General features: G+C 72.6%; 83 protein-coding genes and 1 pseudogene (1 of these 84 cut by a window edge). 35 read left to right on the top strand and 49 right to left on the bottom strand.

Going from position 1 to position 115,343, the window contains the following annotated elements:
* Positions 1-685: the 5' portion of a fumarylacetoacetate hydrolase family protein gene (locus M5362_RS01560; protein ID WP_260225389.1), read on the bottom strand. It extends 167 nt beyond the left edge of the window; only the first 685 of its 852 coding nucleotides appear in the window; the start codon lies at positions 683-685; the stop codon falls past the left edge of the window.
* A gap of 304 nt (positions 686-989) precedes the next feature.
* Here M5362_RS01560 and M5362_RS01555 point away from each other — a divergent pair, with 304 nt between their 5' ends.
* Positions 990-1,691 carry a FadR/GntR family transcriptional regulator gene (locus tag M5362_RS01555; protein WP_260225388.1) on the top strand — a complete coding sequence of 234 codons (702 nt, stop codon included), beginning with the start codon at positions 990-992 and terminating at the stop codon, positions 1,689-1,691.
* A gap of 136 nt (positions 1,692-1,827) precedes the next feature.
* Positions 1,828-3,099, top strand: coding sequence for an alpha-L-fucosidase (locus M5362_RS01550; protein WP_260225386.1), 1,272 nt, complete (start codon positions 1,828-1,830; stop codon positions 3,097-3,099).
* A 53-nt stretch (positions 3,100-3,152) separates the two neighbouring features.
* On the opposite strand, the gene M5362_RS01545 is transcribed toward M5362_RS01550, so the two are convergent.
* The 8 genes from M5362_RS01545 to M5362_RS01510 all read right to left on the bottom strand — a co-directional run bounded on the left by M5362_RS01545 (position 3,153) and on the right by M5362_RS01510 (position 10,891).
* The gene (locus tag M5362_RS01545) at positions 3,153-3,926 is read right to left on the bottom strand and encodes an AraC family transcriptional regulator (protein WP_260225385.1); all 774 of its coding nucleotides are present in this window, start codon (positions 3,924-3,926) and stop codon (positions 3,153-3,155) included.
* Positions 3,926-4,489, bottom strand: a complete 564-nt coding sequence (locus tag M5362_RS01540) for an ATP/GTP-binding protein (RefSeq protein WP_260225384.1) — start codon at positions 4,487-4,489, stop codon at positions 3,926-3,928. Before M5362_RS01540 ends, M5362_RS01545 begins: the two co-directional genes overlap by 1 nt.
* The gene (locus tag M5362_RS01535) at positions 4,470-4,847 is read right to left on the bottom strand and encodes a DUF742 domain-containing protein (RefSeq protein WP_260225383.1); all 378 of its coding nucleotides are present in this window, start codon (positions 4,845-4,847) and stop codon (positions 4,470-4,472) included. Before M5362_RS01535 ends, M5362_RS01540 begins: the two co-directional genes overlap by 20 nt.
* Entirely contained in the window at positions 4,840-5,274 is a 435-nt protein-coding gene (locus M5362_RS01530) for a roadblock/LC7 domain-containing protein (RefSeq protein WP_260225382.1), read from the bottom strand. The genes M5362_RS01535 and M5362_RS01530 overlap by 8 nt, the downstream gene beginning before the upstream one ends.
* The gene (locus M5362_RS01525; RefSeq protein ID WP_260225381.1) at positions 5,271-7,694 is read right to left on the bottom strand and encodes a nitrate- and nitrite sensing domain-containing protein; all 2,424 of its coding nucleotides are present in this window, start codon (positions 7,692-7,694) and stop codon (positions 5,271-5,273) included. Before M5362_RS01525 ends, M5362_RS01530 begins: the two co-directional genes overlap by 4 nt.
* Before the next feature lie 55 nt (positions 7,695-7,749).
* Positions 7,750-8,547, bottom strand: a complete 798-nt coding sequence (locus tag M5362_RS01520) for an MHYT domain-containing protein (protein ID WP_374214385.1) — start codon at positions 8,545-8,547, stop codon at positions 7,750-7,752.
* 295 nt (positions 8,548-8,842) lie between these two features.
* Positions 8,843-10,060: an amino acid decarboxylase gene (locus M5362_RS01515; RefSeq protein ID WP_260225380.1), complete on the bottom strand. Its 1,218-nt coding sequence runs from the start codon at positions 10,058-10,060 to the stop codon at positions 8,843-8,845.
* Positions 10,061-10,231: 171 nt separating this feature from the next.
* Positions 10,232-10,891, bottom strand: coding sequence for a response regulator transcription factor (locus M5362_RS01510; RefSeq protein ID WP_260225379.1), 660 nt, complete (start codon positions 10,889-10,891; stop codon positions 10,232-10,234).
* Positions 10,892-11,070: 179 nt separating this feature from the next.
* Here M5362_RS01510 and M5362_RS01505 point away from each other — a divergent pair, with 179 nt between their 5' ends.
* Positions 11,071-12,270, top strand: coding sequence for a sensor histidine kinase (locus tag M5362_RS01505; RefSeq protein ID WP_260225378.1), 1,200 nt, complete (start codon positions 11,071-11,073; stop codon positions 12,268-12,270).
* Positions 12,267-12,923 (top strand): response regulator transcription factor, encoded by a 657-nt coding sequence (locus M5362_RS01500; RefSeq protein WP_260225376.1) that lies wholly within the window; start codon positions 12,267-12,269, stop codon positions 12,921-12,923. Before M5362_RS01505 ends, M5362_RS01500 begins: the two co-directional genes overlap by 4 nt.
* A 27-nt stretch (positions 12,924-12,950) precedes the next feature.
* On the opposite strand, the gene M5362_RS01495 is transcribed toward M5362_RS01500, so the two are convergent.
* The 5 genes from M5362_RS01495 to M5362_RS01475 form a co-directional block, all read right to left on the bottom strand.
* A complete protein-coding gene (locus M5362_RS01495) occupies positions 12,951-15,260 on the bottom strand; it encodes a polysaccharide lyase 8 family protein (protein ID WP_260225375.1) in 2,310 nt (769 codons plus the stop codon).
* A gap of 175 nt (positions 15,261-15,435) precedes the next feature.
* On the bottom strand, positions 15,436-17,097 hold the full coding sequence (locus tag M5362_RS01490; protein ID WP_260225374.1) for an extracellular solute-binding protein: 1,662 nt from the start codon (positions 17,095-17,097) through the stop codon (positions 15,436-15,438).
* Between the two features lie 70 nt (positions 17,098-17,167).
* Complete coding sequence (locus M5362_RS01485) at positions 17,168-18,100, bottom strand: carbohydrate ABC transporter permease (protein ID WP_260225373.1); 933 nt, start codon at positions 18,098-18,100, stop codon at positions 17,168-17,170.
* Positions 18,097-19,083: an ABC transporter permease gene (locus M5362_RS01480; RefSeq protein ID WP_374214384.1), complete on the bottom strand. Its 987-nt coding sequence runs from the start codon at positions 19,081-19,083 to the stop codon at positions 18,097-18,099. The genes M5362_RS01485 and M5362_RS01480 overlap by 4 nt, the downstream gene beginning before the upstream one ends.
* 330 nt (positions 19,084-19,413) lie before the next feature.
* Positions 19,414-20,562: a LacI family DNA-binding transcriptional regulator gene (locus tag M5362_RS01475; protein WP_260225372.1), complete on the bottom strand. Its 1,149-nt coding sequence runs from the start codon at positions 20,560-20,562 to the stop codon at positions 19,414-19,416.
* Between the two features lie 141 nt (positions 20,563-20,703).
* Here M5362_RS01475 and M5362_RS01470 point away from each other — a divergent pair, with 141 nt between their 5' ends.
* Genes M5362_RS01470 through M5362_RS01460 form a run of 3 tightly spaced genes read left to right on the top strand, consistent with a single transcriptional unit; the run spans position 20,704 to position 23,807 of the window.
* Entirely contained in the window at positions 20,704-21,753 is a 1,050-nt protein-coding gene (locus tag M5362_RS01470; protein WP_374214394.1) for a hydroxyacid dehydrogenase, read from the top strand.
* Positions 21,750-23,021: an alpha-L-fucosidase gene (locus M5362_RS01465; protein WP_260225370.1), complete on the top strand. Its 1,272-nt coding sequence runs from the start codon at positions 21,750-21,752 to the stop codon at positions 23,019-23,021. The genes M5362_RS01470 and M5362_RS01465 overlap by 4 nt, the downstream gene beginning before the upstream one ends.
* A 27-nt stretch (positions 23,022-23,048) precedes the next feature.
* Complete coding sequence (locus M5362_RS01460) at positions 23,049-23,807, top strand: GntR family transcriptional regulator (protein WP_260225369.1); 759 nt, start codon at positions 23,049-23,051, stop codon at positions 23,805-23,807.
* A gap of 67 nt (positions 23,808-23,874) precedes the next feature.
* Here the strand turns inward: M5362_RS01460 and M5362_RS01455 are convergent, their stop codons facing one another.
* The 3 genes from M5362_RS01455 to M5362_RS01445 all read right to left on the bottom strand — a co-directional run bounded on the left by M5362_RS01455 (position 23,875) and on the right by M5362_RS01445 (position 29,113).
* The gene (locus tag M5362_RS01455; protein ID WP_260225368.1) at positions 23,875-26,268 is read right to left on the bottom strand and encodes a polysaccharide lyase 8 family protein; all 2,394 of its coding nucleotides are present in this window, start codon (positions 26,266-26,268) and stop codon (positions 23,875-23,877) included.
* Between the two features lie 206 nt (positions 26,269-26,474).
* Positions 26,475-28,118, bottom strand: a complete 1,644-nt coding sequence (locus tag M5362_RS01450; protein WP_260225367.1) for a glycoside hydrolase family 13 protein — start codon at positions 28,116-28,118, stop codon at positions 26,475-26,477.
* A 110-nt stretch (positions 28,119-28,228) separates the two neighbouring features.
* Complete coding sequence (locus M5362_RS01445; protein WP_260225366.1) at positions 28,229-29,113, bottom strand: family 16 glycosylhydrolase; 885 nt, start codon at positions 29,111-29,113, stop codon at positions 28,229-28,231.
* Positions 29,114-29,500: 387 nt separating this feature from the next.
* On the opposite strand from M5362_RS01445, the gene M5362_RS01440 reads away from it, so the two are divergent.
* Positions 29,501-32,311, top strand: a complete 2,811-nt coding sequence (locus M5362_RS01440; RefSeq protein WP_260225365.1) for a hypothetical protein — start codon at positions 29,501-29,503, stop codon at positions 32,309-32,311.
* 102 nt (positions 32,312-32,413) lie between these two features.
* On the opposite strand, the gene M5362_RS01435 is transcribed toward M5362_RS01440, so the two are convergent.
* On the bottom strand, positions 32,414-33,496 hold the full coding sequence (locus tag M5362_RS01435) for a LacI family DNA-binding transcriptional regulator (protein ID WP_260225364.1): 1,083 nt from the start codon (positions 33,494-33,496) through the stop codon (positions 32,414-32,416).
* Positions 33,497-33,845: 349 nt separating this feature from the next.
* Here M5362_RS01435 and M5362_RS01430 point away from each other — a divergent pair, with 349 nt between their 5' ends.
* Positions 33,846-34,253 (top strand): ATP-binding protein, encoded by a 408-nt coding sequence (locus M5362_RS01430; protein ID WP_260225363.1) that lies wholly within the window; start codon positions 33,846-33,848, stop codon positions 34,251-34,253.
* A 149-nt stretch (positions 34,254-34,402) separates the two neighbouring features.
* A complete protein-coding gene (locus tag M5362_RS01425) occupies positions 34,403-34,900 on the top strand; it encodes a cupin domain-containing protein (protein ID WP_260225362.1) in 498 nt (165 codons plus the stop codon).
* Between the two features lie 78 nt (positions 34,901-34,978).
* Here the strand turns inward: M5362_RS01425 and M5362_RS01420 are convergent, their stop codons facing one another.
* Positions 34,979-36,400, bottom strand: a complete 1,422-nt coding sequence (locus M5362_RS01420; RefSeq protein WP_260225361.1) for a PLP-dependent aminotransferase family protein — start codon at positions 36,398-36,400, stop codon at positions 34,979-34,981.
* Positions 36,401-36,484: 84 nt separating this feature from the next.
* Positions 36,485-37,555 (bottom strand): LacI family DNA-binding transcriptional regulator, encoded by a 1,071-nt coding sequence (locus tag M5362_RS01415; protein ID WP_260225360.1) that lies wholly within the window; start codon positions 37,553-37,555, stop codon positions 36,485-36,487.
* 204 nt (positions 37,556-37,759) lie between these two features.
* Here M5362_RS01415 and M5362_RS01410 point away from each other — a divergent pair, with 204 nt between their 5' ends.
* Together M5362_RS01410 and M5362_RS01405 are read left to right on the top strand one after the other, a co-directional pair.
* Positions 37,760-40,201, top strand: a complete 2,442-nt coding sequence (locus M5362_RS01410) for a polysaccharide lyase 8 family protein (protein WP_260225359.1) — start codon at positions 37,760-37,762, stop codon at positions 40,199-40,201.
* A gap of 108 nt (positions 40,202-40,309) precedes the next feature.
* Positions 40,310-41,095 carry a polysaccharide lyase gene (locus M5362_RS01405; protein ID WP_260225358.1) on the top strand — a complete coding sequence of 262 codons (786 nt, stop codon included), beginning with the start codon at positions 40,310-40,312 and terminating at the stop codon, positions 41,093-41,095.
* Positions 41,096-41,272: 177 nt separating this feature from the next.
* Here M5362_RS01405 and M5362_RS01400 read toward each other — a convergent pair whose 3' ends face one another.
* The 10 genes from M5362_RS01400 to M5362_RS01355 all read right to left on the bottom strand — a co-directional run bounded on the left by M5362_RS01400 (position 41,273) and on the right by M5362_RS01355 (position 51,532).
* A complete protein-coding gene (locus M5362_RS01400) occupies positions 41,273-41,638 on the bottom strand; it encodes a PRC-barrel domain-containing protein (RefSeq protein WP_260225357.1) in 366 nt (121 codons plus the stop codon).
* A gap of 175 nt (positions 41,639-41,813) precedes the next feature.
* Positions 41,814-41,975 (bottom strand): DUF5670 family protein, encoded by a 162-nt coding sequence (locus M5362_RS01395; RefSeq protein WP_260225356.1) that lies wholly within the window; start codon positions 41,973-41,975, stop codon positions 41,814-41,816.
* Between the two features lie 142 nt (positions 41,976-42,117).
* On the bottom strand, positions 42,118-43,242 hold the full coding sequence (locus M5362_RS01390; protein ID WP_260225355.1) for a glutamate--cysteine ligase: 1,125 nt from the start codon (positions 43,240-43,242) through the stop codon (positions 42,118-42,120).
* 132 nt (positions 43,243-43,374) lie between these two features.
* The gene (locus M5362_RS01385; protein ID WP_260225354.1) at positions 43,375-44,028 is read right to left on the bottom strand and encodes a hypothetical protein; all 654 of its coding nucleotides are present in this window, start codon (positions 44,026-44,028) and stop codon (positions 43,375-43,377) included.
* Between the two features lie 355 nt (positions 44,029-44,383).
* Positions 44,384-45,436, bottom strand: a complete 1,053-nt coding sequence (locus M5362_RS01380; RefSeq protein ID WP_260225685.1) for a polyprenyl synthetase family protein — start codon at positions 45,434-45,436, stop codon at positions 44,384-44,386.
* A gap of 140 nt (positions 45,437-45,576) precedes the next feature.
* The gene (locus M5362_RS01375) at positions 45,577-46,728 is read right to left on the bottom strand and encodes a tetratricopeptide repeat protein (RefSeq protein WP_260225353.1); all 1,152 of its coding nucleotides are present in this window, start codon (positions 46,726-46,728) and stop codon (positions 45,577-45,579) included.
* 195 nt (positions 46,729-46,923) lie between these two features.
* Positions 46,924-48,114: a hypothetical protein gene (locus M5362_RS01370; protein WP_260225352.1), complete on the bottom strand. Its 1,191-nt coding sequence runs from the start codon at positions 48,112-48,114 to the stop codon at positions 46,924-46,926.
* A gap of 103 nt (positions 48,115-48,217) precedes the next feature.
* Entirely contained in the window at positions 48,218-49,831 is a 1,614-nt protein-coding gene (locus M5362_RS01365; RefSeq protein ID WP_260225351.1) for a cation acetate symporter, read from the bottom strand.
* Positions 49,831-50,109, bottom strand: a complete 279-nt coding sequence (locus tag M5362_RS01360) for a hypothetical protein (RefSeq protein ID WP_260225350.1) — start codon at positions 50,107-50,109, stop codon at positions 49,831-49,833. Before M5362_RS01360 ends, M5362_RS01365 begins: the two co-directional genes overlap by 1 nt.
* Before the next feature lie 169 nt (positions 50,110-50,278).
* Complete coding sequence (locus M5362_RS01355; RefSeq protein WP_260225349.1) at positions 50,279-51,532, bottom strand: CdaR family transcriptional regulator; 1,254 nt, start codon at positions 51,530-51,532, stop codon at positions 50,279-50,281.
* A gap of 505 nt (positions 51,533-52,037) precedes the next feature.
* On the opposite strand from M5362_RS01355, the gene M5362_RS01350 reads away from it, so the two are divergent.
* A complete protein-coding gene (locus M5362_RS01350; protein WP_260225347.1) occupies positions 52,038-52,808 on the top strand; it encodes a restriction endonuclease in 771 nt (256 codons plus the stop codon).
* Positions 52,809-53,220: 412 nt separating this feature from the next.
* Here M5362_RS01350 and M5362_RS01345 read toward each other — a convergent pair.
* Positions 53,221-53,979 (bottom strand): annotated as a pseudogene (locus tag M5362_RS01345) (DUF817 domain-containing protein); the annotation flags it as partial.
* A 139-nt stretch (positions 53,980-54,118) separates the two neighbouring features.
* Here M5362_RS01345 and M5362_RS01340 point away from each other — a divergent pair.
* The 4 genes from M5362_RS01340 (at position 54,119) to M5362_RS01325 (ending at position 60,546) form a co-directional block, all read left to right on the top strand.
* Positions 54,119-55,897, top strand: coding sequence for an RNA ligase family protein (locus M5362_RS01340; RefSeq protein WP_260225345.1), 1,779 nt, complete (start codon positions 54,119-54,121; stop codon positions 55,895-55,897).
* Positions 55,897-58,884, top strand: coding sequence for a poly(A) polymerase (locus tag M5362_RS01335; RefSeq protein WP_260225344.1), 2,988 nt, complete (start codon positions 55,897-55,899; stop codon positions 58,882-58,884). Before M5362_RS01340 ends, M5362_RS01335 begins: the two co-directional genes overlap by 1 nt.
* A 614-nt stretch (positions 58,885-59,498) precedes the next feature.
* Positions 59,499-59,645 carry a hypothetical protein gene (locus tag M5362_RS01330; RefSeq protein WP_260225342.1) on the top strand — a complete coding sequence of 49 codons (147 nt, stop codon included), beginning with the start codon at positions 59,499-59,501 and terminating at the stop codon, positions 59,643-59,645.
* A 139-nt stretch (positions 59,646-59,784) separates the two neighbouring features.
* Entirely contained in the window at positions 59,785-60,546 is a 762-nt protein-coding gene (locus M5362_RS01325; protein WP_260225341.1) for a DUF4239 domain-containing protein, read from the top strand.
* Here M5362_RS01325 and M5362_RS01320 read toward each other — a convergent pair whose 3' ends face one another.
* The gene (locus tag M5362_RS01320; protein WP_260225340.1) at positions 60,547-61,623 is read right to left on the bottom strand and encodes a dipeptidase; all 1,077 of its coding nucleotides are present in this window, start codon (positions 61,621-61,623) and stop codon (positions 60,547-60,549) included.
* Positions 61,620-62,969, bottom strand: a complete 1,350-nt coding sequence (locus M5362_RS01315; protein WP_260225684.1) for an amidohydrolase family protein — start codon at positions 62,967-62,969, stop codon at positions 61,620-61,622. The genes M5362_RS01320 and M5362_RS01315 overlap by 4 nt, the downstream gene beginning before the upstream one ends.
* A 113-nt stretch (positions 62,970-63,082) precedes the next feature.
* Between M5362_RS01315 and M5362_RS01310 the strand changes: the two genes are divergently transcribed.
* Positions 63,083-63,877, top strand: a complete 795-nt coding sequence (locus M5362_RS01310) for an IclR family transcriptional regulator (protein ID WP_260225339.1) — start codon at positions 63,083-63,085, stop codon at positions 63,875-63,877.
* A complete protein-coding gene (locus M5362_RS01305) occupies positions 63,874-64,824 on the top strand; it encodes an ornithine cyclodeaminase family protein (protein WP_260225338.1) in 951 nt (316 codons plus the stop codon). Before M5362_RS01310 ends, M5362_RS01305 begins: the two co-directional genes overlap by 4 nt.
* 98 nt (positions 64,825-64,922) lie before the next feature.
* Here M5362_RS01305 and M5362_RS01300 read toward each other — a convergent pair whose 3' ends face one another.
* The 4 genes from M5362_RS01300 to M5362_RS01285 form a co-directional block, all read right to left on the bottom strand.
* Positions 64,923-65,654: an SOS response-associated peptidase gene (locus M5362_RS01300; protein ID WP_260225337.1), complete on the bottom strand. Its 732-nt coding sequence runs from the start codon at positions 65,652-65,654 to the stop codon at positions 64,923-64,925.
* A gap of 204 nt (positions 65,655-65,858) precedes the next feature.
* Positions 65,859-66,668, bottom strand: a complete 810-nt coding sequence (gene xdhC / locus M5362_RS01295; RefSeq protein WP_260225336.1) for a xanthine dehydrogenase accessory protein XdhC — start codon at positions 66,666-66,668, stop codon at positions 65,859-65,861.
* A 1-nt stretch (position 66,669) separates the two neighbouring features.
* On the bottom strand, positions 66,670-69,108 hold the full coding sequence (gene xdhB, locus M5362_RS01290; protein WP_260225335.1) for a xanthine dehydrogenase molybdopterin binding subunit: 2,439 nt from the start codon (positions 69,106-69,108) through the stop codon (positions 66,670-66,672).
* Positions 69,105-70,565: a xanthine dehydrogenase small subunit gene (locus M5362_RS01285; protein WP_260225334.1), complete on the bottom strand. Its 1,461-nt coding sequence runs from the start codon at positions 70,563-70,565 to the stop codon at positions 69,105-69,107. The genes xdhB and M5362_RS01285 overlap by 4 nt, the downstream gene beginning before the upstream one ends.
* 512 nt (positions 70,566-71,077) lie before the next feature.
* Between M5362_RS01285 and M5362_RS01280 the strand changes: the two genes are divergently transcribed.
* The 5 genes from M5362_RS01280 to M5362_RS01260 all read left to right on the top strand — a co-directional run bounded on the left by M5362_RS01280 (position 71,078) and on the right by M5362_RS01260 (position 90,114).
* Positions 71,078-72,220, top strand: a complete 1,143-nt coding sequence (locus tag M5362_RS01280) for a S1 family peptidase (RefSeq protein WP_260225333.1) — start codon at positions 71,078-71,080, stop codon at positions 72,218-72,220.
* 351 nt (positions 72,221-72,571) lie between these two features.
* A complete protein-coding gene (locus tag M5362_RS01275; RefSeq protein ID WP_260225332.1) occupies positions 72,572-73,795 on the top strand; it encodes a PP2C family protein-serine/threonine phosphatase in 1,224 nt (407 codons plus the stop codon).
* 166 nt (positions 73,796-73,961) lie between these two features.
* The gene (locus tag M5362_RS01270) at positions 73,962-76,718 is read left to right on the top strand and encodes an NACHT domain-containing NTPase (protein WP_260225331.1); all 2,757 of its coding nucleotides are present in this window, start codon (positions 73,962-73,964) and stop codon (positions 76,716-76,718) included.
* Between the two features lie 29 nt (positions 76,719-76,747).
* The gene (locus M5362_RS01265) at positions 76,748-76,990 is read left to right on the top strand and encodes a hypothetical protein (protein ID WP_260225330.1); all 243 of its coding nucleotides are present in this window, start codon (positions 76,748-76,750) and stop codon (positions 76,988-76,990) included.
* Positions 76,991-77,088: 98 nt separating this feature from the next.
* Positions 77,089-90,114 carry a non-ribosomal peptide synthetase/type I polyketide synthase gene (locus M5362_RS01260; protein WP_260225329.1) on the top strand — a complete coding sequence of 4,342 codons (13,026 nt, stop codon included), beginning with the start codon at positions 77,089-77,091 and terminating at the stop codon, positions 90,112-90,114.
* 206 nt (positions 90,115-90,320) lie between these two features.
* On the opposite strand, the gene M5362_RS01255 is transcribed toward M5362_RS01260, so the two are convergent.
* Positions 90,321-90,788: a lamin tail domain-containing protein gene (locus M5362_RS01255; RefSeq protein ID WP_260225328.1), complete on the bottom strand. Its 468-nt coding sequence runs from the start codon at positions 90,786-90,788 to the stop codon at positions 90,321-90,323.
* 449 nt (positions 90,789-91,237) lie between these two features.
* Between M5362_RS01255 and M5362_RS01250 the strand changes: the two genes are divergently transcribed.
* On the top strand, positions 91,238-91,489 hold the full coding sequence (locus M5362_RS01250) for a hypothetical protein (RefSeq protein WP_260225327.1): 252 nt from the start codon (positions 91,238-91,240) through the stop codon (positions 91,487-91,489).
* 66 nt (positions 91,490-91,555) lie between these two features.
* Here M5362_RS01250 and M5362_RS01245 read toward each other — a convergent pair whose 3' ends face one another.
* The 3 genes from M5362_RS01245 to M5362_RS01235 form a co-directional block, all read right to left on the bottom strand.
* Positions 91,556-91,987, bottom strand: a complete 432-nt coding sequence (locus M5362_RS01245; RefSeq protein WP_260225326.1) for a hypothetical protein — start codon at positions 91,985-91,987, stop codon at positions 91,556-91,558.
* A gap of 141 nt (positions 91,988-92,128) precedes the next feature.
* A complete protein-coding gene (locus M5362_RS01240) occupies positions 92,129-92,578 on the bottom strand; it encodes a hypothetical protein (RefSeq protein WP_260225325.1) in 450 nt (149 codons plus the stop codon).
* A gap of 103 nt (positions 92,579-92,681) precedes the next feature.
* Entirely contained in the window at positions 92,682-93,041 is a 360-nt protein-coding gene (locus M5362_RS01235; protein ID WP_260225324.1) for a hypothetical protein, read from the bottom strand.
* Positions 93,042-93,518: 477 nt separating this feature from the next.
* Between M5362_RS01235 and M5362_RS01230 the strand changes: the two genes are divergently transcribed.
* The 9 genes from M5362_RS01230 to M5362_RS01190 all read left to right on the top strand — a co-directional run bounded on the left by M5362_RS01230 (position 93,519) and on the right by M5362_RS01190 (position 105,740).
* On the top strand, positions 93,519-94,775 hold the full coding sequence (locus M5362_RS01230; protein ID WP_260225323.1) for an ROK family transcriptional regulator: 1,257 nt from the start codon (positions 93,519-93,521) through the stop codon (positions 94,773-94,775).
* Positions 94,776-95,178: 403 nt separating this feature from the next.
* On the top strand, positions 95,179-95,682 hold the full coding sequence (locus tag M5362_RS01225; protein ID WP_260225322.1) for a flavin reductase family protein: 504 nt from the start codon (positions 95,179-95,181) through the stop codon (positions 95,680-95,682).
* A gap of 61 nt (positions 95,683-95,743) precedes the next feature.
* Positions 95,744-96,808: an ABC transporter substrate-binding protein gene (locus M5362_RS01220; protein ID WP_260225321.1), complete on the top strand. Its 1,065-nt coding sequence runs from the start codon at positions 95,744-95,746 to the stop codon at positions 96,806-96,808.
* Positions 96,805-97,770 carry an ABC transporter permease gene (locus M5362_RS01215; RefSeq protein WP_260225319.1) on the top strand — a complete coding sequence of 322 codons (966 nt, stop codon included), beginning with the start codon at positions 96,805-96,807 and terminating at the stop codon, positions 97,768-97,770. Before M5362_RS01220 ends, M5362_RS01215 begins: the two co-directional genes overlap by 4 nt.
* A gap of 26 nt (positions 97,771-97,796) precedes the next feature.
* A complete protein-coding gene (locus M5362_RS01210) occupies positions 97,797-98,591 on the top strand; it encodes an ABC transporter ATP-binding protein (protein ID WP_374214393.1) in 795 nt (264 codons plus the stop codon).
* 94 nt (positions 98,592-98,685) lie between these two features.
* Positions 98,686-100,065, top strand: a complete 1,380-nt coding sequence (locus tag M5362_RS01205; RefSeq protein WP_260225682.1) for an LLM class flavin-dependent oxidoreductase — start codon at positions 98,686-98,688, stop codon at positions 100,063-100,065.
* Between the two features lie 119 nt (positions 100,066-100,184).
* Positions 100,185-103,979 (top strand): ABC transporter ATP-binding protein, encoded by a 3,795-nt coding sequence (locus M5362_RS01200; protein WP_260225681.1) that lies wholly within the window; start codon positions 100,185-100,187, stop codon positions 103,977-103,979.
* Positions 103,976-105,010 carry an aldo/keto reductase gene (locus M5362_RS01195; protein ID WP_260225318.1) on the top strand — a complete coding sequence of 345 codons (1,035 nt, stop codon included), beginning with the start codon at positions 103,976-103,978 and terminating at the stop codon, positions 105,008-105,010. Before M5362_RS01200 ends, M5362_RS01195 begins: the two co-directional genes overlap by 4 nt.
* 211 nt (positions 105,011-105,221) lie before the next feature.
* Positions 105,222-105,740, top strand: coding sequence for a hypothetical protein (locus tag M5362_RS01190; RefSeq protein WP_260225317.1), 519 nt, complete (start codon positions 105,222-105,224; stop codon positions 105,738-105,740).
* Between the two features lie 63 nt (positions 105,741-105,803).
* Here M5362_RS01190 and M5362_RS01185 read toward each other — a convergent pair whose 3' ends face one another.
* The 4 genes from M5362_RS01185 to M5362_RS01170 form a co-directional block, all read right to left on the bottom strand.
* On the bottom strand, positions 105,804-106,481 hold the full coding sequence (locus M5362_RS01185) for an FkbM family methyltransferase (RefSeq protein WP_260225316.1): 678 nt from the start codon (positions 106,479-106,481) through the stop codon (positions 105,804-105,806).
* Positions 106,478-107,743 (bottom strand): hypothetical protein, encoded by a 1,266-nt coding sequence (locus M5362_RS01180; protein ID WP_260225315.1) that lies wholly within the window; start codon positions 107,741-107,743, stop codon positions 106,478-106,480. Before M5362_RS01180 ends, M5362_RS01185 begins: the two co-directional genes overlap by 4 nt.
* On the bottom strand, positions 107,737-108,549 hold the full coding sequence (locus tag M5362_RS01175; protein ID WP_260225314.1) for a hypothetical protein: 813 nt from the start codon (positions 108,547-108,549) through the stop codon (positions 107,737-107,739). The genes M5362_RS01180 and M5362_RS01175 overlap by 7 nt, the downstream gene beginning before the upstream one ends.
* 245 nt (positions 108,550-108,794) lie before the next feature.
* A complete protein-coding gene (locus tag M5362_RS01170) occupies positions 108,795-109,217 on the bottom strand; it encodes a DUF1707 domain-containing protein (RefSeq protein WP_260225313.1) in 423 nt (140 codons plus the stop codon).
* Between the two features lie 49 nt (positions 109,218-109,266).
* On the opposite strand from M5362_RS01170, the gene M5362_RS01165 reads away from it, so the two are divergent.
* Positions 109,267-109,872, top strand: a complete 606-nt coding sequence (locus M5362_RS01165; protein ID WP_260225312.1) for a TetR/AcrR family transcriptional regulator — start codon at positions 109,267-109,269, stop codon at positions 109,870-109,872.
* 28 nt (positions 109,873-109,900) lie between these two features.
* Here the strand turns inward: M5362_RS01165 and M5362_RS01160 are convergent, their stop codons facing one another.
* The 4 genes from M5362_RS01160 to M5362_RS01145 form a co-directional block, all read right to left on the bottom strand.
* Positions 109,901-110,317: a universal stress protein gene (locus M5362_RS01160; protein WP_260225311.1), complete on the bottom strand. Its 417-nt coding sequence runs from the start codon at positions 110,315-110,317 to the stop codon at positions 109,901-109,903.
* A 1-nt stretch (position 110,318) separates the two neighbouring features.
* On the bottom strand, positions 110,319-111,827 hold the full coding sequence (locus tag M5362_RS01155; RefSeq protein ID WP_260225310.1) for an APC family permease: 1,509 nt from the start codon (positions 111,825-111,827) through the stop codon (positions 110,319-110,321).
* Positions 111,828-111,973: 146 nt separating this feature from the next.
* A complete protein-coding gene (locus tag M5362_RS01150) occupies positions 111,974-113,194 on the bottom strand; it encodes a saccharopine dehydrogenase family protein (protein ID WP_260225309.1) in 1,221 nt (406 codons plus the stop codon).
* Positions 113,195-113,424: 230 nt separating this feature from the next.
* Entirely contained in the window at positions 113,425-115,143 is a 1,719-nt protein-coding gene (locus M5362_RS01145) for a PP2C family protein-serine/threonine phosphatase (protein WP_260225308.1), read from the bottom strand.
* Positions 115,144-115,343: the final 200 nt, after the last annotated feature.

The following is a 115,343-nucleotide window of genomic DNA, read 5'->3' as shown; positions in this document are numbered from 1 at the left end:
ACGCGACCAGGTGTCCGACGTCGAAGATCATGTCGCGCGTGGTGCCGCGCTGGCGCTGGACGCCGTTGACGGCCAGGCGCAGGGCGAGCCCCTGCGGGTCGTCGACCTCGTCGGGGGTCACGAGCCAGGGGCCGAGCGGGTTGAAGGTCTCGCAGGACTTGCCGAGGTCCCACTGCGGCGAGTAGTCGAGCTGGAACTCCCGCTCGGAGACGTCGTTGCTGACGGCGTATCCGGCGACGTGACGCAGCCCCTCCTCGGGGTTCTCCAGGTAGCGGGCCCGGCTGCCGATGACGACCGCGAGTTCCACCTCCCAGTCCGTCCTGGCCGAGCCGCGCGGGATGAGCACGTCGTCGTACGGTCCGACGACGGTGCCGGGGTCCTTCATGAAGACGACCGGACGGGGCGGGACGGGCGCTCCCGTCTCCTCGGCGTGGTCGCGGTAGTTGAGGCCGATGCAGACGACCTTCCCCGGCCGGGCGACGGGAGCGCCGACGCGCAGGCCCAGCGGGTCCAGCTCGGCGAGCCCGCCCTCCCGGACGGCCGCCCGGGCGCGGTCGGGTCCGCCCGAGGCGAGGAAGGCTCCGTCGATCTCGTCGGTGACGGCGGTGAGGTCCCACACCCGTCCGTCGTCGGTCCGAACGGCCGGCCGTGCGGCGCCGGGGGCGCCGAGGCGCATCAGCTTCACTGGTCGGTCTCCTTGCAGGACGAGGGGGAAGGGGTGGGGCCGCTCCCACCCCTGGGACGGGGCGGTGCAGGACGGGAGGGCCCCACCCGCACGGGATGCGTGGTCGCGGCCGCAGCGGACACGACGACAGCCGGACGGGTCGGATCCCGGGCCGGGGCTCAAGCGGTACGCCCTCGGCCGACCAAGATTTATCAGACCACTTGGCGTCAGCGACACCCCGTGACCGCGAAAATCGTCAATCGAAACCAAAGTGGTCCGACCACTTCGCTGACTAGACTGCCCGAATCGGACAAGGGAGAAATCGGTGGAGGAGCGCACCCCGGCCAGGGGGACCGTGACCCAGCGCGCGATCGAACAGATCAAGGCGATGATCGGTGAGGGCGAGCTGCAACCCGGGGACCGGCTGCCCACGGAGCGGGACCTCGCCGCCCAGTTGGGCCTCTCCCGGAGCTCGATGCGGGAGGCGGTCCGCGCGCTCACGGTCATGGGCGTCCTGGAGGCCCGGCACGGCTCCGGGATCTATGTGACCCGGCTGGGGGCCGACGATCTGCTGGAGACCTTCGGCGTCGTCGCCGACCTCTCGCGCGGGGAGCAGCTCGTCGAACTCCTGGAGGTCCGCCGCGTCCTGGAGTCCACGGCCACCGCCCTGGCCGCCGCCCGGATGGACAAGGATCAGCTGGCGGTCGTGACCGGCCATCTGCGGGCGATGGACGAGACCGAGAACCCGGAGGAGATCCTCGCCCACGACCTGGAGTTCCACCGCGCGATCAACGCGGCCTCCGGCAACGAGACCATGGCGGCCATCCTCGAGGGGCTCTCGTCCCGGACCTTCCGCGCGCGCGTCTGGCGCGGCTACGCCGAGGAGGGCGCGTTCGAACGCACCCGCCGCGAGCACGCCGCGATCCATCGCGCCCTGGTCGCGCGCGACCCGGAGGCGGCACGGGCCGCCGCCGCGGCGCACGTGGGCGAGGTCGAGGAGTGGATGCGGTCCCGTCCGGACGCCTGAGCGCCCCGACGGCTGGTGAAAACAGACCAGTGAGGGTGAGTGGAGCCCACGCGCGGGACCGTCGGCCCGGCCTAGCGTGAACGGTGCGGGGAAAGCCCGCACCCCTCCGCTGCCACCTTCACCGAGGACTGATCCCATGCCCATGCAACCCTGGTTCCCCGATGCCAAGTTGGGCATCTTTCTCCACTACGGCATCTACGCGGTCGACGGCGTCCCCGAGTCCTGGTCGTTCTACAGCGGGCGGGTGCCGCACGAGCAGTACATGCGGCAGCTGGACGGCTTCACGGCCTCCGCGTACGAGCCGAAGGCCTGGGCGGAGCTCTTCGCCCGCGCGGGCGCCCGGTACGCCGTGCTGACCGCGCGCCACCACGACGGCGTGGCCCTGTGGGACACCGAACACGGCGATCTGAACGTCGTACGGCACTCGCCCGCCGGGCGCGACCTCGTGGCCGGGTACGCCGAGGCGCTGCGCGAGAAGGGCCTCAAGGTCGGCCTGTACTACTCGCATTCGGACTGGAACCACCCGGACTACGCGAGCGTGGTGCACCCCGAGCCGCCGAACGAGGACGTGACCACCCATCCTCTCGTCGCCCCGAAGCACGGGGTCGAGGACCCGGAGGCATGGGCGCGCTTCGTCGCCTACCGGGACGCCCAGGTCGGTGAGCTGGTCTCCCGTTTCCGCCCCGATCTGCTGTGGTTCGACGGCGAGTGGGAACGCAGCGAGGAGCAGTGGGGCATGGCGGCGCTCGCCGAGCGGATCCTCGCCGGAAATCCCGAGACGGTCCTCAACGCGCGCATGCTCAGCCACGGCGACTACGCCACGCCGGAGCAGGGCGTGCCGCTCCTGCCGCCGGACGGGCCGTGGGAGCTCTGCCTGACCATGAACGACTCCTGGGGCTACCAGCACCAGGACCACAACCAGAAGTCGGTTCGCCAGCTGGTGCGCTACTTCACGGAGACCATCGGCATGGGGGGCAATCTGCTGCTGGCCGTCGGCCCCAAGGAGGACGGCACGATCCCGGCGGAGCAGGCCGAGCGGCTGGAGGGACTCGGGGCCTGGATCGGGCTCCACGAGCGGGCGGTGTACGGGACGGTGGCCGGGCTGCCGGCCGGTCACCACTACGGCCCCAGCACGCTCTCCGCCGACCGGCGCACCCTCTATCTGGTCTGCTTCGACGCCCCGCGCGAAGCGGTCTCCCTGCGCGGTCTGCGCAACAAGGTGGAGCGGGTGACCGTGCTCGGCACCGGCGCCGAGCTGGCCCACCGGGTGACCGGCGGACTCCACGACGTTCCGGGAGTGCTGTGGATCGACGCTCCGGAAGGGGCGGACGTCGACGAGTCCGCGACCGTGCTGGCCGTCGAACTCGACGGTGAGCTCGACCTCTACCGGGGCACGGGCCGGAGCTGAGCCCGCCGCGGGCCCCGGAGGGAACCGGCCCCGCCGGGGCCCGCCCGGTTCGCTCACCCACCGGCGCGCACCGCGCGTGGAGACACGCCCAGTTCGCGCCGGCACGCCTTGTTGAACGCCTGCAGATCGTCGATCCCGACCGCCGCCGCCACCGCGGGAATCGACAGGGTCGACGCGCGGAGCAGGTGCCGTGCCCGCTCCATACGCCGCTGACGGATGTACGCCACGACGGTGGTGCCGGTCTCGGCGCGGAAGAGCCGCAGCAGATGGTTGTGCGACACACCCGCGGCCTGCGCCACCTCGGGGACGAGGAGCCGCTCCGCGAGATGCGACTCGATGTACGCGACGGCGGCGGCGAGCGAGGCGTGCGGACCGCTCTCGCGCCCCACCGGCTCGGCCAGTTCGGCCACCTCCCACAACGCTGTCCAGACCTCCGCGTCCGCCCTGCGCGGAGCACGCGGAGCCACCGCGATCGCCCGCAGCAGCAGCTCCGAGAGGACCGGGGTCCGCGCACCCGCGTCCTGGACGACGGGCACGGTGACCGCCTCCCCCGTACCGGAGAGGCTCAGGTGCGCGTACAGATGCTCGGACCGCCCGCGGTAGCGGTAACGCACCTCCGCCCCCGGCGGCACCAGACTCACGTACCCCGGCCGGATGACGTGGAGCACGCCGTCGACGACGAGTTCGGCGGTGTACCGGTAGAGGTGCAGCTGCCACAGGTCCGGAAGCCGGAACACGTCGACCGGACTCGTCGTGCCGTGGACCCCGACCCCGAGACTGAGCACCCGCGGCGGCTCGTCGAGCCGTAGCCCACAGGACCGTCCCATCAGCCCTGCCCGCCGGCCAGCTGGACCAGGGAGATGAGGACTTCCTTGCCCGACTCCCGTTCCCGCGCGTCGCACAGGACCACCGGTGTTCCCGGGTCCAGGTCGAGCGCGTCCGCGACCTCCCGCGCGCTGTAGTCCCGGGCTCCGTCGAAGCAGTTGACCGCGACGACGAAGGGCAGGCGACGGCGCTCGAAGTAGTCGATCGCGGGGAAGGAGTCCACCAGTCGGCGCGTGTCCGCGAGGACCACCGCGCCCAGGGCGCCCCGGGCGAGTTCGTCCCACAGGAACCAGAAGCGGTTCTGCCCCGGCGTGCCGAAGAGGTAGAGGGCCAGGTCGTCGGAGAGCGTGATGCGTCCGAAGTCCAGGGCCACGGTCGTCGTGCGCTTCTCCGCGACGCCGTCCAGGCTGTCCGTCGGACGGCCGGCCTCGGTCAGGATCTCCTCGGTGTTCAGTGGCCGTATCTCGCTGACCGATCCGATCAGGGTGGTCTTGCCGACCCCGAATCCGCCGGCGACGAGGATCTTCAGGGCGACGAAGGGGACGTCAGAGGGCTCGGAGTCCATCGATCACTCTCTTGAGGATGCGCGGGTCGGGGAGTTGGGCGGGAGGGACGGGCGGGGTGACGCGGATGAGACCGGCCTGCAGCAGGTTCCCGAGCAGCACCCGTGCGACGGCGAGCGGCAGCCCCGCGTCGGAGGCCATGTCGGCCACGGGGTGCGGTCGCGCCGTGCACAGCCGGTGGAGCAGCGCCTCCTCCGGCGAGAGCAGCGGTGCGCGCTCCGGCGGACGGCAGCCGTGGACGAGGGTCATCAGATCGAACGGCTCACCGCCGGCGGGCCGCGCACGGCCCGAGGTCATCGCGTAGAGGCGCACCAACGGCCCGGCCTCGTCGTCGTACCAGCGTCGGCCGTCCTCACTCATCGACGCGTGACACGGCGGGCGCTCCCCCGCGTACCGGTGTGCCGAGATGGGCGCCGACCCGCTTCACCAGCCGGGCCATCTCGTAGGCCACGAGGCCCACATCCGCGCTCGCCTCGCTGAACACCGCGAGGCACGAGCCCTCGCCCGCGGCGACGACGAAGAGGAAACCGTCCTCCAGCTCGACCAGGGTCTGGATGACTCCCCCGGCGCCGAAATGACGGCCGGTTCCCTTGGCGAGGCTGTGGAAGCCGGAGGCGATGGCGGCGAACCGTTCGGCGTCGTCCCGGGTCAGCCGGGCCGACGTACCGACCGGGAGCCCGTCGCCGGAGAGCACGATCACATGTCTGATCTCCGGCACATGGGCGACCAGTTCCTCCAACAGCCAGCCGAGGTCACCTGACCGGTACAGATTGCCGTTGCCGTTCATCGGCTCTCTCCTTCACGTTCTGGCTTGTCCTCGTCGGCCGGTCCCGGCGGCGCCGGGCGGTCCACGGTGCCGCGGGCCCAGCCGGCGCGGAACGACGCCATGGTGGCGCGCGCCTGCTCCGGCGAGCGGCGGGGACCTGGGTCCCTCGGCGGTTCGTACGTCTCCCGGATGTCCTCTGCCTCCAGGTCGCGGCGGCGTGCGCGGCGCGGCAAGGGGGCCTTGTCGCCGGACGGCGCCCCGGAGGGCGGGTCGCCGAGGGAGGGTTGCCACGGCGCGGCGGGGACCACGGTCTCCACGGGTTCCACGCGTTGCGCGGGCGCTGGGGGGCGGGGAGGCACTGCGGGGTGCGGGGGCGCTGGGGGGTGCGGGGGCGCTGGGGGGTGCGGGGGCGCTGGGGGCGTCGCCCTCTCGTCCGCCGGCGGCGCGTCGCGGACGGCGTGCGGGCGGGCGGCGTGCCGCCCCGGGCGACGGTGGGGCAGTCCGGTGCCGGTGGCGGGCTCGTCCTGGTGCGTCTCCCGCGCGGCCTCGCCGAGGAGGGCCGTCGGCAGCAGGACCACGGCGACGACGCCGCCGTACACCGAAGGCCGCAGCCCCACACGTGCGTCCAACCGGTGCGCGAGGCGGTTCACCACGAAGAGGCCGAGCTGTCCGCTGTCGAGCAGGTCGATACGGCCCGAGTCCTCGATCCGGTCGTTCGCCTCGGCGAACCCCTCGGCGCTCATGCCGAGGCCCCGGTCCTCGATCTCCAGCACGACCCCGGACCCCACCCGCTGGCCTCGCACCTCGACCTTGGTGTGGGGCGGCGAGAAGGCGGTGGCGTTCTCGACGAGTTCGGCGACGAGGTGCGTGAGGTCGGCGACCGCCGCGCCGTGCAGCCGTACGCCGGGGATGTCGTGGACCTCCACCCGGCCGAAGTCCTCGACCTCGGCGACGGCGGCCCTGACCACGTCCATCAGGCCGACGGGGCGCCGCCAGCCGCGGCCCGGCGCGGCACCCGCGAGGATGATCAGGCTCTCGGCGTGCCGGCGCATACGGGTCGTCAGGTGATCCAGCCTGAAGAGGTCCTCCAGCTCCACCGGGTCCTCGTTGCGGCGCTCCATGGTGTCCAGCAGGGTGAGCTGGCGGTGGAGGAGTGCCTGGCTGCGGCGGGCCAGGTTCACATAGACGCCGGAGATTCCGTGGAGCACCTGGGCTCGTTCCGCCGCCGACTCGACCGCGGCCCGGTGGACGGCGGCGAGCGCCGCGCCGACCTGGCCGATCTCGTCGTCGCGGTGGTCGCGCGGCGGCGCCACGGTGGCCAGGTCGACGGTGTCGCCCGCGTGCAACCGCCGGATGGTCTCGGGGAGTTCGCGTTCGGCGAGCGTGAGGGCGCCGTCGCGCAGGTCCGTGAGCTCGCCGACGAGGCCCCGGCCGATCCGTACCGAGATGAGGAGCGAGAGCAGTACGCCGACGAGTCCGAGCGCGACGGCGATCCCGGAGCCGCCGAGGACGGCGGACGAGAGCGGGTCGGCGCTCTCCGCCGAGGCCGTGCTCGCCTCCGTCTGCGCCGCGCCCAGCTGCTGAAGGACCGCGCCGGCCGGCTCCTGCCAGCGGGCGGCCTCGGTCACGGTCCGGGCGCCCGACGCGCTGCCGGCGGCCAGAAGCCTGTCCTCGACGGTCCGCACGGCGCTCATCTCGGCTCCCGCCAGGACGGTCCGGTACGTGGCGGCGTCCACCGGCCGCAGGTCGTCCACGGCCGTCGCGAGCAGCCTCCGCCCGGTGTGGGCCGAGCCGACGAACTCCTGGTACTGCGCGGGGTCCATACGGCCCGCCGCCTGCGCGGCACCCATCAGGGCGTCCTCGCGGGCGATCATCTCGCGGGCCCAGGCCAGCTCGTGGACGACCCGGGCGGCCGAGGCGTGCTCGGCGTCGTGCAACGCGGCGAGGGAACCCTGGAGCGCGAGGGCACGGTCGATCACGCTGCCGTACGCGTCGTAGACGGCCCTCCACCCGCCGCCGGGGCGCCGTGCCTGCTCGCGCAGCGCGCCCAGGCCGTCGAGCTCCGCGACGAGGCGGTCGACGCGTCCCGCGAAACCCCCGTCGATGCCCTGGACGTCCAGGGTGCTCTCCTGGGCGCCTCGGCGCAGCGCGGTGGCGGCGGCGTCGGTGTCCTTCTCGCGGCCGCCCTGGGACTCCGTGCGTTCCGCGGAACCGACGAGCCGGCGCAGGGCTCCCGCGCGTTCGGCCTGCACGGCGGCGACGACGGAGTCCACCGGCTTCAGCAGCGTGGTGTTGGCCTCTTCGAAGCGGTTCAGTTCCGAGACGTTGCGTGCCGTGGTGACGGTCGCGAACGCCCACAGTGCCATCAGGGAGACGGCGGGGACCATCAGGAGGCAGACGGTCTTCGCCCGGATCGAGCGGGGCACCAGCATGGCGCTCATCGGTTCCTCGAAGCAGTCGGGAGCGGGGAGTTGCGGTCGGGGGCGGGTGCGGCGCTCATCCGGCGGAAGGGTCGGCGGCGGGCGGCAGGCCGGCCCCCGCGCCCCCGGTGACCGCGGTGGACCCGCCGGCCTGCCTCGTCGTCGGCGACAGGGCGACGAACGCGGAGGCCAGGAAGAGGAAGGAGCCGAGTACGACGGCGAGCGGGAAGACGAAGTCCATCGCCGTGGCACCGTCGAGCACCGCGCGGGTCGGGCCGATCGTGATCCGCACGGCGGCCATGCCGGTGTAGTGCATGCTGCTGACGGCGGCGCCCATGACCAGCGAGGCGATCACCGCACCGGAGGCGCCCCGGACCGCGAGTGCCGCCCAGAGCGCGGCGGTTGCCGCGACGACCGCGATGGCGAGGGACAGGACCACCAGGGGCAGGTCGTAGCCGACGTCGCCGTTCAGCCGGAGCGCCGCCATGCCGAGGTAGTGCATGGCGGCGACGCCGATCCCGGTCCCGAGGCCGCCGAGCGGCAGGGAGAGGGCGCGGGAGCGGCCGTAGCCGACGGTGAAGACCCCCGCGCCCACCACGGCCATGGCCACGAGGAGGCTGAGGAGGGTGAGCGGCACGTCGTAGCGGATCGCGGATCCCGCGACGCCGAAGCCGAGCATCGCGATGAAATGCATGGTCCAGATGCCCGATCCGATGGCGGCGGATGCCGTCAGCAGCCAATTGCGGCGTGAGCGGCCCTGGGTGGCCAATGCCCGGACGGTACAACGCAGTCCGAGGGCGGATCCGACGCAGGCCATCGCGTAGGCCAGGACCGGGGAAATCCAACCGGCCCCGAAATGGTGCAGGTGAGCCACATTCCCTCCGTTCTCCGTTCGGCTTCGCGGCGATGGACGCTAACACTCCGTATCGGCGGCGGGAATTCGGCGAAATGTTTCCCGAACGTGATGCGCACCGGGCGCTGGTACGGCGTGCTGCCTTACCCGTGAGTTCGGTGACGGTCTATGCGTGTCATGCGGACGCGCCGGAATTGGGGCGCACCCCGCCGCGGGTCGGCGCGTGATGTGGATCACCAGAATTCCCGGTGCCTTCTCCGCGAGGGGGACCACGGAGCCTTGACGTCCCGGAGCGTGTCGTTCCGCTCCGCGGCGCTCACCAGAGACCGGTCGGCTCCTGCACCACCCGGAGCGTCGTGGCGCCCGCGTCGGCGGCGCCTCGGATCCGGCCTCCTCGCGACCGGGCCAGGAGTCGGAGGAAGGCGACCGCCTCGGCGGTGACGACCTCACCGGGCAGGAGCACCGGTACGCCGGGCGGGCAGGCGGTGACCCGGGCGGCGGAGACCATGCCCACCGCCTCGGCGCAGTCCACGACGCGGTGGTGGCCGAAGAAGGCCTCCCGGAGGGTGAGCCGGCCGGGGCCGGGTTCGGGGAGGGCGAGCCGTAGCGGCTCCGCCGGTTCCGCGGCGCCTGCCGGCAGTGCGTGCAGCGTGTCGAGAAGCCGCTCGGCGTCCGGCTCGGTTCCCTCGCCCAGTGCCAAGGTGAGCACGGTCTCGGTCGCGCCCACGACGGCGCGGCCCAGGCCCGCCCGGTCGAGGAGACGGTGTGCCTCACGGCCCGGCACCCCTCCGACGCGGGTGTTGACCGCGATCCTCAGCGGGTCGGCGCCGGCGATCGCGGGGACGTCGCCGAAACCGTCGGCGACGAGCGAGAAGCGGCTCTCCTTGCGGACACCCGCGCCGATCGCGGCGGCCGTCTCCAGTGAGGCGAGGACGTGGTCCCAGTCCCGGGCGAGCGAGCGCGCGGGGAGGGAGTCGCAGCCGGTCTGCCGGGTCAGGTCCACGGCACGCTCGACGAGCGGCCGCAGCAGTTCGGCGTGCGGCCCGTCGCCCAGCCGCAGCACGGGAGCGGGACCCGAGGAGACCGAGAGGTCCGCGCCGTACGCGAGGGCGTCGGGCAGGAGCCCGGGGTGGCGCCCGAAGAGCGGGGAGCGCCGGCTCTCGTCGACGATCAGCGGTACCCCCGAGGCATGCGCCGCGTCGGCCAGTGCCCGGACGTCGGCCACGGCGCCGTACCGCGTGGGCGAGACGACCAGGGCCGCTGCCACGTCGCTCCGCTCCGCTGCCGCCGCGGCCAGGTCCTCGGGCCGTACGCAGTGCGCGATCCCCTGCTCCGGGTCGAGGACCGGCAGGAGCGAGCGGGCGTCCAGGCCGGAGACGACCAGTCCGTCGAGCAGCGAGGCGGGAGCGTCTCGCTGGACGAGCACGGTGCCGCCGAGCGCGGGGACGATCAGGCCGGTGATGCAGTGGCTCAGCGGGCTGGCCTGCGCCAGGACCCAGGTCCTGCGTGCAGCCGGGATTTCCGTGAGGGACATGTCGACCGGGCTTCTCCCCCACCGATGCCTGCCGCCGTGTACGGGCGATGCCGTGCGGAGGGGTGGGGGGACAGTCTGCGCACGGCATCCGTTCCATCGTCACCCGCGGATCGCGGGGTCCCGCCTCTCGAAAGAGGGGTGCGACCGCTGACTTTCGACAGGGGGCAGCCGTCAGCCGTCGTCCGTGGAGAGGCCCGAGCGGTACGCGATCCGGGCCGCCTCGACCCGGTTGGACACCTGGAGCCGGGACAGGAGCTGGGTGACGTGTGCCTTGACCGTGCCCTCGGTCATCCCCAGTTCGGCCCCGATGTCCGCGTTGGAGAGCCCGCGTCCGACCAGCCGCAGCACGTCGGTCTGGCGGGCGGTCAGCGAGGCGACACGCGGGTCCTCCTCGGCGGTCGTCCGGCCCCCGTCCCGCGTGGTGAGGTCGATGACGTGGCCGGTCACCGTGGAGCCGAACGCCGCATGGCCCTCGGCGACGCTGCGCAGGGCGCCGAGCAGCTCGGCCGGTGGGGTGTCCTTGACGAGGTACCCCACCGCCCCGGCCGCGAGGGCCTGCTCGACGTACTCGTCACGGCCGAACGTGGTGAGGATGAGGACGGCAGGCGGCGTCGGCAGCTCTCCGAGCCGCCGGGTCGCGGTGATCCCGTCCATGCCCGGCATCTGCACGTCCATCGCCACGATGTCCGGAAGCAGACGGCTCGCGCGGTCGACCGCGGAGTGGCCGTCCCACGCCTCCGCGACCACGCGCAGGTCCGGCGCGGAGTCGATGATCGCCCGCAGCCCGTCGCGCACGGCGGAGTCGTCGTCCGCGACGAGGACCGTGATCATGAGCTGAGCCTCATGGCCCCATGTTCGCCCGGATCGCGGGGGCGGGCGACGGGACGGACCGTACGGGTGAGGGCCGCGGCGGCTCGCCGTGCCCCGGACACCCCCGCTGACGGACCGTACGGGTGAGGGCCGCGGCGGCTCGCCGTGCTCCGGGCACCCCCGCTGACTACCGTGGCGGCATGGCCGTTACGCCGCTCTCCCGCTGGCCTCCGCGGCGCGTCGACGCCCTGGTCACCGCGGTGGTCGTCGCGCTCGGCATCGTCGATTCCTGGGTGAAGCCGTCCAGCGGTCTGCTGACCGGCCTGCCGACACCGGTGATCGCCGCCTGTGCGGCGGCGGTCGGCCTCAGTCTGTGGTGGCGCAGACGATGGCCCCATCTGGTGGCCGTGTTCGTGACGGTCATGCACGTGGTGTCCTTCACCCCGGTGGCGCTGGCCGCCGCCATGTACACCGTCGGCAGCCTGGACCGACGGCTGAAGGTGCTCTTCGCGTACGGCGTGGCCGGGTTCGCCGCCGGTCTCGCGGGACTGCGCGGAGGGCTGCCGGACGCCGGGATCCGGGAGGCCGCGTACGCGCTGGCCGCGATCGTCGGACCGCTGGCCGTCGGGTACGCGGTGGGTGTACGGCGCGATCTGACGGCGGCCGTACAGGCCCGGGTGGCCGACCTGGAGCGCGAGAACCGGCTCATGGACGAGCGGGCGCGGACCGAGGAGCGGGCCGAGATCGCCCGGGAGATGCACGACGTGGTCGGCCACCGGGTGAGCAACATGGTGCTGGCGGCGGGTGCCCTGGAGTCGGGCCCGGCCGCAGGGGTGCCGGAGGCGGCCCGTACGGCGGAGCTGATCCGGTCCGACGGCCGGCAGGCGCTGGAGGAACTCCGCGAGATCCTCGGCGTGCTCGCTCCCGCCCGGGTGACGGCCGGAGGGCCTGCCGGGGCAGCGGCGGTCGTACGGGCCGCGGTGCCGTCCGGGCCGGAACCGGAGGAGCTGTCCGCCCTCGTGGCACACGCCCGCGAGCGCGGCCAGGAGGTGGAGCTGCGGGTGAACGGCCATCCGGAGATCCTGCCGCTCCCTGTGCAGCGGGCCCTGCACCGGATCGTGCGGGAGGCGCTGACCAACGCCGCGAAGCACGCTCCCGGGGCCACCGTGCGGGTGGACGTCGCCTGCCGGGCCGACGGCGTACACCTCGACATCGCCAACACGGCTCCCACGCGTCCCGAGTCGCCCGATCTGCCCAGCGGCGGGAACGGAGTCGTCGGCCTGGCCGAGCGCGTCGCCCTGCTCGGCGGGACACTGACCGCGGGGCCGCACGACGACGGCTTCCTGATCTCGGCCTTCATCCCCCACCGCCGGGCAGCACCTTCACGAGGAGCGCCATGAGCATCCGTGTCCTGCTCGCCGACGACAACGAGATCACCCGGCGCGGACTGCTGTGGATCATCGAGGCCAGCGGTGACATCGAGGTGTGCGGCCAGGCCGCGGACGGGGACGAGGCCCTGGCCCGGGCCGAGGAGACCGGGCCGGACGTGGTTCTCCTGGACATCCGGATGCCCGGGGCCGACGGCATGGCCGCCCTCCCCCGGCTGCTGGCGCTGCCGGAGCCGCCGAAGGTGCTGATGCTCACCACCTTCCACGACGACGAGCAGGTACGGACGGCGCTGCGTGCCGGGGCCTCCGGCTTCCTGCTCAAGGACACTCCGCCGGACGAGCTGCTGCGCGCGGTCCGCGACGTCCACGGCGGCCGGGCCGCCCTCGGCCCGCCGGTGGCCAGGCGCCTGGTGGACGGACTCGCCCGCAGCTCGCCCGCGCTCGCTCCCGAGGAGCAGGACCGGCTCGACTCGCTCACCGGGCGCGAGCTCGATGTCCTGCGGCTGCTCTCCCGGGGGCTCACCAACAGCGACATCGCGGCCGAACTCGGCACCACGGAGGGGACGGTCAAGGGGTACGTCAGCGCGGTCCTGGCCAAACTGGGGGCGGACAGCAGGGTCCAGGCGGCCCGCGTGGCCTACCGCGCGGGCCTGGACACGGACTGACCGGCTCGGGGGGCACGGGCGGACCCCTCAGCCGAGGGTCACGTCGATCCGGTGGGTGGCGCCGTTCCCGGCTCGGGTGTCGACCTCGAAGGTCAGGCTCTCCCCCGTGACCAGGACACGGACCGCCGCGTCGTGGGAGCGTACGCGCGCCACCGGTCGGCGCCAGGTGACGACGAGCCGCCCCGCGGTCCTGGTCGGGTCCGCGACATGGACGGCGGCGGCTCCGGTGCCGTCCTCCCGCACCAGGACCGAGGCCGGCGCGTCGCAGGCGACGAGGCCGGCGGACCCCCGGGTCCAGAGGTTCACCGCGGTGAGCCCCAGCGCGGGGACGCTCACCCCCTGCGCGCCCGGCTCGTTGGCGAGAATCCTCAGCCAGTCGCCGGTCCGGGCACGCTCCTCGGTGGCCCGGGCGTCCGCGCCCGGCAGCAGGACGTACGCGTACGTCGCGGCGTACGGATCGGTGCCGTGGTCGAGCCACAGGGTGGCGTAGCTCCGGCGGATCTCCTCGTCGGAGCCCACGAGGCGGTTGATGTCGCTCCAGCGTCCCGTCCGCTCCTCGCACAGCACGCGCAGGGTCGCGCCGTGGGGGAACACGAATCCACCGTGGCCGTCGAGTGCCGCCCAGCGGGCGGCGGGAAACGTCCCGTGCCACGGCAGGGTGCGCGGCTGCGGCACGCCGTCGACCGCCAGCGCCGGTGCCTCGCCGGCCCCGAGCCGGCGGTTGTCGACCACGGTCTCCACGGGGACACCGTCCCCGGCCCGGATCCCGGCTCCCAGACAGATCACGGCGTCGTCGGTGAAGAACCACGACTTCCTGGCCCGCAGGCTGCTGGAGAGACCACGGGTGTCCTGTCCGACGGCCGCGAACCGGCCGTCGGTGGCGCCGCCGGCCCACACCGTGTCCGGACACCGGGCTCCCCACTCGCCGCCCTCGTTGTCGGCGAGGGCACGGGTGGACACGGTGGTGCCGGGCAGCCGGTACGCGTCGACGGTGGGCCAGTAGGCGTCGGCGTACTGGCCGCTGTCCCCTGCGTACCAGCTGAGCATGCCCGAACCGGTGTGCCAGCCCCGGGTGTTCTCCTGGTTCCCGCACTCGTAGAAGGCGATGGTGGACGAGGACATGCTGAGGAACGCGGCCCAGCCCGGGCCCCGGTGCACGGCGCGCGCCATCGTCGGGAAGAGCCGGTGGCCGGCGGGTTCGGGCAGCGGGTCGACGGACGGATCGTCGAGCAGGGAGACGAAGCGCGTGAAGTCGGCGATCCCCTGCCGGGGGTTGTCGGCGACGCGGAGGAACGTGTCGCGCCGCAGCCAGCCCTTCACGATGCCCCGCCAGCGGGCCCGTTCGGCCGGGCTCGCGCACTCCCCCAGCACCATGACGGCCGCCATCAGGGACTGGGCCGGGCCGTGGTCCCGTACGGGCATCAGGTCGACGCCCCGGCCGGTGAGACGCCTGCTGATGCCGCGGCCGCAGACGCTCGCGTCGAGCACCCCGTCGTGGACGAACGGGACGAAGGCGTGCTCGACGGTGTCCAGGGCGAGCTGCCGCCCGGGGCCGGTCACCTCCCAGGGGGTGCCGTCGAGCAGGGTGAAGAGCGTGGCCAGGCCTTCGAGCAGCACGGCACCGTACGCGCCCGTGTAGGCGACCGTGCGGTGCTGGACGAAGGAACCGTCGGCGTAGAAGCCGTCTCCTTCGGTGACGTGCGGGAAGACCGGGTCGAGGCCGTCCCTGGCGTGCGTGAGCGCGGTGGCGCTGTCGCCGAGCACGCCCCGCTGGGCCAGTGTCCGGCAGAAGTCGACCCGGTTCGCGCCGGTGCTCTGGCCCTCGTACCGGTCCAGGCGCGTGCGCGGCAGAGCCCGGTCGACGGCCGCGCAGATGCGGGCGATCCGCTCGTCCCCGAGTCGGTCGTACAGCAGCACGCAGGTGTCGAGCATGGCCTGGGGCGCGCCGACCTGCGACCACCACCACCAGCTCGCGGGCTTCTCGTACGCGCTGTTGTAGATGTGGTCGTGGACATGGTCGAGGCCACGGAGGATGCCGTCCGCCAGCTTCTCGTCCCCCGTGACGCCGGTGCCGGGATGGGCGTGGGCGAGGGCCATGGTCCGCAGGCGGAGGTACCCGGCTCCGAGGTGGATACCGTGTCCCTCGTGGTACGGATGGCCGGGCCAGAGATGCCCCTCGGCGGGGTCCATCGTCGCGAGGTACGCGGCCGCGACCGTACCCAGCTCGGCCAGTCGGCGGGCGAAGCGGGGCTCGGTCGCGTCGTGGCCGGGTCCGAGCAGCAGGTCCCGCCAGCGGGCGCGCTGCGCGGCGAAGGGCGCCGCCGTGGGGGAGGTCAAGGGCGTGCTCCGTCGGTACGGGGAAACGGGGTGGGGCCTCACACGCCCGAGCACCGCTCCCGACGGGCGCGGTCGGGGTCGGCGCTCGGGCGGTGCGGCGCGACGCGGTCGGGGTCGGTGCTCGGGCGACCGCGCGACGCGGTCGGGACGGTGCTCAGGCGGTACCGCGCCGGGGTCACTTGCCGGCGGCCGCGTACTCCTTCGCGAGGGACTCGGCCGCCTTGGCGCCGCCCTTCGCCTTGAACTCCTTCACCACGGCGTCCCAGTCTGAGAGGCTGCGCTTTCCGGTGACGACGGCGTTGATCGCGTCCTCACGCTGCTTCACCAGGCCGCGCTCGCTGTTGGCCCACTCGTTCGAGCGCAGTCCGTAGTGCGCGCTGGCCACGCCGAGCGGGATCATCTCCTGCTGGTAGACGTGGTAGCGCCGGGTCGCCTCGGGCTGGTCGGGGAGGTAGAGCGCCTGCGGCGGGCCCGCGAGGAAGGTGAGCGGGAGGTTCGCCGGACCGTCGCCGCCCTCGGCGGCCAACTTGGTGACGACCGGGCCGCCGTCCTTGCCCCGGGTGAAGTGGGTGCCCTCGACGCCGTGGTTGACGAGTTCGTACTCCTCGGTGCCGAACGGCGCGGCCAGGTAGTTCATCACCCGCAGCAGCAGCTCGATGCGCTCCTTGGGCGCCTTCTTGAGCACCGTGTAGCCGTAGATGCCGGACCCCAGCCAGTGCTTGGGGGACGCGCCGTTGGCCGGCTTGAAGGGGCGCGCCATGTCGACGGTGAAGCCGTCCTTGACGGCGAGCACGGCGCCCCTGTAGCCGCCGAAGGCATTGGACTGCGAGTAGGTGGTGCCGTTGTAGAACTCCAGGCTGTAGGCGCCGCCGTCCACGCTCAGGGCGTCACGGCGGAAGACGCCGTCCTTCTGCCACCTGACCATCTGCTCCAGACCGGCCTTGAACTCGTCGGTCTCGATGTAGTTGACGAAGGCGCCGTCCTGGACCGACCAGATGTTGGGCGAGCCGTGGTTGGCGATGAAGGAGTTGAAGCCGTACGCGCCGATCTGGGAGGCGCCCAGACCGTACTTGCCCTTGACGCTGAGCTGCTTCAGGCCCTTGGTGAAGGCGTCGGCGTCGAGCCCGCCGGCCTCGGGCACCCAGATGCCCGCTGCCTTGAACTTCTCCTGGTTGGCGATGAGTCCGTGACCGATCAGGGGTCGCTCGACCGGGACACCGTAGAGCTTGCCGCCGAAGCGGCCGGCGGCCTTCCAGGCGTACGTCGGTATGTTGGCGAGGTTCGGGTACTGCTTGACTGCGTCGCCCGAGAGGTGCTCGGTGAGGTCGGCGCACTTGTTGAGGACGAACTGCGCCTCGTTGGGGGCGGCGACGACCTGCAGGATGTCCGGCATGTCGCCGCTGGCCATCAGGGTGGCCAGCTTGGTCTCGTACTCCATCGCGGGGACGACCGTGAGTTCCAGCTCGACGCCGAGCGCCGCCTCGACCGCCAGCCAGAACGTGTTCTTCTCCCGGGGCACGGGCGTCGAGCCCCAGGACAGGAACCACGCCGTGATCTTCTTGCCGTCGCCGGGCTTCTCCTGGACCGACCGGGTCAGCTCAGACGGGTAGCTCAGATAGGCGGCCTGGACGCCCTGCTCGGTGCCGGCGAGGTCGGGCTTCGGACCTGCGAACGGCACGTAGGCAGGGAACGGAGCCAGGTCCTTGCCGCTGTTGCCGGCTTCCTTGCCGCCTCCGCCGGACGTGGAACAGGCCGACAGGGAGACGCCGGTGGCGGCCAGGGCGGTGCCGATGCCGATGGTCTGCAGAACTCTTCTGCGCGATACACCAGTGCTCATGAGAACGGTCCCTTGGTGAAGCCCCCGACTGGGGGAGAGAGGTTTCTTGCGGTGCGGAGCTGCGGGGAAGTCAGCTCTTGATGGCGCCGGTGAGGACGCCCTTCGCGAAATAGCGCTGAATGAAGGGGTAGACGCAGAGGATCGGCACCGTGGCCACCATGACGATGGCCATCTTGATCGTCTGGGGCGCCTGGACGAGGGTCTCGTCGACGGCCTGCGTATCGGAAAGGCCCTGCCCCTGGGTCACGTATCCGCGCATCACGGTCTGCAGGGGCCACATGGAGCTGTCGTCGAGATAGATCACGCCCCGGAAGAAATCGTTCCAGTAGCCGACGGCGTAGAAGAGGCCGACCACGGCGATGACCGCCTTGGAGAGCGGCAGAACGACCTGGAAGAGCGTGCGGATCTCTCCGGCCCCGTCGAGCCGCGCCGCCTCGTACAGTTCCTCGGGAATTCCCTGGAAGAAACCGCGCACGACCACGAGGTTGAAGGCGTTGACGAGAACGGGCAGGAAAAGCGCCCAGTAGGTGTTGCGCAGTCCGAGTTCGTGGACGACCAGGAAGCTCGGAATGATGCCGGGCGGGAAGAGGAAGGTGAAGAGGATGAGCAGCATGACCGGTTTGCCGCCGACGACACCGGGCCGTGCGAGCGCGTAGGCGAGGAACACGGTACAGGCCAGGCTGAGCGCCGTGCCGACGACCGCGACACCCGCCGAGACGAGCATGGAGTGGGTGGTGTTCTCGTTGGCGAAGACCTTGGCGTACGCCTTGAGTGTCCATTCGTCCGGCCAGAACGCCCAGCCGCCGTTCTCGACGATCTGCCGGTCAGGGGCGAAGCTGGTGGCGAGGACGGTCCAGAAGGGGACGAGGACCATGGCCACGGTCAGCACCAGGGCCAGGCCCTTGGCGATCCGGGTGACCGGTCGGGGCTTCTCCATCCAGGCCGGGCGGTGGGAGCTCCCGCTCGGCCGGACGGTCTGCCGGTCGTCGAGGTCCGGGCTCATCGGTACACCCCCTGCTCGCCCATGCGATGGGCGATCTTGTTCGCGGCGAAGACGAGGACGGCGGCGATGACGCCCTTGAAGAGGGCCGCCGCGGCGGCGACGCCCCACATGCCGTCGGTGACCGCGTGGTAGTAGACGAAGGTGTCGATGACCTCCGCCGTCTCGGGTCCGAAGACGTCGCGCTGCAACAGGATCTGTTCGAAGCCGACGTTCAGGATCTCGCCGAGGCGCAGGATCAGCAGCAGGATGACGATCGGGCGGATCGCCGGCAGCGTGACGTGCCAGAACCGGCGCCAGGGCCCGGCCCCGTCGATGGCTGCGGCCTCGTAGAGCGCCTCGTCCACGTTGTGCAGGGCGGCGAGGAAGATGATCGTGCCCCAGCCGCAGTCCTTCCAGATCAACTCGACGACCATGAGCGGCTGGAACGCCGTGGGGTTGCCGAAGACGTCGATCAGATGGCTGCCGTCGTCCTCGCCGAAGAGCCCGTTGAGGAGCCCGTCTCCGCCGATGACCTGGGTGAAGAGCGCGACCACGATCACCCAGGAGATGAAGTGGGGCAGATAGACGACGCTCTGGACGAACTTGCGCACGTTCCCGCGGCTGACGCTGTGGAGCAGCATGGCCAGGGCGAGCGGCAGCGGGAAGAAGAAGACGATCTGCAGGAACGACAGTGACAGGGTGTTGAAGGCCGCGGCCCAGAAGGCCCCGTCGCCGAACAGCGTCTGGAAGTTCGCGAAGCCCACCCAGGGGCTGCCGTCGATGCCGAGGAACGGCACGTACTCCTTGAACGCGATGACGTTGCCGAACATCGCCCCGTAGTGGAAGACGAGGAAGTACAGCACGCCCGGGAGCATCAGCAGCAGGAGGGCCCCGTCCCTGCGCAGCCGGGCCAGTCGGCCCCGGGGCCGGGACGCCGTCCCCTTCGGAGGGCCGGCGGCGGGCGCCTGTCGGCGCGCCTCCCGGTCCTTGAGTGTCACGGACATGCAGCTCCCCTCTTCATGCCTCCGGCGGCCCACGCGTCCGCCGATGCGCACACCTCTCCCCTACGGGAGGTGTGGGCAGGGGTACGGACACGGTCGAGCGGCGCCAGGGCACACTCGTGTTCGGCTCCGGTGGGACGCGTGTATCCGCCTGTCCCGGGCGGCTTGTGACGACATCGCCCGGAAGCTTCACGAGTGGCCCGGTGCGACGCATCGAATTTTGGCCATCGGAGCGATCACAGTCAAGAGGGGGATCGATATTTCGATCTAACGATCAGAGTGATCGATCGCTCTTTCTTCCAGGTTTCCTCTAGGCCATTTCGACGACAGGGCCTAGACGTCCTCCGAGTTTCCCTTGGCGGACTCGCCGCAGGAGGCGCGCACCCGCAGCTCGGGGAGGAGATCGAGGTGCCGTCGGGCACCCGGCGCCGCTCCCGTCGCGCGCTCACGCACACGCTGGAGCAGCAGGGTGGCGGCGGTCTCGCCCACCTCGAACTTCGGCGGCGCCACCGCCGTCAGCGGCAGGTCGGAGAGGGCCGCCACATCGTCGTCGTACGCGACCAGGGCGAGGTCCTCGGGGACCCGGACGCGCTCGTCGAGTCCACGCAGGCTCTGGAGCAGCAGGATGGCGTCGGTATCGCTCAGCACGATCGCGGCCGTGACCTTGCCCTTGGCGACCAGGTGGGACAGCCGCTCCGCGGCGGCGTCGATGCTGGCCGGAGCGCGATCGCCGGGCTCCAGCACGATGGGCTCGACCGCCGGGGCTGTGACCCCGAGGGCCCGTAGCGCCTCCTCGTAGCCGACCCGCATCTGCACCATGGTCGGACTGTCCCCGGCGACCAGGGCGATCTTCTCGTGCCCCAGCTTCACCAGGTGCCGCACCGCGAGGCCGGCGCCGCCCGCGTGATCGGTGCAGACACGGTCGAGACCGGCGGCCCTGGTCCCGACCTCACCCCGGCGCTCGAGGAGGACCGCGGGCACGGCGATGTCGTCCTCGCTCTCGGATCCCCCGGTCCCGCTCGGCCAGCTGGGCGTGAGCAGCAGGCCGTGGACGCCCGCCTCCAGCATGCGCTGGATCTGCGCCGCGTCCTGGTCGAGCTGGTAGTTGGAGTAGCCGAGGACCAGCCTGCCGCCGGCCGCCGTGACGGCCTCCCTGGCCCCTCGGACGATCTCTCCGAAGTAGTGCCTGGACTGCGGGACGACCATGCCGATGACCACGTCCTGCGGCTCCGGCCCGCGTTCGGCGGCGCGGACCTCGGGGAGGGGCTGCCGCGTGCGGCCCTGCGGCACGGGGGTGCCCGGCCAGTGGACGGCCCCGCGGACCCGGTCCAGACGCCCTTCGGACGCCAGCGCCTCCACGTCCCTGCGCGCCGTGACCGCGGAGATTCCCAGGTGCTCGGCCAGGTCGGCCACACGCAGGCTGCCGTACTCCCGTACGAGCTCCACGATCCGCTCATGGCGTTCGTCCACCGTGTACCGCACACCGTCTCCCGTTTGTCCTGAGTCGCGCTCCACCCCTGGCGGATCACCCTACTCGTCCGATCACCACGCGCGATTCCGAGCGATCGCTCGATCGATCTTGACGACCGAATGAGCGATCAATATGGTCGCGCCATGACCGCCATGCTTCCGCACAGCCATCCGGCGCACGAGCGGGCGGCGACACCTCGTCGCCCCCGGCTCCTCCTCGCCATGGCCCCCGACCTGGCTCCCTCGCTGCTGGACGAACGCGCCCTGCGCCGGCTCGCCCAGGTCGCCGAGGTGGACACCGGGCTGGTCACCGACGACTTCGGCCGAGCCGACGTGCTCAGCGCCCTGCGCGACACCGAAGTGCTCCTCACCTCCTGGGGCTGCCCCGAGATCGACGCAGGGGTCCTGGCCTCCGCCCCGAGGCTCAGGGCCGTGGTCCACGCCGCCGGATCGGTCCGCCGGCACATCACCGAAGCCTGCTGGGACCGCGGCGTCGTGGTCTCCTCCGCCGCCGCGGCCAACGCCCTGCCGGTGGCCGAGTACACGGTGGCCGCGATCCTCTTCTCCAACAAGCGCGTCCTGGAGGTACGGGACGAGTACCGCCGCGTCCGCGGTGGACAGGACTGGCGCGCCCGCTACCCCGACGTGGGCAACTACCGCCGCACCGTGGGGATCGTGGGAGCCTCGCGCATCGGGCGCAGGGTCGTCGAACTGCTCGCCCCGTACTCCCTCGACCTCGTCGTGCACGACCCGTATCTGAGCGAGGAGGAGGCGCGGCGGCTCGGCGTGCGCCCGGTCTCCCTCGACGAACTCTGCGCGGTCTGTGACGTCGTCAGTCTCCACGCGCCGGAGAGCCCGGAGACCAGGCACATGATCGACCGGCGCCGGCTCGCCCTGATGCGGGACGGCACCACCTTCGTCAACACCTCGCGCGGCTCGCTCGTCGACCAGGCGGCCCTCACCGAAGAACTGGCCTCGGGCCGCATCAGGGCCGTGCTCGACACCACCGACCCCGAGCACCTGCCGGCCGACTCTCCCCTCTACGACCTGCCGAACGTCCTGCTCACCCCGCACTTCGCGGGCTCGTTCGGAACGGAGCTGCGCAGGATGGCCGATCTGGCCGTGGAGGAGCTGGCCCGGTACGCGGCGGGGCGCCCCTTCGCCCACGCCGTACGCCGCGAGGACCTGGAGCGATCGGCGTGACCATGCAGCCCTGGTTCACCGAGGCGAAACTCGGCGTCTTCGTCCACTGGGGGATCTACGCCGTGGACGGCGTCCCCGAGTCCTGGTCCTTCTTCGGCGGGGACCTCACCCGCGAGGCCTACATGAAGCAGCTCGGAGGGTTCACCGCCTCCCGCTACCGCCCCGAGGACTGGGCACGCCTCTTCGCGCGGGCCGGTGCGAAGTACGCGGTGCTCACCACCAAGCACCACGACGGCGTCGCGCTGTGGGACACCGAGCGGACGGAGCTGTCCGTCGCCGCCCGTACGCCGGCGGCGCGCGACCTCGTCGGTCCGTTCGCCGAGGCGCTCCGCCGCCACGACCTGCGCGTCGGCCTGTACTTCTCCCACTCCGACTGGAGCCATCCGGACTACCCGACCGTCCGGCCGTCCTCCCTGCACCGGCCCTGGGTGGACAACCGCTTCGCGATGCCCGCGCCCGGAGAGGAGGAGCCCGAGCGCTGGGAGCACTTCCTCGAACACGTGCACCGGGGGCAGATCCGGGAGCTCCTCTCGCGGTACCGGCCCGATCTGCTGTGGTTCGACGGCGCCTGGGAGCGCGACGAACGCCAGTGGCGGATGAAGGAGCTCCGCGAGGAGATCCTCGAACGCCGGCCGCGCACCGTGCTCAACGGGCGGATGCTCGGCCACGGCGACTACGCGACGCCCGAGCTCGGGGTGCCGATCGTCCCGCCCGAGGGGCCCTGGGAGCTCTGCTACACGATCGGCGACGCCTGGGGCCACCAGCCGCGGGACACCGGACACAAGTCCGTGACGGAGCTGATCCGGGTCTTCACCGAGACCGTCGGCCACGGCGGCAATCTCCTCCTCAACACCGGGCCTCGGGAGGACGGCACGATCGCGCCCGAGCACGCCGACCGGCTCGAAGGGCTGGGCCGGTGGATCCGCCGTCACCAGGAGGCGGTCCACCCGACGGAGCGCGGCATGCCCTACGGGCACCACTACGGCCCGTCGATGCTCTCCCGCGACCGCCGCACCCTCTTCCTCGTCTGCTTCGACCCCCCGCGCCGCTTCGTCGAAGTGCGGGGCCTGCAGAACGCGGTACGGAAGATCTCCGTCCTCGGCACCGGGGAGGAGCTGGGCCACCGCGTCGTCGGCGGCTTCCCCTCCCGCCGGGTCCCCGGTGTCGTACGCGTCGACGCCCCGACTCTCTGCGATCCGCACGCCACCGTCCTCGCCCTCGAACTCGACGGCGAGATCGAGCTCTACCGCGGCCACGGCGCCGGCTGACCCGCCCTCACCGAAGAAAGGAAGACCGTGCCCGGCGCACCTTCCGGGGCCGTACCGCTGTACATGCGGCTGGCCGAGCAGATCATCAAGGACGCCCAGCGCGCCGGAGGCGAGGCCTCCGGGCTCCGCAGGATCCCCGCCGAACGTGTGCTCGCCACCTCGCTGGGGGTGACCCGGCAGACCCTGCGGCGCGCGCTGGAGCACCTGCGCGCCCGCGGCCTGGTGCACACCGACCGGTCGGGCACCTACACGTACACCGGATGTGGCGCCCCCACGCGACCGGTCGCGGGTCCGCGTCCCCAGCCGCTGTTCCCGGTCGGCGGAACCTTCGAGGGCCTGGCCGTCCGTTCCCGCGCCCGGCTGTCGTACGAACCGGTGCCGCCGCCGGTCGAGGCGCTGCTCGGCCTCTCCCCGGAGCGGCCCACGCTCGTCCACCGGCATGAGCTCACCCTGCTGTGCGGGGAGACCGTCCAGGAGTCGGTCTCGTACTTCTCACCCACCGCGCTCGCCCAGGTGCCCCGGCTGGGCCGGCGAATGCGGCGGGTGCGCGGTCGGGCCGCCCCGTCCGAGCCGGACCTCCGCCATCTGTACCTGTGGATGGCCGAGTCCGGCCTGCATCCCGTACGGCGCGACCGGGTGCGGGTGGACAGGTCGGGCTGCGAGCGGATGTGGCTCGCCGTCCGGCAGTTCGTCCACGACCAGTTCGACCGGCCGTTGGAGGTCACCGACCTGAGGATCGACCCCGGCCGGGGTCAGCTCGACTACGCGTTCGCGCTTCCTTCCTGACCCGTCCGGCCGAAGGGCCCCTGCCGCGTGGGCGGCAGGGGCCCTTCGGTGTTCCCGGCGGGCCCGTTCAGCCGAGGGCGACGGTGATCCGCTGGGTCGCCCCCGCCTTCGCCGAGGTGTCCACGCGCAGCTTCAGCGAGGGACCGGTGGCGAGGACGGCGACCGAGGGATCCTTGGAGACGACGCCGGTGACCTCGCGGTTCCAGGTGATGTCCAGGCTGGTGAGCGTCTGCGTCGGGTTGGCGACGCAGACCGTGGCGGTCGTGCCGCTCTCCCTGACCACGACGGAGGCGGCCCCGGTGGAGGTGAGGGCGCCGACGGTGCCGCTGCCGTAGAAGTTGACGCCCGTGAAGCCGAGCGAGGGGACGTGGACGCCCTGCTGGTTGGCGGAGTTGGCGAGCACGCTCATCCAGGCCGTGTCGGCGGCCCGGGCCGCCGTGGCCGCGCTGTCGGCGCCCGGCATCAGGATGTAGGAGTAGCCGGCGCCCGACGGGTCGGTGCCGTGGTCGAACCACAGCGTCAGATAGCGGCGGGTGAAGGGCGTCGTCGAGCCGGAGAGCCCGTTGATGTCGCTCCACGCTCCGGTGCGTGCCTGCCGGAGCGCCTTGACCGTGGCGCCGCCGGGGAAGACGTACCCGCCCACGCCCGCGAGGGCGGCCCAGCGGGCGCCGGTGAGGGTGGCCGACCAGCCCTGTGTGGCCGGCATGGCGACTCCGTCGACGGTGAGGGTGTGCGTACCCGTCGCGCCGAGGTTCCGGTTCTCCACGACGGATTCGACGCCGGTGGAGTCGGCGCAGCCGATGCCGGCGCCGAGGCAGACGACGGCGTCGTCGAGGAAGAACCACGCCTTGCGCCCGCCCAGGGTGGACTGCAGGCCGCGGATGTCCATGCCGAGGGCGGCGTACGTTCCGTCGCTCGCGCCGCCCGCCCAGGTCGAGGACGGCCGTGGCGCGCCGAAGTCCCCGCCGGCTCCGTCCGCGAGCGTCTTCTTCGAGACGGTGGTGCCGGGCAGCCGGTACGGATCGACGGTGGGCCAGAAGGTGTCCGTGAACTGCCCGAGCGTCGTCTCCTTCCACCAGGAGAGCATGCCGGACCCGGTGTGCCAGCCGCGCTTGTTCTCCTGGTTCCCGAAGGCGTAGAAGGCGACGCGGGTGGAGGACATGGAGAGGGCGGCGGCCCAGTTCGGGCGGCGGTGGGTGGCCCGGTCCATGGAGCCGAAGACGCGGTGACCGACCGGTTCGGCGACGGCGGTGAGGGCGGTGTCGTCCCGCGCCGCCTTCAGCCGGGAGAGGGAGGCGACGTCGAGGGAGGGGTTGGTCTCCAGGGTCAGGTAGTAGTCGCGCTGGAGCCAGCCCTTCACCATGCCGCGCCAGCGGGTGCGTTCGGCGGCGCTCGCTCCCATCGCGAGCATCAGGACGGCGGCCATGACGCCCTGCGCGCGGCCGTGGTCCCCACCGACGAAACCGTTGGTGCTGGAGGCCGAGAGGCCCCGGCTGACGGCCCGTCCGCCGACCGCGTCCATGAGGACGCCGTTGTAGAGGAACGGGGCGAAGGAGCGCTCGACCGAGTCGAGCATCAGCTGCTTGTCCGGGTCGGTGATGTCCCAGGAGGAGCCGCCGAGCAGCGCGAAGAGCCAGGCGAGGCCGCTGAGGAGGACGGCGCCGTACGAGCCGGTGTACGGCGTGTGGCTGTGCTGGATGAACGATCCGTCACGGTAGAAGCCGTCGCCCGTGGTGACGTACGGGAAGACCGGGGAGAGGCCGTCTCGGGCGCGGGCGATCTTCGCGGAGTTCTTGCCGACGACTCCGCGCAGGGCGACGACCTTGCAGAAGTCGACGCGGTTGGCGCTCTCACCGTGCGGGGCGCCCACGTCGAGCTGGCTGTCGGGGACGAAGTGGTCGACGGCGGCGCAGTAGGCCGCCGTCTGCGCCGCCGACAGGCTGCCGTACATCAGGACGCAGGTGTCGAGGAGCGCTCCGGGGGCGCCTATCTGGGCGTTCCACCACCAGTTGCCGCTGGGCAGGGTGAACGAGGCGTTGTAGACACCGTCGTGGACGTGCTGGAGGCCGGCGACGACGTCCGCGGCGAGCGAGGCGTCGCCGGTGAGTCCGGTGCCGGGCTGGGCGTGGGCGAGCGCCATGGTCTTGAGCCGGTTGTAGGTGGCGGAGACCGGGTCTCCCGAGACGGAGGAGTAGGGCAGGTCCGGCCAGAGCGAGGAGCTGGACGGTGCCGTCGAGGAGCGGTACGAGGCGGCCTTGGCGCCCAGGTCGCCGAGCCGGCCGGCGTAGAGCGGGTCGCTCGCGCCGAAGCCGGTACCGAGCAGGAGTTCACGCCATCTCAGGCGGAGCGTGTCGAAGGCGTCCGCGGCGAGGGCGGGCGGCGCCTCCAGAACGCCTGCCGCCAGGGCGGCGCCGATGGCGGCGGACAGGAAGGAACGGCGGGACCACGACGTCGTTGTCACGGGGCCTCCAGGGTGTGCGGGCGGAAACAGGAGGTTGCAGCGCCATGAATAGTGACGAGCAGACCGATCGGAGTCAACGTCAGGGATCGAAATAGCGATCTTTCGATCAGTGCGATCGAAACTCTGGCGCAACGGCGGCGTGACGAGGCAGGACACGGCGGCCCGCGCCGCGCCCTGCCTCTGGCCGGTCCTGCGTTCCTCTCGGATCAGCCGATGCGGAACCAGACCGTGGTGTCGGGCGGCACCAGGCCACCGGCGAGCGGGCCGCTGGAGAGCAACGGCTCCGTGTGGGCGGGTAGTTCGACGGGGCCTGCGGTGAAGTTGACCAGGCAGACGAAGCCGTGGCCCCGGGTGAAGGCGAGGACTCCGTCGGCGGCGTCCAGCCATTCCAACGGACCGTCGCCGAGCGCGGGTTCGGTACGGCGGATGTGGAGGGCGGCGCGGTAGAGCTCCAGCGTGGACGCGGGATCGCCGGACTCCGCCGCGACGGTGTGGTCCTTCCAGGCCGGCGGCTGTGGCAGCCAGGGCTCCGTAGCCTCCGTACCCTCCGTACCGACGTCGGACGGGCTGAATCCGAAGGGAGCCTCGTCGCCCTCCCAGGGCAGGGGAACGCGGCAGCCGTCGCGGCCGGGGTCCGTGCCACCGGACTGCTGGACGGCGGGGTCCTGGCGGAGGTGGACGGGGATGTCCTCGACCTCCCACAGGCCGAGCTCGTCGCCCTGGTAGACGTAGACGGCGCCGGGCAGGGCGAAGCTGAGCAGGGCGGCGGCACGGGCCCGTCGGGTGCCGAGGTCCAGGTCGACGGGGGCGGGCTGATGCCGCTCGGTGAACGAGGTGTCGGCGCGGCCGTAGCGGGTGACGACACGGGTGGCGTCGTGGCTGCCCAGCACCCAGGTGGCGGGAGCGCCGACGAGAGCGTGCTGCGCGAGTGTGCCGTCGATGACGGCTCGCAGCGCTCCCGGTTCCCAGGGGGCCTGCATGAAGGGGAAGTTGAACCCGGTGTGCAGTTCGTCCGCGCGCAGGTAGCGCGGGAGGGAGTCGGGAGCCACCCACAGCTCACCGACGAAGATGCGCTCGCCCTCGTAGGTGTCGGCGATCCTTCGCCAGGCGCGGTAGATCTCGTGGACCTCCGGCCGGTCGGAGGCCGGATCGGCCGCTCCTTGCGGGAGCGAGGCCTTGTCGGGGAGCCCCTCCTGCTTGAGGAGGAGGGAGGCGACGTCGATGCGGAAGCCGTCCACCCCTCGGTCGAGCCAGAACCGCAGGATCGACTCGAACTCCTCCCGTACCCGCGGGTGCTCCCAGTTCCAGTCGGGCTGCTCGGGCGCGAACAGGTGCAGGTACCACTCGCCCGGCGTGCCGTCGGGTGCCGTCGTACGGGTCCAGGCGGGGCCACCGAAGGCCGACTGCCAGTCGTTGGGGGGCAGTTCGCCGCTCGCGCCCCTGCCGGGCCGGAAGTGGAAGAGCTGCCGCTCCGGCGAGCCCGGCCCCTCGGCCCGTGCGGAACGGAACCAGGGATGCTGGTCGGAGCAGTGGTTCGGGACCATGTCGACGATGATCCGCAGACCGAGCCCGTGCGCCTCGGTGATCAGCGCTTCTGCGTCCGCCAGCGTGCCGAAGAGCGGGTCGATGTCGCGGTAGTCGGCCACGTCGTAGCCCGCGTCGGCCATCGGGGAGACGTACCAGGGTGAGATCCACACCGCGTCGACGCCGAGGTCGCGCAGGTGGGGCAGCCGGGCCCGGATGCCGGCGATGTCACCGACGCCGTCCCCGTTCCCGTCGGCGTAACTGCGCGGATAGATCTGGTAGATGGCGGCTCCGCGCCACCAGGGGCCGGGCTGTTCGTCGGGCATGCGTGTTCTCCTGCGGGGTCGGTACGGGGGGAATGCCGCCGCTCACGGCGCGGTCGGCGCCGGTGCCGTGAGCGATGAGCTGCCCACGGCGAGGTCGGTGTTCTCCTGCGTCACTGCCAGATGCGGATGTAGTCGACGCACATGTTGGAGCGGTGGTCCAGAGGGGCGTCGAAGACGGAGCCGGCGGCCCACTCGGCGGTCTCGCTGGAGATCACCGGGAACATGGGTGCCTGGCTGATGAGGTCCGGGTCGGTGATGTCCCGTACGACGGTGCCGTCGTAGCGGTAGATCATGCGGTCGGGCCGCCATTCCACGGAGTAGGTGTGGCAGCCGCTGTGCAGCCCTGGGGCGTCGACGGAGACCGAGGACGACTTGTGGTCGGCTCCGTAGCCGTCGTAGTGGATGGTGTTGCTGTAGCTGTCCGACGCGGACACGCTCTCGATGACGTCGTACTCACCGCCGTCGCGGGCCGTGCCGTCCACGCCGTTGACGCCGCCGGGCGGCATCAGCCAGAGCGCGCCGAAGAGATCGTGGTTGGGCGGCATCTGCGCGCGCCACTCGACGGTGCCGAAGGTGAAGTCGGACTTCCCCCGGCCCTCGATCTCACCCGTGGCGTACGCGGTCTCGCCGAGCTTGGAGAGCGATATCCAGAGGTTGCCGCCGTTGACGGAGTCGGGGTTGGGGTTGACCTTGACGTTCGACGGCTTCCACCAGCTGTCGAAGTACTGGCCGTCACGGCGGGCGGCGTCCACGGACGACCACTTGGCGGTGTCCAGAGAGGTGCCGTAGAACTCGTCGCTGAACACCAGGGTGTCGTGCGAGCTGCCCCCGTTCGGGCGGACGCCTGCGGGGGTGGCGGGGTCGACCCCCGCCGCCCGGGGATCCGCGTGCGCCGGGGCGGACAGCAGCAGGGCGAGGGCGGCCGCGCTCCCCGCCACGGCACCGAGTGCGCGGGGGCGGGGTACGGGAGGAACGGGACCGTGCTCGGGCTTCATGGTCATTCTCCTGACTTCTCGCGCGGAGAAGGCGACTCGGGGGCGAATTGACCTGTGTATGACCTCCCGCGAGGTGTCCCTCCATCGCGGAGTCTCACAGGGATTGCCCGGAACGTAAATCGATTGCACAAGCCCGCCAAGGGATTGGTCCTACCTCTGGGCGGAGGCGGTCGGACTCTAGGTCGAAACAGGGTGATGAGCGGGGACTTCTGCACCAAGTGATCTGATCTCTCACTGCCGACCGCCTTGACCTGGTTCAAGCACCGCCCCTAGCCTCACCGCCACGTAATCGATTGCACGCGATTCGGAGCACAGATGTCCAGAGCCCTACCGTCCCGTCTCGGTCGAGCCGCTGTCGCCGGCGCGGCCGTCGCAGGCGCGCTCGCCGTGTCCGTCCCCACGCCCGCCTACGCCGAGGCCGCCGCGAACCTGGTCGTCAACGGCGACTTCGAGCAGGTCTCGGCCGACGGCTCGATCCCCGGCTGGCCGCAGAACGAGACCCGGGCCGGCGGCCGCGCCCAGGTCCTCGACGGCGCCGGACCCGACGGCAGCCGGGCCCTCGCTCTCGACCTCGGGAACGCGGACGACAAGGCTGCGATCGGCCAGGACGTCCCCATCCCGGACACCGGGAGCTTCCGGGCGTACCGCATCACCTTCGACGAGCGTGCCGTGGGCCTCTCCGGCTACGGCGGCGACCTGTGGGCCCGCAACTTCGGCCACGACGCCCTCGTCGGCCGGGTCACCGGCGACACGCCCTGGCGCAGAGCCAGCGCCGTGGTCCTCGCCCGGCCGGGCGCCCCGACCGTCAGTCTGCTGCTCGCCCTGGAGCGGACCACCGGCCGTCTGCTCGTCGACAACGTCCGCGTGGAGCGTGCCGAGGGCGATGTCGTGGGCGCCAACGGCCAGCCGACCGGCGCCGTCCAGCTCACCTGGAACTTCGGCACCCTCGCACAGCCCCCGGCCTCGTACGAGGTGCACCGTTCCTCCGACCGGAACTTCACGCCGGGGCCGAAGACCCTGATCCGAGCGGTGCCGGCCGCCTGGACCGCCGAGGACGGCTCGGCCCGACCCGGCACGCGCTACACGTACAAGGTGGTCGCCCTCGCCGCCGACGGCACCCGGCTGGCGACCACCGGCGCCGAGACCGTGACCACGCCCTCCCGCTTCCTCGACGAGCAGCAGACGAACGTGCTGAGCGCGACGGGGACGGGGAGCGGGACCGGGGCCGGCCAGGGCGCTCGGCTGGCCTGGCGGCTGAAGGCCGGCAGCAGGACGCCGGTGACCCTCTACGCGGGCGGCCCCGAAGTCGCCGAGGGCAGGCTCGGCGAGGCCCGCAAGGTCCGTACGTGCGGCGCCGACGACACGACCGGCGCGCTGACCCTGACGGCCGAGGACCTCAGGGGCGCGACCGGGTTCGCCCTCGTCGGGCGGCACGGCGAGGTCCTCGCCACCGCGACCCTCGGCAGCCTCGCCCACCCGAGGACGGGCGTCACGGAGGCGAGGCTCACCGCGATCCGGGCCGCGATCCGACAGAGCGGTACGCCCAGGTCGACGTACGACAGCCTGGTGAGCCGGGTGGCCAGGGGGCTGCCGGCCTACAACTACCGCCCGGGCGAGGCGCAGGCGTCCCTGGCCCATGACGCCGCCCTCCTGTACCAGGTCACGCGGGACCCGGCGTACGCGGCGGTCGCCTACGAGGCGGTCGTGGAGTCCGGCCGGACCATGCCGTTCGTCAACGGCACCGCGCACGCGGGAGCCGCTCCGCTGGAGACCGCCAACGCCGCCACTCCCCTGGCCACCGCCTACGACTGGGCCTACCAGGCGTGGACGGAGGAGCAGCGGGCGGAGGCCCAGCAGGTGCTCCAGCGCGTCGCCGCCTACCTGGAGGTCTCGTACCACCCGAACTTCGCCCTGCCGACCAAGCAGAGCAACTGGACGGCCGTGGTGCGGGGCGCCGAGCTGACGCTCCGTCTCGCGGTGCGCGGTGACGGCCCGTTCGACCTGCAGGAGGAGCGGATCCCCCAGCTGATCGACGAGGTCGGCCGGCACCTGGACACCGCGTACTCGGAGACCGGGTGGGACCAGGAGGGACTCGACTACTTCGGCTACGGACTCGGGGTGGGCGCGCCGGGAGTCACCGGTTCGCTCGACGCCGGGATAGGCGCGCTGAAGGAGAAGTGGGAGCGCCCGCGGTTCGCGAACCTCCTGCTGCACAGCGTGTCGGCGCAGGCGGACAAGGCCCGCCTGCAGTGGGGCGTCGCGTCGACGACCGGCGCGGTGCCGATCCCGGGCCTGATCTTCACCCAGGTGCCGGCCGGGCAGCGCGCGGCCTGGCTGTGGCAGTACGAGCGGACGGTCGGCGGAGGCGGAGGCACCTACGGGCTGCTTCACTACCCGTACGGGATCGCTCCGCAGGACCCCGACGAGGCGCCGGCGAGCGTGCGCGCGGCGCTGCTCGACGACCATGTCGGCTCGTACCTCTTCCGGAGCCGGTACCAGGACAAGGACGACGTCCTGGTCGGCGTCCAGAACCGCAACGAGAACCACATCGGCTGGGGTGGTTCGGACACGTTCGCGCTGTCGCTGGTCGGCCAGGACGTGATCTGGGCGCAGCAGCCCGCGAAGAACACCTCGAAGCCGGAGCTGTTCTCCAAGCCGTTCGTCGACGGGAGGCCCGAGCCCCTCGCGGGCCGGGGCAGGACGCTGGCGTCACGGGCGTACGCGGGGCAGGGCGGCGGATTCGTGTCCCTGGACGGGAGCGGCAACTACCTGCTCGGCACGGCGCGGCGGGACATCGCGGTGGATCTCCGCCCGGTGGGCGGGGCCGACTCGGTCGTCGCGGTCCACGACACCTTCGCCGACACCGCCGCGCACACCTACGCCTGGCAGCTGTCCCCGGAGGCGGGTACGGCGATCACCTTCGGCGCGACCGAGTCCGGCGCCACGACCTTCCTGTTCAGGAAGGGCGACAGCTGGCTCAAGGGGTGGGTGCTGAACCCCGAGGGCGCGGACCTCTCCGTCGAGAAGGGTGCGTTCAGGGTGGTCCGGAGCGGCACGGAGGCGGACTTCCGGATCGTCGTCGCGGTCGGCAACGGGGCCACGGTGCCCACGGCCGTCGTCGAGGGCAGCACTCTCTCGCTCGGTGGCACGGCCTACGACCTGTCCGACCTGAAGGGCCACCTCCCGGCCACGAGCTGACGGGCCGGGCGGGGGGCAGGCCTGAGGGGCGGGGCAGGGCGGACGGGCGGGGGCAGGGCGGGGCGGGCCGGGGCAGGCCGGGCAGGGCGGGGCGGGCGGCGGTCAGGCGCGGCGGATCCGGGGCCTTACCGAGTCGCGGACCACGACGTGCGTGCCGAGCACCACCTGCTGGGCGTGCCGGTGGTCGGGCTCGTCCCGCTGCACGGCCAGTTTCACGGCGGTGCGGCCGAGTTCCAGGAACGGGATCTGCACGGTGGTGAGGGCGGGGAACAGGTGCTCGGCGTGGGGCAGGCTGTTGTTGAACCCCACGACGGAGATCTCCTCCGGCACCGGCACCCCGTCCGCCCGCAGCTGCGTCAGGGCGCTGCCGGCCACGTCGTCGTCCCACGCGAACACGGCGGTGACGTCGGCCGGCCTTCCGCGCAGGATCTCCCTGATGCCGGCCGGTCCCATGTCGTTGTGGTTGCCCCGGTTGACGATCAGCGCCGGATCGGGGCGCAGGCCGTAGCTCTCCAGGGCTCTGAGATGGCCGGCCACGCGCCCGGCGGTGGTGGAGTTCTCAGGACCGCCGAGGAACAGGATCCGCTCGTGGCCCGCGGAGAGCAGATGGCTCGTGATCGCGAAGGCCCCGCCCTCGTTGTCGTAGTCGACCACCGTGAGCGGCAGGTCCGGGCCCGGGGAGGGCCGCCCCACGAGGACGAGACGGGAGCCGGCCGTGTCGAGCTCACGGGCGAGGGCGGCCACCCTGGTCCGGTAGCGGGGGGTGTCCCGGACGCCGCCGATCAGGATCACGATGTCGGCGTTCTGCTCGGCCATCGCGGCGGCGAGGGAGAGCTCCCGGTCGTCGTCGGCCTGTGAGGAGGCGACCATGCAGCGCATGCCTTCCGCCGCCGCCTGCTGCTCGATCCCTCGGGCGATCTCGTTGTACGGGCCGCCGCTGAGGGTGACGAGGACGATGCCCACGGTGTTGCTCCGACCGCCCTTCAGCGCCCTGGCGTGGGCGTTGACGACGTAGTGCAGCTCCTTCGCGGCGAGGAGCACCTTGGTCCGGGTGGAGTCGGTCAGCGGCTTCCCGGCCAGGACGCGGGAGACGGTGGCCGTCGAGACCCCGGCCCGCCGCGCCACGTCCCGCATCGTGGCCTGCCGGCGCGAGGGCTGCGGCGCGCTGTGCGCTTCGGTGGCCACCGGGACCTCCCCAGGCTCGGGTAATCGTTTGCATCCTCGCAGGACGCGCCGGTGGGGGTCAACGCGAGCCTTCGGCGGGCCGAGGGACGGAGGAACGGGCCCCCTACTTTCGTCACCTCGGATGCCGACGATGGACACCCCTGCGGGCCCCGGAACGCCGGGAGGATGGAGTGGTGGCGCGGCACCGCCCTCCTCCTCTCCCTCCTCGGCAGGGCGGCGCCGCCCCCGGAAGCTCGTTCATCCGGACCGGTCGGACCCTCGGGTCCCGGATCGGAAGGCGAAGCGCCGGGGGTCGGGGGGCCAGGGGGCCGTTCCGCCCGTGAGGGCGCACCCAGACTTGGAGTTCATCGTGAACGCACACAGCGGCGTCGCCGTCCTGCCCCGTCACCCCCGCGCCGCGGCCGACGCGCGGCACGTCCTGGACCGGATCACGCCCGAGGGCCATGACGAGGTGGACATGGCGGCCCTGCTGCTGAGCGAGGTCGTCTCCAACGCGGTCCGGCACGCGGAGGGGCCGGCCATCGAGGTCGCGATCGGTTACGACCGCCGCGCCGGTGTGGTGACGGGGGCCGTGTTCGACACGAACCCCCGCATGGGTGCGGGGGCCCGGTCGAGCCGGGACGAGCCGGACACGGACGAGACGGAGCTGGAGACGGGTCGTGGGCTGGACCTGCTGGACGCGGTGGCCGGCGCTTGGGGTGTGGCCACGGTCGGTGACCACGGCAAGTGGGTCTGGTTCCAGGTCCACGCCGCCTGAACCCGGTCCGGCACCGGCGCCGTAAGCCGCTGAATTGACCCATGATTTCTCCCCTTCAATGCACCCTGACAGGGGTCTTTCCTGGGCCTAGATTCAGTGGTGCCGCCGGGAACACCGGGCGGCGGAACGAGTGAGACCCAGGAGTGACCATGACGTTCACCAGCGCCTCGAAGCCCGTCCTCGTCCGTGCCGACGAGGCGGAGACGCTCCGGGACGGGGCGACCAGCCTCATCACGCTGCTGGCCGACGCGAACGCCACCGGCGGTGCGCTGACCGCCAACCGCGCGACGCTGCGGAAGGGCTCTCCCGGAGCTCCCGCGCACTTCCACACCCGGGCCACCGAGATGTTCCTCGTGCTCAGCGGGTCGATGCGGATCCTGCTCGACGACCAGGTCCTCACGCTCGGCCAGGGGGACTTCCTGACCGTCCCGCCGACCGTGCCGCACGCCTTCGCGCCGGCACCGGACAGCGAGGCCGAGATGCTCGTCGTCTTCACTCCGGGGATGGACCGGTTCGACTACTACCGACTGCTGGAGCGGGTGTACCAGGGCGAGGCCTCGGTACAGGACATCCGCGACAGCTCCGAGCAGTTCGACAACCACTACTTCGAGAGCCCCGTGTGGCAGCGGGAACTCGCCCGGCGCTGAACTCCCCGTCCCAAGGAGCCCGTCGGGTCCACCGGGGGCCGGGAGACGCGGTCCCTCCGGCCGGGTAGCCCCGCTCGTTCACTGTGCGGGCGGCAGGATCTGGCAGAGCGCGTCGAGGGCGGCGGCGTACGCGTGGTCGGGCGGGGTCGCGTAGCCGACGACCAGCCCGTCGAACAGTGCGGTCTCTGTGTCGGGGTGCCGGAAGCCGGCGAGGCCGTCGAGGGCGAGGCCGAGCCCGGTGGCGGCGTTCACGGTGGGGGCCTCGGTGCCCGGGGGCAGCCGCAGTACCGCGTGCAACCCCGCGGCGATCCCGGTGACTTCGATGTGGGGCGCGTGCGCGGCGAGCGCGGCGACCAGGCGGTCGCGGCGGTCACGGTAGCGCTGACGCATCCGCCGGATGTGCCGGTCGTAGGCTCCGGAAGTGATCAGGTCCGCGAAGGTGAGCTGGTCCACCACGCTGGTCCAGCGCTCGCGTCGGCCCTTCACCGCGAGGACCGGACCGACCAGATGCTCCGGCACCACCATCCAGCCCAGCCGCAGCGCGGGCGACACGCTCTTGCTCGTCGAACCGACGTACAGCACGTGGTCGGGGTCCAGCGCCTGGACCACGCCGACCGGTTCGCGGTCGTACCGGAACTCACCGTCGTAGTCGTCCTCGATCACCACGCCGCCGCGCGCACGCGCCCAGTCGACCGCGGCGTTGCGCCGCGCCGGATCGAGCGGCCCGCCGACGGGGAACTGATGCGCGGGGGTGAGCAGCACCGACCGCACGCCGCGACGCCCCGCCAGCTCCTCCGTTCCGGTGCCGCGCTCGTCCAGGCCGAGGGGCACCGTCCGTACGCCGTCGGCCGTCAGCAGGTCACGGTGGAACGCCAGGCCGTACGCCTCGACGGCGAGCGTCCCGCGCAGGACACCGCCTCCGAACAGCAGCCTCAGCGCGTCGGAGAAGCCCGAACAGATCACGATGCGCTCCGGACCGGTCCGCACGCCCCGCACGCGGGCCAGGTAGTCCGCGAGCGCGGTGCGCAGCTCGATCCGGCCCTGTGGGTCGCCCGGCCCGAAGGCGTCGTGTGGAGCGGCGTTGAGCGCCCTGCGGGTGGAGGTCGACCAGGCGTTCCTCGGGAACGACGACGCGTCGGGCTGACCCTGCATCAAATTGTGTGCGGGCGCGGCGAATTCCGTGGCCGGCTTCTTGGGGAGGCGCACTGCCCTGGCGGGTGCGGCGCGCTCCGCGACCCGGGTGCCCGAACCCTGCCGGGCGCTCAGCCATCCCTCGGCGACCAGTTCCGCGTACGCGTCGGCGACCGTGTTCCGCGCGACGCCGAGGTCGGCCGCGAGCGACCGGTAGGGCGGCAGCCGGGCCCCGGCGGCCAGTCGGCCGTCCTGGATCGCCTCACGCAGAGCTTGGGCGAGGGCGGCCCGGCGCGAACCCGTCCCGGCCAGCTCCAGGTGCAGGTCGGCGCCGAAGCGTTCGGCCGCATCGACCCAGGACTCCGACACGTGAATGCACCTCTCCGGCGGTCTGTCGGTTCATCAGGTTAGCCACCATGACGCTCGCCCCCGCGCCCCGAGTCGACTTTCCGATCAGCCGCCGCTGGACGAGCGTGCCCGCAGGCGCGGGAGGACGAACAGGCGGTGCCTGGGGGCGTCCGGCTGGTCGAGCCTGCGCACCAGCAACTCCACAGCGGATGCGCCGACTTCGTGCTTGGCGGGGGCGATCGCGCTCAGCGGGACGTCGGCGAGCCCCGCCACCTCGTCGTCGTACGCCACGATCGCCACGTCGCCGGGAACCTGGATCGACCGTGCGCGCAACCGCCTCAGCAGCGCGAGCGCCTCGTTGTCGGGATGGGCGATGACGGCGTCCACGCGGCCCTCCGCCGCCGCGTCGAGCAGTTCCTCGAACGGGCCGTCGTACTCCGGGCTCCCGGGGCCCGCGTCCCCGGTGTCGACGACGGACGCCGCACCGGGGGCATCGAGTCCGGCAGCGCGTACGCCGCCTGCGAAGCCCTCGATGATCCACTGTGCGGTCGGGCTCGTCCCGCGGACGAGCAGCACGAGGCGGCGGCGGCCCGCCTCGACGAGATGCCGGACGGCCAGGCGTGCGCCGTGGACGTGGTCGGACAGGACGTGGTCGATCCCGGCCACGTCGTCGGCCTCGGGGCGGCGCTCCACGATCACCACAGGGACGGGCAGTTCCTCGTACCAGCCGCGCGGTCCCGACGGGACCACCAGCAGTCCGTCGATCCCGTCGCCGACCATCCGTTCGACCTGCGCGCGCTCCTCGTCCGCGTCGTACCCCGAGATGTCCAGCACCAGCCGGACGTTCCGGGCGGCCGCGGCCTCGCGCGCGCCCTTGATCACCTCGGGGTAGTAGTAGTCGGCGGACGGAACGATCAGGCCGATGACGCGTTCGCGGCCACGGGAGGACGAGGCGGCACCCGTCTCGGCGGTGGCCGTCTCCGCCCAGGTCTCGGGAAGCATGGCCCCGCCGTGGACACGGGCGACCAGGCCACGGTCCGCGAGGATCTCCACGTCACGGCGGACCGTGACGGGGGACACGCCCAACTCGGCCGCGAAGTCGCTGACTCGGAGCGAGCCTTCTTCGCGCAGCCTGCGCAGGATCGCCTGGTGCCTGTGTTCCGCGTGCACTGCCACGCTCCCCTCCGACGACGCCCCAGTTCACACGCAGTGTAGCCACCCATGGATCGGTCCTGTCCGTTTCCTTTCGAACGGACAATGAATGGCTGTTCCTGTCCAAACTGTTGCTGTCCTGCTTTTCTGCGTGTTAGAAACCCCACGCTTACGAGCCAGCGACAGCGCCGAGGCAACGACGCGCTCCTCCCGTAAAGGTCGTCTCCCATGCCATCTCCCTGGCGTCGCCGCACGTTCCTCCAGGCCGCGGGTGGGGGCGCGCTCGCCCTCGGACTCACGGGAACGCTCGCGCGCCCGTCCGCCGCCTCCGAAGTCCCCGGGGCCGACGGCACGTTCACCACCGCGTCCGACGCGGAGTACGACGCACTGCGCGGAAAGTGGCGCAGCCTCATCCTCGGTACGGGCTTCAGTCCGACGGCGGAGCCGTACCGGACCATCCTCACCAGCCTCGGCACGACCGCGGCCGGCTACCGGGCGACCATGGTCCCCGCGAACGGTTCGCTCTGGCCCGGCCGCTCCTGGACCGACCCGGAGCCCGACCTCGACGCGGAGTCCTACGCGTTCTCGGCCGTCATGAACGACAGCTACAACCGGCTGCGCACCATGGCCGAGGCGTACGCCCAGCCGGGCACCGGGCTGACCGCGGACGCCGGGCTCCGCGACGCCGTCCTCACCGGCCTCGACCACCTCCACACGGAGATCTACAACGAGAACACCACGCGCTACGGCAACTGGTACAACTGGCAGATCGGCGCCCCTCAGGCGCTGATGGACACCTGTGTGCTGATGTACGACCACCTGTCGGCGGCCCAGATCGCCGACTACTGCCGTGCCGTGGACGCGTTCGTGCCGGATTCGGTCTTCGCCTCGTACACGGGCACCAGCACCGGTGCCAATCGGGTCGACCTGTGTCGCGGAGTCATCCTGCGGGGGATCGTCGGCAAGGACCCGGGCAAGATCGCGCTGGCCTCCCAGGCGCTGGCCCCGGTGTTCCCCTACGTCACCTCGGGCGACGGTTTCTACGACGACGGATCGTTCATCCAGCACCGTAACGTCCCCTACATCGGCGGGTACGGCGCGGTACTGCACGACGGTGTGGGCCGGCTGCTCGCCCTGCTGCGCGGGTCGACCTGGGAGGTGAAGGACGCCGGCACCCAGCTCTTCCTCGACACGATCGAGAAGGCCGTCGCCCCGTTCCTCTACAACGGTCTGATCATGGACAACGTCAGCAGCCGGGGCATCAGCCGTATCGGCGGCAACGAACACCAGCGCGCCCACGGGCTCATGGCGACCATCCTGCTGGTCGGCCAGGGGGCGAGTGCGGAGGAGAACGCCCGCTGGCGCGCGATGGTCAAGGGCTGGCTGCAGCGCGACTACTACTACCCCGCGCTGAAGAACCCCGGCCTGAGCCTGATCAGGGCCTCACTCCTGCAGGCGCTTCAGGACGACACCTCCGTCAAGGCTGCCCCCGAGCCCGTCGAGCACCGGCTGTTCCCCAACATGGCACGGGCCACCCACCGCCGTCGCGGCTGGGCCGCCTCCCTCTCCATGGCCTCGAACCGCATCGCCCACTACGAGTTCGGGAACGGCGAGCACGCCCGTGGCTACCACACCGGCGCCGGCTGGCTCTCCTGGTGGGGCAGCGACTTCGGTCTGGAGCAGTACTCGGACGCCTACTGGCCCACCGTCGATCCGTACCGTCTGCCCGGCATCACCGCCTCGCGCAAGCCTCTCGCCGACGGTGAGGGCGGCAACTGGGGGCAGCCCATGCCGGACGCGGCCTGGGTCGGCGGCACCACCGACGGCGAGTACGCCGCCATCGGCCAGCACCTCAAGGGCATATCCAGCACCATGGACGCCAAGAAGTCCTGGTTCTGCCTCGACGACTCCATCGTCTGCCTCGGCGCCGGCATCACCTCCAGCGACGGCCACACCGTCGAGACGACCGTCGACAACCGCGCCCTCGGCGCCACCGGTGCCCCGGTCCTCACCGTCGACGGCAAGGCGCAGCCGGTGACGCAGGGCTGGGCCGCCACCTTCGACGACGTCGAGTGGGCCCACATCGGCGGACAGGCGGGATACGTGTTTCCCCACGGGGCCAGGCTCAACGCGGTACGCGAGGAGCGCACCGGCTCCTGGAGGGACATCAACACGGGCGGCTCCCCCGACCCGATCACCCGTCGCTATCTGACCCTCTTCACCGACCACGGCCTCGACCCGACCGACGGCGCCTACGCCTACGTCCTGCTGCCCGGGGCCGGCGCCAGGACCACCGCGCACCGCGCCCGCGACCGGGGATGGCTGCGGATCCTCGCCAACTCCGCCGACCAGCAGGGCGTGCGGGTCCCGAAGCTGGGCCTCACCGCGGTGAACTTCTGGGCCGCGGGCACCGTCGACAGGATCCGCGCCGGCGCCCCCGCATCCGTCCTCGTACGGGAGCACCGCAACGGCACGGCGACCCTCGTGGTGTCGGACCCCGCACGGCAGGCCACCTCCCTGGACATCGTCTGGAACCGCGGGGTGAGCAGGGTGCTCTCGAAGCCCGCCACGGTCACCGCCGCCACGACCGGCTCCTCGCTGAAGCTCACGTTCGGCGACCTCACCGGCCAGGCGGGCGCACCCCAGAAGATCACCGTCCGCCTCGGCTGACCCCGAGGACCAGACGCCGCTCGCGAGGTCGGGCCCTCCCTCCCCCCACGCCGGTCCGGGTGCGCTCCTCGTGCGGAAATCCCACTCTCCCCCCCACCGGAGGAATCCATGCGTCACAGCAACGTCCGGGGCATCTCCCGTGTCTCCCGCTCGGGCACGCGCCGCTCCCCCGCCGATCAGCCGGCGCCGCGGCGCCGGCGCGGGCGGCTTTTCGCCCCCACGGCCCTCGCCGCGGCACTCTCGCTCGTCCTGGCGACACCCGCGCACGCTGCGGTCGAATGGGACGGCGACGCGGACAACGGGGGCACCGCCGTGTTCGCCTCGGTCCTCTGCGACTCCCCGTCGTACGTCTACCAGCCGGACTGGAACGACGGCCGCGGGAAGGTCTTCGGCTTCACCAAGGCAGCGGGCTCCGAGCGGTGCGAGGGGCACGGCATCGCCGGCCGCACCCTCACGTCCGGCAGGACCTACTGGTTCGGCTGGGAGTCCATGACCAAGACCGGCAACGCCCAGACCGTCTTCCAGTGGAAGTCATGGGGCACCGGTGACGAGCACGACCAGAACTACCCGGTGATCATGAAGGTCGAGGACAGCCGGCTGAGGATCTGGTACGTCGCCCCGGGCGAGCAGTGGATCTCCGTCGGCAGCGTCCCGTGGACGCCGGGCAGCTGGAACAAGATCGAGCTGGGCATCGACGCCCAGAGCTCGACGAGCGGTTCCTTCGCCCTGTACGTCAACGGCCAACTGGTCGTCGACCGTCAGAACGCACGGACGTGGGACGTCCTGGGCAACGTCCCGCGCTGGGGCTCGTACGGCTCCACCATCTTCGACGTCGAATCGGTCCACTGGGTCGACGGCCTGAAGATGGGCACGACACGGGCCGACGTCGACTGAAGCGGCGCCGGTGACGGTGCCACCTGACCCCGGATCTGGGTGCGTGTGGCGGACGCCCCCATCCCCGTCTGGTAGCGGGAGCCGGTCCCCGCCCGCGAGGGCGGACGGCCCCATGGCAAGGGGCGAGGGGCCCGAACGCGATGCGTTCGGGCCCCTCGCCCCTGCCGTGCCCGGTGTTCAGAACGTGCGGCCGCCGAACGGCGGGAGGCCGTAGTACGTGCCCAGCTCGTCGCGGTACCCCGGGTCGTCGAGGTGCTTCTCGCGGTGGAACTCGGGGGCGTCCTTGATCTGTTCCTTGGTCCGGTCGACGAAGATCTTCGCGTCCTCCGGAACGATCCGGGTCACCGTGCTCGCCGGCAGGAGGACCTCCTTCCCGAAGATCCACACACCGGTGTCCACGACCAGGTAGGCGTCACCGACCTCGTCGGAGTGCTTGTCGACCTTGCCGATACTCCCGTCGGTGGCCTCGACCTTGTAGCCGGTGAGGTCGGCACCGGCCAGGTGGCCCGAGGTCGACGTGTAACTCCACACATGCTCAGTCACGCGAAAACAACTCCTCCGGTAAAGGGAGGACGGCGAGGGAATTCCTGCCGTCTCTACTTTTCCGTACGTCGTGCGGGGCGGACTTCACGCCCCGCCTGAATTCCGCTTACCCCGCATCCGGCTTGCCATTCACATCAGGCGAAGCGGTGTGCGGCGCGGATCGGCCGCCGGGCCGTCACCACCGATACCAGCGACCGCTGCCGCTCTTGGGCCGGGCGATGAAGCCGAGCAACCAGACGACGAGCAGGACGATCGCGATCCACCAGAGAGCCTTCAGCGCGAAACCCGCGCCGAAGAGAATCAGGATCAGCAGAAGAAGAAGCAGTAGGGGAACCATGATTATCAACCTCCGCGAAAACATGTTCCCCGCTTTTCCGTTCGCACACCCGGGAGAGTCGAGCGCCGAAATCCCCGGCATGCGAGGCCGTCGCGTGCAAAGCCCGCGGAATGGCCGAGCCGGTGCGGGCCGGGCCCGGACGTCACGCCCTGACCGTCATCTCCGCACATCGGGTGACGACCGGGGCGAGTGCTCCCTCGCTGTCGAGCAGCCGCCGCTGCGCACGGGCGCCGTTGCCCTGTTCATGGAGGCGCGCGATGCCTTCCCGGACCCGCTCGTCCTCGCCGTGGTCGACCAGCGCCTCCCGGACGTGCTGGTAGAGCGCCGTGACCGCGTGCTCCGCGTCCGTCTCCCGCATGGTCCGGGGATCCAGCAGCGGGCCGTCGAGGCCTGAGCGGCCCGCCCGCCACGCGGCCAGTCGCAGCAGGCTCGTCCCGACCCTGGCGGGTGGAGTGCCGTCCTGCCAGGCGCGGGCGGCGGTCTCGACCAGGCCGCGGATGAGCGCGGCCAGCAGGACCGGGGTCGAGGCGTCCAGGCAGACGTCGGCCACCCGGACCTCGACCGTGGGGTACGTGGCCGAGAGGCGGGCGTCGAAATAGATCATGCCTTCGTCGCGCAGCACGCCGGTGCCGATCATCGCGGCGACCTGCTCGTGGTAGCGGTCGGCGGACCCGAAGACATCGACCGGTCCGGCCGACGGCCACCGGTTCCACACCCGGCTGCGGTAGCTGGCGTACCCGCTGTCCTCGCCCTGCCAGAACGGCGAGTTCGCGCTCATCGCCGTCAGCACGGCCAGCCATGGCCGGATACGGTCCAGGACCGCGACGCCCTCCTCGTCCGAGGCGACCGACACATGGACGTGGCAGCCGCAGGTCAGCTGTTCCTGCGCCGTCAGCCCGAACTGCTTCCCCATCCACTCGTAGCGTCGTCCCACGTTCAACGAGGGCCGGACGGGCAAGGGCGACGTCGCGATGGCCGCGACCGCAGCGCCGACGGTCGCCGCGTGCCGGGCCGCCTCCCCACGGATACGGATGATCTCCTCCTGGAGCTCGCCCATCTCCGTCACCGGTTTGGTGGCGAACTCCAGCTGCTCCTTCTGAAGTTCCTTCTCGAAGGCGTGGTCCTCGCCGCCACCGCCGCTGCCGCTCTCGGGTTGCCGCCAGGCCAGGCGGTCGGCGGCCGCCAGCACCGCCCCCGAGACGGCGAGCGGCGCGCCGGTGCGCTCGTCCACCAGCAGCAACTCTTCCTCCACGCCCACGCTTCGCATGCCGCCGCCCCTGGATCGTTCCATCGGATGCAAGGCAGATGCCCTGTCTCCCCTCTACCATGCCGAAGGCCCGCGCCGCCCCCCGCGAGGCACGACGGGACGGTCCGCCGACGGCTCCGCCGCCGCCCGGGCTCAGCGCAGCAGCGCTCCCCGCAGGGTGATGCCGTGCCGTGTCCGCAGCCGTCGCAGCTCCCACATCGCCACGGCGGTGACCGACAGGGGCGCCCCCAGGACGAAGGCCAGCCGGACCACGGTGGGCACGCTCTCGTACGTGCCGCGGAACAGGTCGACGAGGGCGACCTCCCATACGAGGAGCGTCGCGAGTAGAGGCGGAACCGTCTCGTGGAGGTCCGCCGTCCGGAAGACGTGGACGAGTGACTGCGCGATGCCGTAGAGACCGAAGGGGCCGAGCCACAGCAGGAAGGCGCCCAGGGCGAACAGCAGCACCACCCGCCCCGCGGAGGCGGTCCAGTCCGTTTCCTCGGTCACGTAGCCGAGCGCCGTGACCAGCCGCGGCCCGGCGAGGGTGACGAAGAGCGCGAGCAGCGCCCCCGCCGGCTTGGCCGCACGGCGCAGGAACAGCCGCCGGTGGGGAGGGCGAGCCGCCGCGACGAAGGCAGCGACGGCGACGGGGAAGGTCACCGCAAGCACGATGAGGGTGGTACGGATCTGGGCGAAACGGTCGTCCACCACGGCGTCGGTGTCCGCTGCCAGCCCGTAGGAGAGCAGCATCCACGTGATGGCGACCAGGCCGACGACGGCCCGGGTGACCTGGAGGCGTTTCACCATCGGGTCGTGCACACGATCCGGCCGGGACGGCGTGAACACCGCGCGCCCCACGGCGATCGGGTTGAAGAGACGCCCGAAGGTCAGCCGAGGTGCCGGGACGTGTGGCGGTCCCACCGGCGGCGGTGCGGGTGGCCGACCCGGAGCCGGCGGCTGTCCTCCGTAAGGGCTTCGCGGTGCCTGGCTACCGCCCCCGCTTCCGCTCATGCCCGCGTCCTTCGTGTCGCCGTGGTCGGTCACGAGGAGGATAGACGGCCCGCGGGACGCCCGACAGCGCCTCCGTCGCACCGCACCGCCCTTCCGGACGAGACCCCGGAGGGCAACACACCCCGCGAGCGCACAGGGTGTCGACGTGTCACCAACTGCGGTCCAGCACATAGGTGAACAGCGCGTCCAGGTCCCCAGCGGCTCCGGGCGCGAGGGACGCCTCCCGCAGACTGCTGCGGGCGATGTCCAGATGCCGGCGCGCCTCGGCGCGGGTCGCGGCCCGCCCGCCCGCCTCCTCCACGAGCACAGCGGCCCGTGCCGCCGCCGTGCCGTGCAGTCGCCCGGAGGGCGCCAGGAGCCCCGCCAGCTCACGGGCGGCCGTTCCGTCCGCGGCCAGGGCGGCGAGGACGGGGTAGGTCTTCTTGCACTGCCGCAGGTCGCTGTGGACGGGCTTGCCGGTCACCGCCGGGTCGCCCCAGATGCCGAGCAGGTCGTCCACCGCCTGGAAGGCGACGCCCAGATGACGCCCGGCCCGGTCCAGCACCGCCGCGGTCCCCGCGGGAGCGCCTCCGAGCACCGCACCCAGGCCGATCGCACACCCCAGCAAGGCCCCCGTCTTCTCTTCCGCCATCAAGCGGTACTGCTCCAACGCCACCGCACCGGACCCGCTCCACGGGCGCTGCTCGAACCGCAGGTCGTCCGCCTGCCCGCGCACCAGCGCGTTGAGCGTCCCGCACAGGTGCCGGACCGCGGTCGCCGCCCAGGGACTCGACGCCTCCGCCAGCGTCTGCACGGCCAGAGCGAGGAGGGCGTCACCGGCCAGGACGGCCGGACCGGTCCCGTAGGCCCTCCACACCGCCGGGCGCTGCCGTCGCAGGACGTCCCCGTCCATGATGTCGTCGTGGAGCAGGGAGAAGGTGTGCACCAGCTCCGTGGCCACCGCTCCGGCGACCGCGGCACCGCCGTCCGCTCCCACGGCCTCGGCCCCCAGCACCGCGAGCGCCTGCCGCACCCCCTTGCCCTCGGAGCCGGCCGGATCCGGTGTCCCGGCCGCATCGCTCCAGCCCAGGGCGTACGCCGTCATCTCACCGATCCAGGGATGCAGCTGCCCCACCGCCTCCACCAACGCGGGCCTCACCAGCTCACGACTGCGCGCCAGGACGCCAGGCACCCTGTCGAGGCCCTCGGGCACGGTCGCCACGGCACAGGTCGCCGCGTCCCGTGGGCCGATGGGCGAGGACGCATTCGCCGTCACCGGGACCGGCACCGGCTCTGGCACCGGCACCGGCTCTGATGAGGTGGCCGTCGACGTGCGCGTGGACGTGGACGTCGGGGAGGAGCTCACCGCAGTCCCTCCACATCGGCGGCCCGCAGCGCCTCCACCCCGGCCTCGGCCAGCACCGGCTCCCCCGCCCCCGGCCCGTCCGGGGCCTCGCCCGGCAGCGGACCCACGCCCAGCTCGGCCGCCGCCTTCTCCACCATGTCGCGTGCGTGCCGCAGCCCTATGCGCTCCAGCGTCGAGCGCAGCTCCGTGAGTTCGGCGGCGCTCCGCGCGACGTCCAGCCCCAGCCGGGCACGTGCCTTGACCAGCCCCAGCCGCGACAGCGCCGTGCCCCGTGGCTCCTCCATCTCGCGGAACTCCTCAAGAGCCCGCACATACAGGTCACGGGCCTCCTCGTACCGGCCCGCCCGGTACAGCACGTTGCCACGCATCTTGTGGTTGTAGGCGAGCGCGCTGGACAGCCGCATCTCGACGCAGGCCTCCTCCGCCTGCGACAGCAGCGACAGGGCGCGCTCCACGTCCCCGTCCCGCGCGGACACCACGTCGGCGACGCCTCGCAGCGCCCATGCCCACCCGCGCCGGTCCTCGGCACGCAACGCCGTCTCCGCCGCCTCCTCGAAGAGCGCCAACGCCTCGTCGTAGGCGCCGGTGTTGCGGTGCATCTGCGCGATGCCCTCCAGCGCCCACACCGTGTGCCGGGCCTCACCCCGCCTGCGGGCCTCGGCCAACAGCTGCTCGTGCAGCCTGCCCACAGCCGCGTAGTCGCCCTGGATACGCCCCGTCTCGGCAAGTCCGGCCAGGGAGTAGCCCCGCGCGACCACGTCGCCGCCCCGCTCCCCCAGCTCGGCCGCCAGCCGCAGCAAGCGGTACGCCAGACGGAACGACCCCCGCTGCCGGGCCAGCGTGCCGCCACTCCACAGCGCCCACGCCATCGCTCCCTCGTGACCGGCCGAGCGCGCCGCGCGGTAACTCGCCTTCCACGCCCGGTCGGCCTCCTCGATCCGCCCCAGCCTCCGGCAGGCCTCCGCGACGGCGAGACCGCAGCGCGCCGCCTCCTGGCGGTCGCCGGCCCGCTCGGCCGCCCGCAGCTCCTCGACGCCCCGGGCGAGCACGTCGGCCAACGGAGCGTTCACCGACAGCGAGCCGAGAACCCCCTGGTACTCCGGGGCGGACGCCTTCGTCCGTCCCGCCTCACACACCTGACCCGCCATGGGAACCTCCTCCAGTCGAACTTGACGATCAAGACGTCGACGAAGGGCCGAGGTTCCCCACAGGCGGCAAAGTCCATCTCCGTACGGGCACCGAGTCATCCTGAAGTGCTACGCGGCTCGCCAGAGTTCCTCAGCAAGACCTACGAGAGCCTCCGGTCCGCTCCCGGCATCCGGGCAGGGCCCGGCGCACCGCTCTCAGTGGCCGCCCACCTCGACGCCAGGCTCGTAGTTGGTCAGTACGCACCCCTCGACGCTCGCCTTCTCCAGGCGGTAGCCGGCCGGGGCGGAGAAGCCGGGCTCGCAGTTCAGGTAGAGGAACTGAAGCTGGTACAGGCCGTTGCGGACACTCGGGTCGTTGGTCTCCACCGCGATGTTCTCGCCGACGAGCAGCCTGCTCGCGGTGGCCTTCAGGCGGTTGTCGTCCTTCAGGTCCTCCTGCTGGGCGGCCTTCGCCCGCGCCTGCAGAAGTTCCATGTCGCTCACCGTGTCGAGCCAGTTGAGGTCGTGCGCACGCTGCGCTCCACCGGGCTCGCCGCAGATCGCCCGCTCCTCGACGCCCCAGGTGCCGTGGTCGCCCGTGATCACCGGCTGGTAGTCGATCGACTCGACGGCGAGGGTGGCGGGGTCGGTGGAGTAGCCGGTGCAGTCGACGGTGTGCGGGTGCACCAGCCCCTTCAGCTCGGCCAGGCTCCCCGCGCGCGGCAGACCGAGACTTCCCGCAGTGGGCTGTCCCGGCTTCTCGGGCCGGCCTCCGGCGGCCGGGTCCTGCGGGGTCTCGAAGTTGGGGCTGCCCTCACCGTCGTCGCTCGCCACGAAGTCGCTCAGGACGCACCCCTCGACCAGGCCCTTCTCCCGCTTGTAGCCCTCGGGCACACGGGCCGTCGGATTGCAGGTCAGGACGCGCAGGTCCGAGCGGGACAGCTTGAGCGCGGTCTTGGTCTCCGTAGGCGTGACGGCGAAGTTCTTCCCCACGAGCACACGGCTGAACAGGCCGTAGTCGGAGTCGCCGGAGGCGATCTTCGCCAGCACGCGCTGCTTGTAGCCCTCCTGGAACGCCTTCATGTCGGAGAACATGTAGAAGATGATCTCGCCGTGCTCGACGCGGTCGCTGCACACCCCGCGCTCGGTCACCGACCACGTGCCGACGGCGGTGAACTCGGTGAGCGGCAGCCGGCTGTCCGTGGGGTCCGTGCTCATCCGCTCGCACGAGGCGGACCGCTGGACGTAGACCTGCGCCTTCTCGAGCGTGTCGGCGTCGGCGCCGCCGTCCGCGGTGGGGCCGGTGACGGCTGTCGTGGGGTCGGCGTCGGCGTCCTCGCAGGCGGTGATCAGGGAGAGAGAGGCGAGGGCGGCGGCGGTCGCGGCGATGGTCCGCTTGAGATGCATGGTTCGCTTTCGTCGAGGCGGTGTGACGCCTGGTCAGTGGCGTGGACATGCTAGGCAGAGCTGATCTCTGCGAGCCAACCCGGGTCCGCCCTCGACGGACTCCCTACGGGCGGGTCAGGGCTTCGCCCGCGTGCGTCTCCCGGCGCCGTCGCCCTGCGCCGCTGCTGCCCAGCCGGCCCAGGAGGAAGGCGACCGGTATCGACACCAGGACGACCGTCTGGAGCGGGAACCAGTCGACGTGCCAGTCGGGGAAGAGCGCCAGAGGATTGCCGGAGAAGACCGGACCGGACGCCTGGAGTCCGACGGCGCAGCCCAGGCCTCCGTACAAGGTCCAGAGCAGGCCCCTGCGGGTGTAGCCCTTCCAGAAGAGGGAGTACACCAGCGCCGGAAGCAGCGAGGAGGCGGCCACGGCCAGGGAGAGAGCCGTCAGGAACTGGACGTTCCACCCCTGGACCCAGACCGCCAGGACGATGCTCAGTACGCCGACGCCCGCGGACGCCAGTCGGGCGGCGGCCACTTCCCGGCCCTCGGTGGTGCGTCCACGGCGCAGTACGTGGGTGTACAGGTCGTGGGCGATCGTCCCCGCTGCCGCCAGCGTGACGCTCGCGACGACGGCCAGCGTGGTGAGGAAGACGCCGGAGGCGACCAGGACGACGAGCAGCGCACCGCCGGTGCCGGCGTCCGGACCCCCCGCCAGTTCGTCGGCGAGCATCACCAGCGCACTGTTTCCCCCCGGATCGGCGGCCAGGATGGCCGGTGCGCCGATCAACGCGGAGGCGGCGAAGCCCATGAGAGCCGTGGTGAAGCAGAACGCGCCGACGATCGTGAGGGTGTGACGCACGGTACGGCGGGCGGTGGCGGCGTCGGGAGCCGTGCCGAGTTGGAGAGCGACGTGGGGCAGGCAGGCCACGCCGAGGACGATGGTGACCACGAGGCCGATGAAGTCCAGTGTGCCCGCGGGCTCGGCGCTGCCGCCGAAGCGGAGGCCGGGGCGCAGGTATTCGGCGGGACGACCGCTTCCCTGTCCGGCCGCGGAGATCAGGGAGTCGGTGCTCCAGTGGAAGCGGTGCAGCAGCACGACGGTCACGCCCAGGGCCAGGCAGAGCAGCACCACCGTCTTGATCACCTGGATCACGACCGTACCGCGCATGCCGCCGAACGCCGTGGTGCAGACGACGAGAGCACCGATCATGACGACGGCCGTCTTCTCGATGCCCGGACCGGAGAGCCCCAGCAGCGCCGCGGTGGTCACCCCCGCGCCGGAGAGCTGCACGACCAGGTAGGGGACGCAGACGCAGAGGGTGACGACGGCGACCGCGATCCTCGCCGCGCGCCCCGGGGTCCGCAGGCCGAACGTGTCGCCCAGGGTGTAGCCGGCGCGCTCGCGCAGGGGGACGGCGAGCAGCAGCAGGACGCCGAGCGAGAGCACGGTGCAGAGGGCGATGAACAGGCCGTCGTACCCGTACACGGCGACGCTCCCCGTGGTGCCGAGCACCGTGGCCGAGGAGAGGTAGACACCGGAGAGGACGAGGGCGCCTCGGAGGGGCCGCAGTGTGCGGCCCGCCGTGTAGAAGTCGTCGATGCGGTCCCTCGGGGGGCCGCTGAGGACGCAGAGGAACAGGACAGGGACGATGAACGCCACGAAGCAGCCGAGGATCAGTGCCTGGGTCTCCGTGTCCATGGTGCCGGGCGCGGCGAACGGGATCTCCGGTCTCATCAGCGCTCCCCGTGCGCGGTGTGGCGCCCGTCCGTACGGGACTCGTCGGCGCGGCGGTCGTAGCGCGCCGCCGTCCAGACCAGCAGCACGCCCTGGAGGAGAAGCGCCGGCACACCGAGGCCGGTTTCGCCCCACCGAGGGACGGCCATGACGTCGGGTGCCGAGCAGAGGAGCAGCACGTGTACGGCGAAGACCACTGCGTTGACCACGGCGAAGGACAGGCCCGGACGGGGAGGCCGGGAGGGGTGAGGGGTGCGAGGGGCGTGCGGGTACGTCATGACGGTCTCTCCTGGCGGGCCTGGGTGCGGGTGGGTCGCCTCCGAACGGGGCTCACCAGAGCACCCGGCCCCACGGCGCGTCCATGCGCTCGGCCCGCGCCGGTGCCCGCTCCCAACGCCCGACAGGTGCGACTGTGCCGGGGCCCAGGGGTGTGCGGGCGCAGGCGGGTCAGACGGTCGGGCGCCGTCGCCGTCCGTCGTCGGCGGGTCCCGCCGCCGCGGCCGGTCCGAGGAGCCGGTGGGCGTCCAGAGCGAGGGTGAGGTGCACCAGGTCGCGCGGACGGGACAGCGTGAGGCCGGTGAGCTGCTCGACACGGCGCAGGCGGTTCAGCACGGTGTTGCGATGGCAGAACATCTGCCGAGACGCCTGGACGGAGGAACCACCGCATTCGATCCAGACGCCGATGGTGTCGAACAGCAGGTCGCGGTCGGCGGGTTCCAGGTCGTAGAGGGGCCGCAGCACCTGGCGGACGAGCTCGTTGGACAGGTCGGGCCGCGAGACCAGGAGTCCGTCGGGCAGGCGTGCGTCGAGCCGGGCGACCTCCCCGTCGCCCCGGCAGGTACGAAGAGCGAGTCCGGCCATGTCGCGCGCCCGGGCCAGGCTCTCCAGGCCGGGGACCACCGGGCTGATCCCGATGCGGAGCGCCGGGCCCGCGACGAGGCCGGAGGCGAAGGCGTCCAGCGGACGGTCGCCCAGGTGGGCGACGAATACGGCCCGTTGCCCCCAGGAATGCCGTAGGACGCGGATGTCCCGCAGCTCGGGAGCGGCCTGGGGCACGCGGCCGTACGGCGGTGTCGCCTCCGCGACGGCCACCGCGTACCGGCCGACGAGCGGCAGGTCGAGGATGTCGGCCGCGCTCCGGACGAACTCGGTTTCGTGACGCGTCTCCAGCAGGGCGGCGAGGGTCAGGCGGACGCGTTCGGTGTGCCGCCCGGCCACCCCTTCGACGACCTGCCGGTAGGCGTCGGCGACCAGGACGGCGTCGCGGTCGTTGCTCTTCCACACCAGTTCGGCGACGTGGACCAGCCGGCGCATGTCGCCCAGGCCCTCGCGTTCCACCACCCCGATCATCCCGCTCCAGACCTCGGATCCGGCGACGCGGAAGGCGTGCAGGACCTCGTCGAGGGGGCGGCCCTGTTCCGCGCGCCGCATGCCCAGCTCTCTGGTGTACCGCTCGACGTCCACGATCCTGCTCGGATCCAGCCCGGTCTCAAGACCGTGGCGGATGCCGGTCGCCACGGTCTCGCGCACGTCGGGCGGTGCGAGTACCGGGTCGGCGTAGTACGGCACCTCCGCGCGGATCGTCTCCAGGACGGAGTCCGTGAAGACCGTGCCGTACCCGAGCAGCCGCCGGCATGCGCGGTCGAAGAGTTCGACGGAGGACGGGTCGATGGCGCTACCGGGGGCGAAACTACGGTGCATGGCGGACGCTCCTGGTGGACGGGGGTGCGAGAGCACCACGCGAGGTGCCGGCGCGCGGTGCCGACGGAGCTGAACGGAGCGCGGGGAGTCCTACACCGGGCCGGTCGCCATAGACGAAGGGCGGCAGCGTCCTCTCCGGCGAGCACCATGCTAAGCGGTCGGTCAGGGAGTGGTGGGGCCTCAGCCGGATCGTGATGTTTCCGTAGGCGCCGCCGGCCCGCGGTGGCGGGACTCCGGCAGCACGGCACGGAAGGCGGCCCGGCCGTGCGAGGGGTCGGCGCGCGCGCTCGCGGCGCACCGCCCGAGGGGCCGGCAGCGCTCGCTCGCGGCGCACTCCGCCATGTTTCGACAGCGCGTTCAGGGATACGTGGCGTTCCGTCAGGAACTTCGACTTCCCGGAGGGGACAGCCGCGGTTCCGACCCGCAGACCGATACCGCCGCGCCCCCGAACCCTTCCGGTTCGGGGCCGCGGCGTGCGTGCACCGTCGACGAGTGAGGGAGGCCGATGAAGGCGACCGGGGAAGACAGGGGTGCGGCGGCCCGGCGTGGACCTGCGGCCATCGGGCGCGATCTGCTGCTGGCGGTGGGACTCATAGGGATATGCGCCGGCGGCCTGGCCCTCTTCCTCAAGACGGCCGAAGTGGCGGGGAGCCGCGGATCGGGGGTGCCGGTCGCCGTCCTCGCGGCGCTCGCCGCCCTCGGCGTGCTCGCCGTCGGGCTGGCGGTGGCCAGGAGGCGTACGGTGCCGGTCCGCAACCGCGCGAGGATGCGCCCCGCCGCGCCGGTCGACCCGGACCTGCCCGACGTGGGGACCGAGGCCCTGGACCACGAGGCGGTCGACGCCGACGGCTTCGAGCACACGGTCGCCGCGCTCTGCGCGCGGGACGGCTGCACCCCCGTGGAAGTGGTCGGAGGAGCCGGTGACCTGGGCGCCGACGTGGTCACGGTGACCGCGGACGGCCGACGCGTCGTACTCCAGTGCAAGCACTACGCGGAGGACAACCGCGTCGGCTCCCAGGACCTCCAGAGGTTCGGCGGCACCTGCTTCACCGTCCACGAGGCGGATGTGGCCGTCGTCGTGACCACCAGCTCCTTCACCGCGCCCGCGGTCGAGTACGCCGCCACGTGCGGGATCATCTGTGTGGACGGTGAAGCACTGGCCGCGTGGACGGACCAGATCGCGCCGCCCCCTTGGGACGCGCTCTCCGCGGATCCGCCGGCTCCGGGGCTTCAGTCCACCGGTTCGTCCACGGCGGAGTCCTCATGCCCCTCCTGAGGGGCGTCGCCCTCGGCACGGTCCCGACGTCCGGTGCCCGCCACGTCGGTACCGGGCAACCCGGTGTCGGGCCAGTCCGGTACGGGTGCCGCCAGGGGGTCCTCTCCCTGCGCCGCCTGCTGGTCCTGTGGGTCGCGGGGAAGCGGCTCCCCCGTCCTGTCGGGATCGTCCGGAGTGCTCATACTGCTCACCTTCCTCTGGCGGCGGTCTTCGGTGGTGGAGAGGGAGGGCGCGCTGTCCTCGGCGGCACGCGGCGCTCAGGGTCACCGGCCCCGTCCCCTCGGCTGCTCACCGGTGTGCTGTCCGGCAAACCTCCCTCCACGGCGATCCGCTCCGGGCCGGGCCATGGGCGCAGCCGGACGGACCGGCCCCCTCGTCGGGGTGCCGCCCGGTAGCGCTGATCCGGGGTGCCCCGGGTACGGGCGACCAGGACGAAGGTGACGCTGATCAGGAGAGCCCAGGCGCCGAACTTGGTGAGGGGTACGGGTTGCCAGCCGTCGAGCTGGTGGGGGTAGCTCCAGGCGCCGACGTAGGTGGCCGCGTTCTCCGCGACCCAGAGGAAGAACCCGATCAGCGTGAAGGCCAGGGCCAGCGGCATCCGGAGGCGGGAGTGGCCCACCGTGAAGTGCACCCAGGTGCCGGCCGTCGCGGCGAGCAGCAGCAGGGCCAGCGGCAGCCGTGCGTCCGGCAGCCGGTGGTGGGTGAAGAAGTTGACGTACACCGCGGCCGCGAGGGCGGCCATCAGCCGCGGCCGGTACCCGGACAGCGACAGGTCCATGATCTTCCACGCCCGGCAGCAGTAACTGCCCACGGCGCTGTAGAGGAACCCGCCGTAGAGCGGTACTCCCGCGACCTTGGAGAGGGCGTCCTCCGGGTAGCTCCACGAGCCCATGCGCACTTTGACGAGTTCGAAGAGCAGGCCCACGAGGTGGCATCCCAGGATCACGGCGGTGTCGCGGGGGCCGTCCCAGCCGACCTTGCGGGCCAGGATCGTCAAGGCCACGCCGTAGAGCAGGAGCAGGTCGTAGCGCGCGACCGGCAGGTCGCCGGGGAGCAGCCGCGAGGCGCCGATGCCGCCGACGAGGGCGACGGCGAAGGCGACGGCCCGCACCTGGTCGAGCCCGAAGCGCCAGAACTGGGCGCACCCGTGGGCGATCTGCTGGAAGGTCATGCCCGAGCAGACTGCCAGCGGGCGACCCTTGGTTCCGGCGGGCCGCGTGAGGGCGGACCGCGTGAGGGTGGGCCGCCCCCACCGACGTGTCCGTTAACCGGTGGATCGACCGTCCTGGACGTACATAGAGTTTCCGACCATGCGTACGCACTATCCCCGGACCCCACATCTTCCCTGGTCCCCCGGCGCGACCTCGGACGACGTACGGGCCGAGGGGCTCGCCGGGCTCGCCGGCCGCGAGGTCGTGGTCACAGAGAAGCTGGACGGCGAGAACACCACGCTCTACCGGGACGGCCTGCACGCGCGCTCCCTCGACTCCGGTCACCATCCCTCCCGGGCCTGGGTGAAGGGGCTTCAGGGGCGCATCGGCGCGGGCATTCCCGAGGGCTGGCGGGTGTGCGGCGAGAACGTGTACGCCCGCCATTCGCTCGCCTACACCGAACTGGAGAGCTGGTTCTACGGGTTCTCGGTCTGGGACGACTCCGATCGCTGCCTGGACTGGGACGCCACCGTCGACTTCCTGCGCGTCCTGGGCATACCGGCGCCGCGGGTGCTGTGGCGCGGTGTCTTCGACGAACGGGCGTTGCGCCGACTGCGGCTGGATCCCTCACGGCAGGAGGGCTTCGTGGTGCGGACCGTCGCCGGATTCGCCCGGGACGAGTTCGGCCGGCGGCTGGCCAAGTGGGTGCGGGCCGGACACGTGAGCACCGACACGCACTGGATGTACGCCGCCGTGGTCGAGAACGGGCTCGGGCCGACGGCGCCTCTGTGGGCGGTCCGGTCGGGAGCCGCGCCTGACACGGCCGGGCTGCTGGACGCGTTGGGGCTCGGGCCGGCGCACGGTGCGGATCGGCTGTCCGCGACGGGTGGGCCTGCCGCGGAGGAGTCCGTACGAGAGGTCACCGGGCGCCTGGATGTGCTGGGGCGGACCGGGGACGCACGCTTGGCCGGGGTGCTGGCGGCGCTGCTGCACGACCGGCACCGCGGCTCCCTCGGGCCCCTGGTGGCGGGCCGGCTGGGGGTGCCGCTGGCTCGGCGTGTGGCCGACCTCGTCGGCCTGCACCCGCGGCTCCGCTCCCCCTTCCCGGACGCGGAGCGCCGGGCCGGACTCCTGCGGATGGCGGCCGCTGCCGACCTCGGGATCCTTCACGCGGTGGCCGCCTCCGTGCCGGGAGGCCGGAGCCCTGAGGGCCGGGAGCAGGTGGAGTGGTCCGCGCTGTACGCGGAGGACGCCGGGCTGCTGGGTGCGGCACCGCTGGAGCCGCTGCGGGCCGGAGTGCGGGAGGCGCTGACCGGCGCGGGGGTGACGGCGGAGGCCGCCGACCGCTGCTGGGCGCAGGCCCGGGAGGCGTACGCGGAGGGCCGGATCGCCACGGTGGAGGAGGCCGTCGCCGCGACGTGGCGTTGGCGGTCCGGGGAGTTCCCCCGACTGGTGCAGCTGGTCGGGCCCTCCGGCAGCGGCAAGAGCACCCTGGCGCGGACGTTTCCGGACGCGGTGTGCGTGTCGCTGGACGACCTGAGGACCGAGCGTGGCGATCGCTCGGACCAGTCCGCCAACGCGGAGGTGGTCCGGCGCGGGCTGGAGCGGCTGGACGCGGCGCTGGCGCACGGCGGCACGGTGGTGTGGGACGCCACCTCGCTGACCGAGCGGCAGCGTGATCCGGTCCTGGCGGTCGCGCGACGACGGAACGCCCTGGTCACGCAGGTGGTAGCGCTGGTGGCGGAGGACGAGTTGGTACGGCGCAACGCCTGCCGACCGCATCCGGTGCCGGCGGAGGTACTGGACCGGCAGCTGCGGCGGTACAGCCCGCCGTACCCCGGGCGGGCGCATCGGATCTGGTACGCCAGTCCGGACGGTGGGATCGAGGACCGGGCCGGAGGCCTGGACCAGCGGGAGCTGTGGGGTGTGAGGGACTGATGCGTACCAGTGAGGCCATCTACCACCAGGTCCGCTGGGACCCGCGGTTCGATCCCGCCCGGTTCCTGCTGGGGGTGGCCCAGCGTGGGCGGGATCCCAAGCGGATGCCTCTGACCTCTTTCGTCCCGGGGGGCGATGTCCCCTGGCACCGGGTGCTGTTCGTGGAGGCGGACGGCGAGTTGGTGTGGGACCGGGCGAGCGGGCTGGACCGGGTCGAGGAGTCCGGGGCCGGGCGCGTGCGTACGCCTCGCCGGTTGAGGGCGCCGTTCTTCGCCGCGCGCACGCCGCATGCCTGGGACGGCACGCGGTGGAGCCCGGTCCCGTCGGACGTACCGGCGACGGCGGGCGCCGTCGCGCGGGGGTCGGGCGGGACGGGCTCCGGGGTGCGGTTGCTGACCTGGAACACCCTGTGGGACCGGTACGACCCGGGGCTGATCGACACCGCGCGGCGCCGGCCCCGGCTGCTGGAGGCGCTCGCCGACGCCGACGCCGACGTGATCGCGCTGCAGGAGGTCGAACCGGCCCTGCTGAAGATGGTGCTGGCCGCCGACTGGGTGCGCTCCGGGTACACGCTGGGCGCGGAGCCCCGCGGTCGGGACGTGGACGACTTCGGTCTTCTGCTGCTCAGCCGGCTGCCGGTACGGGAGGCGGGCGTGCACGCGTTCGCTCCGCACAAGGCGGTGACGGCGATCGCGGTGGAGGCCGAAGGTGTCCCGCTGGTGGTGGCGTGCACGCATCTGTCGAGCGACCACTCGGACCGCGCGGCGGACCGGCGGGAGGCCGAACTGGCCCGGCTGGCCAAGGGTCTGGCCGACGTCGACGGCGACGTGGTGCTGCTCGGCGACTTCAACGACGGGCGCGACGGCCCGGAGGGCCCGGCCGCCGCACTGGGGCTCCGGGACGCCTGGACCGAGGCGCGCGGTGCGGGCGACCGGACGCCGACGTTCGCCCCGGGGATCAACCCGCTGGCCGCGGTCTCCTCGCGGACCGGCCGGGCCGCGCGGCTGGACCGCGTGCTGCTGCGCGGGGGCGGCCAGGTGACGGGCGTGGGGTTGCTCGGCGATGTCCCGCATTCCGACGGGCTGTTCGTCTCCGACCACTTCGGGGTCCGCGCCGACCTGGACCTCGTTCCGCCGGCCGCCACGGCCGAGGTGGTGGACGTGGCGCCGACCTCCCGTACGGCGCTGGCCTGGCTGCCCCCCGAGGAGATGTGGCCCGAGATCCAGCGGCTGCGGCGGGCGCACGACCCCCGGTTCGACCGGTGGCCGCCCCATGTGAACCTGCTGTTCGGCTTCGTACCGGAGGCGGAGTTCGAGCGGGCCGCGGCTCTGGTGGCCGAGGTCGCCGCCGGGACGGCGCCCTTCGCGGTCCGGTGGGCGGGGGTGCACGACTTCGGGCACCGCGAGGACGTCACGGTCTGGCTGGACCCCACCGGGGGCGGCGAGCAGCCATGGCAGGGGCTGCACACGGCGCTGGCCGCGCGGTTCCCGCGCTGCCGGGGCCGAGCCGCTGGCTTCACCCCGCATCTCAGCCTGGGCCGCACCGCCGAACCGGCAGCGGTGGCCGCCGAGTGCGCCGCGGCCCTGGCCGGGCTGCCGGCGGGCGCGGTCGGCGAGTTGGTGCTGCTGTCCCGGCGGGGCCCGGAGCCGATGCGGGTCCGCGCCACGATCACCCTGGGCTCGGGCACGATCCGCTGGCGCCAAGACCCGGCCGCACAAGGCCGGGAGCCGGGCGGGCCGGGCCGGGAGCCGGGCACGACGGCTGGTGGGAAGGGCACTTCGGCTGGTGGGCCGCGCCCCGAGACGGACGCTCCGCGCCAAGAGGCTGGCGGTGGACCGGACTTCGCGGCGGCGGTCGCCGAGCGGGTGGCGGCCGCGCTGGACGACGGGGTGGTGGAGGTGGCCGGATCCCGCCGGATGGGCTGTGCGCTGCCCGGCGCCGACCTGGACCTCGTCGCCGCCCTGCCCGGAGAGGTGGACGCGGCCGCGGTCGGAGCCCGCCTGGCCGCGGCCCTGCCGGAGGCGACCGGACTGCGACATGTGGTCGGCGCCAGGGTGCCGGGGCTGCGGTTCACCGTGAGCGGTCTGGCCGTGGACCTGGTCCTGGTCGGCACGGGCGGTCTGGACCCGGCCGAGGCGGTGGTCCGCCGGGCGGAGCTGGGCGAGTCGGCGGCGGTCGCGCTGAGCGCGGTCGGCGACGCGGAGGCGGTCCGTGCGGCGGTGGCCGGACGAACCGAGGCGTTCGAGGAGCTGGCCCGGCGGGTCAAGGCCTGGGCCCGCGCCCGGGGTCTGGACTCCGCACCGCACGGCGGTCTGCCCGGCCTGGCATGGACGGTACTGGCCGCCCGCGTGGCGGCCTGCTCCCCCGCCCCGGACGCCGGACCGGAGGCCCTGTTCCGCGAGTTCCTCGCGACCTGGGCCGCCTGGAACTGGCAGCACCCGATCGGGCTGACGCCGGGTGAAGGGGCGTCAGGCACCGGCCCCCTCCGCGGCGCGCAGGACGTCGGCTCGTCGGGCCCCGTCGTGGTCCTGACGCCCTCCGCTCCCGTACGCAGCTGCACCCCTCAGGTGTCCGCCGGGTTCCGGGAGCTGCTGGTCCAGGAGCTGTACCAGGCGTGGGAGCACGCGGAGGCCGGCGTCCCCGCCGGTACGCCGGCCCTTCCACCGCTGCACCGGCGGCATGCCGCGTGGGCGCTGGTGACCGTAAGGGGCCGGCGCGGCACGGTGGAGTTCGAGGAGGTGCTGGGACGCGTACGGGGCCGTATCCGGGCTCTGTTGAGCGCTCTGGAGTCGTCCGCCGGTCCCGACGTCCACGCCTGGCCTCACCCGTACGACAGCGGGCCCGAGGCGCTCCGCTTCGCGATCGGCCTGGGCCGCACCCCGCCGCCCGCCACCGCCGTCGAGGCCCTGGCGCGCACCTGGACCCGCGACCTGCCCGGCGTGGACCTCACGTACGCCGCCGGAGGCGAGGTGCCCACGCCGCTCTGATCGTGGACTGTGGGTTCACCCCGATGCCAGGCGGCGCGTCCGGTGTCCGTGACCGGCCACGCCCATGATCGTTACCCGCAGTGGTGGCGTCCGAAGGCGGCCCCCTTACGCCCGGAACGCGTGTACGACGTCAGGTCGTCACGGGGGAGGAATGACGAGTGGGTGGCTGGATCAGTGTCGGTCTCGGTGCTGCGGCGGCCCTGTGCCCGCTGCCGCACCACGGCGACGTGGCCGTGGTCATGGACCACTCCCCGGCTCGCGATCGCCTGGTGGTGTGTGCCCCGGACGTATGGGTCGACATGGGCTACGGCGACGGGGCGCCCGAGGCCCCGCGGCCCACCTGCACACCGCCGTCCCCCCAGCCGCCCACGCCGCGGCCGTCTCCACCGCCTCCGTCCCCGTCGGTCTCCGAACCGGAGCCGTCGAGGCCGCCCGGACCCGCGCTCTCCCCACCACCGGAAGCCGCCCCGGCGCCCTTCACACCGGCACCCCCCGCTCCCGCCCCGGAGCCGGCACCACCGGCACCACCGGCGCCCCCGGCGCCCCCGGTGCCGAGCACCACCCCGCCCCCGGCCGCGTCGCACCCGGCGAAAGCGCCTGAAGCCTTCCGGTGGGTGCCGCGCTCGCACTACACCGGCGGTCCGTCCCGTCCGGCGCCGGCCAAGCTCTCGATGACCATGTCCACGGTCGTGGTCACCCTGCCGGCCGTTCTGGCCGCGGCCGCCCTGCGGCCGGGCTCCCGTCGCCGCGGCCGTGGCTGACCGTCGCCGCGGCCGTGGCTGACCGTCGCCGCGGCCGTGGCTGACCGTCGCCGTCTCTAAAGGCCGGCGGGTCAGTGACAGGCCCACCGCGTCCGCCCGTATCCCGTTCACGTCGCTTCGCTCGTCCTGGAGTTGTGCAATGCCGGAATGGCTCGTCTACACCCTGGCCTCGGTCCTGGTCTGCGTCCTCGTCGTCACCGCGACCGTCGTGCGGCACCGCCGCGTGGCGGTCGACGAGGACACCTCGAAGACCCCGGACGTGCTGGAGTACATGGTCATGATGGTCGGCGTCGTGTACGCCATCGTGCTCGGTCTGGCGATCGCCGGTGTGTGGGAGGCCCGTACCGCGGCCGAGGACACCGTCCAGCGCGAGGCGCAGGCCCTGTACGAGATCGATCAGCGCCTGGACGTCTACCCGGCCGCCTTCCGGACGCAGATCAAGGAGCACATCGACGCCTACGCCCGGCACGCCGTCACCGCCGAATGGCCCGCTCTCAAGGACGGCGCGCCCGTCGACGGCACCGGCGCCGAGCTGCTGGGCCGCATCCGGAGCGACATCGCTCACCGCACCCCGGCCGACGAGCTCCAGGCCCAGGCCTACCAGCCGCTCCTGGACCAGGTGGCGGCCGCGGACGACGCCCGTCACCAGCGCCTGGACACCTCCGGCACCACACTGCCCGCCGCACTCTGGTTCGGCCTCGTCGCCGGTGCCCTGGTCACCCTCGGCCTGCTCTACACCCTGCAGATCCGCCGCTCCGCGCGCGAACTGCTGCTGGCCACCACCTTCAGCGCCCTGGTGGTCTTCCTGCTCTTCCTCGTCTGGAGCTTCGACGCGCCCCTCGGCCACTCCGGAACGGACTCCGCCCAGCCCCTGAGCGACCTGCTCACCACCGCGGTCTGATCACGGTGTCTCCGGCGCCCACACCCTGTCCGCGTAGTCCAGGAAGTTCCTCCCCATGATCTTCTCGATGCGCTCCGAACGGTATCCGCGCGCCTCCAGGAGGCGGATGAGGTCACGGAACTGGTCGACCCCGCGCAGGTCGAGCACGAAGGGCAGGGTGTCGCTGCGCTCTCCGGCCGCGCCGACACCGGCCGCGCTGCGCAGGGCCACGTGTTCCGCGAGGTGCGTCCGGTACGTGTCGAAGTCGTCGACGGACGTGACGGTTCCGTCGGTGCCGATGCCGACGTGGTCCTCGCCGCACACGTTCACCGCGTGAGCGATGTGCTCGACGACGTCCGCGGCGCTCGCGTGCCCGGAGACGTTGAGGAAGGGCATGAAGTAGATGCCCACGAACCCGCCGCGGGACGCCACCAGGCGGAGTTCCTCGTCGGTCTTGTTGCGGGGCAGGTCGGCCAGGGCGCGGCAGCCGGTGTGGTTGATCGAGACGGGGGCGCGTGAGGTCTTCGCCGCCTCCAGACAGGTCCGCTCGCCGCTGTGGGAGAGGTCGACCATGAGGTGGTGGTCGTTGAGCGCGGCGACGACGCTGCGGCCGAAGTCGGTCAGCCCCCGGTTCTCGGCGGCCATGGAGCCGTCGCCGATGTGGTTGGCCTGGTTGTAGGTGAGCTGGACGACCCGGACCCCCCGGTCGGCGAAGGTGGCGATCCGTCCGGTGTCCTCGCCGACGGCGACGGCGTTCTGGAAGCCGTAGATGATGCCGATCCGGCCTTGCTCCCTGGCCCGGCGGAGGTCGGCGACGCTGCGGATCGTGGTCAGGTCGGCCGCGTTGTCCCGGATGATCGCGTCCCACACGTCGAGTTCGTGCAGCGTGTGTTCGTAGGGAGGCAGGTCACCGAGGGTGTAGCCCAGGGTGATGTTGACGGCGGTGAGGCCGGAGGCGTGGGCGTCGGCCAGGGTCCTCGCGTCGATGGTGAGTTGCTCGCTCGACTGGTTGAGTTCGGCGGCCGCGTCGGCCGACCGGGGCGCGTTGGGGTTGTCCAGCTGCCCGAGCGCGTTGATGATCATGGGGGTGGTGGTCATCGGGACTCCTCGACGCGGCGGGGCTGTGCGGTGCGGCCGTTTCCGGGGGCGAACGCGTCGCGCTCGAAGCGACGGCCGCGCTTGACGGTGAGGGTGAGGGTGCGCAGATGGTCGATGTTCCGGAGCGGATCCTCCTCCAGGACGACGAAGTTGGCGAGCTTGCCCGCCTCCACGGTGCCCATCAGGTCCTCGGCGCCGGCACTGCGTGCGCCGATCAGGGTGGCTGAGCGCAGGACGTGCTCGGGAGGGATCCCGCAGCGGTGGACGAGAAAGGCCAGCTCCTCGTACAGGGCGGGGAAGGGGTCCTCGGGGTCGGTCTCGTAGTCCGTGCCGGTGCAGATGTCGACGCCTGCCCGATGGGCCTGGGCGGTGAGCGTCGCGGCGAGTTCGGTGTTGGCGGCCGCGCGGGCGGCGTCCTGCGGGCCGTTGCCGGCCAGCGCGTCGCTCGCCCACATCGCGGCGGTCGCGTCGAGGACGGTTCCGTGCCGGCGCATCAGGGCGAAGAGCTCCTCGATGCCGGGGTCGTCACCGGCCGCGAACCTCGCGTGGTCGAACGGCGGTTTGTCCTTGTAGCTCGCCAACCGGCCTTCGGCGCCGTCGAAAGCGAGCAGCGTGACGTGGGAGACGGTGTCCACGCCCGCCCGGACGACCTGCCGGGGTGAGGCGGGGAAGACGGTGGCGTGGGCCCAGACGGGGATGCCCTGGCGGTGCGCTTCGGCGGTGATCGCGGCGACGGCGGTGTGGTCGAGGTCGGCGTAGACCTTGACGGCGGCGGCGTGGGTTCCGCGCGCCACGGCCACGGCGAGGCGGAGGTCCGTCTCGTCCGTGACGGCCTGCATCCACGGCACGGTGCCCGGAACCTCCCCCTGGGACACCTGATGGGTACGCGGGTCGTCGAAGAACCCCGGCCCGGCCATCAGCGCGGCGTACCGGATGTCGGGGCCGGGGATCTCGCCGACGAGCGAGGCGCGCGCGAGGTCCCCCACCTGCCGCAGGTCGTCGGCCATGTCGCGGATCGCGGTGACGCCGCTGTACACGAGCCGGCGCAGCACGGCCTCCGCGGCCGGACGGTCGGGAGGGGTGGCGATGTGCTGGTGGGTGTCGATCAGGCCGGGGATGACGAAGCGGCCCTCCAGATCGAAGACCGGGGCGTCGGCCGGGAGTCGTGCGGCGATCTCGGCGTCGTCCCCGACGGCGTGGATCGTGGCGCCGTCGACGACGATCGTCGTCGAGGCCGTGGACGGACGTCCGGTGCCGTCGAAGAGGGTCGCGTTCCGGTAGACCGCGACCGCACCCTTCCGCGCGGGAGCGTAGGGAGTCGGTGCGCCCGGGGCCTCGTTGATCATCTCCACCTCGCGTACTCGAACAGGGTTGTTACGCTGTACGTAACAGATGTATCGCTTGTCGCAACGTGCGCTACCGTACGCTCGCACCCCCGACGCCACAAGGAGTGGTCGGATTGCCCGAAGCTCCCCGCACGGCCGTGGACAAGGCCCTCGACCTGGTCGAGGCCGTGGCCCGCGCGTCGCAGCCGCCACGCCTCACCGATCTGGCCGAGGAGGTCGGCCTGCACCGCGCGACCGCCTATCGCGTCCTTGTCGACCTGGTCCGGCGCGGCTGGGTGCTGCGCACCGGCGACCGGTACCTGCCGGGCACCGCCGTTCTGCGGCTCTCGTCGGCCGCGTCCCGGAACTCGCTCGGGGCGCTGGCGCGACCGGTCCTCACGGATCTGTCCGACCGCACCGGCATGATGGTCAATCTGCAGGTGCCGGAGACAGACCGGTCCCGTGTGATCGACGTCGTACGCCCCGAACGTCTCGCCATGGTCAGCCGGTTGATGGGCGAGTCCCTGCCCGTCCACCGCTTCGCGGGCCCGCTCGCCCTGGTCGCGGCGCTCGCCCCGGCCGAGCGGGCCCCCTACCTGCGCGTGGCGGAGGAGGCCGGATGCCGGCTGACGGGACCCGAGGGGCTGCTGGCCGACATCGAACGCACCGAGCGGTCCGGATTCGCGGTGGAGTACGGGCGGAACGAGCAGCCCGTCGCCTCCCTCAGCCGTGCCGTCGTCTCACGTCCGGGCTCGCCCGTCTGCGCTCTGACCCTCGTCGGCCTCCGCCCGGAGCTCGACGAAACCCGGCTCCCCCCGCTCCAGCAGTCCCTGCGCGAGGCGGCCGACGAGCTCGCACGCGTCCTCTTCACGCGGGAAGAACCGGCCGCCGAGCCGCCTCTCTCCGCTTCCTCGGACGGTCCGGCGTGAGCGGGATCCTCTTCCTTGACGGCACCCGCACCCGTGCCGCGCTCGACCCGCACCGCGTCATCGACGCCGCGTCCAGGGCCCTCATCGCCGTCAGCCGGTCCGAGGCCTCCGCGCCGCCCCGGATCGCCGCACGCGCGCCGGGTGGCCTGCTCGGCGCGATGCCCGGATACGTTCCGGGGCTGGGGCTCGCGGCCAAGCTGGTCTCCGTGTTCGCCGATCCGGCGGAGCCCGGACGCAGCAGCCACCGCGGGTTGGTCGCCCTCTTCGACGACACGGACGGCCGCCCCCTGGCGCTGATGGACGCCGAGCCCCTGACCGAGGTGCGCACGGCCGCCACCGCCACGCTCGCCGCCCGCGCGCTGGCCCGCCCCCGTCCGACGCGCATCGCCGTCATCGGGACCGGCGCCCAGGCGCGCGCCCAGGTCGGCCTCCTCGCCGCGCTCGACCCCACGACCCCCGTCGTCGTCGCCGGCCGTGATCCGCGCCGCGCCCGTGAGACCGCCGCGCCCCACCCGGCCGCGCGGGTCGCGACCGGAATCGAGGAGGCGGTCCGCGGAGCCGACAGGGTCTTCTGCTGCACCGGAGCCGTCCAGCCCGTGATCCGCCGCGCCTGGATCGCCGCAGGTACGCACGTCAGCTCCGTGGGAGGCTCCCACGGTCCGGAAGTGGACGCCGACACCGTCCGTGACGCGGCCCTGTTCGCCGAGTGGGCCGGCGCCGCCACGACCCGACCCCCGTCGGGCGCCCATGAGTTCCAGGACCTCCCCTCCGGGCAGTCCGTCACGCTCCTCGGCTCCGTCCTCGGCGGCGACCACCCGGGCCGACGGGACGCGGACGAGATCACCCTGTTCAAGTCCACGGGCCACGCCGCCCTGGACGTCGCCGCCGCGCACGTCGCCTACTCCGAGGCCACCGCCCGCGGATGGGGCATGCGCGTCGAGATGTAGGCCGTGCGCGTACGGGACGGGAGGGGAGGGGACGGCCACGACATCGTCCGTCCACGAGCGGCCCCGTGCGGGCCGGCGGCCCCGCCCCGCCTTCGGCGCTACGGGGTGATGGGGTCGACGAGGTGGGGGTCGTCGTTGCGGACGCTGTTGACCGCGGTGGACACGGCCGTCACGGTGAGGCGGCCGTCCGCGGGGGTGTGGAGGAGGGCGCGGAGGTCCGCGGTGTCCTGGTGGGCGGGGTCGAGCCACGCCTCGTAGTCGTCCGGGTCGAGCGCGAGGGGCATCCGGGGGTGGACCCGCCCCGCCGCGTCGGTGGCTTCGGTCGTGATGACGGTGGCTGTGGTGAGCCAGCCCGCCGGGTCGCTCTCGTCGGTGACAGCGGGGTCGCGCCAGAACTCGTACAGCCCCGCCATCGCCATCACGGACCCGGTCTCGGGCCGGATGAAGTACGGCTGCTTGTAGGCCTTGGCCGATCCCGTGGCGGGTACGGCGACCCACTCGTAGAAGCCGTCCGCGGGCAGCAGGCACCGGCGTCTGGCGAGGGCTCGCCGGTAGGCGGGCTTCTCGTGGACCGTCTCCACCCTCGCGTTGATCATCCGCGATCCCACCGCCGGGTCCTTCGCCCAGGACGGCACAAGGCCCCAGCGCACCGGGCGCAGCTGCCGCTCCACGGCGCCGGTGTCCCGGGCCGCGCGCTCCAGGACCGCCCACACCTCGTCGGTGGGTGCCACGTTCCAGGAGGGTTCCAGTACATGGTCGGGGTTGAGGTGGGCGCCGAAGAGACCCGCGAGGTCCTCGGGCGCTCGGGAGGAGGCGTACCGGCCGCACATGCCCCCAGTCTCCCACCGCTCCCCCGTTCCGCCGGGACGAGCACGCCGAGACGGGGAGTCGTACCGGCGCCGGCGGCACTGGGAACGGGCGTGGTGGTGCTGGTTCGTGTCAGCCGCTTCGGGCGCGGATGCCGGCGGGAAAGGGCGCCCCGCGTGCGTGCGTTCACACGAGGGCGGGGCGCCCGGTCCGGAGCGACGGGTGTGTCAGTACCCCTCGGTTTCGAACATGCGCAGCAGATCGGCGGCGACGCTCACGGCGATGGTCGCCGGTTCCTTGCCGGTGATGTCGGCCAGCCCGATCGGGGTCTTGATCCGGTCGATCGTGGCCTCGGGATGACCGCCCTCGGTGGCGAGGCGTTGACGGAACCGCGCCCATTTGGCCGCCGACCCGATCAGGCCGATGGATCCGAGATGGGGTGTGCGCAGGGCGGCGTCGCACAGCGCGGCGTCCTCGGCGTGGTCGTGGGTCATGACCAGGATGTGGGTGCCGGGCGGCAACTCCTCCAGTACCTCCTCGGGCAGCAGCGGTGTGTGGTGGACGTGGACCTGCGCCATCGCGTCCGCCAGCACGTCGAGCCGCTCCTTGGTGAGGAGGTCGGAACGGGTGTCGATCAGATGGAGGTCGAGGTCCTGACGTGCCAGGATGCGCGCCAGTTCCATCCCGACGTGTCCGACGCCGAAGATCGCCACCGCCCGTACGACCGGCAGCGGTTCGAGCAGCACCGAGACCGTGCCCCCGCAGCACTGCACACCATGCCGGTTGGTCACCTTGTCGTTCAGTGCGAAATCGATCAGCTCCGGCTCCGGCTTGCCGGCGACGATCATCTCCCGGGCCCGGTCGATCGCCACGGCCTCCACGTTGCCACCGCCGATCGACCCCCACGCCTCGGTCTGGCCCACGACGAGTTTCGCACCGGCGTCACGCGGGGCGTGGCCCCGCACGGTCGCGACGGTCACCAGCACGCCGGCCTCCCGGCGCGCCCGCAACCGCGCGACCGCGGTGACCCACGTCATGTCAGGCACCGCTCAACGCTTCCGCGTCGGCTCGGATCTCGCCGTCGACGTGCCCGTGACCGGCGTGCCCACGAGCGGCGAGCCCGTCGGCCGCATCGCCGGTCCGCGAGCCGTCGCCCCGACGGGCCGCCTCGATCGCCCAGTACACCGCCTCCGGCGTCGCGGGCGACGCCAACTCGACGGCGACCCCGCTCGGCCCGAACGCGGCGGCGGCCTGCCGCAGCGCCTCTCGTACCGAGAAGGCCAGCATCAGTGGCGGCTCGCCCACCGCCTTGGATCCGTAGACCGCGCCCTCTTCGGTGGCGTTCCGCAGAAGCGTGACGTTGAACTCCTCGGGCATCTCCGAGAAGCTCGGCAGCTTGTACGTGCTCGCGGCCTGGGTCAGCAGCCGGCCGCGGTTCGGCCCGTCCGTGGCGTCCCAGCGCAGGTCCTCCAGCGTCAGCCAGCCGGCGCCCTGCACGAAGCCGCCCTCGACCTGACCGATGTCGATCATCGGGGACAGACTGTCGCCGACATCGTGCACGATGTCCACCCGCCGGATGCGGTACGCGCCGGTGAAGCCGTCCACCTCCACCTCGGCCGCGGCGGCGCCGTAGGAGAAGTACTTGAACGGCGAGCCATGGAACGTCTTCGCGTCCCAGTGGAGCCCCTCGGTCCGGTAGAAGCCGGCCGCCGACAACTGGACGCGCTGGAAGTACGCGGTGCGCACCAGGTCGTCCCAGGCCAGCTCCTTGTCGCTGCCGAGCGTGCGTGCGACGCCCTCGACGATGCGCACGTCCGAGGCGTGCGAACCCAGCTGCGTGGCGGCGACCTGAAGCAGCCGTTCGCGCAGTTGCTCGCAGGCGTTCTTCACCGCCGCACCGTTGAGATCCGCCCCCGCACTGGCAGCGGTGGCAGAGGTGTTGGGCACCTTGTCGGTACGCGTCGGGGCCAGCCGCACCTTGTGGAGCGGGATGCCCAGCGTGGTCGCGGCGACCTGGAGCATCTTGGTGTGCAGTCCCTGGCCCATCTCGGTACCGCCGTGGTTGATCAGGACCGAGCCGTCCTTGTAGATCAGCACCAGCGCTCCGCCCTGGTTGAAGGCGGTGAGGTTGAACGAGATGCCGAACTTGATGCCGGTGATCGCGAGCGCCCGCTTGGCGTGCGGGTGCGCGGCGTTGAAGGCGGCGATCTCCCGCCTGCGTTCGTCGAAGCCGCCGTTCTCCTTGACCTGTTCCCAGACGGCGGCGATCCGTTCCGGCTGAGAGACCGGCTGACCGTACGGCGTCGACTGGCCCTGCTCGTAGAAGTTCCGTTCCCGCAGCTCCGTCGGATCCAGGCCGAGCAACGGCGCGCACCGGCCCATGATGTCCTCGATGACCAGCATCCCCTGCGGCCCGCCGAAGCCGCGGAAGGCGGTGTTGGAGACCTTGTTGGTCCGGGCGATGCGACCGGCGACGCGTGCGTTGGGGATCCAGTACGTGTTGTCGATGTGGCAGAGCGCACGGGCCACCACCGGCTCGGACAGGTCCAGGCTCCAGCCGCCGTCGGCGGTCAGGGTGGCGTCCAGGGCCCGGATCCGGCCGTCGGCGTCGAAGCCGATCTTCCACGTGGCGTGGAACCCGTGCCGCTTGCCGGACATGGTCAGGTCCTGCGTCCGGTTGAGGCGTACGCGGACGGGCCGACCGGTCAGCTTGGCGCCGAGCGCGGCGACGGCCGCGAACCCGTGCGGCTGCATCTCCTTGCCGCCGAAGCCTCCGCCCATCCGCAGACACTGCACGGTCACCTCGTGGCTGTGCAGCCCGAGCACGTGCGCGACGATCTCCTGGGTCTCGGACGGATGCTGGGTGCTGCTCTGGACGAACACCTGCTCGGCCTCGTCGACATGGGCCAGCGCCGCGTGCGTCTCGAGGTAGAAGTGTTCCTGGTCGGAGAAGTGGAACTCGCCGTCGAACACGTGCGCCGAGTCGGCGAAGCCGGCGTCGACGTCACCCGTCACCATCACGGGCCGAGCGCCGTGGAAGCTGTCGGCCGCGATGGCGTCCCGCAGTGTCACCACGGAAGGGAGTTCGTCGAGTTCCACCTCGACGGCCGCCGCACCGAGCCTGGCCGCCTCCAGGGTCTCGCCCAGCACCCAGGCGACCGCGTGGCCGTGGAACATGACCTCGTCGGGGAAGAGCGGTTCGTCGTGTTTCATCCCGGCGTCGTTGACGCCGGGCACGTCGGCACCGGTCAGTACGCGGACCACACCGGGCACGGCGAGCGCGGGCTCGGTGCGCAGCGCGGTGATCCTGCCGTGGGCCTTCATGACCTGGACCGGATGGGCGTGCAGCACGTCCTTGGTACGGGCGACCAGGTCGTCGGTGTACAGAGCGGTGCCGGTGACGTGCTGGAAGGCACTCTCGTGCGGCATCGAGACACCGACGACGGGCTTCTCGGGGCGCTGGGAGAGATGACTCATGACGACACCGCCTCGGTGGTCTGTGCGTGCAGCTTCAGAAGGCTCTGGCCCAGCATCGCGGAACGGTAGAGGGAGCTGGCCCGGTGATCGTCCATCGGTGTGCCTTCGCTCCGCAGCACCCGTGCCGCGTCGTCGACGGTCTCCGCCTCCCACGGCCTGCCCTCCAGGGCGGCCTCGGTGGCGAGCGCGCGGACCGGGGTGGCGGCCACGCCGCCCAGGCCGATGCGTGCCTTGCGGACTATCCCGTCCTCGATGTCGAGCGCGAAGGCGACCGCCACGCTGGAGATGTCGTCGAAGCGACGCTTGGCGATCTTGTGGAAGGCCGTGACCGGCGACAGCGGCAGCGGGATGCGTACCGAGCGGATCAGTTCGCCGGGACGGCGCACGCTCTCGCGGTACCCGGTGAAGTACTCCGCCAGCGGGAGTTCGCGCTCGCCGTCGGCGTCGGCGAGCACGACGGACGCCTCAAGGGCGAGCAGCACGGGCGGGCTGTCACCGATGGGCGAGCCGGTGCCCAGGTTGCCCCCGAGGGTCGCGCCGTTGCGGATGAGACGGGACGCGAACTGCGGGAACAGCTCCGCGAGGAGCGGGATGGCGCCGTCGAGCCGGCGTTCGATCTCGGTGAGCGTGAGCGCCGCACCGATCTCGACGTGGTCGGATCCGACGCGCAGCTCCCGCAGTTCGGGCAGCCGGTCGACGGCGACCACACAATTGGCCCGGCGGGAGCGGATGTTCACCTCCACACCCCAGTCGGTGGAGCCGGCGACCACCACCGCGTCGGGCCGCTCGCGCAGCAGCCGCAGCGTCTCGGCGAGGGTGCCCTTCCGCAGGAACGTGCTGTCGCCCTGGGTGTATTCGGTGGCGACCGGTGCGGGCGGGGACTGCTCGCGACGCCGCGCCAGCGGGTCCTCGTCGGTGGGCGTACCGACGGCGAAAGCGGCGTCGCGGATCGGGCGGTAGCCGGTGCAGCGGCAGAGGTTCCCGCTCAGCGCGTGCAGATCGAAGCCGTTCGGCCCGTGTTCGCGGTCGGCGCCGTCGGCCGGGTCCGCGTGCGCGCAGCGGTCGGACCGGTAGTACTCGGCGGCCATGCTGCAGACGAATCCCGGTGTGCAGTAACCGCATTGGGATCCGCCACGGACCGCCATCTCCTCCTGCACCGGGTGCAGGGTGGGCGGCGTGCCGGGTGCGCCGGCGGTGGCGAGCCCTTCGGAGGTGATGATCTCCTGACCGTCGAGTGCCGCGGCCGGGACCAGACAGGCGTTGACCGCCACCCAGTCGGTGGGCTTGTCCACACCGGGACGGGCCACCAGGACCGAGCAGGCGCCGCATTCACCCTCGGCGCAGCCCTCCTTGGTGCCGGTGAGACCACGCTCGCGCAGAAGATCCAGCGCCGTGGTGTGGGGCGCGGCCGGTGAAATCGGTGCTTCTTTCCCGTTGACCGTGATCCGCGCGGCCACCGTGTCGGGCCTTCGTTCCGATGCGCGATCGGTCGCTTCGATGTTCGCCAATTTCAGGCAGCTTTCTGTGTTCAGACGCGCCACAGGAGAGAGCGGGCGCAAGAGGGCACGCAACGGCGGCGTGCCAGGAAGTGGTGAGGGAAACCCGAAAAGTGCCCACACGAGGGCACATCAGAACGGCGTGTCAGCAGCCGTGAGCGAGCCGACCCGGAACCCAGGCCGTACGGCGGGCGAGGCGACCGAGATCAGAGCTGGTGTACATCTGCTGGTCGCCTCCTTTCGGCGGTCGTGGGTCGGCTTCTCACGCAAAGTAGCGGCCGGGGCCATCGAGGTCAAGAGGCCGACCCGCGCACGGCGGCGGGAGACCGGGGCGTCATGGCGGGGGAATCCCGGGCGGGCGCCCGACGGCCGGTTCTTGGTCTGGACCTGACAACCGATCTGCCGCTAGCGTGACGCCCGACGCGCTCTGAGAGCGCTCTCATGCGTTCGACTCCCCCACATCTGGAGGCCTCGTGAAACGCACCACCCCCCTGCGCGCAGCCATCGCTGCCCTACTGATCACGGTCGGTCTCGGCGCCGCCCACGCCGTGCCGGCTCAGGCCGCTCCCCCGTCCGCACCGCCCTCCGCCTCGGCCGGGCTCCTGGAGGCCATGCGGCAGGACCTCGGCCTGACGGCGACGCAGGCCGAGGAACGGCTGCGGGCCGAGAAGGCCGCGGAGGGCGTCGAGCGGGCCGCCCTCCGGTCCGCCGGCCCCGACTACGGCGGATCGTGGTTCGACCCCACGGCCGGCCGCCTCGTCGTCGCCCTGACCGACCGGTCCGAGGAGGCCGAGGTCCGCGCGCTGGGCGCCGAGACCCGGCTGGTCCGGCACAGTGCCGCCACGCTGGACCGGGCCAAGTCCCGGCTGGACGCGCTCACCGCACCCGCGGGCGTCGCCGGCTGGCACGTCGACCCCCGGGCCAACAGCGTGGTCGTCACGGTCGTACGGTCCGAGCGTTCCGCCCCCGCCGTACGCGCCTTCGTCGAGCGGGCGCGCGCGACCGGCCCCGTCACCGTCTCCGAGACCGCCCAGGCACCGCGCACGTACGCCGCCGGCACCGTCGGCGGCGACCCGTACTACACCGGCAACGTCCGCTGCTCCATCGGCTTCTCCGTGCACGGCGGATTCGTGACGGCAGGCCACTGCGGCCGGGCCGGCGCGGCGGTGCGCGGCTGGGACGGCTCCGCGATGGGCACCTTCCAGGGCTCGTCGTTCCCCGGTGACGACTACGCCTACGTGAGCATCCACAGCGGCTGGTGGACCGTGCCCGTCGTGCTCGGCTGGGGCACCGTCCCGGACCGGCTCGTCCGAGGCTCCGCGGAGGCGCCGGTGGGCGCGTCGATATGCCGCTCGGGCTCCACGACGCGGTGGCACTGCGGCACGGTCCTGGCGAAGAACGAGACCGTCAACTACAGCCAGGGCGCCGTCCACCAGATGACCAAGACCAGCGTCTGCGCGGAGGGCGGGGACTCCGGCGGCGCCTTCATCAGCGGGGACCAGGCCCAGGGCGTCACCTCCGGCGGATGGGGCAACTGCTCGTCCGGCGGCGAGACGTGGTTCCAGCCGGTCAACGAGATCCTCGGCCGGTACGGCCTGACGCTGCACACCGCCTGACAGGCAGGCACGGGCCGACGACAACCGGCCCCCGGGGCGGCCTCCCGGGACGACCGCCCGGGGGCGGATGCCGCTTCCGGCGGGCCGGTCGCCGTCGTCGACGCCCAATGACGCAGGCCGCGGGGGACGCCGCAGGCCGCGGGGGGACGCCGCAGGCCGCCGGGGGCGAGCGGCGCTCCCCGCGCGGCGCGGGTGCGAGCTGCGAGCCGCCGCGCGGGAGGTGCCGGCGACCGTCGACGTACCACACGACGAGCGGGCCCCACGTCCCGCCGATCGGCTTCCGGCGCTCCTCCCACCTGGCTTCTATCGTGGGGATCACCGGACAGCAGCGAGCTCTGAGGCAGGCCGATCATGGCGGAGACGGGAATCGACCACGCGGCGGTGTTCCAGGCACTGCCCGCCATGGTCGCGCTGCTGACACCCGAGCTGGTCTACGCGGACGTGAACGAGGAGTTCGTCCGGATGTCGGGCCGGAGCCGCGAGCAGTTGGTGGGCCGGTACCTGTTCGACGTCTTCCCCGACAACCCCGGTGACCCCGCCGCCAGCGGCGCGCGGAACCTGTACGCGTCACTCCAACGGGTGCTCGCGACCGGCGAACGGGACGCGATGGCGCTGCAGCGCTATGACGTGGAGTCCCTGGAACGGCCGGGCGAGTGGGAGGAGCGGTACTGGAGCCCGGTCAACGCACCGGTGCTCGGACCGGACGGCCGGGTCGTGCTGCTGCTGCACCGCGTCGAGGAGGTCACCGAGCTCATCAAGGCGCGCGGGGCGCGGGGCAGCCGCACCCGGGTGCTGGAGGCCGAGCTGTACACCCGGGCCAGGGAGCTGCAGCAGCTCAACGAGCGCCTCCGCGAGGCGCACGCCCGCGAGCGCGAGATCGCCCTCGCCCTGCAGGACGCGATGCTGCCCGCCCCCGGGCCCTTCGGCCACCACCGCGCCGCCGTGCGCTACCGGCCCGCCATCGGGACGCTCAACGTCTGCGGGGACTGGTACGACCTGGTCGATCTGCCGGGCGACCGCATCGCCGTCGCCGTCGGCGACGTCGTCGGGCACGGCCTGCGCGCCGCCTGCGTCATGGGCCTGCTCCGCAGCGCCCTCAGCGCCTCCTCCCTCGTCGCCGAAGGCCCCGCCCAGGCCCTGGAGGTCCTCGGCCTGTACGCGCGCTCCGTCGAAGGCGCCGAGAACACCACCGCCGTCGAGACCTACATCGACTGGGACACCCACACCATCACCTACAGCAGCGCCGGCCACCCCCCGCCCGTCCTGCTCCGTACCGACGGCACCGTCGAATTCCTCGACCAGGCCACCGACCCGCCGCTAGGCGCCCGCCCCGACCACGTCCCCCGCCCCCAGGCCACCAGCGCCTTCGCCGAGGGTGACACCCTCGTGCTCTACACCGACGGTCTCATCGAACGCCGCCGCGAGGACATCGACATCGGCCTCGCCCGCCTCGCCGACTCCCTGACCCACCACCGCGGAGCCGAGCCCGAGCCGCTCGCCGAGGCGCTCCTCTTCGACCTGCTCCCGGCCGTGGGCCCCACCGACGACACGGCCCTCGTCATCGTCCGTCTCTGACGGACCCGCTACCGAGGACGCTCGTCACCCGATCCCGTGAGGGGCTGCTCCCCTCACGGAGCCGTCACGCCGTTCACCTGCTCGCGACGGCGTCAACTCCCTATGCTCTAGGAAGCTTTACGTAGGGGGACGTGACGTGTCCCCTGCCGTCGGCCTCGGGGGCCTCATGGATCCGGCCAGTATCGGTACGACCGCCCGCATCGCCTCGGCGGTGGCGCAGCCGATCATCGCGCGGCTCTTCGTCAAGGAGGGTCACGGCGCGGGGCTCGTCGACAAACCGGTGCGGGTCTCGCGACTGGTGAGCTGGGGCGGCGAGAAGCGCACCCTGAACGGGCTCGACATGTGGAAGATCGCCCGGGAGTTGGTGAAGGTGGCCGTCGAGGCCAACCCCCACGAGCCGCCGGTCGCGTCGGACGAGCGCGAGGCCCTGGCGGACGCCCTGGCTGCGACGCTCAGCGCGCTCGGCGAGCTGGACATGGACGATGTCCAGGCGGTCCGGCTCGGCCGCGAGGGGCTGGCCCGCAGCCTCAGCGCGGCGCGGCCGAACGCCACCCGTGACCTGTCGGCCGACGCCGCCCTCCTGCACGACAGCCTGCTCGACCTCAGCTGTCTGCACATCCTGCACTTCTTCACCCAGCGCTCGACCTTCGTCGCCAACGCCCAAGTGACGCAGACCCGGATGCTCGACGAGACGCTGCGCCTCCTGGACTCCCTCGTGGACCGGTTTCCGCGCCCCGGCAGTGCGGACGAGGAGTTCGAGACCCGCTATCTGGCGTACATCGAGCGCAAGTACGGCAAGCTCAACATCTTCGGACTCGACCTGAGCGATCCGGGCCGGTCCCGCTGGCCGCTGGACACCGCGTACCTCAATCTGGAGCTGGCCTCTCAGCGCGACGGCGGGTCGCCGTCCGCGAACCGCCGACGGGTCGAAGAGGCCCTCTCCGACTGCAACCGGGCGATGCTGCGCGGGATCGCGGGTTCGGGCAAGACCACCCTGATGCAGTGGCTGGCCGTCTCGGCGGCGCAGAACTCCTTCCCCGAGGAACTGGCAGGCCTGCGCGGCCGCGTACCGTTCGTCCTCCCGCTGCGCGCGCTCGCCCAGGACCCGGGGCTGCCGCGCCCCGAGCAGTTCCTGGGAGCGACGGGGAACGCCCTGCACGCCCTCCAGCCCGAGCACTGGGCCGACCGGGTGCTGAGCAGCGGGCGCGGCATGGTGCTGATCGACGGCGTGGACGAGGTCTCGGAGAGCGAACGTCCCGTCGTACGGCGCTGGTTGCTGGACCTCGTCGACCTCTACCCGAGGACCTTCTTCCTGGTCACCTCCCGGCCGTCCGCCGTGGCCGCCCTCTGGCTCGCGGAGGTCGACTTCGCCGAGTTCAACCTGCTCCCGATGAACCGCCGCGACGTCGACCGCTTCGTCCACCGGTGGCACGACGCCGTTCTGACCACGGTCGACGAACCGGAGGAACGGCAGGCGGTCGAAAGCTGCCGCGACGCCCTGCGGACCACGCTCAGACAGAAGCACGACCTCTACCGGCTGGCCACCGTCCCCCTCATGTGCGCGCTCGTCTGCGCACTGCACCGCGACCGCCTCACCCACCTCCCCGAACGGCGCATGGAGCTGTACGCCGCCGCGCTGACCATGCTCCTCGTGCGCCGCGACAAGGAGCGGGAGATTCCCGTGCCGGAAGGGCTGGCCCCTACGGAGGAGACGCAGGTCCAACTCCTCCAGCGGATCGCGTACTGGCTGATCCGCAACGGGCGGTCCGAGGCGGCCCAGACCACAGCGGTACGCATCGTCCGCGAGAAGCTTCCGGCCATGCCGCACATGGCCCCGCCCGACCGGGCCGAGGACGTCTTCCAGTACCTCCTGCTGCGCAGCGGACTGCTGCGGGAGCCGTCGGTCGGCATGGTGGACTTCATCCACCGCACCTTCCAGGACTACCTCGGGGCCAAGGCCGCCGTCGAGGCCGAGGACCTCGACCTGATCGCCGAGTCCGGCCGGGACGACCAGTGGGAGGACGTGATCCGCCTCGCCGTCGGCCATGCCCGGGACGGGGAACGTGCCTATCTGCTGCGCAAGCTCGTCGAGTTGGGCGACCAGAGCGCCGAACCGCAGCTGCGCCGCCGGTACCATCTGCTCGCCGCCGCCGCTCTGGAACATGCCACGACCCTCGACCCGGCCGCCCGGGCCGCGGTGACTCTCCGGGCATCCGCCCTGATCCCCCCAGACACCCCGGCCGACGCGGAACAGCTCGCCACCGCGGGGGCCATCGTCCTCGACCTGCTGCCCGGTCCCGAGGAGCTGACGCCGGAGCAGGCCCGGGCGACGGTGATGACCATCGCCCGGATCGGCGGAGAGGCGGCCCTGGAGCAGCTGGTCCGGTACCAGCGCGTCGCCGATCCCGACGTACGCCGGGAGATCGTCCAGTCCTGGCCGTACTTCGACGCACGGTCCTTCGCCGAGGAGGTGCTGACGGGGCTGCCGATGGACGACCTCGCGCTGCATCTGTCCGGGCCCGAGCAGGTCGCCTGCCTCGACGCCTTCGACCGCGTACCGCACGTCTCCCTCAGGGGACAGCTGCTGACCTCCGACCTCGTCGACTCCCTCGCCCGGCTGAAGGTCCACTCCCTCTCCCTCACTCCCTCCAGCGCGATGCCGCTCACGCTGCCCCCACTGACGCCGCTCCGGGACCTGCGTGCGCTCGCCGTCGAGGCCTGCGACGTCATCGCCGATGTCTCCGCGCTCGGTGAGAGCCCCGCCACGGACCTCGCCCTGCACCGGCTCACGGACGCGGCGGACCTCACCTTCCTCGCCAGGGCGGCGAACCTGAGGTCGCTGACCCTTCCTCCGCGCAGGGTGTCCCTCTCCCCGCGGTCCCCCTGCCCCAGGTCACGTCGCTCGACGTCGACGGCGTCCTGACGAGCTGGCAGATCCCGGACATCGCCGGGGTGTTCCCCTCGCTCACCTCCCTGACCTTGCACCTGACCTGCCAGAGCTACCAGGCACCCGTCGACGTGTCCTCGCTGCGCAACGTGGTGCGCGGGCAGGTGGACGTCACCCTCGTGGACGCCGGCAGGATCCACGGCATGGGGGCCCTCCCAGCCGACCGCGTCTCGGTCCGGCACGCGGGCCGGTCGAGGCCCCACGGACGGAACCGGACCGGCCTTCTGAGGCGCTTCCGCGGGGAGTGAACCCGCGTCCGACGAGCCCGTGCACCGCAGCCCCCAGCCATGGCCCGGATGAAGATCAGTCATCATTGCGGGCAGATCAGCAGATTCACGGGGGCACAATGCGGGGAAACGGCGAGACGGTGTTGTCGGACGTCCTGACCAGCGCGGCGAAGACCGCACCCGGTCAGGGGATCGTCCTTGTCCAGGGGGACGGCGCCGAACGGCTCCTCACCCATCACGCGCTGCACGCCGACGCGCTGTGCGTCGCGGGAGGGTTCCTCGACGCGGGACTCGCACCGGGGAGCCATGTGCTGCTGCCGGCCGACCGGAGCGAGGAGTTCCTTCCGCTCTTCTGGGGCGCCCTCGCCGCCGGACTCGTACCGGTGCCGCTCGCCCCGGACGTGCGGCGGTTGCTGCCCGTCCGGGAGTTCCTCGGCCGGCCGCCGGTAGCCGTCGGCCCGGCCACCGCGCCGCTGCTCGACGCCCTGCCCGACTCCGTACGCCCGCTGACCCTCGACGAGCTGCGCAGTCACCCCGCGCCGGGGCGGCTGCCGGAGCGGGCCCCTGACGACGTGGCGTTCCTGCAGTTCTCCTCGGGCAGTACGGGGGCGCCCAAGGGGGTCGAACTGACGCACGCGGCCGTGCTGGCCAACCTGGAACAGATCCGCGCCGCGGCCGCCATCACGGGCGATGACGTCCTGGCCACCTGGATGCCATACTTCCACGACATGGGGCTGATAGGCACCCACCTCGTCCCGCTGTCGGCCGGGATCCGACAGGTCCGGCTCGAACCCCTGACCTTCGCCAAGCGGCCCGCGCGGTGGCTGGAGGCGGCGGCACGGCACCGCGCGACCCTGCTCTCGGCGGCCAACTTCGCCCTGGCGCTCGTCGAGCGACGCGTCACGGAGGACGCGCTCGCCCGTCTCGACCTGACGGCCGTACGGATGATCCTGGTCGGCGCGGAACCGATCTCCCCGACGGTGTGGCGGGCCTTCGTCCGCCGGATGCGGCCCACGGGGCTCGCGGCGGGCGCCCCGCAGCCGGTGTACGGCCTCGCCGAGGCCACGCTGGCCGTGACGTTCCCGCCGCCCGGCGAGGTGGCGCGGCCGCTGGCCCTGGACCGGGCCGCGCTCGGTCGCGGGCGCGCCGTGGACGCCGTGCCCGGCCCGGACGCGGTGGAACTGATGGACGTGGGCAGCCCCGTCCCCGGGTCCGCCGTGCGGATCACCGACGACGGCGGCGGGACTGTCGAGGAGCGTCGGGTCGGCCACATCGAGGTACGCGGCCCGCAGGTGGCCCGGGGATACCACCGGGCAGCGGAGGCCACCGCGAAGGCGTTCGTCGACGGGTGGTTGCGCACCGGCGACCTGGGCTTCCTGCGCGAGGGACGGCTCTGTGTGACCGGCCGGGCCAAGGACGTCGTCTTCGTCGACGGGCGTACGTTCCACGCGGCGGACCTCGAAGAGGTGGCCTCGGCCACGCCAGGTCTGGGCCGCTGTCCGATCGCTGTCGTCGGCTCCACCGATCCTGCGGGCGACGGCGAGCGGGTGGTCGTCTTCCTCGCACCCGCGCCTCCCCTTGCCGCCGTACGCCCCGAACTCCTGCGCGAGGTCGGGCGGCGGGTCCGCGAAGCCCTGGGGCACGACGACGTACGGGTGCTGGCGCTGCCGGTACGGGCGTTCCCCCGCACGACCAGCGGGAAGGTCCGGCGCGGTGTGCTGCGCGAGCGGTTCGAGGTCGGGGAGTATCCGGAGATCGCAGGGCGGGGAGCTTCTGGGGTGATGAGGGGCGGATCCGGTTCCGGGGGCGGTGCGGGTGCCCGGGGCGGCGGCGGGGCCGGTGAGGGCGGCGGCGTCGCCCGGGGCGGCGGGGCCGGTGAGGGCGGCGGCGTCGCCCGGGGCGGCGGGGCCGGTGAGGGCGGCGGCGTCGCCCGGGGCGGCGGGGCCGGGGCCGGTGAGGGCGGCGGCGTCGCCCGGGGCGGCGGGGCCGGTGAGGGCGGCGGCGTCGCCCGGGGCGGCGGGGCCGGTGAGGGCGGCGGCGTCGCCCGGGGCGGCGGGGCCGGTGAGGGCGGCGGCGTCGCCCGGGGCGGCGGAGGCGGTGGCGGCGACGCGCTGCCGGACGGCGCGCCGTGTTCGCCCGCGCCCCGGTCTCGGCGGGATGTCGAGGCCGTGGTGCTCCGTGTCTGGGCCCGGGTGCTCGAACTGCCGGCGCAGGAGATCGCCCTGCACGACGACTTCCGCGCGCTCGGGGGCTCGTCACTCAGGGCCATGGAGGTACTGGCGGCTCTGGAGGACGAGTTCGGCGTACAGCTGCGTCCGTCCGACGTACGCGACCACGCCACAGTGGCCGCGCAAGCCGGACTGGTCCTCGCTGCCGAGGGCTCCGAGGCCGCCGAGTCTGCCGATGCCGCCGAGGGCTCCGAGGGCTCCGAGGGCTCCGAGGGCTCCGAAGCCTCGGACGGAGCATCCGAGAGCCCCGAGGGCTCCAGGAGCTCGCGCCGACCCGACCGCCGGCCTGCGCCCGTCCGCGCCGCCGAGCCCGTCCGCGTCGCCGAGCCCGGCATCGCCGTCTCCGGTCTCGCCTGCCGCTTCCCCGGAGCCGACACTCCGGAGGCGTTCTGGGAGCGGCTCGTCGCAGGCTACGACGCCGTGACCGGCGTACCGGACGGGCGGTGGGCAGATCCGTCGGACGGCAACGCCCGTCGGGGTGCGTTCCTCGACGAGCCGGCCAATTTTGACGCCGGATTCTTCGGGATCGGGGACGAGGAGGTCCTGGCGACCGATCCGCAGGCGCGGATCCTGCTGGAGCTCGCGCACGAGGCCCTGGAGCGGGCCGGTTACGCCGGCGCTCGCAGGCGTGGCCGCCGGGTGGGCGTGTTCGTCGCAGCCGGTGACTCCGGCTATCGGGAGGTCCTCGAAAAGGCTTACGGCGAGGGTGAGTTGCCCACGGCGGCGCTGACCGGGAACCTCCCCAGCATGCTCGCCGCCCGCGTCGCGCACTGCCTGGACCTGACCGGTCCCGCGCTCGCCGTCGACACCGCCTGCTCCTCGGCGCTGGTCGCGCTGCACCTGGCTCGCCGCAGCCTCCAGGCCCGTGAGTGCGATGTCGCCGTCGTCGGCGGCGTACACCTCAGTCTGACGCCGACCGGGTACACGCTCCTCGAAAAGGCCCAGGCGCTGTCACCGACCGGCCGCTGTCATGCGTTCGGCGCGGCGGCGGACGGTTTCGTCCCCGGTGAGGGGGGCGCCGCACTCGTCCTGACCCGTCTCGACGAGGCGGAGCGCGCCGGTGATCCGGTCCTCGCGGTCCTCCGCGGCACCGCCGTGAACAACGACGGCCGCTCGCTGAGCCTGATGGCGCCCAATCCCCTGACGCAGCGTGAGGTCATCACGCAGGCGTACCGCGACGCGGGCGTCGATCCCGAGAGCGTCTCGTACGTGGAGGCGCACGGCACGGGCACGCCGGTCGGCGACCCCGTCGAGGTGCGCTCGCTCGCCCACGCCTTTCCACCGCGAGCCGACGGGCGGCCCCGGCTGCTCGGCTCGGTCAAGACCAACGTCGGGCATCTGCTCAACGCCGCCGGTATGCCGAGCCTGGTGAAGGTGGTCCTCGCCCTCGGCCGGCGCCGCCTGCCGCCGTCACCGCTCTCGGCGGGGCCCGCGCCCGCGCTCGACCTGGCCGGTGCCGGTTTCGCCCTGGTCGAGGACGTACGGGACTGGGAGGCGCCCGGTCCGCTGGTCGCGGGAGTCAACGCGTTCGGCTTCGGCGGCACCAACGCCCATGCCGTACTGGAGGAGGCACCCGCCCGGCCCGCGAAGGAGCAGGCGCGATCGGCGGGCGGTCCACGGCTGCTGACGCTGTCGGCGCACGGGGTGGACGGGCTGCGCGCCGCGGCCGCCGGTCTCGCGGCCCATCTGCGTGACCACCCCGGTCTCGACGAGGGCGATGTCTGCGCCGCCGTCGCCGCCGCCCGTGACGAGGGACCGGACCGGCTCGCGGTCGTCGCCGAGGGTGATCTCGCCGCCCGGCTCGACGCCCTACGTGACCACGCGGTACGCGACGACGACGGACACGACGCCGTTGCCGATGCCGTTGCCGACGCCGACGCCGACGCCGACGCCGCCGAGGTTCACGGCGCCGTATGTCACGCCAACGAGATTCAAGGCGCCGGGGGAAGCGACAACCGAGCGACGCCGATCGGTGCCCCCGTGCGTTCCCGGGCGCGACTGGTGCTCCTCCTTCCCGGTCAGGGCGTACGGCCTGACGGTCAGGCCCGAGCCCTGTACGCCGACGCGCCCGCCTTCCGGGAAGCGCTCGACGAGGCGTCCGGCCACGCCGGCGCGATCGGCGGGCGGAGTCTCGCCGCCTGGTGCCTCGACCCCGACGTGTCGCCCGAGGCGTTCGCCCGGACCGACGTCGCCCAGCCGCTCCTCGTCGCCTACGGGGTCGCGCTCGCCCGCCAGGTGCGGGCGTGGGGCATCACGCCCGACGCCGTCGCCGGGCACAGTGTCGGTGAGATCGCCGCCGCGTGCGTCGCCGGGACGCTGTCCCTCGCCGACGCCGTACGGTTCGCCGCCGAGCGCGGCCGGCTCATGGCGGAGTCGTGCGCCCCCGGCGCGATGGCCGCGGTGCGCTGCGACGAGGACACGGTCACCGCTCTGGTGGCCGACGCGCGGGGCGAGCTGAGCGTGGCCGCGGTCAACGGCCCCGACCAGGTCGTCCTGGCGGGCACGGAGGCCGCCGTCAGGCGTGCGGTCGCCGATCTGTCCGCCCGCGGAATCGCGGCACGCCGGCTGACGGTGACCCGGGCCTTCCACTCGCCCCTGATGGATCCGGTCCTCGGCCCCCTTGGCGAAGCCGCGGGAGCCCTCGTGCTCCGGCCGTCGGTGACGCCGCTGATCAGCACGGTCACCGCAGCGTGGCAACCGGCCCTGAGCCCCGCGTACCTGCGGAACCACGCGCGCCGGCCGGTCCGCTTCGGTGCGGCCGTGGACCGCCTGCTCGACGACGGGTACGACACGTTCGTCGAGCTCGGCGCCGACACCCTGGGGGGTTCCGTACGTGCCGTCGCCGCGGCGCACCCGCGCGGAGCCGCCGCGGTCGTACTCCCTGCCGGGAACGGGGGCGGGGGCGGTGCGCGGGGGCTGCTGGAGACCGTGGGCCGGCTCTGGCAGCGGGGCGTGCCTCTGGACCGTACGGCCATGGACGCCGGCCGAGCCCGGATCTCCGTACCGACGTACCCCTTCCAGCGGCGCAGCTACTGGCCGGCGAGGGCACCTCGGCCCCGGCCGCTGCTGCACCGGTTCGTGTGGGACGACGCGCCGCTGACCGTCGGCCCCGGGCCTCGTACAGTCGTCCTGGCCGGCCCGGACTCGCCGCTCGCGCGCGCCTTCGCGGACCGGCTCGCGGGACGGGGTGTGACGGTCCGGCGGGTCGGCGACCCGCTGCCCGACGGTGCGCCGGCCCCTACGGCAGCCGTGCTGCTCGCGGGTCCGGCCGTGGAGCCGGACTCGGCCACCGCGCTCGACGCGGCGCACCGCGCCATGGTGACCGAGTTCCTCGACCTGCTGCCGCAACTCGCGCACCACCGGCCGCGCGTGCTCGTCGTCACCGAGGACGTCCATGTCACCGGTGCCGGGCCGGAGCGCCCGCGGCCCGCGCAGGGGATCCTGACCGGGCTGACCTTGGCGCTGCCCGAGGAGTTGCCCGGTGTCTCGGCCCACAGCGTCGACCTCTCCTCCCTGGACGAGGTCGACGAGCGGCTGGACGCGCTCGACCACGAACTTGCCGCACGACCGGCGCCGCAGGGCACCGCCACCCTCGGCGCTGCGCCCGCCATCGCCTGGCGGGCCGGACGACGCCTCGGCCGGACCACCGAACCGGTCACCGAACCGGTCGCCGAGCAGGTCGCCGAGCAGGTCGCCGGTCCGGTCGCCGATTCGGTGGCTGCTGAGATCGGGTCCGGGGAGGCAGCCCTGCCTGCCGACGGCGTGTATCTGATCACCGGGGGCGCCGGAGGGGTGGGGGCCGCGCTGGCCCGTGACCTCGCCGGCCGGGGGCGGCCGACCCTCGTGCTGACAGGTCGCTCGGCCGTACCGCCCGCAGGGCTGCTCCCCGAACTCCGGGCGCTCGGCGCCACCGTGGAGTACCGCGCCGCCGATGTCTCCCGCGAGGCCGACGTCGACGCGCTTCTGGCGGGTCTGCCGCGCCTCGACGTGCTGGTGCACGCCGCCGGCGTGGTCCGACCCGGCACGCTGCGCGCCAAGGCCCCGGAGGACGTGGCCGACGTCCTGGCCGCCAAGACGCTCGGCACGACCCTGCTCGCGCGCGGACTCCGCACGCACGGCCTGCGCCCCGCCTTGTGCGTGGCCTTCTCCTCGGTCGCGTCGGTGCTCCCGGGCCTGGCGGGGGCGATCGGCGACTACGCCGCCGCCAACGCCTACCTCGACGCCTTCGCCGCCGCCGAACGCGCGGCCGGACGTCCGTGGCAGGCCGTCAACTTCGCGGCGTTCGCCGATACGGGACTTGCCGCCGGTACGGGAGTCAGCGCCGCTACGGGACACGGTGCCGGACCCGGACCCGGCACCAGTACGGGACTCGGCGCGCCGCGGCCCCTCGTGACGGGTGCGCTCGCCCGGGGTGCCGGACGCGGACCCGTGGCGTTGGAGACCGGCGCGGCGCTGGAGGCGCTGCGCCGGGCCTGTGGCACCGACGCCGCGCACCTGTTGGTCGCCGACCTGACCCCGGCCGACACTCGCCCCACCCCGGCCGACACTCACCCCGCCCCTGCCGGCGCTGCTCGCCGCACCCCGGCCACCGCCGTCCCCACGCAGCCGAACCCCGAGCACGCGCCCGCGCCCACGACCTCCCACCCGCCTCTGACCGGTTCGGACACCCCAGGACGCGTGAACCGCGTGCGGGACGTTCTGCGGCAGCTGCTGTCCGATGCGCTCCACGTGGCCCCGGACGACCTCGGTGACGACGTTCCGCTGCTCGGCCTGGGCCTGGACTCGCTCATGGCCGTCGATCTCGTGAAGCGGCTGGAGAAGGAGCTTGACCGCTCCCTGCCCATCACGTTGTTCTTCGAGCACCGGACCCTGGGCGAACTCGCCCGCCAACTCGACACCGAGGCCCCCTGCCCCACCCAGGATTCCGAAGCGGTTCCGCCGAGGCGAGAGGTATCCCGGCCCGCCGACGACGGCGTTCCCTTCTCGCTGACCCCGGTCCAGCTCGCCTTCCACACGCTGTCCGGGCTCTACCCGGACATCGCCGCCTACGGATACGTCACGCAGGACGTCCGCGGCCCCCTCGACCCCGATCTGCTCGGCGTGGCGCTCGGTCTGCTCGCCGAGCGCCACCCGATGCTCCGCATTCGGATCGACTCCGGGCAGGCGGTGGCCACGCAGGCCGCCGTGCCGCCCGGCCACGACCGGACACCCGACTGGTACGAGGTCCGTGAGCTGCCCGGTGTCGGCCCCTTCGAGGACGAGCTTCGGCAGCTCGAAGAGGCCCTCTGCAACCGTCCGTTCGACCTCTCCACGCAGGCCCCGGTCCGCGCCGTGCTCGTCCGCACGAGAGACGCCCGCGCGAACGATGCCGGTACGGGGGATGCTCGTACGGGGGACGTCCGTACCGGGCACGCCGACTCCGCCCGGCTCGTGTTCGTGGTCCATCACGCCGCTGCCGACGGCTTCAGCCTGAACATCCTCGGCGAGGAGCTCTGGGCGCTCTACACGGCTCTGTCACAGGGCCGAACCCCGGAACTACCCCCGCTTCCCTCCCACTTCGCCGACTACGCTGCGCACGAACAGGCGGAACGGTCGGAGGCCGCACTCACCGAGGACCGGGCGTACTGGAGTGAGGTGCTCGCCCGCAGGGCCGCACCGCTCCTGCTGCCGTACGACGGCGATCCGCTCGCTCTCCCCGAACCCCCGCTCCTCGCCCACCAGGTGGCCCCTGGCCCCGGCCTGACCGCCGCGCTGCGCGAGATGGCCGCCGCACACGAGGTGTCGCTGTTCCACCTGCTGCTCGCGGCGTACGCGCGCTGCCTGTCCCGGTGGGGCGGCGGCAGGGAGGACGTGTCCGTCAACGTCGCACGGGCCCGCCGCGAGACCAGGCTGCCCGGTATCGACCGGCTCGTCGGGCCCCTGGCCGACACCCTGCCGGTCCCCATCCACGTACGTCCGGACGACTCGGTGCACGCGCTCGCGGTACGGCTGCGCGACGCGTGGCCCGAGGCCGAGCGGCACGGCCGGCTCACCAGTCTGGACCTCGCCCGGCTCCTGCCGGCGGACGGGGCAGGACCGCGTACGGCCGCGCCCGCGTCGTTCAGCTTCGCGCGGTTCCCGGTCTCCCTTGACCCCCACTGCCCGGTGGAAGTCCGCCCGGCCTCCGCAGGAACGGCTTCCGCCGCCACCCGGCTCAGCCTGCTGTGCTGGGAGTCCGAGGGGGCGCTGTCCTTCTCGTGGAACTTCCCGGCCCGTCTCTTCGACCGGACCACGATCGCCCGGCTGGCGCGCGAGCACCTGTCCGAACTCGCCGACGCCGTGAAGCCCGCCGAGCTCGCCGCACCCACCGAACTCACCGCACCCACCGAGCTGGCCGTGCCCGCCGCAGTACCGGGCCCTGCCGGCCAGATCAGCGCCCACGGATCATCGGAAATCGTCGCCCGCCTCTGCGCACAGTTCAGGGCGACGCCGAACGCCGTGGCCGTCGACACGGGCGACGGGGGCGTACTGACGTACTCCGAACTGGACCGGGCATCCGCCGCACTCGCCTCCCGGCTGCGCGCCCGGGGTGTCGCCCCGGATGACCTGGTGGGGCTTCTGACCGACCCGGGCGGCGACGCCGTCGTGGGTGTGGTCGGGATCCTGCGGGCCGGTGCGGGGTGGGTGCCGCTGGACGCCGCCCATCCCCCGGCCCGCCTGGCCGACCAGCTGGAGCGGTCCCGTACCCGCGCTCTCGTCTGCCACACCGCGACCCGCACGTCGGCGACGCAGCTCGCCGAGGCCTTGGGCAGCACGCTCGTCGCGGTCGACGACCCGTCGCCGGTATCCACCGAACCGGGTTGCGACAGTGCTCAGTTCGCGGTTCCGGGGCCCGACTCCATCGCGTACGTGATCTTCACCTCCGGCTCGACCGGGCGCCCCAAGGCGGTGCCGATCACCCGTCACTCGATGACGAACTACCTCGACTGGGCGCTGGCCACGTTCGAGTACCGCGCTGGTGACCGGCTCGCCCAGACGGCGTCGCTGTGCTTCGACGCGTCGGTGCGCCAGCTTCTCGCACCTCTGCTCGTCGGTGCCACGGTGGTCACCCTGCCGAGGCAGCTCCTCCGCGACCCCGACGCCCTCCTCGACCGGGTCGAGCAGGCCCGGATATCGGTGTGGAGTTCCGTGCCGAGCCTGTGGTCCCGGCTCCTCGAAGCCGCCGAGACGCGGGTACGGGACGGCGCGCCGGCGCCGGACCTGTCCGCGCTGCGCTGGATCCACGTCGGCGGCGAGGCGCTCCCGCCCGCCCATGTGCGCCGCTGGTACGACCTGTTCGGACCCGGGCAGCGGATCGCCAATCTGTACGGGCCGACCGAGGCAACGATCAACGCCACGTTCCACATCATCGACAGCCGTCCCGACGACGACGTCCGGACCCTGCCCATCGGCACGCCCCTCACCGGCACGGAGGTCGACGTGGTGGCGGTGGACGGGCGGCGCTGCCCCCCGGGCGAGCCGGGCGAGCTGCTCATCTCCGGCGTCGGGCTCACACCCGGTTACCTGCACGAACCTGAGCTGACCTCGGCCGCGTTCACCGAGCGCGGCGGGCGCCGCTGGTACCGCAGTGGCGACCGGGTCCGGCGCGACGTCGATGGTGCGCTGGAGTTCCTCGGACGGCTCGACGACCAGGTGAAGGTCCGTGGACACCGGGTGGAGCCGGGCGAGATCGAGGCGGTGCTGCTGACACATCCGGCGGTCGCCCGTGCCGCCGTGGTGCACCGTGACGAACGGCTGAGTGCCTTCGTCGAGTGCCGGCGGGGCGTAGCGCCTCCGGATTCCACGGCGCTGCGCACCCATCTGGCGCGGACGCTCCCGGAGTACATGCTCCCGGCCCGGATCCACCCGGTCGACGAACTCCCTCTGACCGGCACCGGCAAGATCGACCGCGCGGCGCTCACCGCACCCGGCCGCGGACCCGACCGCGCACCCGGCCTCGTACCCTGCCGCGCACCCGGCCTCGCACCCGACTCCGTGCCCATGCCCGCGTACGCCGAGGCGCCGGGGACGCTTCCGGTGACTCCGACCGAAGTGCTGCTGGCCCGTGTGTGGTCGGAACTCCTCGACAGCGAGGACATCCGGCGCGAGGACGACTTCTTCGCCCTGGGCGGCGACTCCCTGCTCGTCCTCCAGGTGTTCGCGCGGCTGCGGGAGGAGATACGGGTCCTGCCCAGGCCCACGGTCGTCTACGACCACCGCACACTGGCCGCCCTGGCCGCGGCGATCGACAGCGTCGCCGACGACGGACCGGCCGACGCGCCGACCGGCACCGAGGACCGCCCGCCCCGCCGTGACGACGCACACGGCCCTTCCCCCTACGCCCTCGCCCCCTCCCAGCGTGGATTCCTCCTCGCGGAGGCAATGGCACCCGGCTCCCACACGGCTTGGCTCGCCTGTCTGCGGGTCGACGGGCCCCTGCGGCCCGACGTGTTCCAGCGGGCCGTGGACGCCTGCGTCGTACGGCACCCGATGCTGCGGACCGTGTTCCCCGCCGGCGCACGCCCGCCCGTCCAGCAGGAACTGCCGCCCGCCCTGCGGCTCCCGGTCGACTTCGAGACCCTCGCGGAACCCGGCCTCCTCGCCTCGCGGATCGCCGAGGAACGGGAGCGCCGTTTCGAACCCTGGGCGTGGCCGCTGCTGCGCCTGCGGATGCTGACCCTCGGGCCGGACGAGCACGCGCTCGTCGTCCACGCCCACCACCTGATCGGCGACGGCTACAGCGTGGCGCTGCTCGGCCGGGAGCTGCTCGCGGTCTACGACCGTGTGGGACGGGGCGAGCCCGCCGAACTCGCGCCGCTGCGCAGCACGTTCCGGGACCACGTCGCCCTTCAGGAGCGCGCGGCGTCCGGCGGCGCCGCCAGGGCCCGAACAGAGGAGCCGTACCGACGCCCGGCCCTCGGCGGTCGTACGGGGCGTGCCGGAAGCGGAACGCCCGGCAAGGCGCCGGCCCCGCATACGTACCACTCCACCGGTTTCACGCTGGACGCGGATCGGGTCGCGGCGCTGCGCCTGGTCGCGGCGGAGGCGGGTACGACGCTCTTCTCGCCGGTCCTGACCGCGTACTACCGGACGCTGGCCGCCGCGACCGGGCAGGAGGATCTGATCCTGGGCCTGGCGGTGTCCGGCCGCGACGACGCCGGGCCCGACGCCCACCTGGTCTTCGGCCCGTACGCCGCCGCCGTACCGATACGGCCGGGCCCGAGGCCCGGTGAGGGGAAGGCGGGCGGCCGCCGCACGTTCGCCGAGGATCTGCGTGCGGTGGTGGACGAGGTCGAAGCGGCCCGTACGCAGGGAGTCCACGCGCCACCGCGGGACGGAGGGCTGCCGCCTGCCGCCCAGTTCTTCTTCACCTTCCTGGACTTCTCTGCCCTCGGACCGCTGAACGGTGACACGCTGAGAGTGAGGTGGGACGACGGCGACGCCGTCCTCGCGCCGCCTCCCGTGGGTACGGACACGTTCCTGGCGGTGCGGCCGGTCGGTGAGAGCGGGCTGAGGGTGACGCTGCGCGCGTCGGCCGCCGCCTTCCCCGACGAGTCGGCCTTCGCCTCGTTCGCCGGCGCGTTGAGGCAGGGGCTGGCCGAGGACGCGGTCCCCCACCCACGAGCGCACGCCACAGCGACCGGGCGCGGAGCGCAGGCGGTCGCGCGGCCGGTCGCACAGGCGGTCGCGCGGCCGGTCGCGCAGGACTTCGGCGTGCTGGACTCCGCGCTCGTCGGGTACCTCCCCCCGCCCGGGCAGCTCGCCGCGCTCGGCTCGCTCGGCTCGCTGGGATCGCTGGGTTCGCTGGGTGGACCGGCGGCCGGGGCGGCGTCTCGTGAACAGCTCCGCCGGCTGCTCTTCCCCGAAGGGCGGCCTCGGCTCGTCGAGGAGATCGGTACGCCTCTCGGACGGTCCGGATTCGTCTGCCTGCCGCTCTTCGCCGACGAGCTCGCGTCGACGCCCGACCTGGCGTCGCGCACCGCCCGAGCCATCGGGTACGCGTCGTCGCTGGGCGCGCGCTGCGTCTCGCTCGCGGGCATGATCCCGTCCCTCACCGCGTACGGCTTCGGCGTCCTGCGCGAGTCGGGCACGGACACCCCGACGTCGACGGCCGTCACGACCGGGCACGCGGCGACCGCGGTGTCCGTGGTGAAGACCGTCCACGCCGCGCTCGCCCGGACGGACCGTGCACTCGGCGAACTGGTCATGGCCGTGGTGGGTCTGGGCTCCATCGGCAGCTCGTCGCTCGAACTGCTCCTGACCCTCGCGTCCGAGCCGCCCGCCCGGCTGCTCCTGTGCGACGTCGCGGGCAGCGCGCCACGGCTACGGAGACTGGCGAAGGATCTCGGCGCTCGCGGCCTGGCCCGGAACGTGGAGATCCACGAGTCCGGTCCGACGCTCCCGACCGCCGTGTACGAGGCCGGTCTTCTGGTCACGGCGGTGAGCGGGGGCGGCGCGGTGCTCGACGTGTCCCGGCTCCGGGCCGGTGCGATCGTCGTCGACGACTCGTTCCCGCACTGTTTCGACACCGCGAGGGCTCTGGCCCGGATGCGGGAGCGGCGCGACGTCCTGATCGTCGGCGGCGGCCTGCTCTCCCTCGGCTCCGTGGAGCGCCGCACGGCCCCGTGGCTGCCGTCCGCCGCGGCGGAGGGGTACGCCGCGGTGTCCTGGCTTCCCGGCACGATCGCCTCGTGCCGACTGGAGTCCCTGCTCCACGCGGCGCGCCCGGGACTCCCCCTGGTCCACGGTCTGGTGGACGCCGGGCTCGCGCTGGCCCATTGGCGGGGGATGGAAGCGGCCGGCATCGAAGCGGGACCGCTCCACCTGCTCGGGCAGGCCGTCGCCGCCGACGCCGGCGACCTCGACGGCTTTCCTCGGCCTCCTGCCGGCTCCCTCTAGGCGACGCGTGAAAGAAGCAGCGCCCCTCGCCTGACGGGGAGGGGCGCTGCGTGGGTGTCGTACCCCCGGCCGGGTCGCCGGGTTGTGAGCAGAGCGTCAGAGCGTGCGCCGGGCGGGTCAAGGCGCCCGGCGCACGCGGTTCAGAATGCCGGGCCCGTACCGTCCGCGGACGTCATGCGGAGGGCTTCGGGTGCCGGCGGGCGGGGTCAGCGGTGGTGACGGTGGCCCCAGGACTTCGTGTCGACGGTACGGCCGCGGTCGTCGCGCAGGACGGCCTTGTCGGAGTGGTTGTCCCAGACGTAATTGCGACGGTCCTGGAAGAGGTCGGTGCGGGTGTCGCGGCCCTCACCGGTGTGGATGCGGATGGTGGAGCGGCCGGCGAGGCGGACGTCGTCGAAGCGGTAGCGGTTGCCGTCCGAGTCACGCAGGCTCCAGCCGTCCAGCCGCACCGCGTGGCGGGAGTTGTTGGTGATCTCGACCCACTCCGCGTTCAGCGACCGGTTGGAGCGGTTGTCGCGTCCGGGGCTGTCGGCCTGCACGCGGCTGATCTCGACCCGCGACTGACGGCGGCGGTCGTCGTCGTGGGCGGCGGCCGGCAGCGCGGCGGCGGAGACGATGGCGCCGGCGGCGAGCACGGTCGCTGCGATGCGGCGGGCGGTCGAAGAAGCAGACATGGGTGATGTCCCCTCAAGAACAGTGCTCCACCAGGTGAAATGCCGGGTGGGAGCGGGTTGCGGGTCTCGGTCCGGTGCGGGCCGAGGACTCAGACTCTGCGGCCTCGCCGAGCGCGCCGACAGGCCCACCGGACGCCGTTACCGGACGCGGACATTTCTGTAACTATCGGATTCACAGAACACGCAAATGCCGCAGATGCGACCTGCCGTTGGATGCCTGCTGCACCCACCCGTTCAACGATCAACGGCAAGCCCTTGTGCTCCCGCCGAGGGGCCGGCCGCGCCACCCGCCTCGCTTCGGCCAACCGGGGTACGGAGCCAGGTAACAGCAGCACTTCACGTTTCTTCGCACAACCGGAGCGGTCCCGCACGGACGAGCGACGCACGTCGGCAGCCTCCGCAGACCTGCCCGGCTCCGGTCGCGGGCTCTGCCCCTACGATGACCTCCCGTGACATCTGATCGCCGCGCCCTGGGGCAGGGCCCTTTCGACGAACTGACCGACAGCGCCGAGGCCGTCCCCCGGCGCAAGCAGGCCACAGAGGCGGACCTCGACACGGGACTCCCGTCCCTGCGCCTGCCCAACCTCGACGAACTACGCGCCCGCGGCGTACTGGCCCGCGGACACCACGACCAGCCCGACCCCCCGCCCACCAACCGCCGCACCCTCGGAACAGCGGCCGAGGCCCCACCACAGGAGTAGGCCGTGGCGGGACGGCCGCCCGTCTGACCTCGGCCCTCAACGACTGGCTGTGACCGGCAACCGTCGCTAGAGCTCGTAGTCCTGGGCCAGTTCCTCCCAGCGGAGGCTGCGGAGCGCGAGGTCGGCGCACTCGCCGGACGGGATGTCCAAGGCGGTCTGGAACCAGACCACGGTGAGCGCGGAACGGTGCAGCACGGGGTCGAGCTCAGCGGAGACCGATGTCGAGCGGAAGGCGCCGATGCAGGCCACGGAAGGCAGCACCTCGACGGGGCCGAAGGCGCCAACGGTCTGGTCCGGGTACTCGCGGGGAGGCGGGACCAGATGTACCGGCGTGGAGGGAAACGCGCGTTCAGCCTGTCGCTGGAGGCCTCTGACCTTCATGTCGTTGATGGGCTTGCAGGGATAGCCCTCCAACATCCCTCCGTAGGTCGACGACATTCGGAGCTCGGTGAGCTCGATCGAACGGCCGGACGAGAGGGCTATGTGGCTCAGCGACATGCCGACACCCTATGCACACGATTCCCTCCCGAGACACGGCCCCCCGGCGCCAGTGAACCCGGCTTGAGCCGCGCCGCCGCGACAGCGAGGGGCTGTGACGGTGCATCGTCGGACTGATGACCAAAGCCAGCGGCACTCCGACTACCGTCCGGCGCCATCCCCGCGCAGCGCGGCACGGACCAGCGCGACGTCCGCAGTGGGGACAGCGAGTTCCCAGTAGCGATCCGCGGCTTGCAGGGACAACAGGCGGAACAGTGCCTTGTCGACCGCCCCGCTTCCCGGGCCGGCGACCGGGCCCGCCCCGTGGACGTGGAACGGAGCATTCAAAGCGACGCCTTCGCCGGTGCCGCCGAGCACGCGAAACGGCTGCCACACCACGGGCGACCCCGCGGCAGGGTCCAGAATCAAGGACCCGGGCCGGAAACGACGGCCGTCACGGGCGAAGGCGGAGACCTCGCGGGCCTCGCCCGCGGCCAAGGCAGCGACGTCCGCCTCGGCCCGGGGCCGAGCGGCTTGCGTGAACTGCTCGATGAGACGCCCCGGATGCCGGAGCAGATCCGTGAAGGTCAGCGTCCCCGTAGCCCGTCGCACTCTTCCCACCACTGCCCCCTGCATCGCGGTCGTACCCAGGGTAGCGAGGTCGCCGATCGTCTACGGCCTCCCCGCCCATGCAGACGGGCGAGGTCGGACGGGGTCAGGCCGGTGGTTCGGTGGGGCGGTTGCGGCGGGTGCGTAGGGCGTGGACCGTGCGGGTGATGCCGTAGCCGAGCAGCCAGGGCAGCGCCGTGATGCCCAGCACGTAGACGACGAGGAAGCCCGTGAGGTCCTCCTGCCAGGTCTCCTCCTTCAAACGGAGCAGGGTGGAGATCGTGACGGTCCCCAGGACGCCCACCGGTACGGCCGGCAGCAGCACGGACCACAGCCGCGGCTTCCAGCCGGAGTGACGGGCGCACCACACCCCCATGCCCGCCATGAGAAAGGGCCCGAACGGCACCCAGAACACCACCGGGATGAACAGCGCCGCCAACCAGTCGTCCGAATACCCGAACATCATGCGGCATCCCCCCTGACATCAGCCGCCCCTCCGGCTTCCTGCCCCGCCATTGTCGCGCGTGAACCGGAGCCAGCACCCGGCACCCCGACCGGAGGCGATGTGCCGTCCATGATGCGGGCACAGGTTTGACCGGGTTGTGCGCTCACGGTTATGTTGCGCGCCATGCACCGATCCGCGCTTCTGACGACTCGAGGTCATGTCGACCTGAAGCGTGTGTGCTCCGCCGCGTGTCAGTGGTAGTGAACAGCGGCGCGGGCGCGGAGCCGGGTGCCCCCTCTCTGTACGGGACATGATTCCGAGCGGGAGGCCTCCCCCGCGATCTCCTCGTGCAACTCCTCGCGCAGCGCCGCCGCGTACCCCCTGAAGGGACCGTTCCGGGCCATCCGACGCCCGAGCCGTCCCGACGGCACCGGCCTGCCCGTTCCGGCCGCCGGAGTCGACCGTCCGCGACACCGCACAGGACCGGGAAGGCCCCCCGTGGAGAGTTCACCGCCGACCACAGCCCGACGCTCCGCGCCGCTACGGCGCTCCGACATACCGCCCCCGCCGCAGGCCGCACGCCGTGCCTCGGGGGCCGGCGCGGTGATGGGCGCGATCCTCGACCACGGGCCGGTGGCGCGCAGCACCGTGGCCCGGCTGACCGGGCTCTCCCCGGCCGCCGTGAGCGGCCACTGCGGTGTGCTGCTGAGCCGCGGGCTGATCCGCGAGCGGCAGGAGACCACGGGCCCGCGCGGCCTGGGCCGTCCCCATGTCCCCCTGGACGTCGACGCGGGCCGCTACCTGGTCGCCGGCGCCCACATCGCCGTCACGCACACGACGCTGTCGCTGATGGATCTGCGCGGCCGGATCGTCGCCGAGGAGAGACGGCCGCACGAGGACACGGATCCCGGGAGGGTACTGGACGGCCTGGCGCGGCGGTTGCCCGCTCTGGTGGCGGCGCACGGCGCGGGCAGGACCGTCCTCGCCATGGGGGCGGCGACCGGGCACTGGGTCGATCCGGAGGCCGGGGTGGTGGTACGGCACCCACAACTCGGCTGGCGTGATGTGGCGGTACGCGGCGTGCTCGCCGACGCGACCGGGCTCCCCGTCCATGTCGACAGCCACGCCCGGGCGTTGGCCCGGGCGGAGCAGCTCGTGGGGCAGAGCGGAACGCGCGAGAGCGCGGTGCTGCTCTTCGTGGGCGCCGTGGTGGACGCCGCGTTCGTGTCGGCGGGCGCCGTGCATCAGGGGCCGCGCTCCGGGGCGGGGAACGTCGCCCATCTGCCGGTCGGTGCCGGCGACGGCGGGTCCTCGCCCTGCGTGTGCGGCATCCCGGGGTGCCTTCAGGCGGAGGTGTCGGAGCCCGAGATGGTACGGCGGGCCAAGGCGGCGGGCCTGGAGGTGTCGTCCTTCCCCGCCCTGCTGGAACGGGCGTCGGCGGGAGACACGACGGCACGGGAGCTCTTCCTGCGTCGCGCCCGCCTCGTCGGGCGGGTGGCGGCCGTACTGCTGGACATGTTCGACCCCGAGGTGCTGGTCGTCGTCGAACCGGGCGCGGGCCGGCTTCCCGAGTGCCTGGCCGCGCTCCGGGCCGAGGTGGCCGACCGGTCATGGGTGTGCGACGACCCCGAACACCGTGTCGTACCCAGTTCGTTCACCGGATCCGTACTCGCGACAGCGGGGCCGGCCGTGGCCCTCGGCGCGCTCTACGACGATCCGCTCGGGCCCTGGCCGGCGCTGCCCGCCGTCTCCTGACCGAGGGAAGGGGGGCAGGGCAGTCCGACTTAATTCAGCGAGTTGCATTGTTGACCGGGGCGGAGCACGGATCGGAAGATGGATGCATGAGCAGCCAGCGAGGGATTCTTCGGTTCGTGCCCACCACGGCACGTCACTGTCGCCCCCTGCTGTTCTCCGTTGCGGGGTCCGGCCGTGCCGACGCGACCCCCGCCGGAAAGGGCTGTTGACCCTCTCTCGCAGTTTCGCGTGACAAGGGTCTGATCCGCCCGTCTCCCTTCACGGTGTGACGCATCATGCGCCCACCGGAATTCCCTGTCGCGTTGTCGCGCGTCGTGCCGTTCATCTCCGCCTGCCTTTCGGCCGGTCCGCTCCCCTTTCTGCTTTTCCGCTCCCGCCTGCGTTTCTTCGTCATGGAGGAAATGTGACCGTCTCCCTGTCCTCGCACCCCGCCACCGAACTCGCCCCCGAGCGTTTCAAGCAGGCGTTCCGCGCCTATCCCGCGGGCGTCGTCGTGGTCGCCACCGACGCCGGCCGCGGGCCCGTCGGCTTCACCGCGACCTCACTCAGCTCGCTGTCCCTGAGCCCTCCGCTCATCTCCTTCGCCATCGCCACCGGGTCGTCCTCCTGGCCCCATGTCGAAGAGGCCCGTACCGCCGTCGTCCACTTCCTGGGGTCCGACCAGGAGCCGCTGGCCAGGCGGTTCGCGACGAGCGGCATCGACCGCTTCGCCGCGCCCACCGCGTGGCGGCGCCTTCCCGAGGGCGATCCCGTCCTCTCGGACGTGGCCGGCTGGCTCCGGGTCGCGATCGAAGACCTCGTACCCGCGGGTGACCACCGGATCGTCGTGGCCCGCGTCCTCGAATCGTGGCAGGAACCGGGGCGCCGACCTCTCCTCTTCCACGACGGCGGCTATCTCTCCATCTGACCCGCGCCCCCATCCGGCTTTCTCCCCGTCTCCGCCTGACCACTTCGGAACAGGATCATTCATGTCATCCATCCCTGCCCATCCCCGTCTGGGCCGCAGAGGTTTCCTCGCCCTCGCGGGCGGTGCGGCCGTCGGAATCGCCGGATGCGCGCCGCCGCCCGGTCCCGCTGCCCGAACCGCCTCCGTCAAGGCCCTTTCCACGGCCCCTCCGCCGCCGAACACCTCGCTTTCCGTCGCCGTACGCACCTCGCGCATTCAGTTCACCGAGTCGGGCCTGCTGAAGGAGCTCCCCTTCCAGGTCTCCGAATGGCCGAACCTCTCCGCGGGCCCGGACATCATCCAGGGATTCCGGGCGCGCTCCATCGACCTGGCGAGCAATGCCGGAATCCCTCCGATCCAGGCCCATGCCATCGGGGTGGCGGCACGCATCGTGGCGGTTCAGGTGCGCCGGAAGCCGACGTACGTCTTCGCCACCGCCCCCGGCTCGTCCATCGCCCGTGTGGAGGACTTCCGGGGCAGGAAGATCGGGTTCTCGCAGGGGCAGGCCCAGGGCGTGGTCGTGCTGCGCGCCCTGAAGAAGGCCGGGATGGCCCCGAAGGACGTACAGCTGGTGGCTCTTCCGAGCACCCAGTTCCTGACCGCCCTGCAGTCCAAGCAGGTCGACGTCGCGCCGCTGGGCGAACCGACGCTGACCAAGTACCTGACGCAGTACCGCAAGGACGGCGCGCGCGACGTGCGCACCGATGTCGTCGACCTGCTGACGGTGCTGTGGGCCCCGGCGGAGGTCCTGGACGATCCCGCGAAGGCGGCGGCGGTCCGCAGCTTCGTTCCGCTGTGGGCGCGGGGCTCGGTGTGGGCGTGGGAGAACACGAACCGCTGGATCGACGCGTACTACGTCAAGGACCAGGGCGTCAGCCGCGAGGACGGCAAGCGGATCGTGGCCTCGCTCAACAAGCCGCATTTCCCGGCGCGTTGGGACGAGGCGATCGCCTGGGAGCAGGAGACTGCCGAGCTGATGGCCGAGGGCGGCTTCGTCCCGCGGTTCGACGTCGAGCAGCTCTTCGACCGGCGTTTCGAGAGTCTGGCGGCCGCGGCCGTCGACGCCCAGTACCGGGAGGGAGCATGACCGAGGCGCTGACCCCCGCGCGGGCCTCGCGGGGCATCGCGGTCGCCGACGACCGCCGTACCCAGGACCTGGCCGCCGGAGTCTCCGCGGCGGAGACGAGCAGCGGCGGCCCACCGCCCGGCCGCGGCAGTGACAGCAGCGGCAGCGGCAGCGGCAGCGGGACGGTCAGGGGTGGTTCCGGGAGACGGCGACGGCTCGGTCCGGGCCGGCCGGTGCCGTTCGGCCGACTGCTGGGCCCGGTGCTGCTCATCGCCGCCTGGTGGGCCGCCTCGGCCGCGGGGGTGCTCGATCCGCGCATCCTGTCCGGCCCCGGGAGCGTGGTCTCCACCGCCGTCGATCTGGTGGCGGACGGCAGGCTCCAGGGCAACGTGCTGATCTCCCTGCAACGCGCGGGCCTCGGCCTCGTCTTCGGCGTGCTGGCAGGCGTCACCCTGGCCGTCGTGGCGGGTCTCAGCCGCACGGGCGAGTACCTGGTCGACGGGCCGCTGCAGATCAAGCGGGCCATCCCGTCCCTGGCGATGCTGCCGCTGCTGATCCTCTGGCTCGGCATCGGCGAGGACATGAAGGTCACGGTGATCGCGCTCGGCGTCGCCGTGAACATGTACATCAACACCTACGCCTCGCTGACCGGCATCGACAGCCGCCATGTGGAACTCGCCGAGGTCCTGCGGCTGAGCCGATGGCGGTTCGTACGGAAGGTCGTGATCCCGGGCTCGCTGCCGGGGTTCTTCGTGGGGCTGCGCCTGGGCGTGACCTCGTCGTGGCTCGGCCTGATCGTCGTGGAGCAGATCAACGCGACCAGCGGCATCGGTTACATGATGTTCCAGGCCCAGCAGTACGCCCAGTCCGACGTGATCATCGTGGGCCTGGTGGCGTACGGAGTCTTCGGCTTCGCCTCCGACGCCCTCGTCCGCACTGTCGAGAGGAGGGCCCTCTCGTGGCGACGTACTCTGGCGGGCTGACCGGGGCGGCACAGCCGCCGACGGACCTGGCGTCGCCGGCCGACCTGGCGTCGTCGGCCGACCTGGCGTCGCCGGCCGTCCGCACCCGCCGGCTCGTCCGCGGGTTCGGCGAGCGGGCCGTGCTCAAGGGAATCGATCTCGACCTGGCGCCGGGCGAGTTCACCGCTCTGCTGGGGCGCAGCGGATCGGGCAAGTCGACGCTGCTGCGCGCCGTGGCCCGGCTGGACCACGGCGTCGAGGGGACCGGCGAACTCGTCGTACCCGACCGGGTGTCGCTGTCCTTCCAGGACTCGCGACTGCTGCCCTGGCTGCGCGTGCTGGACAACGTGGTGCTCGGGCTGCGTGGCCCCGGCGTCCGGGAGCGGGGACTGACCGCCCTGGAGGAGGTCGGGCTCGCGGGCCGGGACCGGTCCTGGCCGCACGAGCTCTCCGGCGGTGAGCAGCAGCGGGCGGCGCTCGCCCGTGCCCTGGTCCACGATCCCGAACTCCTGCTCGCGGACGAGCCGTTCGGCGCGCTCGACGCACTGACCCGGATCAGGATGCACGGTCTGCTGCGCGAACTGTACGAGCGCCACCGGCCGGCCGTGCTGCTGGTCACCCATGACGTCGACGAGGCCGTCGAGCTGGCCGACCGGGTGCTGGTCCTGGAGGACGGCCTGATCTCGCTGGACATCACGGTCGACCTGCCCACGCCCCGGAGCCGGCGCGACCCCCGGTTCCAGGAGTACCGGGACGCCCTGCTCGCCGCGCTCGGCGTGACGACGCCCTCCGCTCCCCCGTACGCCTCCCCGAAGGAGAAGTCCCGTGTCCCGCACGCCTGATCGCACGCCTGATCGCACGCCCGCCGGCGCCCCCGGCCGCACCCCGGCGGCCGGCCGGCCTGCCCGCAAGCACCTCCACCTCAACGCGTTCCTGATGTCGGTGGGGCATCACGAGGCCGCCTGGCGGCTGCCCGAGAGCCCGGCGGGGGGAGGGACCGACATCGCGCACTACCAGAACCTGGCCAGGATCGCCGAACGGGGCAAACTGGACTCGGTGTTCCTCGCCGACAGCCCGGTCCTCCACGGCGACCCGGGGCGCCGTCCGTCGAGCAGGCTGGAGCCGACCGTCCTGCTGACCGCCCTGGCCGTGGTCACCAGCCGGATCGGGCTGATCGCCACCGCGTCGACCAGCTACAACGAACCCTTCAACCTCGCCCGGCGTTTCGCCTCGCTGGACCATGTGTCCGGCGGGCGCGCCGGCTGGAACATCGTCACCACGGCCGGCGCCGACGCGGCCCGCAACTTCGGCCTCGACGACACTCCCCTGCACCACGAGCGGTACGAACGCGCGGCCGAGTTCGTCGACGTGGCCACCAAGCTGTGGGACAGCTGGGCGGACGACGCCGTCGTCGCCGACAAGGAGCGCGGGGTGCACGCCCTGGCGGACCGGGTGCGGCGCATCGACCACCGGGGGGCCCACTTCCGGGTCGACGGGCCGCTGAACGTCGAGCGTTCGCCCCAGGGCCGCCCGCTGCTCGTGCAGGCCGGATCCAGCGAGGACGGGAAGGAGTTCGCAGCGCGTTACGCGGAGGCCGTGTTCACCGCCCAGCAGACGCTGGAGGACGGCATCGCGTTCTACCGGGACGTCAAGCAGCGTGCCGTCGCCTTCGGCCGCGACCCCGACGAGATCAAGATCCTCCCGGGGATCGTGCCGGTCATCGGTGACACGGAGGCCGAGGCGCGGGAGCTGGACGCGGAGCTGGACCGGCTGATCGCCCCCGAGTACGCCAAGCGCCAGCTCGCGCAGCGGCTGCGGATCGCGCCGGAGGATCTCGACCTCGACAGCGAGCTGCCGGAGGACATTCCCACCGAGGACGAGATCGAGGGCGCCAAGAGCCGCTACACCCTCATCGTGGATCTCGCCCGACGCGAGAGGTTGACGGTACGTCAGCTCATCGGCCGGCTGGGCGGCGGGCGCGGACACCGGACCTTCGCCGGGACCGCCGAGCAGGTCGCCGACACGATCGAGCACTGGTACGAGAGCGGGGCGGCGGACGGGTTCAACATCATGCCCGCGGTGCTGCCGTCGGGCCTGGAGCGGTTCGTCGACCGGGTGGTGCCGATCCTTCAGGAGCGGGGCCTGTTCCGTACCGAGTACGACGGGACGACCCTGCGCGAGCACTACGGCCTGGCCCGGCCGGCGAACCAGTACTTCGACGCGCCGGCGTCCGATGCCGACGCCAAGGTCGAGGTCGTCACGGGTGAAGGTGCCGATGCCGGTCGCTCCGCCGCCGCGCTGGTGGACGCACGGTGACCGGTTGTCCCCCACAGGCCCCGCAGGAACAGGCCCCGCGGGAACACGACCCGTCGGAGCCGGTCGCCACCACGGCGGCCGGCCCCGGCGGGCCCCGGCCGGCCGGCTGGGCGCGGCGGCTGCTCGGCTACTGCCTCCGCCACCGCCGTGATCTCGCCCTCGCGTACGGTGCCGCGGTCGTCGCCGCCGTGGCCACCGCGGCGCTGCCGCTCGTCCTGCGCCATGTCGTCGACGCCGTCGCGGCGGGAACGGCCGGGTCGCTGACGCCCTGGCTCGTCCTTCTGGCCGGCCTCGGCGCCGTCCGCTTCGGTGCGAGCTTCACCCGTCGCTACCGCTCGGGCCGGGTGTCGCTCGGGGTCCAGTACGACCTGCGCAACGACGCCTTCGCCTCGCTCGTGCGGCTCGGCGGGGCCAAGCAGGACGAGCTGCGCACCGGGCAGGCGGTGAGCCGCTCCATCTCGGACATCACCCTCATCCAGACGTTGCTGCAGTTCCTGCCGAACCTCACGGGCAACGTGCTCATGTTCCTGACCTCCGTGGTCCTCATGGCGCTGCTCTCGCCGCCGCTGACCGCCGTGGCCCTGGTCGTGGGACCGTTGCTCTGGCTGATCGCGTACCGCAGCCGTCGCGACCTCTTCCCGGCGAACTGGCACGCCCAGCAGGAAGCGGCCGAGGTCGCCTCAGCCGTGGAGGCGACGGTCACCGGCGTGCGGGTGGTGAAGGGATTCGGCCAGGAGGAGCGGGAGTTGGCGGGTCTGGACGGCCGTGCGCGTCGGCTGTTCGCCTCCCGCATGAGGGTCGTGCGGTACACCAGCCGGTACAACCCCGCGCTCCAGGCCGTGCCGGCCCTGGGACAGGTCGCCGTGCTCGCGCTCGGCGGCTGGATGGCGCTGGACGGCCGCATCTCGCTGGGCACGTTCCTCGCCTTCACGACGTACCTCGGCTCGTTCGTCACCCCGGTCCGGCAGCTGGCCACTCTGCTCACCGTCTGGCAGCCCGCCCGCGCGGGCGCCGTCCGCGTCATGGAGGTCATCGACGAGACGCCCGGACTGGCCGAGACGCCGCACCCGGTGGAGCCGGCGGCCGGCTCGCCGTCCGTCTCCTGGGAGGACGTCACCTTCGGGTACGGGAGCGGGGAGCCGCTCCTGCGGGGTTTCTCCCTGGACATCCGGCCGGGCGAGACCGTCGCTCTCATCGGTCTCGCGGGCTCCGGGAAGTCGACGGCGGCCGCGCTGCTCCCCCGCTTCTACGACGTGGCGGGCGGCCGCGTCCGGGTCGGCGGTCACGACGTGCGCGAGCTGTCCCTGGACTCCCTGCGCTCCCGGATCGGGTACGTGTTCGAGGAGTCGCTGCTGCTCTCCGACACCGTACGGGCCAACATCGCGTACGGACTGCCCGACGCCGGGGACGAACGGATCCGCGCGGCTGCCCGGCTCGCCCGCGCCGACGCGTTCATCGAGCGGCTGCCGCACGGGTACGACACGGTCGTCGGCGAACAGGGGCTCACGCTCTCCGGAGGCCAGCGACAGCGGATCGCCCTCGCCAGGGCGCTGCTGTGCGAGCCCGACGTGCTCGTCCTCGACGACGCCACGTCGGCGATCGACACGCGGGTGGAGGCGGAGATCCACGACGCCCTGCGGACGGCGGAGCGTCGGCCCACGACGCTGATCGTGGCGCATCGGCGCTCCACCCTGGAGCTGGCGGACCGGATCGCCGTGCTCGACGCCGGTCGGGTCGTCGACACCGGGACGCTCCACGAACTGCGTTCCCGCTCCACGCTGTTGCGCTCCCTGCTGTCGGCTCCGGACCAGCCGTCCGCGGCGGCGGAGGGCGCACCCGCCCCCGGCTCCTCCGGGTGCCCGGACATCCCCGACGCCACGGCCGCGGTCACGGCCGCGCTCTGGCGGCGGGACGTGGATGGAGCGTCCGACGACGAGGGCGGCGAGGCTTCGGTCCGTGCCGCTCAGGCGTTCGCGGAGGCGGCGGCGACGTCCGGTCCCGGTCGTGGCGCGCCCGGCGGCGGTGGGCTGCTCGGCTCCGCCCCGCCGAACCCCGAGGTGCTCGCCGGTCTCGCCCGCCTTCCGATGCCCGAGGCGGATCCGGGGCTCCCCGTGGAGGTGGCCTCCGCAGCCGAACCGGACCTGGGCCTGGGGCGGCTGCTGCGCCCCTTTCGGGCCCCACTGCTGATCGGACTGCTCCTGGTCGCGCTGGACGCGCTCGCGCAGATCGCCGTGCCGGTGCTGGTCAGGCACGGGGTCGACGACGGGGTCGCGCAGGGTGCCAGAGGTGCCCTGCTGGTGGCCGCGGCGGCCGCCGCGGTCGTGGTGGCGGCGAACTGGGTGGTCGGCGTCCTCCAGGTCCGGACGACGGGCCGTACCGGCGAGCGCCTGCTGTACACGCTGCGGGTCAAGACGTTCGCGCAGTTGCAGCGGCTCGGACTCGACTACTACGAGCGCGAGCTGGGCGGCCGGATCATGACCCGGATGACCACGGACGTGGACGCCCTGTCCACGTTCATGCAGACGGGACTCATCACGGCCGTGGTGAGCGGGCTGACCGTGGTGGGCGTGCTCGCCGCCCTGCTCGTCATCGACACCGGCCTCGCCCTCGTCCTCGTCGCCGCGGTACCGGTGCTGGCCGTCGCGACGGCCGTTTTCCGCCACCACTCCGTACCGGCCTACCGGGACGCCCGGGAGCGCGTCAGCATCGTCAACGCCGCGCTGCAGGAGAACGTCGCCACGATCCGGGTCACCCAGGCCTTCCGCCGGGAGGAGCACAACGCCCGGCACTTCGCGCGGCTCGCGGGCGAGTTCCGGGACTCCCGGCTCCGTGCGCAGCGGTACATGGGCGTCTTCTTCCCGTTCGTGGAGTTCCTCGGCACGCTGTCCGCGGCCACGGTCCTGGCCGTCGGCGCGGGCAGGGTGGCGGCCGGGGAGCTCACGGCGGGCACGCTCATCGCGTTCCTGCTGTACGTGGAGCTGTTCTTCTCCCCGATCCAGCAGCTGTCCCAGGTGTTCGACGGCTACCAGCAGGCGGTCATCGGCCTCTCCCGGCTGCGGGCCCTCATACGGACGCCGACCGGTACGCCCGGCGCGGCCCGGCCACGCCGGGTCGGCAGGCTGCGCGGCGCCCTCGAACTCGACGGCGTGTCCTTCGCGTACCCCGGGGGCCGCGAGGTGCTGAGCGACCTGCGGCTGCGGGTGGCGCCGGGAGAGACCGTCGCGCTGGTGGGCACGACAGGGGCGGGGAAGTCCACGGTCGTCAAACTCCTCGCCCGTTTCTACGATCCCTCCTCGGGCCACGTCCGCGTGGACGGGGACGACCTGCGCGAGCTCGATCTGACGGGCTACCGGCGCCGGCTCGGGGTGGTCCCCCAGGAGCCCCACCTCTTCAGCGGGACCGTCCGTGACGCCATCGCCTATGGCCGTCCGGACGCCGCGGACGCCGACGTCGAGGCCGCGGCGCGGGCCGTCGGGGCGCACGACATGGTCGCGGCGCTGCCCCGGGGCTATCTGCAGCAGGTCGGCGAGCGGGGCCGGAACCTGTCCGCGGGCCAGCGTCAGCTCATCGCCCTGGCGCGGGCCGAACTCGTCGACCCCGACGTGCTGTTGCTGGACGAGGCCACGGCCTCGCTCGACCTGGCCACTGAACGGCGGGTGACCGCCGCGACGGCCGCGCTGTCCCGTCGCCGTACGACGGTCGTCGTGGCGCACCGGCTCACCACAGCCGCGCGCGCCGACCGTGTCGTGGTCCTGGACGGCGGCAGGATCGCCGAGACGGGCACGCACGAGGAGCTGCTCGCGGCGGACGGCCCCTATCGCCGGCTCTGGGACGCCTTCCGGGACGGCTCCGCGCCCGCCGCCCGCACCCATCCCCACCCCACCGATCAACTGATGCAGGAGAGTGCACGATGACGCAGTACCGCAGTCTGGGCCGTACGGGCGTGAAGGTCAGCCCGCTGTGCCTGGGGACGATGATGTTCGGAGCGCGGGGCAACCGCGACCACGAGGACTCCGTACGCATCATCCGGCGGGCCCTCGACGCGGGCATCAACGTCGTCGACACGGCCGACGTCTACTCCGCCGGCGAGTCCGAGACGATCGTCGGGAAGGCCCTGTCCGGTGGCCGCCGGGACGACGTGGTGCTCGCCACGAAGTTCCACGGCAGTCTCGGCGAGGACCCCAACGAGCGGGGCAACTCGCGCCGCTGGATCGTCCAGGAGGTCGAGAACAGTCTGCGCCGCCTGGGCACCGACTGGATCGACCTCTACCAGGTCCACCGGCCGGAGCCGGACACCGACTTCGACGAGACGCTCGGCGCCCTGACGGATCTCGTGCGCCAGGGGAAGATCCGCTACATCGGGACGTCGACGTTCGAGCCGTCCGCGATCGTCGAGGGTCAGTGGACCGCCGAGCGGCGGGGGCGGGAGCGGGTGGTCGCGGAGCAGCCGCCGTACTCGCTGCTCGCCCGGGGCGTCGAGCGCGAGGTGCTGCCGGTCGCCCAGCGGTACGGGCTCGGTGTGCTCGCGTGGAGCCCGCTGGCGGGCGGCTGGCTGTCCGGCCGCTACCGCAAGGGGGCGGAGCAGCCCCGCTCCAGCCGTGCGGACCGCCAGGCCGAGCGCTTCGACATCGCGTCTCCGGAGAACACGGCGAAGCTCGACGCGGCGGAGGCCCTGGCGCAGCTCGCGGAGGAGGCGGGGCTGACGCTGATCCAGCTCGCCCTCGCCTTCGTCCTCGAACATCCGGCGGTCACCTCGGCCATCATCGGCCCGCGCACGTTCGAGCAGTTGGAGGGCCAGCTCGGCGCGGACGCGGTCCGGCTGAGCCGGGACGTCCTCGACCGGATCGACAAGATCGTGCCTCCCGGCACCAACCTCTCCGCGCGCGACGCGGGTTACGTGCCGCCGTCGCTCACGGAACCGGAGCTGCGCCGCCGCGGCCACTGACGCCGCCCGGACCGCGCTCCGGGCGGATGCCCGGCCGGGCGCGGTCTGCCGGGCGCGGGCCGGCGGGGCGCGGGCCGGCCGGGGCGCGGGCCGGCCGGGGCGCGGTACGGCGGGAGGCGTGGTCCGGGGTGTGGTTACCGGCTTCGGACGGTCCCGGAAGGCATGCTGGTCCGTGGCCGGGCGACAGGGCAGGGCGGGTCGAGGGGATCGAGTGGCGGAGCAGGCGCGGGCGGAGGAAGCGGCCGAGGCGGAGGTCGGGGCCCTGGTGGACCGGCTCAAGGAGCGCATCTACGCGACGATCACGATGATCGCCGTCGTCGTGGGCCTGTCCGCCGGCCACGCAGGACCGGCCGGGGCGGCCGCGACGGTGCTGACGACGGCGCTGGCCCTGTGGCTGGCCGCGTTCGCCGCGGACCAACAGGCCCACCGCACGGTGCACCGCGGCTTCGCCACGGGCGCCGAGCTGCGCCGGATGCTGTACGTCAGCAGCCCGCTGCTGACCTGCGCGGTGGCCCCGGCCGTGATGATCACTCTCGCCGCGCTCGGGGCCATGAGTCTTCACACGGCGCTCCTGACCGCAGCGGGTCTTGCCATCGCCTCGCTGTTCGTGTGGGGCTTCGTCGGCGGGCTGCGCATGGGCGGCGGCCGGTTCCTGGCGCTGCTGGCGGGGCTCGTCGACGCGGTGATCGGCGTGGCGATCGCGCTGGTGAAGGTGAGTGCCGGTCACTGAAGGGCGAGCCTCTCGCGCGCGGGCAGCCCCGGCTGTGTGGACGGGTCGTCCGGCGCGCCCCGGTCAGGTGGCGTGGCGGTGACGCCACGCCCCGCTGCGCCACGCGTGGTGGGGCACCACGCCGGCCGACGGCCGGACGAAGCAGTCGTCGCAGCCCAGCTCGCCGGCCCACCGGTAGCCGCGGCCTTCGAGGAACCGTCGTACGTCGGCCCGGACAGGGAGCCAGTTGTGCTCCACGGTGAGCACGCGGACGTCGTACTCGTCGAAGGGAAAGCTCTTCAGGACGTTCAGTTCGGCGCCCTCGATGTCCAGGCTCCAGTAGTCGACGACCGGGGGCGCGCCGTACTCGCGGAGCACCGACCGGACGGTGCGCGCGGGGCGGCGCACGGTCGGCGGTGGCCGGTCGGGGTCGGTGCCGAGAAGGCGGCGGGCGCAGGCGAGCAGGGCGGGGTGGTACTCGTCGAGGATCCCGCCCACCGTGCCGGCTTCGACGAAGTCGACCTCACCCGGCCGGTCGTACAGGCAGCAGTTCACGGTGTGGCAGCGGCGGTTCCGTACGAGATCGGCGTAGAGCCGGGGATTCGGTTCGACGCAGATCCCGGACCAGCCGTACGAGGTCTCCAGTAGGCGGGTGTTGCTGGCGTCCACGCCGTCCGAGGCGCCCGAGTCGAGGAAGAAGCCTCCGCGCTGCCCGTTCAACGCCTGGAGTACGAACAGGTCCTGGCCGTACTGCGAGCTCATCCGCGTCCCGCGCGGGCGCGGGTGAAGGCGCCCGAGCGCCAGGCGGCGACGCCGCCCGCCCCGGCCCCCGGGCCGAAGTGGCCCTGGGGGTTGCGGTGGTGGACGTCGTCGGCGCGTTCGCCGTAGAGCATCGTGACGTTGATACGACGGTTCTCGTAGCCGGGACGGAACCGTACGCCGTCGGTGCCGTGGAACAGGTCCGAGTCGAAGAGGATCGCCCTGTTGGCCCGGTAGGGGATCCGGACCGCTCCCACCTGCCGGGTCTCCAGGTAGGAGCCGATGATGTCGGGCCGTCCGTTGTAGGTGTCGAAGTCCCAGTCGGGCGGCGCGTCGGCGCGGTGCACGATCAGGCCGCCGCTGCCGGGGTCGAGGTTCGCCTCGGTGGGGGTGATCCAGAAGTTGACGTTGACGGCCGCGAAGTCCGCGTGGGTGTGGCCGGACCGGGGCAGGTCGGGGCCGTTCTTGAAGGCCCACAGTTGCCGGAGGGGGTAGCGGTCGCCGATGACCCGGGGCAGCGCGTCGGCCAGTTCCTCGGCGATCTGCAGCAGCAGCGGGCAGTTGAAGCCGTCACGGAAGAAGGCGCCGAGCCGGCCGTGGGCGTACCGGTTGGCCGACCACACGGTCGATTCCAGGCAGAAGGCCCGGAGGCTCGCGAGCGCCTCCGGCGTGAGCAGGTCGTCGATCACCACGATCCCGCGGCCGTCACCGAGGTAGGCGGCCTCGGCCCCTCGCCGGTCCCAGCCGCCGAGCGCCCGGTCCAGCCGGGGGGCGGTACCGAGGTGGAGCAGCCTGTTGTAGACGTGCCCGACGGCTCCGCTGTCCGCCTCGGTCATCGGTACCTGTCCGAAGTCGCCCTGTGCGGTGAGCCGTTCGGCGATCCTCTCGTACGCGGTCACGACGGTGTCGTAGCCCTCGTCGAGCAGCCCGCGGCCACGGAGGTACCGCAGCTGCTCGATGTCGTGGAGCAGCTTGGGGACGGAGAGGTGGGAGACGGGCGGCGGGGTGGACGGCGTCGCGTCGGCGCCGTCGCCCCACCGGGCGAGGGCCAGCAGCCGACCCCACGCACCGGCGGCCCCGTACTCCCGGGCGTCCATGGCCTGCCAGGCCATACGGTCGAGCCACCGCAGGTTCTCCTCGGTGGCCGTCTCGGGCCGCCGCCACAGGTCGAGGCACTCGTCGGCGCGGCCGAGCCGGATCAGCCGGGCGGTCCGGTCCCGGACGGGGGCCGCGTCGGTGTCGACGGCGTCGGCGTGGGTCACCATGTGCCGGGGCGGTCCAGCAGCCCGCGGTCGCGCAGTTCGACGGAGTACCGCATGAGCGCCTCCAGCGCCACCTTCCCGGACCCGCTCCCGAGGATCCGGCCGACGTCGTCGGCGCTCATGGCCGCCAGGGAGACGTGCGTACCGCTCGACTCGGTCAGCGGATCCGTCCCACTGCCACCTGTCGACATGTGCGTGCCACTCACCTCGGTCAACGGATCCGCATCCGCCGGCAACGACACATGCGTACCACTCGACTCCGTCAACGGGTCCGTCCCACTGCCACCTGTCGACACGTGCGTGCCACTCACCTCGGTCAACGGATCCGCATCCGCCGCCAGGGAGACGTGTGTACCGCTCGACTCCGTCAGCGGATCCGTCCCGCTCCCGCCCGTCGACATGTGCGTCCCACTCACCTCGGTCGACGCGGTCACACCGAAGATGCCGCTGTCGGCGACGACGCGAAGGAACGACGTGTCGAACCCCACGACGCCCGACTGCTCCCCCGAGCAGGCGGCCAGGGCCGTCACGACGTGCGTCGCGCGGTTGTCGATCACCGCCCGGCCGAAGTCGGCGAGGCCGGAGTCCGGGGCCGCGCCGTTCTGGCGGGCCCGGCGCGCGAAGTCCCGGATCCAGCGGACGAGTCCCGGGTTGGACATCACCGCGTGGATGAGCCGGTTGGTGTCCTCCGCCCGGCGCTGTTCCAGTCGCTCGCCCCGGACGTACTCGGCGACGATCTGAGCCGGATCGGTGACGAACTGTTCGCGGAGGAGGAAGTCGGCCGCCATGGCCTTGAAGAGGGCCTCCACCCGGCGCGCCGCCCCGGCGTCGCTCAGTGCCGACGTCCCTTGATCCCGATGATCCCGACGGTCCACGCCATGCCCGCTCTCACTCGTCGCGGCGGCCGCCCGCGGGCGGCCGAGGAGGGCTTCGGCCGCTGCCGGCCGCCCGAGCCGGAATGTATCCATGACCGCTGCGGCGAGCGGCGCAAGCCGGTGCGGATCGCCGGGAGGATCCGCAGGTTGGAGTAGCCCGGGCAGCTGCGGAGCCGTCGTCAGTCGTCGTCCTCGTCACTGGGCCAGATCGCGACGGCGATCAGGATCGCCGCCCAGATGCCCAGCGGCGTCACCGGCCAGTAGAAGCTCAACTCTCCCTTCTGGAGACAGCGCACGCCCCAGATGCCGGACATGATCACCAGGCCGCCCAGCCAGTACCGCCACTCCGCGAGCCACTCGGCGAGGTCCTTGCGGTCCCGTTCCGCGCGGGACGGAGCAGGGGCGGGAAGATCGGCCGTCAGATCGGTGAGGTCGGTGGTGGTACGGGCCCGCAGAGCGGTCTGCGCCCGTACGGCGTGCTCCTGCGGGTCCAGGCGGCCCTCGGCCAGGGCTGCCGCCAGGACGGCGAGAGCGGCGTCGCGGTCCTGGTCGGAGACGCGCTTGGCCACCGCGGCCATTTCGTTGTCGTTTCGTTCGCTCATCACGTTCCCCCTTCACTTTAGAATACGACCGTATCTCAAAGTGAGGAGCATGACGATGCCCAAAGCCGTCGACCGGCCCGAACAGCGCCGCCAGATCGGTGCCGCCCTGCTGCGGCTGGCCGGCGAGCAGGGCATGGACCAGGTCAGTGTGCGTACCGTGGCCGCCGCCAGCGGCCGGTCGGCGGGTGCTGTGCAGAAGTACTTCCGGACCAGGGAGGAGATGCTTCACTTCGCCGCCGAACTGGCCGGGGAGCGCGTCGAGCAGCGAATGGCCCAGGTGGACACCGCGCTCCCCCTGCGGGAAGCGCTGCGCGAACTGGTGCTCACCACGCTGCCGCTGGACGACGAGCGTCGCGCCGAGGCCGCCGCCCAGCTCGCCTTCGCCGTTTACGCCGCCCACCACCCCCGCCTGGCCGAGATCCGGCGCCGGCTCGACACGGACATCCGGGAGGCTCTCGCCGCCTGGCTCGGGACGGCAGGCTGTTCCCGCCCCGTCGCCACCGCCGACGCCGTCATCGCGGTCTCCGACGGGCTGGCGCTGCGCATGCTGTACACCCCCGGGGAACACCCTCAGCTGGTCGAGGCCCTCGACCGCGCCCTCGACGCCCTGACCCCGGCCGACCGGGCCGGTTCCGGGCGGACACCGGCCAAGTGAGGTGGTGTCACGCCCTGCGATGCGCGCCCTATTCCTCCGGCGGGACGCAGAGGACGGGCACGGTGGACATGTGCAGGAGTTTGTGGGGCGTCGAGCCGAGGAGCGCGCCGCGCATCGGACTCTCGCCCCAGCTGCCGACCACGATGACGCGGGCCGCGTGGCGGCGGGCCGCGTCGATCAAGGCCTGGGCCGGCTTGTCGTCGATCACCTCGACGACGGTCGGGACACCTGCCCGGTCGGCCTCGGCGACCGCGTGCTCCAGGCCGGTACGGCCGGCCTGGCGGATGGCCTCGTGGTGCGACGCGTACTCCTCGCCCGTGGGCCCGGGGACGGCGGCCCCGTAGACCAGGACGAGACGCTCGTCGAACGCGGCGGCCACCTCGACCGCGATGCGCAGCGCCCGAGCGGCGCCGGGGGATTCGTCGTAGCCCAGAACGACCGACATCTCAGGACTCCTTGCCGTGGCCTCGGCCGTGGACCAGGTCGGGGTCGGCGACGCTCGGGCGCTCCCGCCAGAACGCGGGCGACCGCAGGCGCCATACGAACATGATGACCACGCCGGTCAGCGCGATGCCGATGCCGATGACCAGCGGCGGACCGAGGCCGAACCACGAGGTGCCGCTGTAGGAGTTCTCCGGGTCGGACATGTCGGCGACGGACCGCACCAGGAGCCAGGCCAGCAGTCCGGCACCGACCAGGGGACCCAGTCCGATCAGCAGGAAGTTGTGGACGCTCTCGAGGAGGTGGCGGCGGTAGTAGACCGCGCAGGCGATGCCCGTGAGCGCGTAGTAGAAGGCGATCAGCAACGAGAGCGCGGTGAGCGAGTCGAAGAGCGCGTTGGAGCTGATCTGGCTCACGACGAGGTACCAGCCGATGGCGATGGCGGCGACCCACCACGTACTCACGTCGGGGGTGCGGAAGCGCGGGCTGATGTGGCCGTAGTGGGCGGGCAGCGCCCGGCGGCGCGCCATGGACAGCGCGGTGCGCGAGGCCGGGATGATGGTGGTCTGGGTGGAGGCGATGGCCGAGGTGGAGACGGCCAGGAGCAGGATCCAGTCCCAGCCGCCCAGTACGTCCCCGGCGAGCTGGGCGAAGATGAACTCCTCCTCGTCGGCGTTCTCCGCCAGGAACGTCGGACCGGCGTAGGCGACGACCGCGAAGCCCACGGACACGTAGGTCACGAGCAGGATGACGGTCGACCAGAGGCCCGCCTTGCCGGGGGCGGTCGCGGAGTCCTTGACCTCTTCGGTGAGGTTGACCGCCGATTCCCAGCCCCAGTAGATGAAGACGCCGAGGAGCAGCCCGCCGGTCAGCGCCGCGCCTCCGGCGCCGAACGGATTCAGCCAGCTGAAGGCGGGTTCGATCGCCGGGTACTTGCTGGTGCCGTTGTAGACGGCGTAGAGCGCGATGGCCACGAAGATGAGCAGGCAGGCGACCTGAGCCAGGATGAGGACGTTCTGCACCTTGGCGGACAGTTCGGTGCCGATGACGCACACGGCGGTCATCACCAGGATGAGCAGCACGGTCAGCAGCTGGCGTACGAAGGCGTTGTCCACCCAGCTGTCGAGGCCGAAGGCGAGCAGGGCGAAGCTCACGGCCACATCGGCGAGCGAGCCGACGACCAGGACTCCGGTCATCGCGATGGCCCATCCGCCGAGCCAGCCGGCCCAGGGGCCCATGGCGCGGGTGACCCAGGAGAAGGTCGTGCCGCAGTCCTGGTCGACCTTGTTGAGGTAGTAGAACGCCGACGCGATCAGCAGCATCGGCACGAAGGACGCGAACATCACGCCTGGCGCGTAGATTCCGGCCAGTGCCACGATCGGGCCGATGACAGCCGCGAGCGAGTACGCGGGCGAGGTCGCGTTGAGCCCGATGACAAGGGCATCGACGAAACCGATCGCGTTGGGCTTCAAACCCACTGGGCGCCCGGTGGGCGCGGCATCCTCGGCGGCCATGTTCCCTCGCTCGTCGAGCTCGGACAGAACGGCGTGACCTACGCCTTCATCGTAGGGAGGCTCGGCCTGCCCTGCATGCGCAGGTACGCCGGCCGGGTTCGGGCGCCGTCACCGCTCGCGCAGTGCCGGTCGGGTTCGGGCGGCCGTCACTGCTCGCGCAGGCCCCACGGCGCGCCGTACTCCGTGAGCAGGTCGAGGAAGGGCTGCGACGGCATCGCCTCCGGGCCCAGTACCCCACTGCCCTGCCAGGCGCCGGACGCGACGAGTTCGAGGGCGATCACGGGGTTGACGGCGGTCTGCCACACGACGGCCTGGGAGCCGTACTCGCTCATGGACCACTGGTTGTCGACCACGTGGTAGAGGTACACCTCGCGGGGCCGGCCGTCCTTGGTTCCCTTGACCCAGGTGCCCGCGCACGTCTTGCCGTGCATCCGGTCGCCGAGGGTCGCGGGGTCGGGCAGACAGGCGGCGACGACGTTGCGGGGCGAGACCGCGACCCGGCCCTCGGCTCCCTCCACGCTCACCGGATCCGTGCGGTCGAGCCCCAGCTTGTGGAGGGTGCGCAGGACGCCGATGAACTCGTCGCCGAGACCGTACTTGAAGGTGACCCGACGGGCCTTCAGCCACCGGGGAACCAGCAGCACCTCTTCGTGTTCGACGTTCACGCACTCCACGGGGCCGATGCCGTCCGGGAAGTCGAAGACCTCCGGCTCGCTGAAGGGCTCGGTGGTGAACCAGCCCCGCCCCTCCTCGTAGACGACGGGCGGGTTGAGGCACTCCTCGATCGTGGTCCAGATGTTGAACGAGGGGGCGAAGTCGTATCCGTCGACGACCAGGTTGGCGCCGTCGCGGATGCCGATCTCGTCGATCTCGTCGAAGAGCGTGTCGGAGGCGTGGCGGGCGAAGACGTCCGAGAGGCCCGGCTCCACGCCCATGCCGACGAGGGCGAGGCGGTCCGCCGCCACCCACTCGGCCGTACGGGCGAACTGCTCGTCGCCCAGCTTCACACCGCACTCCTCGTACGGGCGCGACGGGTGGGGCCGGGAGAGGGACATGGCCATGTCGAGGTAGTGGGCGCGCTCGGCGAGCGCGGCCTCGAAGAGGGGCGGGACGAAACGCGGGTCGGTGGCGTTGAGCAGGACGTCGCAGCGGTGCTCGACCAGGGCGGCCCGCACCGCGGCGGTGTCCGAGGCGTCGAGCCGGGCCGCGGTGAACCTGCGTCCCTCCGCGCCCAGCGCGGTCGCGGCGGACTCCGCCCGCGCCGGGTCGTAGTCGGCGACGACCATGTGTTCGAAGAAGGGTCGGCGGGCCGCGATCCTGGTGATCGCCGTACCCACACCTCCCGCCCCCACCATCAGGATGCGCATGGTGCAGCACTCCTTCGCTACGCCTTCGGGCCCGGCCCGAGCAGTGAGAGGTCGGCGACGGCCCGCCGGCACGTCAGGAGACCGACGGTCACGTCCTTTCCGATGATGGCGCCTCGTTCCCGGTTCGGCGCGGGGTGCCGACGGCCCCACGTGTGCCCCGGGCCGTCCGAACCGGACGCCCGCGGTGAGGTCACCTGCACAGTGCGGCCCGGTCGCCTCCCGACGGGCTCTCAGTCCACCCTGATCGCCAGCAGACAGGCGTCGTCCTCGTGGCCCACGATCTCGGGATCGTCCACCAGCCGGTCGATGAGCTGCCGGGGTTCCAGCGTGGCCAGGGCCGCCACCGCCTTCGCCAGACGGTCGATCCCGACCGTCACCTCCTCGTCCCGGCGCTCGACCATGCCGTCGGTGTAGAGGACGAGCAGATCGCCCGGGCGCAGCGGGGTCGACGAGGTCTCGTACGCGTACCCCGGCAGCGCGCCGAGCAGCGGGCCGCGGTGCTCGGTGACGAGCGGCTCGACCCGGCCGTCGCGCAGGAGCAGCGGCGCCGGATGACCGGCGTCGGCCCAGCGCAGGGTCTTGTCCTGGTCGATGTGGCCGGTCACGACCGTGGCCGTCTGCCCGGCGGGATCGCTGCACACCAGCTCGTTCAGCCACGTGGTGACCTCCCCCGCGGACGCGCCCGTCTGCGCCAGGCCGGCCAGGGCGTGCCGCTGCTGCGCCATGCGCGCCACCGCGTCCAGACCGTGGCCCGAGGCGTCGCCGATCGCCACGAGCACCCGGCCGTCCGGCAGCAGCCTGCACTTGTACCAGTCACCGCCCACCGCCGCGTCCGGCTCGGCCGGCCGGTAGGCGGCCGCCACCGTCAGCCCGACCGCCGCCAGCGCCTCGGGGAGTGTGGGGAGAATCGCCTCCCGCAGCGCGTCCGCCACCTTCCGCTCCGCCTCCGTCTGGCGCCGCAGCCAATCCGACTCCAGCTCCGTCTCGGCCAGCCGCCGCCGACTGCGGATCTGCGGGGTGAGGTCGCGAGCCACCAGATTGACCGCCCACGGCCTGCCGTCCGTCCCGGCGACCGGCCGGCCGAGCAGGTCGAGTGTGCGGAGCTCTCCGAGTACCAGGAAGCGGATCCGGGTCCAGGCGGGCTCTTCGCCCGCGAGCACCGAGGTGAGGAACTCGGAGAAGGCCGTCAGATCGTCCGGCAGCAGCGCGTCGCACAGCTGCTCCAGCGACCACGGCATGCGCACTTCGGCGTGGAAGATCCGGCTGAGCCCCTCCGACCAGGTCACCTTCCCCGACAACAGATCCCAGTTCCCCCACCCCATCGACGCCAGATACTGCGCGTCGATGGTCAGCAGTTCGGCCTGGCTCTGCACGGGCCGCCACGTCGCCAGCACCTGTTCACCGCAGCGCGCGGCGGAGTACAGCAGCGGAGTCCGGTGGATCCGGCCGAGGCGCTCCTCCGTGTAGTCGATCACTCGGCCGTCCAGGGGCCTGCCCGTGTCCATCACGTCCGCCAGGGCGGCCAGCAGACCCGAGTGCGCCGCACCGGGCCGCGCCTCCAGGAACCGCTGTCCGACCAGGTGGTCGGGTGCCTCCAGCCAGTCCGCCGAACGGACGCGGTTGCCGGCCACGATCCGGAAGTCCAGGACGGCGTCGGCCTCGTCCCACACGGGCTCCAGCAGGACGGCGGAGGCGGGGATCGCGGGCAGCACCGAGCACACCCCGCTGCCGCCCGGCTCGTGGGTGCTGCACAGGCACCGCGACGCCCCGTCCGGATCCCTGTGGGGCGGGAGGACGGCCAGGGACTGCAAGGGCGACGCCATCTCCGTACCGGACGGACCGGCCATGGGGCTCCCCGCGTTCCTGCGCACGGCCGCGCGCAGGGAGGAGACCTCCCGGCCGATCATGCTCTTGAGGGCGTCGACGCTGTCGGGCAAGGGAAAACTCATCGTTCGCCTCCGCGAACCGCGTGACGCGCCGCTCACCCCGAGACCGGCAACGCGTCGCTCGTCTCCACTGACCACTCGACTGTACGGCGGTCGGCGCAGAGAACAGGCCCCCTGACCGCCATCCGCGCGGTACCCCCGGCTCGCGTCTTCATGCGCCGCCGACGAGCGAGAGCCGGGCCCCCCGCACGCCGGGGCGGGGG

It is taken from the genome of Streptomyces sp. Je 1-79 (assembly GCF_025195125.1).
In the GTDB taxonomy this organism is placed as follows: Bacteria; Actinomycetota; Actinomycetes; order Streptomycetales; family Streptomycetaceae; genus Streptomyces.
The sequence above is the reverse complement of the archived record's forward strand: the minus strand, read 5'-3'. Positions and strand labels throughout refer to the sequence as shown.

Coding starts and splice junctions, on each gene's coding strand:
- M5362_RS01550 (WP_260225386.1), top strand. CDS start 1,828: ATGCCCATGCAACCCTGGTTCCCCGATGCCAAGTTGGGCATCTTTCTC.
- M5362_RS01545 (WP_260225385.1), bottom strand. CDS start 3,926: ATGGGACGGTCCTGTGGGCTACGGCTCGACGAGCCGCCGCGGGTGCTC.
- M5362_RS01540 (WP_260225384.1), bottom strand. CDS start 4,489: ATGGACTCCGAGCCCTCTGACGTCCCCTTCGTCGCCCTGAAGATCCTC.
- M5362_RS01535 (WP_260225383.1), bottom strand. CDS start 4,847: ATGAGTGAGGACGGCCGACGCTGGTACGACGACGAGGCCGGGCCGTTG.
- M5362_RS01530 (WP_260225382.1), bottom strand. CDS start 5,274: ATGAACGGCAACGGCAATCTGTACCGGTCAGGTGACCTCGGCTGGCTG.
- M5362_RS01525 (WP_260225381.1), bottom strand. CDS start 7,694: ATGAGCGCCATGCTGGTGCCCCGCTCGATCCGGGCGAAGACCGTCTGC.
- M5362_RS01515 (WP_260225380.1), bottom strand. CDS start 10,060: ATGTCCCTCACGGAAATCCCGGCTGCACGCAGGACCTGGGTCCTGGCG.
- M5362_RS01510 (WP_260225379.1), bottom strand. CDS start 10,891: ATGATCACGGTCCTCGTCGCGGACGACGACTCCGCCGTGCGCGACGGG.
- M5362_RS01505 (WP_260225378.1), top strand. CDS start 11,071: ATGGCCGTTACGCCGCTCTCCCGCTGGCCTCCGCGGCGCGTCGACGCC.
- M5362_RS01500 (WP_260225376.1), top strand. CDS start 12,267: ATGAGCATCCGTGTCCTGCTCGCCGACGACAACGAGATCACCCGGCGC.
- M5362_RS01490 (WP_260225374.1), bottom strand. CDS start 17,097: ATGAGCACTGGTGTATCGCGCAGAAGAGTTCTGCAGACCATCGGCATC.
- M5362_RS01485 (WP_260225373.1), bottom strand. CDS start 18,100: ATGAGCCCGGACCTCGACGACCGGCAGACCGTCCGGCCGAGCGGGAGC.
- M5362_RS01480 (WP_374214384.1), bottom strand. CDS start 19,083: ATGTCCGTGACACTCAAGGACCGGGAGGCGCGCCGACAGGCGCCCGCC.
- M5362_RS01470 (WP_374214394.1), top strand. CDS start 20,704: ATGCTTCCGCACAGCCATCCGGCGCACGAGCGGGCGGCGACACCTCGT.
- M5362_RS01450 (WP_260225367.1), bottom strand. CDS start 28,118: ATGCCCGACGAACAGCCCGGCCCCTGGTGGCGCGGAGCCGCCATCTAC.
- M5362_RS01445 (WP_260225366.1), bottom strand. CDS start 29,113: ATGAAGCCCGAGCACGGTCCCGTTCCTCCCGTACCCCGCCCCCGCGCA.
- M5362_RS01425 (WP_260225362.1), top strand. CDS start 34,403: ATGACGTTCACCAGCGCCTCGAAGCCCGTCCTCGTCCGTGCCGACGAG.
- M5362_RS01410 (WP_260225359.1), top strand. CDS start 37,760: ATGCCATCTCCCTGGCGTCGCCGCACGTTCCTCCAGGCCGCGGGTGGG.
- M5362_RS01405 (WP_260225358.1), top strand. CDS start 40,310: ATGCGTCACAGCAACGTCCGGGGCATCTCCCGTGTCTCCCGCTCGGGC.
- M5362_RS01395 (WP_260225356.1), bottom strand. CDS start 41,975: ATGGTTCCCCTACTGCTTCTTCTTCTGCTGATCCTGATTCTCTTCGGC.
- M5362_RS01390 (WP_260225355.1), bottom strand. CDS start 43,242: ATGCGAAGCGTGGGCGTGGAGGAAGAGTTGCTGCTGGTGGACGAGCGC.
- M5362_RS01375 (WP_260225353.1), bottom strand. CDS start 46,728: ATGGCGGGTCAGGTGTGTGAGGCGGGACGGACGAAGGCGTCCGCCCCG.
- M5362_RS01370 (WP_260225352.1), bottom strand. CDS start 48,114: ATGCATCTCAAGCGGACCATCGCCGCGACCGCCGCCGCCCTCGCCTCT.
- M5362_RS01365 (WP_260225351.1), bottom strand. CDS start 49,831: ATGAGACCGGAGATCCCGTTCGCCGCGCCCGGCACCATGGACACGGAG.
- M5362_RS01360 (WP_260225350.1), bottom strand. CDS start 50,109: ATGACGTACCCGCACGCCCCTCGCACCCCTCACCCCTCCCGGCCTCCC.
- M5362_RS01355 (WP_260225349.1), bottom strand. CDS start 51,532: ATGCACCGTAGTTTCGCCCCCGGTAGCGCCATCGACCCGTCCTCCGTC.
- M5362_RS01350 (WP_260225347.1), top strand. CDS start 52,038: ATGAAGGCGACCGGGGAAGACAGGGGTGCGGCGGCCCGGCGTGGACCT.
- M5362_RS01340 (WP_260225345.1), top strand. CDS start 54,119: ATGCGTACGCACTATCCCCGGACCCCACATCTTCCCTGGTCCCCCGGC.
- M5362_RS01335 (WP_260225344.1), top strand. CDS start 55,897: ATGCGTACCAGTGAGGCCATCTACCACCAGGTCCGCTGGGACCCGCGG.
- M5362_RS01325 (WP_260225341.1), top strand. CDS start 59,785: ATGCCGGAATGGCTCGTCTACACCCTGGCCTCGGTCCTGGTCTGCGTC.
- M5362_RS01320 (WP_260225340.1), bottom strand. CDS start 61,623: ATGACCACCACCCCCATGATCATCAACGCGCTCGGGCAGCTGGACAAC.
- M5362_RS01315 (WP_260225684.1), bottom strand. CDS start 62,969: ATGATCAACGAGGCCCCGGGCGCACCGACTCCCTACGCTCCCGCGCGG.
- M5362_RS01300 (WP_260225337.1), bottom strand. CDS start 65,654: ATGTGCGGCCGGTACGCCTCCTCCCGAGCGCCCGAGGACCTCGCGGGT.
- xdhC (WP_260225336.1), bottom strand. CDS start 66,668: ATGACGTGGGTCACCGCGGTCGCGCGGTTGCGGGCGCGCCGGGAGGCC.
- xdhB (WP_260225335.1), bottom strand. CDS start 69,108: ATGAGTCATCTCTCCCAGCGCCCCGAGAAGCCCGTCGTCGGTGTCTCG.
- M5362_RS01275 (WP_260225332.1), top strand. CDS start 72,572: ATGGCGGAGACGGGAATCGACCACGCGGCGGTGTTCCAGGCACTGCCC.
- M5362_RS01270 (WP_260225331.1), top strand. CDS start 73,962: ATGGATCCGGCCAGTATCGGTACGACCGCCCGCATCGCCTCGGCGGTG.
- M5362_RS01260 (WP_260225329.1), top strand. CDS start 77,089: ATGCGGGGAAACGGCGAGACGGTGTTGTCGGACGTCCTGACCAGCGCG.
- M5362_RS01255 (WP_260225328.1), bottom strand. CDS start 90,788: ATGTCTGCTTCTTCGACCGCCCGCCGCATCGCAGCGACCGTGCTCGCC.
- M5362_RS01245 (WP_260225326.1), bottom strand. CDS start 91,987: ATGTCGCTGAGCCACATAGCCCTCTCGTCCGGCCGTTCGATCGAGCTC.
- M5362_RS01235 (WP_260225324.1), bottom strand. CDS start 93,041: ATGATGTTCGGGTATTCGGACGACTGGTTGGCGGCGCTGTTCATCCCG.
- M5362_RS01220 (WP_260225321.1), top strand. CDS start 95,744: ATGTCATCCATCCCTGCCCATCCCCGTCTGGGCCGCAGAGGTTTCCTC.
- M5362_RS01215 (WP_260225319.1), top strand. CDS start 96,805: ATGACCGAGGCGCTGACCCCCGCGCGGGCCTCGCGGGGCATCGCGGTC.
- M5362_RS01205 (WP_260225682.1), top strand. CDS start 98,686: ATGTCGGTGGGGCATCACGAGGCCGCCTGGCGGCTGCCCGAGAGCCCG.
- M5362_RS01195 (WP_260225318.1), top strand. CDS start 103,976: ATGACGCAGTACCGCAGTCTGGGCCGTACGGGCGTGAAGGTCAGCCCG.
- M5362_RS01185 (WP_260225316.1), bottom strand. CDS start 106,481: ATGAGCTCGCAGTACGGCCAGGACCTGTTCGTACTCCAGGCGTTGAAC.
- M5362_RS01180 (WP_260225315.1), bottom strand. CDS start 107,743: ATGGTGACCCACGCCGACGCCGTCGACACCGACGCGGCCCCCGTCCGG.
- M5362_RS01170 (WP_260225313.1), bottom strand. CDS start 109,217: ATGAGCGAACGAAACGACAACGAAATGGCCGCGGTGGCCAAGCGCGTC.
- M5362_RS01165 (WP_260225312.1), top strand. CDS start 109,267: ATGACGATGCCCAAAGCCGTCGACCGGCCCGAACAGCGCCGCCAGATC.
- M5362_RS01160 (WP_260225311.1), bottom strand. CDS start 110,317: ATGTCGGTCGTTCTGGGCTACGACGAATCCCCCGGCGCCGCTCGGGCG.
- M5362_RS01155 (WP_260225310.1), bottom strand. CDS start 111,827: ATGGCCGCCGAGGATGCCGCGCCCACCGGGCGCCCAGTGGGTTTGAAG.
- M5362_RS01150 (WP_260225309.1), bottom strand. CDS start 113,194: ATGCGCATCCTGATGGTGGGGGCGGGAGGTGTGGGTACGGCGATCACC.
- M5362_RS01145 (WP_260225308.1), bottom strand. CDS start 115,143: ATGAGTTTTCCCTTGCCCGACAGCGTCGACGCCCTCAAGAGCATGATC.